89 protein-coding genes and 1 riboswitch (2 of these 90 only partly in view) are annotated in these 95,987 nt (G+C 59.3%); of the genes, 56 read left to right on the top strand and 33 right to left on the bottom strand.

Annotated features, from left to right (window positions below; all coding sequences use genetic code 11):
• From hrpB to CFBP4996_RS13240, 3 genes are all read left to right on the top strand, one after another.
• Window positions 1–1,232, top strand: partial view of an ATP-dependent helicase HrpB gene (hrpB, locus tag CFBP4996_RS13250; RefSeq protein ID WP_080852905.1) — the 3' end only. The gene continues 1,255 nt to the left of window position 1, outside the view; only the last 1,232 of its 2,487 coding nucleotides appear in the window; its start codon lies beyond the left edge, outside the window; its stop codon occupies window positions 1,230–1,232.
• Window positions 1,233–1,261: 29 nt separating this feature from the next.
• A complete protein-coding gene (actS, locus tag CFBP4996_RS13245) occupies window positions 1,262–2,569 on the top strand; it encodes a two-component system sensor histidine kinase ActS (protein WP_080853283.1) in 1,308 nt (435 codons plus the stop codon).
• A 73-nt stretch (window positions 2,570–2,642) separates the two neighbouring features.
• A complete protein-coding gene (locus CFBP4996_RS13240) occupies window positions 2,643–3,230 on the top strand; it encodes an ActR/PrrA/RegA family redox response regulator transcription factor (RefSeq protein WP_080815397.1) in 588 nt (195 codons plus the stop codon).
• A 6-nt stretch (window positions 3,231–3,236) separates the two neighbouring features.
• Here CFBP4996_RS13240 and CFBP4996_RS13235 read toward each other — a convergent pair whose 3' ends face one another.
• Entirely contained in the window at window positions 3,237–3,722 is a 486-nt protein-coding gene (locus tag CFBP4996_RS13235) for an MmcB family DNA repair protein (protein WP_004444350.1), read from the bottom strand.
• A 183-nt stretch (window positions 3,723–3,905) separates the two neighbouring features.
• On the opposite strand from CFBP4996_RS13235, the gene CFBP4996_RS13230 reads away from it, so the two are divergent.
• On the top strand, window positions 3,906–4,619 hold the full coding sequence (locus CFBP4996_RS13230; RefSeq protein WP_003521204.1) for a L,D-transpeptidase: 714 nt from the start codon (window positions 3,906–3,908) through the stop codon (window positions 4,617–4,619).
• Between the two features lie 77 nt (window positions 4,620–4,696).
• Here the strand turns inward: CFBP4996_RS13230 and CFBP4996_RS13225 are convergent, their stop codons facing one another.
• From CFBP4996_RS13225 to hslV, 4 genes are all read right to left on the bottom strand, one after another.
• Entirely contained in the window at window positions 4,697–6,865 is a 2,169-nt protein-coding gene (locus tag CFBP4996_RS13225) for a malate synthase G (RefSeq protein WP_080852906.1), read from the bottom strand.
• Between the two features lie 119 nt (window positions 6,866–6,984).
• Window positions 6,985–7,950 (bottom strand): DUF1402 family protein, encoded by a 966-nt coding sequence (locus CFBP4996_RS13220; protein WP_080852907.1) that lies wholly within the window; start codon window positions 7,948–7,950, stop codon window positions 6,985–6,987.
• A 199-nt stretch (window positions 7,951–8,149) separates the two neighbouring features.
• Window positions 8,150–9,457 (bottom strand): ATP-dependent protease ATPase subunit HslU, encoded by a 1,308-nt coding sequence (gene hslU / locus CFBP4996_RS13215; protein ID WP_003521199.1) that lies wholly within the window; start codon window positions 9,455–9,457, stop codon window positions 8,150–8,152.
• Between the two features lie 74 nt (window positions 9,458–9,531).
• The gene (hslV, locus tag CFBP4996_RS13210) at window positions 9,532–10,056 is read right to left on the bottom strand and encodes an ATP-dependent protease subunit HslV (protein WP_003521197.1); all 525 of its coding nucleotides are present in this window, start codon (window positions 10,054–10,056) and stop codon (window positions 9,532–9,534) included.
• 201 nt (window positions 10,057–10,257) lie between these two features.
• Between hslV and hisB the strand changes: the two genes are divergently transcribed.
• The 7 genes from hisB to coaA are packed head-to-tail and all read left to right on the top strand — an operon-like array spanning window position 10,258 to window position 14,878.
• Window positions 10,258–10,854 (top strand): imidazoleglycerol-phosphate dehydratase HisB, encoded by a 597-nt coding sequence (gene hisB, locus CFBP4996_RS13205; protein ID WP_065656798.1) that lies wholly within the window; start codon window positions 10,258–10,260, stop codon window positions 10,852–10,854.
• Window positions 10,855–10,876: 22 nt separating this feature from the next.
• Window positions 10,877–11,371: a DUF2628 domain-containing protein gene (locus tag CFBP4996_RS13200; protein WP_080852908.1), complete on the top strand. Its 495-nt coding sequence runs from the start codon at window positions 10,877–10,879 to the stop codon at window positions 11,369–11,371.
• 1 nt (window position 11,372) lies between these two features.
• Window positions 11,373–12,023: an imidazole glycerol phosphate synthase subunit HisH gene (gene hisH, locus CFBP4996_RS13195; RefSeq protein WP_080852909.1), complete on the top strand. Its 651-nt coding sequence runs from the start codon at window positions 11,373–11,375 to the stop codon at window positions 12,021–12,023.
• 1 nt (window position 12,024) lies between these two features.
• Window positions 12,025–12,768 (top strand): 1-(5-phosphoribosyl)-5-[(5-phosphoribosylamino)methylideneamino]imidazole-4-carboxamide isomerase, encoded by a 744-nt coding sequence (gene hisA, locus CFBP4996_RS13190; RefSeq protein ID WP_080852910.1) that lies wholly within the window; start codon window positions 12,025–12,027, stop codon window positions 12,766–12,768.
• Entirely contained in the window at window positions 12,765–13,541 is a 777-nt protein-coding gene (gene hisF, locus CFBP4996_RS13185) for an imidazole glycerol phosphate synthase subunit HisF (protein ID WP_052818623.1), read from the top strand. The genes hisA and hisF overlap by 4 nt, the downstream gene beginning before the upstream one ends.
• A 15-nt stretch (window positions 13,542–13,556) precedes the next feature.
• Window positions 13,557–13,880 carry a phosphoribosyl-ATP diphosphatase gene (locus tag CFBP4996_RS13180; protein WP_080852911.1) on the top strand — a complete coding sequence of 108 codons (324 nt, stop codon included), beginning with the start codon at window positions 13,557–13,559 and terminating at the stop codon, window positions 13,878–13,880.
• On the top strand, window positions 13,877–14,878 hold the full coding sequence (gene coaA, locus CFBP4996_RS13175; protein WP_020808714.1) for a type I pantothenate kinase: 1,002 nt from the start codon (window positions 13,877–13,879) through the stop codon (window positions 14,876–14,878). The genes CFBP4996_RS13180 and coaA overlap by 4 nt, the downstream gene beginning before the upstream one ends.
• Before the next feature lie 43 nt (window positions 14,879–14,921).
• Here coaA and lysM read toward each other — a convergent pair whose 3' ends face one another.
• From lysM to CFBP4996_RS13160, 3 genes are all read right to left on the bottom strand, one after another.
• Window positions 14,922–15,371, bottom strand: a complete 450-nt coding sequence (gene lysM / locus CFBP4996_RS13170) for a peptidoglycan-binding protein LysM (protein ID WP_080852912.1) — start codon at window positions 15,369–15,371, stop codon at window positions 14,922–14,924.
• A 75-nt stretch (window positions 15,372–15,446) separates the two neighbouring features.
• Window positions 15,447–15,881: an alternative ribosome rescue aminoacyl-tRNA hydrolase ArfB gene (arfB, locus tag CFBP4996_RS13165; protein ID WP_020808712.1), complete on the bottom strand. Its 435-nt coding sequence runs from the start codon at window positions 15,879–15,881 to the stop codon at window positions 15,447–15,449.
• Window positions 15,882–15,993: 112 nt separating this feature from the next.
• Window positions 15,994–17,604: a phosphoenolpyruvate carboxykinase gene (locus CFBP4996_RS13160; protein ID WP_035222020.1), complete on the bottom strand. Its 1,611-nt coding sequence runs from the start codon at window positions 17,602–17,604 to the stop codon at window positions 15,994–15,996.
• 339 nt (window positions 17,605–17,943) lie between these two features.
• Here CFBP4996_RS13160 and chvI point away from each other — a divergent pair, with 339 nt between their 5' ends.
• The 12 genes from chvI (at window position 17,944) to trxA (ending at window position 35,495) form a co-directional block, all read left to right on the top strand.
• Window positions 17,944–18,669, top strand: coding sequence for a two-component system response regulator ChvI (chvI, locus tag CFBP4996_RS13155; RefSeq protein ID WP_003505377.1), 726 nt, complete (start codon window positions 17,944–17,946; stop codon window positions 18,667–18,669).
• A 58-nt stretch (window positions 18,670–18,727) separates the two neighbouring features.
• Window positions 18,728–20,518, top strand: coding sequence for a two-component system sensor histidine kinase ChvG (gene chvG / locus CFBP4996_RS13150; protein WP_035264114.1), 1,791 nt, complete (start codon window positions 18,728–18,730; stop codon window positions 20,516–20,518).
• Window positions 20,508–20,972 (top strand): HPr kinase/phosphorylase, encoded by a 465-nt coding sequence (locus tag CFBP4996_RS13145; RefSeq protein ID WP_003521182.1) that lies wholly within the window; start codon window positions 20,508–20,510, stop codon window positions 20,970–20,972. Before chvG ends, CFBP4996_RS13145 begins: the two co-directional genes overlap by 11 nt.
• Window positions 20,973–21,097: 125 nt before the next feature.
• A complete protein-coding gene (locus CFBP4996_RS13140; RefSeq protein WP_003505374.1) occupies window positions 21,098–21,499 on the top strand; it encodes a PTS sugar transporter subunit IIA in 402 nt (133 codons plus the stop codon).
• Window positions 21,500–21,510: 11 nt separating this feature from the next.
• Complete coding sequence (locus CFBP4996_RS13135; RefSeq protein WP_003521181.1) at window positions 21,511–21,786, top strand: HPr family phosphocarrier protein; 276 nt, start codon at window positions 21,511–21,513, stop codon at window positions 21,784–21,786.
• A gap of 128 nt (window positions 21,787–21,914) precedes the next feature.
• Window positions 21,915–23,315 (top strand): adenosylhomocysteinase, encoded by a 1,401-nt coding sequence (ahcY, locus tag CFBP4996_RS13130; protein ID WP_080852913.1) that lies wholly within the window; start codon window positions 21,915–21,917, stop codon window positions 23,313–23,315.
• A gap of 208 nt (window positions 23,316–23,523) precedes the next feature.
• Window positions 23,524–26,106 (top strand): sensor histidine kinase, encoded by a 2,583-nt coding sequence (locus CFBP4996_RS13125; RefSeq protein ID WP_080852914.1) that lies wholly within the window; start codon window positions 23,524–23,526, stop codon window positions 26,104–26,106.
• Complete coding sequence (tsaE, locus tag CFBP4996_RS13120) at window positions 26,103–27,614, top strand: tRNA (adenosine(37)-N6)-threonylcarbamoyltransferase complex ATPase subunit type 1 TsaE (protein WP_080852915.1); 1,512 nt, start codon at window positions 26,103–26,105, stop codon at window positions 27,612–27,614. Before CFBP4996_RS13125 ends, tsaE begins: the two co-directional genes overlap by 4 nt.
• 16 nt (window positions 27,615–27,630) lie before the next feature.
• Window positions 27,631–28,368, top strand: coding sequence for a nucleotidyltransferase family protein (locus tag CFBP4996_RS13115; RefSeq protein WP_080853284.1), 738 nt, complete (start codon window positions 27,631–27,633; stop codon window positions 28,366–28,368).
• Complete coding sequence (addB, locus tag CFBP4996_RS13110; protein WP_080852916.1) at window positions 28,365–31,550, top strand: double-strand break repair protein AddB; 3,186 nt, start codon at window positions 28,365–28,367, stop codon at window positions 31,548–31,550. Before CFBP4996_RS13115 ends, addB begins: the two co-directional genes overlap by 4 nt.
• A complete protein-coding gene (gene addA / locus CFBP4996_RS13105; protein ID WP_080852917.1) occupies window positions 31,540–35,097 on the top strand; it encodes a double-strand break repair helicase AddA in 3,558 nt (1,185 codons plus the stop codon). The genes addB and addA overlap by 11 nt, the downstream gene beginning before the upstream one ends.
• A gap of 77 nt (window positions 35,098–35,174) precedes the next feature.
• Complete coding sequence (trxA, locus tag CFBP4996_RS13100) at window positions 35,175–35,495, top strand: thioredoxin (RefSeq protein WP_003505361.1); 321 nt, start codon at window positions 35,175–35,177, stop codon at window positions 35,493–35,495.
• A gap of 46 nt (window positions 35,496–35,541) precedes the next feature.
• On the opposite strand, the gene CFBP4996_RS13095 is transcribed toward trxA, so the two are convergent.
• The 8 genes from CFBP4996_RS13095 to CFBP4996_RS13060 form a co-directional block, all read right to left on the bottom strand.
• Window positions 35,542–36,921: a bifunctional folylpolyglutamate synthase/dihydrofolate synthase gene (locus CFBP4996_RS13095; RefSeq protein WP_170988554.1), complete on the bottom strand. Its 1,380-nt coding sequence runs from the start codon at window positions 36,919–36,921 to the stop codon at window positions 35,542–35,544.
• Between the two features lie 86 nt (window positions 36,922–37,007).
• Window positions 37,008–37,904: an acetyl-CoA carboxylase, carboxyltransferase subunit beta gene (gene accD, locus CFBP4996_RS13090; protein ID WP_080852919.1), complete on the bottom strand. Its 897-nt coding sequence runs from the start codon at window positions 37,902–37,904 to the stop codon at window positions 37,008–37,010.
• Between the two features lie 27 nt (window positions 37,905–37,931).
• Window positions 37,932–38,771, bottom strand: a complete 840-nt coding sequence (gene trpA / locus CFBP4996_RS13085) for a tryptophan synthase subunit alpha (protein ID WP_080853285.1) — start codon at window positions 38,769–38,771, stop codon at window positions 37,932–37,934.
• A 4-nt stretch (window positions 38,772–38,775) separates the two neighbouring features.
• Window positions 38,776–39,996: a tryptophan synthase subunit beta gene (trpB, locus tag CFBP4996_RS13080; protein WP_003521170.1), complete on the bottom strand. Its 1,221-nt coding sequence runs from the start codon at window positions 39,994–39,996 to the stop codon at window positions 38,776–38,778.
• A 1-nt stretch (window position 39,997) separates the two neighbouring features.
• On the bottom strand, window positions 39,998–40,660 hold the full coding sequence (locus CFBP4996_RS13075; protein WP_080852920.1) for a phosphoribosylanthranilate isomerase: 663 nt from the start codon (window positions 40,658–40,660) through the stop codon (window positions 39,998–40,000).
• 102 nt (window positions 40,661–40,762) lie between these two features.
• A complete protein-coding gene (locus CFBP4996_RS13070; RefSeq protein ID WP_080852921.1) occupies window positions 40,763–41,530 on the bottom strand; it encodes a M48 family metallopeptidase in 768 nt (255 codons plus the stop codon).
• A gap of 68 nt (window positions 41,531–41,598) precedes the next feature.
• Entirely contained in the window at window positions 41,599–42,831 is a 1,233-nt protein-coding gene (locus CFBP4996_RS13065; RefSeq protein ID WP_233283512.1) for a polyhydroxyalkanoate depolymerase, read from the bottom strand.
• Window positions 42,832–42,955: 124 nt separating this feature from the next.
• Window positions 42,956–43,798 (bottom strand): fumarylacetoacetate hydrolase family protein, encoded by an 843-nt coding sequence (locus tag CFBP4996_RS13060; protein WP_003521165.1) that lies wholly within the window; start codon window positions 43,796–43,798, stop codon window positions 42,956–42,958.
• 128 nt (window positions 43,799–43,926) lie between these two features.
• Between CFBP4996_RS13060 and CFBP4996_RS13055 the strand changes: the two genes are divergently transcribed.
• Window positions 43,927–44,529 (top strand): nitroreductase family protein, encoded by a 603-nt coding sequence (locus CFBP4996_RS13055; RefSeq protein WP_080852923.1) that lies wholly within the window; start codon window positions 43,927–43,929, stop codon window positions 44,527–44,529.
• Window positions 44,530–44,627: 98 nt separating this feature from the next.
• Here the strand turns inward: CFBP4996_RS13055 and gyrB are convergent, their stop codons facing one another.
• The 5 genes from gyrB to CFBP4996_RS13030 all read right to left on the bottom strand — a co-directional run bounded on the left by gyrB (window position 44,628) and on the right by CFBP4996_RS13030 (window position 49,956).
• Window positions 44,628–47,063 carry a DNA topoisomerase (ATP-hydrolyzing) subunit B gene (gene gyrB / locus CFBP4996_RS13050; protein WP_080815419.1) on the bottom strand — a complete coding sequence of 812 codons (2,436 nt, stop codon included), beginning with the start codon at window positions 47,061–47,063 and terminating at the stop codon, window positions 44,628–44,630.
• Between the two features lie 157 nt (window positions 47,064–47,220).
• On the bottom strand, window positions 47,221–47,586 hold the full coding sequence (locus CFBP4996_RS13045) for a helix-turn-helix domain-containing protein (RefSeq protein WP_080852924.1): 366 nt from the start codon (window positions 47,584–47,586) through the stop codon (window positions 47,221–47,223).
• On the bottom strand, window positions 47,583–48,152 hold the full coding sequence (locus CFBP4996_RS13040; protein ID WP_003521159.1) for a Smr/MutS family protein: 570 nt from the start codon (window positions 48,150–48,152) through the stop codon (window positions 47,583–47,585). Before CFBP4996_RS13040 ends, CFBP4996_RS13045 begins: the two co-directional genes overlap by 4 nt.
• Window positions 48,149–49,261: a murein transglycosylase A gene (gene mltA, locus CFBP4996_RS13035; protein WP_080852925.1), complete on the bottom strand. Its 1,113-nt coding sequence runs from the start codon at window positions 49,259–49,261 to the stop codon at window positions 48,149–48,151. The genes CFBP4996_RS13040 and mltA overlap by 4 nt, the downstream gene beginning before the upstream one ends.
• Window positions 49,258–49,956, bottom strand: coding sequence for a Tim44/TimA family putative adaptor protein (locus CFBP4996_RS13030; protein WP_003521156.1), 699 nt, complete (start codon window positions 49,954–49,956; stop codon window positions 49,258–49,260). The genes mltA and CFBP4996_RS13030 overlap by 4 nt, the downstream gene beginning before the upstream one ends.
• A gap of 140 nt (window positions 49,957–50,096) precedes the next feature.
• On the opposite strand from CFBP4996_RS13030, the gene CFBP4996_RS13025 reads away from it, so the two are divergent.
• Complete coding sequence (locus CFBP4996_RS13025; protein ID WP_003521155.1) at window positions 50,097–50,645, top strand: FxsA family protein; 549 nt, start codon at window positions 50,097–50,099, stop codon at window positions 50,643–50,645.
• Window positions 50,646–50,747: 102 nt separating this feature from the next.
• The gene (secB, locus tag CFBP4996_RS13020; RefSeq protein ID WP_003521154.1) at window positions 50,748–51,230 is read left to right on the top strand and encodes a protein-export chaperone SecB; all 483 of its coding nucleotides are present in this window, start codon (window positions 50,748–50,750) and stop codon (window positions 51,228–51,230) included.
• A gap of 102 nt (window positions 51,231–51,332) precedes the next feature.
• Here the strand turns inward: secB and dnaQ are convergent, their stop codons facing one another.
• From dnaQ to CFBP4996_RS12995, 5 genes are read right to left on the bottom strand one after another with little or no spacing between them, the layout of a single operon-like run.
• Entirely contained in the window at window positions 51,333–52,031 is a 699-nt protein-coding gene (gene dnaQ / locus CFBP4996_RS13015) for a DNA polymerase III subunit epsilon (RefSeq protein ID WP_080852926.1), read from the bottom strand.
• Complete coding sequence (coaE, locus tag CFBP4996_RS13010; RefSeq protein ID WP_080852927.1) at window positions 52,024–52,632, bottom strand: dephospho-CoA kinase; 609 nt, start codon at window positions 52,630–52,632, stop codon at window positions 52,024–52,026. Before coaE ends, dnaQ begins: the two co-directional genes overlap by 8 nt.
• Entirely contained in the window at window positions 52,632–53,492 is an 861-nt protein-coding gene (locus CFBP4996_RS13005) for a shikimate dehydrogenase (RefSeq protein WP_080852928.1), read from the bottom strand. Before CFBP4996_RS13005 ends, coaE begins: the two co-directional genes overlap by 1 nt.
• A complete protein-coding gene (locus CFBP4996_RS13000; RefSeq protein WP_080852929.1) occupies window positions 53,485–54,084 on the bottom strand; it encodes a Maf-like protein in 600 nt (199 codons plus the stop codon). The genes CFBP4996_RS13005 and CFBP4996_RS13000 overlap by 8 nt, the downstream gene beginning before the upstream one ends.
• A gap of 31 nt (window positions 54,085–54,115) precedes the next feature.
• Window positions 54,116–54,937: a pyruvate, water dikinase regulatory protein gene (locus tag CFBP4996_RS12995; protein WP_003521149.1), complete on the bottom strand. Its 822-nt coding sequence runs from the start codon at window positions 54,935–54,937 to the stop codon at window positions 54,116–54,118.
• Window positions 54,938–55,345: 408 nt separating this feature from the next.
• On the opposite strand from CFBP4996_RS12995, the gene hemE reads away from it, so the two are divergent.
• The 8 genes from hemE to CFBP4996_RS12955 all read left to right on the top strand — a co-directional run bounded on the left by hemE (window position 55,346) and on the right by CFBP4996_RS12955 (window position 64,094).
• A complete protein-coding gene (gene hemE / locus CFBP4996_RS12990; protein ID WP_080852930.1) occupies window positions 55,346–56,380 on the top strand; it encodes a uroporphyrinogen decarboxylase in 1,035 nt (344 codons plus the stop codon).
• On the top strand, window positions 56,377–56,922 hold the full coding sequence (gene hemJ / locus CFBP4996_RS12985) for a protoporphyrinogen oxidase HemJ (RefSeq protein ID WP_162935954.1): 546 nt from the start codon (window positions 56,377–56,379) through the stop codon (window positions 56,920–56,922). Before hemE ends, hemJ begins: the two co-directional genes overlap by 4 nt.
• A 186-nt stretch (window positions 56,923–57,108) precedes the next feature.
• Window positions 57,109–58,374 carry a transcription termination factor Rho gene (gene rho / locus CFBP4996_RS12980; protein WP_004444236.1) on the top strand — a complete coding sequence of 422 codons (1,266 nt, stop codon included), beginning with the start codon at window positions 57,109–57,111 and terminating at the stop codon, window positions 58,372–58,374.
• An 86-nt stretch (window positions 58,375–58,460) separates the two neighbouring features.
• Window positions 58,461–59,792 (top strand): tRNA uridine-5-carboxymethylaminomethyl(34) synthesis GTPase MnmE, encoded by a 1,332-nt coding sequence (gene mnmE / locus CFBP4996_RS12975; protein ID WP_162935955.1) that lies wholly within the window; start codon window positions 58,461–58,463, stop codon window positions 59,790–59,792.
• Window positions 59,793–59,855: 63 nt separating this feature from the next.
• Window positions 59,856–61,739, top strand: coding sequence for a tRNA uridine-5-carboxymethylaminomethyl(34) synthesis enzyme MnmG (mnmG, locus tag CFBP4996_RS12970; RefSeq protein WP_080852931.1), 1,884 nt, complete (start codon window positions 59,856–59,858; stop codon window positions 61,737–61,739).
• Window positions 61,740–61,750: 11 nt separating this feature from the next.
• Complete coding sequence (gene rsmG / locus CFBP4996_RS12965) at window positions 61,751–62,368, top strand: 16S rRNA (guanine(527)-N(7))-methyltransferase RsmG (protein WP_080852932.1); 618 nt, start codon at window positions 61,751–61,753, stop codon at window positions 62,366–62,368.
• Between the two features lie 19 nt (window positions 62,369–62,387).
• Complete coding sequence (locus CFBP4996_RS12960; RefSeq protein ID WP_003521142.1) at window positions 62,388–63,182, top strand: ParA family protein; 795 nt, start codon at window positions 62,388–62,390, stop codon at window positions 63,180–63,182.
• 30 nt (window positions 63,183–63,212) lie between these two features.
• The gene (locus CFBP4996_RS12955) at window positions 63,213–64,094 is read left to right on the top strand and encodes a ParB/RepB/Spo0J family partition protein (RefSeq protein WP_080852933.1); all 882 of its coding nucleotides are present in this window, start codon (window positions 63,213–63,215) and stop codon (window positions 64,092–64,094) included.
• Window positions 64,095–64,155: 61 nt separating this feature from the next.
• Here CFBP4996_RS12955 and CFBP4996_RS12950 read toward each other — a convergent pair whose 3' ends face one another.
• On the bottom strand, window positions 64,156–64,368 hold the full coding sequence (locus CFBP4996_RS12950) for a DUF1674 domain-containing protein (RefSeq protein WP_080852934.1): 213 nt from the start codon (window positions 64,366–64,368) through the stop codon (window positions 64,156–64,158).
• 116 nt (window positions 64,369–64,484) lie between these two features.
• Between CFBP4996_RS12950 and htpX the strand changes: the two genes are divergently transcribed.
• The 4 genes from htpX to purH all read left to right on the top strand — a co-directional run bounded on the left by htpX (window position 64,485) and on the right by purH (window position 70,394).
• A complete protein-coding gene (gene htpX, locus CFBP4996_RS12945; protein ID WP_003520211.1) occupies window positions 64,485–65,450 on the top strand; it encodes a zinc metalloprotease HtpX in 966 nt (321 codons plus the stop codon).
• The gene (locus tag CFBP4996_RS12940) at window positions 65,447–66,832 is read left to right on the top strand and encodes an RsmB/NOP family class I SAM-dependent RNA methyltransferase (RefSeq protein WP_080852935.1); all 1,386 of its coding nucleotides are present in this window, start codon (window positions 65,447–65,449) and stop codon (window positions 66,830–66,832) included. Before htpX ends, CFBP4996_RS12940 begins: the two co-directional genes overlap by 4 nt.
• Window positions 66,833–66,957: 125 nt before the next feature.
• Complete coding sequence (locus CFBP4996_RS12935; protein ID WP_162936002.1) at window positions 66,958–68,625, top strand: heparinase II/III family protein; 1,668 nt, start codon at window positions 66,958–66,960, stop codon at window positions 68,623–68,625.
• Window positions 68,626–68,777: 152 nt separating this feature from the next.
• The gene (purH, locus tag CFBP4996_RS12930; protein ID WP_059759717.1) at window positions 68,778–70,394 is read left to right on the top strand and encodes a bifunctional phosphoribosylaminoimidazolecarboxamide formyltransferase/IMP cyclohydrolase; all 1,617 of its coding nucleotides are present in this window, start codon (window positions 68,778–68,780) and stop codon (window positions 70,392–70,394) included.
• 85 nt (window positions 70,395–70,479) lie between these two features.
• On the opposite strand, the gene CFBP4996_RS12925 is transcribed toward purH, so the two are convergent.
• On the bottom strand, window positions 70,480–72,012 hold the full coding sequence (locus CFBP4996_RS12925; protein ID WP_065656835.1) for a UxaA family hydrolase: 1,533 nt from the start codon (window positions 72,010–72,012) through the stop codon (window positions 70,480–70,482).
• A 42-nt stretch (window positions 72,013–72,054) separates the two neighbouring features.
• On the bottom strand, window positions 72,055–72,747 hold the full coding sequence (locus tag CFBP4996_RS12920) for a FadR/GntR family transcriptional regulator (RefSeq protein WP_020809848.1): 693 nt from the start codon (window positions 72,745–72,747) through the stop codon (window positions 72,055–72,057).
• A 254-nt stretch (window positions 72,748–73,001) separates the two neighbouring features.
• On the opposite strand from CFBP4996_RS12920, the gene CFBP4996_RS12915 reads away from it, so the two are divergent.
• The 9 genes from CFBP4996_RS12915 (at window position 73,002) to CFBP4996_RS12875 (ending at window position 82,320) form a co-directional block, all read left to right on the top strand.
• A complete protein-coding gene (locus CFBP4996_RS12915) occupies window positions 73,002–74,567 on the top strand; it encodes a sugar ABC transporter ATP-binding protein (RefSeq protein ID WP_162935956.1) in 1,566 nt (521 codons plus the stop codon).
• An 8-nt stretch (window positions 74,568–74,575) separates the two neighbouring features.
• A complete protein-coding gene (locus CFBP4996_RS12910) occupies window positions 74,576–75,598 on the top strand; it encodes an ABC transporter permease (protein ID WP_080852936.1) in 1,023 nt (340 codons plus the stop codon).
• A gap of 76 nt (window positions 75,599–75,674) precedes the next feature.
• Window positions 75,675–76,616, top strand: coding sequence for an ABC transporter substrate-binding protein (locus tag CFBP4996_RS12905; RefSeq protein ID WP_003520222.1), 942 nt, complete (start codon window positions 75,675–75,677; stop codon window positions 76,614–76,616).
• A 65-nt stretch (window positions 76,617–76,681) separates the two neighbouring features.
• On the top strand, window positions 76,682–77,695 hold the full coding sequence (locus tag CFBP4996_RS12900; RefSeq protein ID WP_080852937.1) for an aldo/keto reductase: 1,014 nt from the start codon (window positions 76,682–76,684) through the stop codon (window positions 77,693–77,695).
• Window positions 77,696–77,699: 4 nt separating this feature from the next.
• Window positions 77,700–78,521 carry an amidohydrolase family protein gene (locus CFBP4996_RS12895; RefSeq protein ID WP_080852938.1) on the top strand — a complete coding sequence of 274 codons (822 nt, stop codon included), beginning with the start codon at window positions 77,700–77,702 and terminating at the stop codon, window positions 78,519–78,521.
• Between the two features lie 3 nt (window positions 78,522–78,524).
• Window positions 78,525–79,535, top strand: coding sequence for a zinc-binding alcohol dehydrogenase family protein (locus CFBP4996_RS12890; protein ID WP_080852939.1), 1,011 nt, complete (start codon window positions 78,525–78,527; stop codon window positions 79,533–79,535).
• Window positions 79,532–80,665, top strand: a complete 1,134-nt coding sequence (locus CFBP4996_RS12885) for a mannitol dehydrogenase family protein (protein ID WP_080852940.1) — start codon at window positions 79,532–79,534, stop codon at window positions 80,663–80,665. Before CFBP4996_RS12890 ends, CFBP4996_RS12885 begins: the two co-directional genes overlap by 4 nt.
• Before the next feature lie 11 nt (window positions 80,666–80,676).
• Window positions 80,677–81,006: an L-rhamnose mutarotase gene (locus tag CFBP4996_RS12880; RefSeq protein ID WP_080852941.1), complete on the top strand. Its 330-nt coding sequence runs from the start codon at window positions 80,677–80,679 to the stop codon at window positions 81,004–81,006.
• Between the two features lie 36 nt (window positions 81,007–81,042).
• Window positions 81,043–82,320 carry an L-fuconate dehydratase gene (locus CFBP4996_RS12875; RefSeq protein WP_080852942.1) on the top strand — a complete coding sequence of 426 codons (1,278 nt, stop codon included), beginning with the start codon at window positions 81,043–81,045 and terminating at the stop codon, window positions 82,318–82,320.
• Here the strand turns inward: CFBP4996_RS12875 and cobD are convergent.
• The gene (gene cobD / locus CFBP4996_RS12870) at window positions 82,302–83,348 is read right to left on the bottom strand and encodes a threonine-phosphate decarboxylase CobD (RefSeq protein WP_080852943.1); all 1,047 of its coding nucleotides are present in this window, start codon (window positions 83,346–83,348) and stop codon (window positions 82,302–82,304) included. The two genes, CFBP4996_RS12875 and cobD, sit on opposite strands and share 19 nt — an antisense overlap.
• Here cobD and cbiB point away from each other — a divergent pair.
• On the top strand, window positions 83,347–84,312 hold the full coding sequence (gene cbiB, locus CFBP4996_RS12865) for an adenosylcobinamide-phosphate synthase CbiB (RefSeq protein WP_080852944.1): 966 nt from the start codon (window positions 83,347–83,349) through the stop codon (window positions 84,310–84,312). The two genes, cobD and cbiB, sit on opposite strands and share 2 nt — an antisense overlap.
• Here the strand turns inward: cbiB and CFBP4996_RS12860 are convergent.
• Window positions 84,299–85,756, bottom strand: coding sequence for a cobyric acid synthase (locus tag CFBP4996_RS12860; RefSeq protein ID WP_080852945.1), 1,458 nt, complete (start codon window positions 85,754–85,756; stop codon window positions 84,299–84,301). The two genes, cbiB and CFBP4996_RS12860, sit on opposite strands and share 14 nt — an antisense overlap.
• A 1-nt stretch (window position 85,757) precedes the next feature.
• The gene (gene cobO, locus CFBP4996_RS12855) at window positions 85,758–86,375 is read right to left on the bottom strand and encodes a cob(I)yrinic acid a,c-diamide adenosyltransferase (protein ID WP_080852946.1); all 618 of its coding nucleotides are present in this window, start codon (window positions 86,373–86,375) and stop codon (window positions 85,758–85,760) included.
• A gap of 135 nt (window positions 86,376–86,510) precedes the next feature.
• Window positions 86,511–86,725, top strand: a riboswitch (cobalamin riboswitch).
• 121 nt (window positions 86,726–86,846) lie between these two features.
• Here cobO and CFBP4996_RS12850 point away from each other — a divergent pair.
• Genes CFBP4996_RS12850 through CFBP4996_RS12820 form a run of 7 tightly spaced genes read left to right on the top strand, consistent with a single transcriptional unit; the run spans window position 86,847 to window position 95,165 of the window.
• Window positions 86,847–87,272, top strand: coding sequence for a DUF1636 family protein (locus tag CFBP4996_RS12850; RefSeq protein ID WP_080852947.1), 426 nt, complete (start codon window positions 86,847–86,849; stop codon window positions 87,270–87,272).
• Window positions 87,269–88,306 carry a cobalamin biosynthesis protein CobW gene (cobW, locus tag CFBP4996_RS12845; protein WP_080852948.1) on the top strand — a complete coding sequence of 346 codons (1,038 nt, stop codon included), beginning with the start codon at window positions 87,269–87,271 and terminating at the stop codon, window positions 88,304–88,306. The genes CFBP4996_RS12850 and cobW overlap by 4 nt, the downstream gene beginning before the upstream one ends.
• Before the next feature lie 2 nt (window positions 88,307–88,308).
• Window positions 88,309–91,659 carry a cobaltochelatase subunit CobN gene (gene cobN / locus CFBP4996_RS12840; protein ID WP_080852949.1) on the top strand — a complete coding sequence of 1,117 codons (3,351 nt, stop codon included), beginning with the start codon at window positions 88,309–88,311 and terminating at the stop codon, window positions 91,657–91,659.
• Window positions 91,659–93,014: a precorrin-3B synthase gene (gene cobG, locus CFBP4996_RS12835; RefSeq protein WP_080852950.1), complete on the top strand. Its 1,356-nt coding sequence runs from the start codon at window positions 91,659–91,661 to the stop codon at window positions 93,012–93,014. The genes cobN and cobG overlap by 1 nt, the downstream gene beginning before the upstream one ends.
• Window positions 93,011–93,643 (top strand): precorrin-8X methylmutase, encoded by a 633-nt coding sequence (locus CFBP4996_RS12830; protein ID WP_080852951.1) that lies wholly within the window; start codon window positions 93,011–93,013, stop codon window positions 93,641–93,643. The genes cobG and CFBP4996_RS12830 overlap by 4 nt, the downstream gene beginning before the upstream one ends.
• The gene (locus CFBP4996_RS12825) at window positions 93,640–94,407 is read left to right on the top strand and encodes a precorrin-2 C(20)-methyltransferase (protein WP_080852952.1); all 768 of its coding nucleotides are present in this window, start codon (window positions 93,640–93,642) and stop codon (window positions 94,405–94,407) included. The genes CFBP4996_RS12830 and CFBP4996_RS12825 overlap by 4 nt, the downstream gene beginning before the upstream one ends.
• Window positions 94,404–95,165: a precorrin-3B C(17)-methyltransferase gene (locus CFBP4996_RS12820; protein ID WP_080852953.1), complete on the top strand. Its 762-nt coding sequence runs from the start codon at window positions 94,404–94,406 to the stop codon at window positions 95,163–95,165. The genes CFBP4996_RS12825 and CFBP4996_RS12820 overlap by 4 nt, the downstream gene beginning before the upstream one ends.
• Here CFBP4996_RS12820 and CFBP4996_RS12815 read toward each other — a convergent pair.
• Window positions 95,132–95,914, bottom strand: a complete 783-nt coding sequence (locus CFBP4996_RS12815) for a cobalt-precorrin-6A reductase (RefSeq protein WP_080852954.1) — start codon at window positions 95,912–95,914, stop codon at window positions 95,132–95,134. The two genes, CFBP4996_RS12820 and CFBP4996_RS12815, sit on opposite strands and share 34 nt — an antisense overlap.
• Here CFBP4996_RS12815 and cbiE point away from each other — a divergent pair.
• Window positions 95,913–95,987: the start of a precorrin-6y C5,15-methyltransferase (decarboxylating) subunit CbiE gene (gene cbiE / locus CFBP4996_RS12810; RefSeq protein ID WP_080852955.1), read on the top strand. The gene runs 1,185 nt beyond the window's last position; the window shows 75 of its 1,260 coding nt (coding positions 1–75); it begins with the start codon at window positions 95,913–95,915; the stop codon falls past the right edge of the window. The genes CFBP4996_RS12815 and cbiE overlap by 2 nt on opposite strands.

The following is a 95,987-nucleotide window of genomic DNA, read 5'->3' as shown; positions in this document are numbered from 1 at the left end:
AGCGCGGCCATCTGATGCGCGGCCTTTCATTGCCGCCACGGCTGGCGGCCATGGTGATTGCGGCGGCAAGCGAAGGCGCGGGGAAAAAGGCGGCGATGCTCGCCGTCATGCTGACGGAACAGGGGCTCGGCGGAAACGATATCGATCTCGATGAACGGCTGCGGCGCTTTCTTTCTGACAGAAGCGAAAGGGCGCACGCGGCGCGCAAGCTGGCATCGAGGCTGTTCGACGCGATCGGTGACAAAACGGCGGCAACCGAGTTGCCGAGTGAGGCGGGGCCGCTGCTGCTGCATGCCTATCCGGACAGGATCGCGCTTCAGCGCGGTGCGCGGGGACGTTATGTGATGGCCAACGGGCGTGGCGCGGAGCTTACCGAGACAGAACGGCTGGCGGCGAGCAAAATGCTGGTGGTTGCCGATATTACCGGGCGAGCGGCGCAGCCGCGCATCCTTGCGGCGGCAGGCATAGAGAGGACCGATATAGAAGAGCGGATGCCGCATCTCATCGTTCAGCAGGACCAGCTGCTTTTCGACAAGGCGAGCGGCCAGGCGCGCGCGCGAAAGGTGACGCGGCTTGGCGCCATCATACTCGATGAGACACCCCTGCCCCGTCCCGAGGGCGAACAGGCGGCACAGGCGCTCGCCAATGGCGTTCGGGAATTCGGCATCGGCATTCTTCCTTTTTCGAAAGAGACGCTGCAGTTGCGTGACAGGATCGGCTTTCTGAACGCCAGTATCGGGGAGCCCTGGCCGGATGTCAGCGACGAGGCATTGCTCTCCAAGCTGGACGAATGGTTCGTCCCTTTTCAGAACGGTGCGCGCAGCCTGCAGGACATCCGGCCCGGCAGCCTCTCCGAAGGGATCCTGTCTCTGGTGCCGCATGAGGTAGCGCGCGATCTCGCCAAGTTGGCGCCGACGCATTTCGAAGCACCGACAGGCCAGCGGCATCCCATTCGTTACGACGCCAGCGAACCGACGCTTTCCATTCGCGTGCAGGAACTTTTCGGGCTGAGAGCCCACCCGTCCATTGCACAGGGACGGTTGCCGCTGCTCCTGGAATTGACCTCCCCGGCGCACAGGCCGATACAGACGACACGCGATCTTCCCGGTTTCTGGTCGGGGTCCTGGAAGGATGTGCGGGCGGATATGCGCGGGCGTTATCCACGCCATCCATGGCCGGAAGACCCGGCATCGGCCCTGCCGACAAGCCGTGCAAAACCGCGCGGGACGTGACGATGATGAACAGGGCAAAGGAGATGACGGTGGCTGGCCATTCTATCGAAACCACGAGGCTCGGCCGCGCCAGCCGCAGGATAAGGCTGCAGACCATCGTCTGGCTGCGCTGGCTGGCGGTTGCGGGACAGACGGCAACGATACTGCTTGTCGCTTTCGGGCTCAATTTCCCCCTGCCGCTTCTGGCCTGCGGCCTTCTGATCGCGGCACTCGCTCTTGCAAATCTGTTTCTCACCGCCCGCTTTCCCTCCACCTATCGGCTGGAGCCCTGGGAAGCGACATTGCTGCTAGCCTTCGACCTGCTGCAATTGACGGCGCTCATTTACATCACCGGCGGACTTTCCAATCCCTTCGCGCCGCTGATCTGTGTGCAGGTCATCATCGCCTTTGCCTCCCAGCCGCTGCGGCATTCGCTCATTCTCCTCGGCTTTGCCGTCATCTGCTCGACCGCGATCGCCTTTTCGCCCTTTCCGGTTCCGTGGTATCCCGGCGAGGTTTTGCCGATCCAGCTTCTGCTGCATGTCGGCACCTGGGTCGCGATCATCGCCACAACCTCTTTTGCGGCCTTTTACGCCTATCGCGTTTCGCATGAGGCCAATCAGCTGGCGGATGCGCTGGCTGCAACCGAGCTCGTGCTTGAGCGGGAAAAACATCTCTCGCAGCTGGATGGGCTGGCGGCGGCAGCGGCGCATGAGCTTGGCACGCCGCTCGCGACCATCAGTGTCGTCGCGAAGGAGATGGAGCGGGAACTCGGAAACGACGAAAAATTTGGCGAAGATATAGCCTTGTTGCGCAGCCAGAGCGAAAGATGCCGTGACATTCTGCGCCGTCTCACTTCGCTTTCCGCCGACAATGAGGAGCACATGCGCCGCCTGCCGCTCTCCTCACTGATCGAGGAAGTGATGGCGCCGCACCGGGAATTCGGCATCCGCCTCGAACTCGTTGAAAAGAACAATCGCGCCGACGAGCCGGTCGGTATCCGCAATGCCGGCATCATCTACGGTCTTGGCAACCTCATTGAAAACGGCGTGGATTATGCGCGGGAAAAGGTGATCGTGACGGTGGATTACGACCAGCAGAACGTCGCCGTCATCATTGAAGACGATGGGCCGGGTTATGCCCATGACGTGCTTGCCCGTATCGGCGAGCCCTATGTGACCGAACGTCACAATGACACACGGGCGGGCGGGCTCGGGCTCGGGCTTTTCATCGCCAAGACCCTGCTGGAGCGCTCCGGCGCCACCGTCACCTTTGAAAATCGTGGCACGAGCGGAACCGGAGCGCGGGTCACAATCGTCTGGCCTCGGGCGCTTATGGACGATAAAAGAAGCCGTTGACTTTACCATCCACGTTGAAGCGGCGATAAGAAGAAGAAAACCAAGCCGACGAAGTTGCCGGAAGGCCGGAAACATGAAGACAGAAGACCAGAACAACTCCACCAGCGCGCCAACGGACGACATCGACCCGATCGGACCGGACAGATCGCTGCTGATCGTCGATGATGACGGCCCGTTTCTGCGCCGGCTTGCCCGGGCGATGGAAACACGCGGCTTTACCGTCGACACCGCCGAGACGGTCAGCGACGGCATTGCCCGCTCCAAAGCTGCACCGCCGAAATATGCGGTTGTCGATCTGAGGCTTGCGGATGGCAACGGTCTGGAAGTCATCGAGGCCATCAGGCAGAACCGGGACGATACGCAGATCGTCGTTCTGACCGGCTACGGCAATATCGCAACCGCCGTTACCGCCGTGAAACTTGGGGCGCTGGACTATCTGGCCAAGCCCGCCGATGCGGACGATGTGTTCAATGCGCTGACGCAGCGCAAGGGCGAAAAGACCGAAGTTCCTGAAAACCCGATGTCGGCAGACCGGGTTCGGTGGGAGCATATTCAGCGTGTCTATGAAATGTGCGAGCGCAACGTTTCGGAAACCGCCCGCCGGCTGAACATGCACCGGCGAACGCTGCAACGCATTCTCGCCAAACGCGCGCCCAAATAACGGAAGTCATTCTCCGAAGCTGCGCCCGGTCGTCCATTCCGCCAGCATCAGCCGGGTCGCAGCGGTTCGCGAGAAATCCAGCATTACCGACTTGCGGGTTGCCGGTGGCAATTTATGCTCCGGCGCATCGCGCAGCATATGGGCGCCATATCCATCCGACAGGATCAGCCCGCATTCCTCCGGGAATATGTCGGTCGGCACTTCAGGATGGGTGGCGAAGAACAGCCGGTCGCAATGCAGGCGGTATTCCGGCCATTTGCGATCGACACGGAAATCCTCGATGGAGGATTTGATCTCTATGATCCAGATTTCACCCTTGACCGACAGGCTGATGAGATCTGCCCGTCGCCCGCTTGCAAGCGGCAGTTCCGGCAGCACCGAATGGCGCATTTCGTGCAGAAGCACCTGAACGCCGCGGCGCACCAGCATCGCCTTGTCCGACTGGCGACCGTCTATTAACGGATTATTGTTGGTAACGGAAAGAATAGTCATGGATAAAGGCTGCTGAAGCGTTTGGCCTATTGTTGCAAAAAGGCAATCAACCGGCAATTTTAAATGCCCGACCGTTTCGCGGCGGCGCAACGGCTTGCCAAGAGCGGCTGAATGGAAAATAACCGATTTATCCAATTAAGCCTACTCTTTCGCACAATTTGGCGAATTTTCCGCGAGAACGACATGCGCATCCGCACCCCATTGACCGCACTCGGTCTGACGGCAGCACTGGCTCTGGCCGGCTGCGCCGAAACTACCTCCCAATCCTCCGCTCCGACCTCCGGCAAGATCGCAGCGTCAGTACCGGTTGCTGACCCCGTTCCGGCGAAGGTCGAAACGGTCCAGATCTTCAACGATGTCTACGGTCCCGTGACCGATGCGGGCTATGCGCTGCCGGCCATTCCGATCAACCGTGTGAATGAGAAGTACCGCCGTCAGATCGTCGAATTCCAGACATCCGAACGCGCCGGCACCATCATCGTCAATACGCGTGAGCGTTACCTCTATTACATCCTCTCCGGCAACCGCGCGGTTCGTTACGGCATCGGCGTCGGCAAGGCAGGTTTCGCCTGGGCCGGTGAGGCCTATGTCGCCTGGAAGCAGGAATGGCCGATGTGGCATCCGCCGAAAGAAATGGCGGACCGTAAGCCGGAAGTCGCCAAATATGTCGAGGCTGGCATGGGTCCGGGTCTGACCAACCCGCTCGGCGCGCGCGCCATGTATCTCTTCAATGAAAAGGGGCAGGACACGCTGTTCCGCATCCATGGTTCGCCCGAATGGGCCTCGATCGGCACCGCCGCCTCTTCCGGCTGCATTCGCATGATCAACCAGGACGTCATCGACCTTTACAGCCGCGTTCGTCCCGGCCGCAGCACCAAGGTCATCGTGATCCAGTAAAGATCACATACCAGACCAGAAAAAGCCGCCGTGGATTTCCCCGGCGGCTTTTTTGTTTCTCAGGACGGCTGACGGCTTCAGGCCGCCTGCTTGGCCTTCAGTTCCAGACGGCGGCGGTGCAGAACCGGCTCGGTGTAGCCGTTCGGTTGTTCACGGCCCTTCAGCACCAGTTCGACAGCCGCCTGAAATGCCACCGAGCCATCGAAATCGGGTGCCATCGGCAGATAGGCCGGATCGCCGGCATTCTGCGCATCGACCACGGCGGCCATGCGTTTCATGGTCTCGACGATCTGCTCCTGCGTCACGACGCCATGGCGCAGCCAGTTCGCCATGTGCTGCGCGGAGATGCGCAGCGTGGCGCGGTCCTCCATCAGCCCGATATTGTTGATATCCGGCACCTTCGAGCAACCAACGCCCTGATCGACCCAGCGCACGACGTATCCGAGAATGCCCTGCGCGTTGTTGTCGAGTTCGCGCTGGATTTCTTCCGGCGTCCAGTTGGGACGCGGCGCGACCGGCACCGACAGAATATCGGAAAGCTTCGCACGGCCGCGGCTTTTCAAACCTTCCTGAACGGCAGCGACATCGACCTTGTGATAATGCGTGGCATGCAGCGTTGCTGCCGTCGGCGACGGCACCCAGGCGGTGTTGGCGCCGGCCTTCGGATGCGCGATCTTCTGCTCCAGCATCGCCGCCATCAAATCCGGCATGGCCCACATGCCCTTGCCGATCTGCGCATGGCCGGAAAGGCCGCATTCGAGGCCGATATCGACGTTCCAGTTCTCGTAAGCCGCGATCCATGCCGCCTGCTTCATGTCGCCCTTGCGGATCATCGGACCCGCCTCCATCGAGGTGTGGATTTCGTCACCGGTACGGTCGAGGAAGCCCGTATTGATGAAGACGACGCGATCCTTCGCGGCGCGAATACTTTCCTTGAGGTTGACCGTGGTGCGGCGCTCCTCATCCATGATGCCCATTTTCATAGTGTTCGGCGCCATGCCGACAAGCTTTTCGACCCGGCTGAAGATTTCGTTGGCGAAGGCCACTTCCTCCGGCCCGTGCATCTTCGGCTTGACGACATACATGGAGCCGGCGCGGGAATTCTGACGTCGCCCTGATGGACCGACATCATAGAGGGCAATCAACGCCGTGACGACGGCATCCATGATACCTTCGGGAACCTCACGACCGTCCCTGTCGAGGATCGCCGGATTGGTCATCAGATGACCGACATTGCGCACCAGCATCAGGGAACGGCCGGGCAGTGTGAGCGCAGAACCGCTGGGAGCGGTATAATAGCGATCCGGGTTGAGGCTGCGGGTGAAGGTCTTGCCGCCCTTGGAGACTTCTTCGGTCAGGTCGCCGCGCATCAGGCCAAGCCAGTTGCCATAAACCAGCACCTTGTCTTCGGCATCGACGGCGGCAACCGAATCCTCGCAATCCATGATGGTCGTGAGCGCGGATTCGAGAATGACATCGGAGATTCCCGCCTTGTCGCCCTTGCCGATTTCGGTCGTGGGATCGATGACGATTTCAGTGTGCAAACCATTCTTGCCGAACAGGATCGTTGCAGGCTTTGCCGCTTCGCCGCTGAAACCCTTAAACTGGGCTGCATCCTTGAGGCCAGTCCTGGCGTCGCCGATGGCAAGCTGCAACAGGCCATCCTCGATCTTGAAACCGGTCACCGCGGACCAGCTTCCCGTCTCCAGCGGCGCGGATTCATCGAGGAAGTTTCGCGCCCAGGCAATGACCTTTTCACCGCGCTTCGGATTGTACCCCCTGCCCTTTTCCCCGCCGTCGGCGTCAGAAATAGCATCCGTGCCGTAAAGCGCATCGTAAAGCGAACCCCAGCGGGCATTGGCCGCATTCAGCGCATAACGCGCATTCATGACCGGAACGACGAGCTGCGGGCCGGCAACGGCGGCTATTTCAGGGTCGACATTGCTGGTTTCCACCTGGAAGCCGGGACCTTCCGGCAGAAGATAGCCGATTTCCTTCAGAAAGCCCTCATAGGCGTCAAAATCCGCCGGCGCGCCATTCTGCCGATACCAGCCATCCAGCTTTTCCTGCAGGGCGTCACGCTTTGCCAGCAATTCGCGGTTCTTCGGAGAAAGCTCGTGAACAATGGTCGAAAAACCTTCGAAGAACGCCTCGCTGTCCAGACCCGTGCCGGGCAGGACGTCGTCAGTCAAAAAGGCATAAAGCCTGTCATCGATGGAAAGACCGAATTTATTCGTGCGGCTCACATGCGCCTCCTCTATTCTGAAGGCACAGATTGGACGCGGAGACGGCCGCTCGTCAATTGCGGCGGACAGCCAAATATTATTTCCGTTTTGGAAACAATACGGGCAATAGTCGCCTTTTTCTACAAAAGCGCCTGCAGGTCCTTGATGCGGTCATTCACCAGCCAGCCGTAATAATTTTCCTCCGGCAATAAGGGCTGCTCCCCGCCTGAGGCGCGCTGGCGGTTCTTCTGGGCAAGCGCAGCGGCACGCTGCTGCGACCCGCCGACATTATAAAGCGTGGAGGTCACACCCGGATTTTTCGAAATATCCATGTCGGCAATAGATTTATAGTCGTCGATGGACTTGCGGATGGACGCCGCCATGAAAGCGAGCGACCGGTCAGGGTCCATGATGGCGGTGTAGACGGCGGTGGCGTCGTTCTCATCCAGCTTCTCATAGCCGGAAGTTCTGGACACCATATCGGACAACATCAGCGCGGTCAGCGGGTTGATCTGGCCGAGGCCGAAGGTCTGGCCGGCATAGAAGGGCTGGAAAAACACAGCACTGAAACGGTTGTTCGGATAGGCGACACCATCGACCGTCTTGCCGCGGAAACTGTCTTCCCAGACATCTTCCCGACAGTTCCAGACACTGTAGGAATCCCTCTTCGACTGGCATTTGGCGAATTGCGAATGGGTCAGAAACTGCGCGATGGTTTCGTCCTTGTAGCCAAAACGGAAGCTGTTGCCCGCATAAGAGGCCGCCTTGACGTAATAGGACTGCAGCCGGTCATAGGCGTCGACATTATAGGTATGTTCGCCGACGATCGCGCCGATCATATGGATCGGATCGATACCGTAGCGCCCGGCAGTCGACTTGATCTTGGCGATCAGCGCCTTGTCAGAGGACAAGAGATCGATGACCTTCTGGTACTTGCGCTCGAAAGAGGTGTTGGACGCCTTTGTTCTTTTTGCGGAAGCGCCGGGAACGCCGGGCTGTTCGGCATTGCGATTGCCTGGCGGAACGACCGTCGCGGCTTCGACGTAAGAAGACGCGGTGACGGTGAACGTCAAAGCAGCGGCAAATGCCAGAAGAGTTTTGCGCACGAGCGAATGCCTTTTCTCAAGCCTGCGGCTTCCGCCAGCGAAATACGCTGGGAAAACCGGATCATTCCACTAAAGCGGTTCCAACCGGAATGCAGCCCTTCCCATAAACAAAATGCGGGCTGAATGCGAGACAAGGCGGATAAAATAAAAGAGTGCGGCAAATATGGCCGCACTCCTCTTTCTCGTATCCCTGAAGTCTTCAGAGAATATAGCGGGACAAATCCGTATCGGCGGCGAGATCGCCGACATGTTTGCGGACATATTCCTGATCGATCTTGACGGCGGAACCGCCGCGATCCGGCGCATTGAAGGAAATCTCGTCCAGAACGCGCTCCATCACCGTCTGCAGACGGCGCGCACCGATATTCTCGACCGACGAATTGAGATGAACAGCCACATCGGCCAGGGCATCGATTGCATCGTCGGTGAAATCGAGGTCGAGTTCTTCCGTCGCCATCAGCGCCTTGTACTGGCGGATGAGGCTTGCTTCCGTCTCCGTCAGGATGCGGCGGAAATCTTCCTTTGTCAGCGGCTTCAGCTCGACGCGGATCGGCAGACGGCCCTGAAGTTCGGGCAGGAGGTCCGAAGGCTTCGCCACATGGAAGGCGCCCGATGCGATGAAGAGGACGTGGTCGGTTTTCACCGGCCCGTATTTCGTCGAAACCGTCGTGCCTTCGACAAGCGGAAGCAAATCGCGCTGCACGCCTTCGCGCGAGACGCCGGCACCCATGCCGCCGTCGCGGGCGGCGATCTTGTCGATTTCGTCGAGGAAGACGATGCCGTCATTTTCGACCGATTTCACCGCCTCGCGCTGGATCATTTCATTGTCGAGCAGCTTGTCGGATTCATCGCGGATCAGATCGGCATAGGATTTCGATACCGTGGTGCGCACTTTCTTGGTGCGTCCGCCCATGGCCTTGCCGAACATTTCCGACAGGTTGAGAACGCCGATATTGGCGCCCGGCATGCCGGGAATTTCGAAACCGGGCATGCCCGAGCCGCTATCCGCCACCTCGATGTCGATTTCCTTGTCGTCCAGTTCGCCATCGCGCAGCTTCTTGCGGAAGCTTTCACGCGTGCCGGGCGAGGCGGTTGCGCCAACGAGCGCATCGAGCACCCGTTCCTCAGCACTCTGATGCGCCTTGGCCTGTACTTCGGCGCGCTTCTTTTCGCGCACGAGGCCGATGCCGATCTCGACCAGATCGCGAATGATCTGCTCGACATCGCGGCCGACATAACCGACTTCGGTGAACTTGGTCGCCTCGACCTTGATAAAGGGCGCACCGGCCAGCTTCGCGAGGCGACGGGAAATCTCCGTCTTGCCGACACCGGTTGGCCCGATCATGAGAATGTTTTTCGGCATGACTTCATCGCGCAGGCTCTCATCGAGCTGCTGGCGGCGCCAGCGGTTACGCAGCGCAATCGCGACCGCGCGTTTGGCCTCATGCTGGCCGATGATGAAGCGGTCAAGTTCCGAGACGATTTCCCGGGGAGAAAAAGTGGTCATTCTATCCTCTCGGCTTTCCTGTTCCGGCCGGCCATTCCGGCCCGGCCCACAGGACCCTTGGGTGAGAAACTAGCTTATTCGGCGTCGAGGGTTTCGACGACGAGATTGTGATTGGTATAAACGCAGATATCGGCGGCGATATCGAGAGACTGGCGCGCCACCTCTTCAGCCGATTTGTCCGTATCCATCATGGCGCGGGCGGCAGCAAAGGCGTAGTTGCCGCCGGAACCGATGGCAATCGCGCCATGTTCCGGTTCCAGCACATCGCCATTGCCGGTAATGGCGAGCGTGGTGGATTTATCGGCCACCAGCATCATGGCTTCGAGATTGCGCAGATATTTATCCGTGCGCCAGTCCTTCGCAAGCTCTACTGCGGCGCGCATGAGCTGGCCCGGATATTGCTCGAGTTTCTTTTCAAGACGGTCAAGCAGCGTAAAAGCATCCGCCGTCGCACCGGCAAAACCGGCAATCACTTCGCCCTTGCCGATGCGGCGAACCTTGCGGGCATTGCCCTTCATGACGGTCTGGCCAAGGCTTACCTGACCATCGCCAGCCATGACGACCTTGCCGCCCTTCCTGACTGTAATAATTGTTGTCATCAAACACCTGTCTGCCCTGCCGGGCCTGCGGTTAATGGGCCGGGATGCGGCCCTTCTCGGGTTCTATGTAAGTTTGCTTTTCACGATTGCAATCTTCGAGACGACGCACCGTTTTCGTCATGTCAGGCAAGACGATGGAACAACTGGATATTTGTGTCCCGTGCTGATAAGGAACGGCGACATTTTCACGGAGCGGCCAAAATGGCAGAACGTAAAGGCGAGATTATCCGCAAGACCAACGAAACCTCGGTTTCGGTGCGCGTGGATATCGACGGCACCGGCAAATCGAAAATTTCCACCGGCGTGGGATTTTTCGACCATATGCTGGACCAGCTCAGCCGCCATTCGCTGATCGATATGGAGATCGAGGTAGAGGGCGACCTGCATATCGACGACCATCACACGGTGGAAGATACCGGCATTGCCATCGGCCAGGCGATTGCCAAGGCGCTGGGCGACCGGCGCGGCATTACCCGTTACGCCTCGCTCGATCTTGCCATGGACGAGACGATGACCAAGGCCGCCGTCGATATCTCCGGCCGGCCTTTCCTGGTCTGGAATGTCAATTTTTCCGCGCCGAAGATCGGCACCTTCGACACGGAGCTGGTGCGCGAGTTCTTCCAGGCGCTGGCGCAGAATGCCGGCATCACATTGCATATCCTGAACCATTACGGCGCGAACAACCATCATATCGCCGAAACATGCTTCAAGGCCGTTGCCCGCGTTCTTCGCACGGCAACCGAGATCGACCCCCGGCAGGCAGGCCGCGTTCCCTCCACGAAGGGCATGCTGGCCTGACGCCAAAGCTGTCAGGAAGCCCATGACAAGCTATCTCGTTCTGGAAGCCCCCAACGGGCCGGACAGGGACCACAAGACGACCCGCTTTGTTGCAGACCGTTTCGTCTGGCTGGCTCTCATTGCGCCCTGGCTATGGCTCGCCATCAACCGCCTGTGGCTGGCGACGGCGGTGGTTGTGATCGCACTCCTTCTGGCCGGTCAGATCTCGATATTAGCCGGATTCGAACCGGTTAGCATTCTCTGCGGTTTCGCCATCGGGCTCATCACGGCGCTGGAGGGGCGCGATTTTCTCGTCCGGCACCTGATCCGCAAAGGCTGGACGCTGACATCCGTCGTTTCCGCCCCTGATCTTTCGAGCGCCGAAGACATATATTTCTCCGGTCTCTCCGAAAACACCGAGAGGGCGGAACAGCTGTCCCAGCCGGTCTGGACCCCTTCGCCGCAAAAGAGCGGCGACAAAAACTTCGTCAACGATCCCGCCGGATCGTTTCTTTTCGACTTGAATGGAAGGCGCTGACATGCGTGTCGCGATCATCGACTACGGTTCGGGCAACCTGCGTTCGGCCACAAAAGCTTTCGAGCGTGCCGCCCGTGAAGCCGGCATCAATGCAACCATCGACCTGACCGACAAGCCGGATCATGTCGCCTCGGCGGATCGCATCGTTCTGCCGGGCGTCGGCGCCTATGCGGATTGCCGCGCCGGTCTCGACGCCGTTCCCGGCATGCATGACGCACTCGTCGAAGCCGTGGAGAAAAAGGCCCATCCGTTCCTTGGTATCTGCGTCGGCATGCAACTGATGTCCTCGCGCGGGCTGGAAAAAACTGTCAGCACCGGGCTCGGCTGGATCGAAGGCGATGTCGTGGAAATGACGCCATCCGATCCCAGCCTCAAAATTCCGCAGATCGGCTGGAACACGCTGGAAATTCGCCACGCCCACCCTCTTTTCGACGGCATCAAGACCGGCGCGGACGGGTTGCACGCCTATTTCGTGCATTCCTATCATCTGGCCGCCAAGCATTCGACCGATGTCATCGCCACCACCAATTACGGTGGCGCGATGACGGCTTTCGTCGGCCGCGACAATATGGCGGGTGCGCAATTCCACCCGGAAAAGAGCCAGACGCTCGGCCTTGCCCTGATTTCCAATTTCCTGCGCTGGAAGCCCTGACATGATTCTTTTTCCCGCAATCGACCTTAAAGACGGCCAGTGCGTTCGCCTGAAACTCGGCGATATGGACCAGGCCACCGTTTATAACGAAGACCCCGGCGCACAGGCCAAGGCCTTCGAGGATCAGGGCTTTGAATGGCTGCATGTCGTTGATCTCAACGGCGCCTTTGCCGGTGAGACCGTGAATGGCGAAGCTGTCGACGCCATTCTGAAAGCCACGAAAAACCCGGTGCAGCTTGGCGGCGGCATCCGTACGCTCGATCATATCGAAGCGTGGCTGAGCCGTGGGCTTGCCCGTGTCATTCTCGGCACCGTTGCGGTGCGCGATCCGGTTCTGGTTATCGAAGCCTGCAAGCGTTTTCCCGGTCAGGTCGCCGTCGGCATCGATGCCAAGGGCGGCAAGGTTGCTGTGGAAGGCTGGGCGGAAGCGTCCGAACTCGGCGTCATCGAACTGGCCAAGCGCTTCGAAGGTGCCGGCGTCGCGGCCATCATCTACACCGATATCGATCGCGACGGCATTCTGGCCGGCATCAACTGGGCCTCTACGCTGGAACTGGCGGATGCCGTTTCCATCCCGGTCATCGCCTCCGGCGGTCTCGCCTCCATCAACGACATCAAGCGCATGTTGCAGCCCGACGCCGCAAAGCTCGAGGGCGCGATTTCCGGCCGCGCGCTTTACGATGGCCGTATCGACCCTGCCGAGGCGCTTGCCCTCATCAAGGCTGCAAAGGAGGTACGCGTATGACCCTCAAAGCCCGCGTTATTCCCTGCCTCGATGTGAAAGATGGCCGTGTCGTCAAGGGCGTGAACTTCGTCGACCTGATCGACGCCGGCGATCCGGTCGAGGCGGCGAAAGCCTATGATGCGGCGGGAGCGGACGAACTCTGCTTTCTCGACATTACCGCCTCTTCGGATAATCGCGACACGATCTTCGATGTCGTCTCACGTACCGCCGATCATTGCTTCATGCCGCTCACCGTCGGTGGCGGGGTTCGCAGCGTCGCGGATATTCGCAAGCTGCTCCTTTGCGGTGCGGACAAGGTCTCGATCAACTCCGCAGCCGTCAAGGATCCGGATTTCGTGGCGCAGGCGGCCGACAAGTTCGGCAACCAATGCATCGTCGTTTCCATCGACGCCAAGCGGGTTTCGAAGGATGGAGAAGAAGGCCGCTGGGAAATCTTCACCCATGGCGGCCGCCAGCCGACCGGGATCGATGCCGTGGAATTCGCCATCAAGATGGTCGAACGCGGCGCCGGTGAATTGCTCGTCACCTCGATGGATCGCGATGGCACCAAGAGCGGATACGATATCGGCCTGACACGCAGCATTGCCGATCAGGTTCGCGTGCCCGTCATCGCCTCCGGCGGCGTCGGCACGCTGGACGATCTGGTGGCGGGCGTGCGCGATGGCCACGCAACTGCGGTGCTTGCCGCCTCCATCTTCCACTTCGGCACCTATTCGATCGGGCAAGCCAAGAACTACATGGCAGAGCACGGCATCGCCATGCGTCTCGACTGATTGCAGGAACTTCACATGAGCGCATTTTCCCTTTCCGATCTGGAACGCATCGTCGCGACACGCGCCGCTGCCTCTCCTGATGAATCCTGGACGGCCAAGCTGGTTGCTTCCGGCCAGGAGCGTGCGGCGAAAAAACTGGGTGAAGAGGCTGTCGAAGCCGTTATCGCCGCTATCGCGAAGGATCGCGACGGGCTGAAGAACGAGGCGGCCGATCTGCTTTACCATCTGCTGGTGGTGCTGAAGATCGCAGACATTCCGTTGGACGACGTTTTTGCCGAGCTGGAGCGCCGTACGGGGCAGACCGGCCTTGCGGAAAAGGCAGCGAGGCCGACATCATGAATGTCGAGGCAGGCAGCGGGGAGAGAGGCATGCCGAGCACACTCGATCATTTCCGACCAGATGAATATTCGCCCTACCACTTCTTCAGTTCGGAAGAATGGTCGAAGTTTCGTGCCGATACGCCACTGACGCTTTCCGCCGACGAGGTCAAACGTCTGCGCTCGCTGGACGACCCGATCGATCTGGACGAGGTGCGGCGCATTTACCTTTCATTGTCGCGCCTCCTGTCATCGCATGTGGAGGCGTCGCAGCTGCTGTTCGAACAGCGCAACCGCTTCCTCAACATGGCGGATGTCAACAAGACGCCTTTCGTTATCGGCATTGCCGGCTCCGTGGCGGTTGGAAAATCGACGACAGCACGTATCCTGAAGGAGCTTCTGGCCCGTTGGCCCTCCAGCCCCAAGGTCGATCTCATCACGACAGACGGATTTCTTTATCCGAATGAGGTTCTGCGGCGGGAAAACCTGATGGAGCGCAAGGGCTTTCCCGAAAGCTACGATATCGGCGCGCTCCTGCGTTTCCTGTCGGCGATCAAGGCGGGCCAGCCGAATGTGAAGGCACCGCGTTATTCGCACCTGACCTATGACGTGCTGCCGAACGAATTCACTGTCATCGACCAGCCGGATATTCTCATCTTCGAGGGCATTAACGTGCTGCAATCGCGAGACCTGCCGGCAGGCGGGCGGATCGTGCCGATCGTTTCCGACTTCTTCGATTTCTCGATCTACATCGACGCCGACGAGGGCCTCATTCACAACTGGTATGTGAACCGGTTCATGAATCTGAGAAAAACCGCCTTCCGCGATCCCAATTCGTTCTTCAACCGTTATGCCTCGATCAGCGAAGAGGCGGCGCTGAGCATTGCCGAAGGTCTCTGGCAAAACATCAACCTGAAGAACCTGCGGCAGAACATCGTGCCGACGCGCCCGCGTGCCGATCTTATCCTTCGCAAGGGCAAGAACCACCTGATCGACACGGTAGCGCTTCGCAAGCTGTGAAGATGCCGCGCGTGGCGGCACCTTCGGCAGTTAAAAACCGTTATTACGCAAGGTCAGGAATACGCAGAACCTGGCCGGGATAAATCTTGTCGGGATGCGTCAGCATCGGCTTGTTGGCTTCGAAGATGATGTTGTTCTTCGCGCCATTGGCCTTGCCGTACTGGGCTTCCGCAATCTTCCAGAGATTGTCGCCCTTCTTGACCGTGTAGAAGACGGGTTCTTTCGCCGGCGCCTCAGTCACTTTCAGCTCGCCGGCCTCGACCTTGGAAATGCCGAGCGTATTGCCGACCGCGATGACCGCCTTTTCAAAAACCGACTGATCGGCCACTTCGCCCTTCAGAACGACCTTGTCGTCCACCACCTCGACCTGAACCCTGTCCGTGCCGAGATCGTGGGAAGCGAGTTCCTTCTTGACCGCTTCGACATCCGGGGCATCATCGCCGCCGATACCGAGCCTCTTTCCCGCTTCCTTGATGAAATTGAACAGACCCATAGCACCCTCCTTGGTTGTAGGGAGGCTTACCAGACGATATTTGAAGCTCTATGACAAGGGCGAAACATTTTGCCCCTATTCACCCGAGGGTTTGCCGCGCATTTTCTTGATATCGGAGCGACCGGACTTCGCCTTGAGGCGGCGCTCGACGGAGCCCTTGGTTGGCTTGGTGGCCTTGCGCACCGGCGGCGGAGGGGCGGCAGCTTCGAGGATCAGTTCCTTCAGCCTCTCGCGCGCGTCTTCGCGATTGCGCTCCTGGCTGCGAAACCGGCTCGCCTCTATCATCAGCACGCCGTCTTTCGACACACGCCTGCCACCGAGGCGCAGTGCGTTGGTCTTTACCCGATCCGGAAGGGAGGGCGAATTGGCAATGTCGAAAAACAGCTGAACCGCCGTCGAGACTTTGTTGACGTTCTGGCCGCCCGGCCCTCCGGCCAGCACGAATTGCTCCGTCAGCTCCCAGCCGGCGATGGTGATACGGTTGCTGATGTAAAGCGGGTCGCTGGCCATGATCTTTCTCCGCGCCGGTGATGCCATAGATCGGCAGGAATGGAAACAGCAGGCCAAACGAAAGAACCCGGCACAAGGCCGGGTCCCCTCCTCCTCATAAATGAGGCTTCATTCATTCAGCCGCGAGCAAGAGGCCAGGTGCAGCGTCGCGAACCTTGCTGTCGACGTGGTCTTCGAACTTGGTGAAGTTCGTGACGAACATCGACACCAGCTTCTTTGCCTGCGCGTCATAGGCTGCGCCATCGGCCCAGGTCGAACGCGGATCGAGGATCGCGCTGTCGACGCCATCCAGCGACAGGGGCACGGCGAAACCGAAATTCGCGTCGGTGCGGAATTCCGCATTCTTCAGGTCGCCGGTCAGTGCTGCGGTCAAAAGCGCGCGGGTCGCCTTGATGGGCATGCGCTTGCCGATGCCGTAAGCGCCGCCGGTCCAGCCGGTATTGACCAGCCAGCAATCCACACCATGCTTACCGATCAGTTCGCGCAGCAGGTTGCCGTATTCCGCCGGGTGGCGCGGCATGAAGGGTGCGCCGAAGCAGGTGGAGAAGGTGGCTTCCGGCTCGGTCACGCCCTTTTCCGTGCCGGCAACCTTTGCGGTGTAACCGGAGAGGAAGTGGTACATGGCCTGCTCCGGCGTCAGACGCGCAATCGGCGGCAGCACGCCGAAGGCATCCGCCGTCAGCATGATGATCGTCTTCGGATGGCCGGCAATGCCCGTTTCCGATGCATTCGGAATGAAGTGCAGCGGATAGGCGCTGCGGGTGTTTTCCGTCAGCGAATTGTCGTTGAAATCAGGAACGCGGTTTTCGTCCAGCACGACGTTTTCGAGAACGGTGCCGAAACGGCGGGTCGCGGCGTAGATTTCCGGCTCGGCTTCGGCCGAAAGCTTGATCGCCTTGGCATAGCAGCCGCCTTCGAAATTGAAGATGCCGTGTTCGCCCCAGCCGTGCTCGTCATCGCCGATCAGCGTGCGCGAAGGATCGGCAGACAGCGTGGTCTTGCCGGTGCCGGAGAGGCCGAAGAACACGGCGGAGTCGCCCTGCGGACCGACATTGGCCGAGCAATGCATGGGCATGACGCCCTTGGCCGGCAGCAGGTAGTTCAGCACCGTGAAGACCGATTTCTTGTTTTCGCCGGCATAGGACGTGCCGCCGATGAGGACGAGGCCGTTGGTCAGATCGCAGGCGATGACGGTTTCCGAACGCACACCGTGACGGGCCGGATCGGCCTTGAAGCTCGGCAGGTTGATGATGGTCAGCTTCTGTTTGAAACCCGCCAGTTTTTCCCGCTTCGGACGGATCAGCAGATTGCGGATGAACAGCGAATGCCAGGCAAGTTCGGTGACAACGCGTGTCGGCAGCGCATTTTCCTCATCGGCACCGCCGATCAGGTCCTGCACGTAAAGCGTCTTGCCGGCGGCATGGGCCAGCATGTCCTTGCGCAGCAGCTCGAAATTTTCCGGCGAAAGCGGCTTGTTGTTGTCCCACCAGATGGTGTTCTCGGTGGACGCGTCGCGGACGACGAATTTGTCCTTCGGAGAACGGCCCGTGTGCTGGCCGGTGACCGCGCGCAGCGCGCCATCGATGGTCAGTTCGGCCTCGCCATTGCGGATCGCCTCTTCGTATAATTCGCTCTCGTTGAGGTTATAAAAGACGCGGGAGGCCTCGCCCAGTCCGAGTTCCGCAACTCCATTGGCAGGATTATGAACCCCAAGCTCGTTCATGACGCGTTCCTTGTTAATGACGATAAGGACGTTGAAATTTCCTCGGAAAATACGTGGCAGCTTTTAGAAACGCAAGAGCCGAACTTTAAAAAACTTAGCAATTTCAATATATTAATCGATTTAAAAGATTTTATTTCTTTTTAAATCGGTTGAAGGCGCATTAAAATCCAGCTGTGGCCTTTTCGCAAAATCCGCTCCCGCCTGACCGGCGATTTCGGAGCGAGTTTTCCTTTGCCACAATTTGTTCCACCTTTATACTCAAGAGAGTGGCTCGCGGCGCACAACCTTGGCTGGGTGAATGTCGGGAGTTACGAGAAAATGACGATGGAGACCAACTACATGCAGACGATCGCGCTTGTCGACGACGACCGGAATATTCTGACTTCGGTATCGATCGCGCTCGAAGCCGAAGGCTACCGGGTCGAAACGTATACCGACGGCGCTTCCGCGCTTGACGGGTTGATCGCCCGTCCGCCGCAGCTCGCCATTTTCGATATTAAGATGCCACGCATGGACGGCATGGAGCTTTTGCGGCGTCTTCGCCAGAAGTCGGATCTGCCGGTCATCTTCCTCACCTCCAAGGATGAAGAGATCGACGAATTGTTCGGCCTGAAGATGGGTGCGGACGACTTCATCACGAAACCCTTCTCGCAGCGCCTTCTGGTGGAACGCGTCAAGGCCATCCTGCGCCGCGCCAGCAGCCGTGAGGCGTCCGCCGCAACCGGCAGTGTGCTGAAGCCGACCGCCGATCAGCAGGCGCGCACGCTTGAACGCGGGCAGCTCGCCATGGACCAGGAACGCCACACCTGCACCTGGAAGGGTGAGCCGGTGACGCTGACGGTCACCGAATTCCTCATCCTGCATTCGCTGGCGCAGCGGCCGGGCGTGGTGAAAAGCCGCGACGCGCTGATGGATGCCGCCTATGACGAACAGGTCTATGTGGATGACCGCACCATCGACAGCCACATCAAGCGCCTTCGCAAGAAGTTCAAACTGGTCGATGGCGACTTCGATATGATTGAAACGCTTTATGGCGTAGGATATCGCTTCCGCGAAGCGGCTTGAACAAGCCGACTCGCGCAGAAGGGACCACCCGATATGGGGGTGGTGAGGACTTTAATACGTGTTGAAGAAAACGCCGGAAACCGTCTCGGACAGCGACGATGCCGAAGAACGCGGCAGCGAACGCCGCCATCGTATCCATCCGCTGACGATCATCCGGCGCATTTTCGGCAATGCGGTGTTTTCCAGCCTCACGCGCCGCATCCTCTTTTTCAACGTCGCGGCGACGGTGGTTCTGGTCGGCGGCATTCTCTATCTCAACCAGTTCCGCGAAGGGCTGATCGATGCGCGCGTGGAAAGCCTGCTGACGCAGGGCGAGATCATCGCTGGCGCTGTCTCCGCTTCCGCCTCGGTCGATACCAATTCGATCACCATCAATCCGGAAAAGCTGCTCGAATTGCAGGCGGGGCAGAGCATCACCCCTGCCCCCAATGACGAGGACTTGAGTTTCCCTATCAATCCGGAGCGGGTGGCGCCGGTGCTGCGGCGGCTGATTTCGCCGACGCGTACCCGCGCGCGGCTGTTCGATGCCGACGCCAATCTGCTGCTGGATTCCCGTCACCTTTATTCGCGCGGCCAGGTGCTGCGCTTCGATCTGCCGCCGGTGACGCCGGAAACCCAGACCTGGGGCGACTGGTTCACCAGCATGTTCAACCGCATGCTGCAGCCGAGCAGCCTGCCGCAATATAAGGAAGCGCCGGGCGGCGACGGTTCGATCTATCCGGAAGTGATGAATGCGTTGACCGGCGTGCGTGGCGCTGTGGTGCGCGTCACCGAAAAGGGTGAGCTGATCGTTTCGGTCGCCGTGCCGGTGCAGCGCTTCCGGGCCGTGCTCGGCGTTCTGCTGCTGTCCACGCAGGCGGGCGATATCGACAAGATCGTGCATGCGGAGCGCCTCGCCATCATGCGTGTCTTCGGCATCGCCACGCTGGTCAATATCGTGCTCTCGCTGCTCCTGTCCTCGACCATCGCCACGCCGCTGCGGCGGCTTTCGGCGGCCGCAATCCGCGTGCGCCGCGGGGCGAGAACCCGCGAGGAAATACCGGATTTCTCGGCGCGTCAGGATGAGATCGGCAATCTTTCGATTGCGCTGCGTGAAATGACGACGGCGCTTTACGACCGTATCGACGCCATCGAAAGCTTCGCCGCCGATGTCAGCCATGAACTCAAGAACCCGCTGACCTCGCTGCGCAGCGCCGTGGAAACCCTGCCGCGCGCCAAGACCGAAGAGTCGAAACAGCGCCTGACCGAAATCATCTTCCACGATGTGCGCCGTCTCGACCGCCTCATCAGCGACATTTCGGATGCCTCGCGGCTCGATGCCGAACTGGCGCGCGCCGACGCCTCGCCGCTCGATCTCGATGTGCTGATGAAGGGGCTCGTGGACATATCCCGCCAGATAAGCACCAAGAAGAAAAGCGTAACGATAGACTATGTCGTCGACCGGAAAGCGGGCGCGAAAACCTCCTTCGTGGTGAATGGCCACGACCTGCGTATCGGCCAGATCGTCACCAACCTCATCGAGAATGCGCGCTCCTTCGTTGCCGAGGAAAGCGGTCGCATCACCGTGCGCCTTTCCCGTCACAAGGATCGCTGCATCGTGCAGGTGGAGGACAACGGGCCCGGCATTCAGGCCGAAGACATCGACCGGATTTTCGAGCGCTTCTACACCGACCGGCCGGCGAGCGAAGGGTTCGGACAGAATTCCGGCCTTGGCCTTTCGATCAGCCGTCAGATCGCCGAAGCCCATGGCGGCAGTCTGCGGGCGGAAAACGTGGTCGACAAATATGGCGTGATTTCCGGCGCGCGCTTCACCCTGTCGCTGCCGGCGGCCGAAACCCATGAACGCTGAACGCTTCAACCTGCACGCCACCGCCATCACCGTTCAAGACACCGGCATCCTTTTCGTCGGACCGTCGGGTAGCGGCAAAAGCGAGCTTGCCTTCAGCTTCCTGACAGAGGCGGAACGCTGCGGATTGCCGGCGGCGCTGATCGCGGACGATCAGATTTTCGTGTATCGCGATGGCGACAACATCATTGCCGAGCGGCCGGACGCAATCGCCGGTCTGCTGGAATTGCGCGGCAGCGGCATTGTTTCCGTCAAAAGCGTTGCGCGCGCTCCACTACATTTTGCGGTCACGACAGTTCTTTCAGGGACAAATCCAAGACTTCCCGAAGATGACGAGGTGTTTTCCCTGCCCTGCGGCGGGCATATCAGGCTTCTGCGCATTCCGCTTTCCAGTCTTACGCCCTATGGAAAATTTGCTGCACTTGCTCAGAATCTTTTTGAAACGAATGTGAAGTGACGATGATTCGGGCGATTTTAGGCTTGCGATTCGCATTTTCCTCATCAAGATGAAATCCCACCGATGGACAGGATTGCCGCGTTGCGATAGTCGGCAATGAGAGTGCGTGTGCAAGGGAGCATTTCATGATCGGACTAGTGCTTGTCACCCATGGCAAGCTGGCTGAGGAGTTTCGCCATGCGTTGGAGCATGTCGTCGGTCCCCAGAAATTGATCGAGACGGTCTGTATCGGTCCCGAAGACGACATGGATCAGCGCCGGCAGGATATCATCGACGCCGTTGCACGCGCCAATGACGGCAATGGCGTGATCATCCTGACGGACATGTTCGGCGGCACGCCTTCCAATCTCGCGATTTCCGTCATGAATAACGGCAATGTCGAAGTCATCGCAGGGGTCAATCTTCCCATGCTGATCAAGCTTGCCGGTGTTCGCAGCGAAGATAATATGGACAAGGCCCTTCAGGACGCATCCGATGCCGGCCGCAAATATATCAACGTCGCCAGCCGCGTTTTGAGCGGCAAGTGAGAAGTCAGCCCATGTCGCCATTCTCCCGGGAACTACCGATCATCAATAAACGCGGTCTTCACGCCCGGGCTTCTGCTAAATTCGTGCAGATGGTCGAAGGTTTTGACGCGACGATCACGGTTTCCAAGGATGGCATGACCGTTGGCGGCACCTCCATCATGGGCCTGATGATGCTGGCGGCAAGCCCCGGCTGCAGCGTTTATGTCGAGGCAAGCGGCAATCAGGCGAAAGAAGCGCTGGAAGCGCTGGAGGCGCTGGTCGCCGACCGCTTCGGCGAAGAAGCCTGAGCCGGCACCATATAAAGACATAAAGACTTCTTTATATCATCATTGCCAGATCGTTCGTGGCCTGCTAAACCGCTGCTACGTTTAAGAGCCGGGCCGCAAGGCGCGGCGTTTCTGATCTGGAGAACTTCATGAGCCTTGAGAAGGACTACATCGTCGCCGATATCAACCTTGCCGCATTCGGCCGCAAGGAACTGGACATCGCCGAAACCGAAATGCCGGGCCTGATGTCCTGCCGCAAGGAATTCGGCGAAAGCAAGCCGCTGAAGGGCGCACGTATCACCGGTTCGCTTCACATGACGATCCAGACCGGCGTTCTGATCGAGACGCTGAAGGAACTCGGTGCAGACATCCGCTGGGCGTCCTGCAACATTTTCTCGACGCAGGATCATGCGGCGGCGGCCATTGCGGCAGCCGGCATTCCGGTATTCGCCGTCAAGGGTGAAACCCTGACGGAATATTGGGAATATACCGACAGGATCTTCCAGTGGGCCGATGGCGGTCTCTCCAACATGATCCTCGACGATGGCGGCGACGCCACCATGTACATCCTGCTCGGCGCACGCGCTGAAGCCGGTGAGGACGTTCTTTCCAACCCCGGTTCGGAAGAAGAGGAAATCCTCTTCGCGCAGATCAAAAAGCGCCTCAAGGCTTCGCCCGGCTGGTTCACCAAGCAGCGCGACGCACTGAAGGGCGTCACGGAAGAAACGACGACCGGCGTTCACCGTCTTTACGATCTCAGCAAGAAGGGCCTGCTGCCCTTCCCGGCGATCAACGTCAATGACAGCGTCACCAAGTCGAAGTTCGACAACAAATACGGCTGCAAGGAATCGCTGGTGGACGGCATTCGCCGCGCAACCGACGTGATGATGGCCGGCAAGGTTGCCGTGGTCTGCGGTTACGGCGATGTGGGCAAGGGTTCTGCCGCCTCGCTGCAGGGCGCCGGCGCCCGCGTGAAGGTCACCGAAATCGACCCGATCTGCGCGCTTCAGGCCGCCATGGATGGTTTCGAGGTCGTTCGTCTGGAGGACGTGGTTTCCTCCGCCGATATCTTCATCACCACCACCGGCAACAAGGACGTGATCCGCATCGAGCATATGCGCGAGATGAAGGACATGGCCATCGTCGGCAATATCGGCCATTTTGACAACGAGATTCAGGTCGCCTCGCTGCGTAACCTGAAATGGACGAACATCAAGCCGCAGGTCGACATGATCGAGTTCCCGAAGGGCAACCGCATCATTCTTCTGTCCGAAGGCCGCCTGCTGAACCTCGGCAACGCCACCGGTCACCCGTCCTTCGTCATGTCGGCATCCTTCACCAACCAAGTGCTGGGCCAGATCGAGCTCTTCACCAAGCAGGGCGAATACAAGAACGAAGTTTACGTGCTTCCCAAGCACCTCGACGAGAAGGTCGCGCGCCTTCATCTCGAGAAGCTCGGCGTGCGCCTGACCGAACTTTCCGACCTTCAGGCAGATTATATCGGCATCTCGAAGGAAGGTCCGTTCAAGGCCGAACACTACAGATATTAATCTCATAGTTAATATCCACTGAAATTACACAATATCTAGATGCCGTGCGCTTGACAAAGCGCGCGGCATCTTTTTTGCGCGCTCCCTTTTCGCAGATTTATGAAGGCGGTATTGTCATCAGACTTGATTCGGACACGCCAAAGGGCGGCGGGGACGAAATGGGATGTCTTGTCGAAGATGCGGCACATAGGACGGAGACAGACCGGGGATGTCGGTTCAAAATTCGGATCTGCGCAAGCAGACAGTTCAACGCGTTGAAAACACGCAAGCGGGCGTGGCATTGAGCGCGGCTCTTGCGCGTTGCCGGCAGGTCGTCAGTGCGGTTCAGACAGGCTTTGCGAGGCTTCCTGTCCTGATGTCGGGCACGGTTCTGGCCGGCTCCGCAAGCGTGGCGCTGGCGCAGGACGGCCTCGTGGCAAAGACCGGCGCGCGGTTGTTCTCATCCGGAGAAACCATCACCTATTCGCTTTTCGTCGGCATGCTTTCGGCAACGCTGTTTTCCGTCGTCTGGCTGGTGCGCCAGCGCGGTAATATCGAGGCGGAAAGCAGCGAATACCGACAGGCGCTTGCCCAGTCCCACCACAAGATCGCGAAATACGAAGCGTTGATTTCCGACAAAAGCCGCCGCATCGTCATCTGGGACGGCGCAGACAAACGGCCCGAATTTCTGGGACAGCTGCCGGCCGAGACGGGTGTGCCGCAGGCGGATCACGATTTTCTGGCCTTTGGCCGCTGGCTGAAACCGGCATCCGCAAGCCAGCTTGATAAATCCATCGAAAAACTCCGCAGCCATGCCCAGAGTTTCGACCTGACCATCGAGACGCAGCGCGGCGAAGTCATTGAAGTTCAGGGTCGGGTTTCCGGGGGCAATGCCTTTGCGCGTTTCATAGCCCTCAACAATCTGCGCGCCGAACTCGCTGAATTGCAGGTAGAGCGCGAGCGCCTGATCGCTTCCGTCTCGACCTTTCAGGAACTTCTCGATTCCATCGAGCAGCCCGTCTGGCGGCGCAATGGCGAAGGTGACCTCATCTGGGTCAACCACGCCTATGCGCAGGCGGTGGATGCCCGTGACACCGAACAGGCCGTTCATGAAAAACGCGAACTGCTGAACACGGTTACCCGGCAGAAGATACGCGCGGCCGCGACACCGGAATCGCCCTATCACGACCGTATTTCGACGGTGGTTTCCGGAAACCGCACCTTCTTTGACGTCGTCGACATCAAGACGGCGGGTGGGTCTGCCGGCATCGCCATCGATGCCACCGAGGCCGAGACCATCGGCGAGGAACTCAAGCGGGTTCTGAAGAGCCACGCCGAAACGCTCGATCATCTGGCAACGCCTGTCGCCATTTTCGACGGCCGGCAGCGGCTGCAATTCTATAATCAGGCTTTTGCGGCTCTCTGGGGTCTCGATCTCGTTTTCCTCGAATCCAGCCCTGACAATTCCGAACTTCTGGACAGGCTGCGCACCGCCGGCAAATTGCCGGAGCAGCTGAATTGGAAGAACTGGAAGGAGACGGCGCTCTCCGTCTACCGTTCGCTGGATACCAAGACCGATCTCTGGCACCTGCCGAACGGCCAGACGCTTCGGGTCATCGCGACTGCCCATCCGCAGGGCGGCGCAACCTGGGTTTTCGAGAACCTGACCGAGCAGGTCGATCTGCAGATGCGCTACAACACGCTGGTAAAGGTTCAGGGCGAAACCATCGACCATCTGGCCGAAGGTGTGGCCGTGTTCGGCGCGGACGGGCGCATTCGCCTCTCCAACCCGGCATTCCGGGCGCTCTGGGGCGTGACCGCGGAACAGGCCGAGACCGGCACCCATATCCGCGCCATCGAAACCGCCTGCACGCAATCCTATGACAGGCCGGACGGCTGGCGCGCCTTCAGCCAGTTCATCACCAGCTTCGACGATGAGCGGCCCTCGCGGCAGGGCACGCTGGAACTGCTTTCCGGTCTTGTGCTCGACTACGCCATCATTCCGCTGCCGGACGCGCAGACCATGCTGACCTTCGTCAACATGACCGACAGCGTGCGGGCCGAGAGGGCGCTGAAAGAAAAGAACGATGCGCTTCTGAAGGCCGACGAGCTTAAGAACGATTTCGTGCAGCATGTTTCCTACGAGCTGCGTTCGCCGCTGACGAATATCATCGGCTTCACCGATCTCCTCAAGACACCCGGCATCGGCCAATTGACGGAACGGCAGGCGGAATATCTCGACCATATTTCCACTTCGTCCTCGGTGCTCCTGACCATCGTCAACGATATTCTCGATCTCGCGACCGTCGATGCCGGCATCATGCAGCTCAATTATTCGGAAAACGATCTGAACGAATTGCTTGAAGACGTTTCGGTGCAGATCGCCGACCGGCTGCAGGAGAGCGGAATTTCGCTCGAGATCGTTGCGCCGGCCCATCTCGGCAGTCTGGTGGCCGATCACCAGCGGCTGAAGCAGATTCTCATCAAGCTCCTGACCAATGCGATCAATTTCGCACCCGAAGGTTCCTCCGTGCAGCTCTCCTGCCAGCGCAGCGAAGGCGACTTCGTGTTCTCGGTGGCGGATAAGGGTCCGGGCATTCCTGAGGACATGCTGAAGAGCGTGTTCGACCGCTTCGCGACGCGCGGCAATGGCGGGCGGCGAACCGGTGCGGGGCTTGGTCTTTCCATCGTCGAAAGCTTCGTCAGCCTACATCATGGCACGGTCAGCATCGACAGCCGGCCCGGCAACGGCACCATCGTCACCTGCCGTATTCCTTCCGGCACACGGCCGCATTCCATCGCCGCAGAATGAGCGAAGACATCTTGCCGATCACCATTCCCCTTGCGGGAGAAAAGGACACCATCAGGCTCGGTGAAGACCTTGCGCTGGCTTTGAAGCCCGGCGATTGTCTCGCACTCATCGGCGATCTTGGCGCCGGCAAATCGACGCTTGCCCGCGCCTTCATCCGGGCAATGGCGGACGAGCCGGATCTTGAAGTTCCAAGCCCTACCTTCACGATCGTCCAGACCTATGCCGCCCGTATTCCAGTCGCCCATCTCGATCTCTACCGGCTTTCGGATGTTTCGGAACTGGACGAACTCGGCATCGATGAGATGCTGGAGGATGGTATCTGCCTGATCGAATGGCCGGATATGGCCGCCGAGATTCTGCCGCCGGAGCAGACCGTCACGCTCCGGTTGACGCATTCCGGCGAAGGGCGGATCGCCTCCATCGAGGCTTCGGCAAAGCTGAAAGCACGGCTTGAACGGGTTTTCGCCATCCGCGCGTTTCTTGCGAAAAATGGTAAGGGCGACGCGGCCCGGCGTTTTCTGAGCGGCGACGCCTCAACACGCGCCTATGAGACCGTTTCCACTGACGGCCCGGACCTTATCCTTATGGATTGGCGACGTCCCCTGAAGGGTGCAATCATCGCGGATGGCAAGACCTACGCGGAAATCGCCCATCTTGCCCAGGACGCCCGCTCCTTCGTTGCGATCGGCAATTATCTTCGAAACAACGGCCTTTGCGCCCCCGAGATTATGGCGGCGGATATCGATCAGGGTATTCTGTTGCTGGAGGACCTCGGGCGGGATGGGGTACTTGCACCTGACGGAACGCCGATAGAGGACCGCTATCTGCAAAGCGTCGCCTGCCTTGCCGCACTCCATCAGGCCCCGCAACCTGGCCTGCTGCCGGTGGGTGACGGCAGCGCCTATGAGGTTCCCCCGTTCGACCGCCAGGCGATGAAGATCGAGGTTTCGCTGCTGGCGGAATGGTATCTGCCGCATAAACGCGGCAAGCCCCTCACCGATAGCGAAAAGAGCGACTATTACGCTCTATGGGACACGCTGATCGACCAGCTCGCCGACTGCGAAACCGGCCTTCTGCTGCGCGATTTCCATTCGCCGAATATTCTCTGGCAGGCGCAGAATAGCGGCGTCCGGCAGGTCGGCCTGATCGATTATCAGGATGCGATGATCGGTCCGAGCGCTTACGATCTTGCCTCCATCGTGCAGGACGCCCGTGTCACCATCTCACCCGAATTGCAGGCGCGCCTGCTTTCGCACTATCTCGACAACAGGAAAAGCGCGCCCTCTTTCTATGAGGCTGCTTTCCTCAAGGCTTTCGCCATCATGTCGGCGCAACGCAACTGCAAGCTCGCCGGTATCTGGGTGAGGCTGTTGGAACGGGACGGAAAACCCGGTTATATGAAACATATGCCGAGGACGTTCCGCTATCTCAGTGCAGCGCTTTTGCATCCGGAACTCGCACCGCTCAAAGACTGGTGCCTGCGCATGGGCATGGAATTCGACGACTGAAAGACGGTTGACCACGATGACGATTAAGAATGCGATGGTGCTGGCCGCCGGGCTTGGCACGCGGATGCGCCCGATCACGGATACGATCCCGAAGCCGCTCGTCCAGATCGCGGGCAAGCCGATGATCGACTATGCGCTCGACGCCCTTGTCGAAGCCGGTGCGGAAACCATTGTCGTCAATGTACACCACCACGCGGAACAGATGGTCGCCCATCTTGGGCAGCGCACCGACGCCGAAATCCTGATTTCCGACGAGCGGACGCAACTGATGAATTCCGGCGGCGGTCTCGCCAAGGGCCTGAAGCTTCTGGAACCCGGCCCGGTCTTCGTCATGAATGCCGATCTCTTCTGGATTGGCGAGCAGCTGAATGCGGTCAGCAACCTGCGCAAGCTTGCGCAATTCTTCGACCCGACCCGAATGGACATGGCGCTGCTCTGCGTCGACATGGACCGCACCACCGGGCACAATGGCAAGCGGGATTTCAACCTCTCCGCCGATGGGAAACTGACGCGGTATCGCGATGGCGATCCGAACCCCGTGGTTTATGCCGGAGCCATCGCCATGGATTCGCAGCTGCTGGACGATGCGCCGGCGGATGCCTTCAACCTCAATATCTATTTCGACCGCGCCATTGAAAGAGACCGGCTTTTCGGGCTTTCTCTGGATGGCCACTGGATCACCGTCGGCACGCCGGATGCGATAGAAGATGCTGAAAGCATCATCCGCCAATTCAGGGAAAAACGCTCTGCATGACGCTCACCCACCACGCAAAGCGCGTTCTGACGATCGCTGCAGGAACGCCGTTCCTCAAGACGCTCGCGGAAACGCTGTGTGACGGGACACTGACAGCCGGCTATAAATATGATCCGGCCGATCCGCTGTCGCTTGCCAAGGTGACGATCTATGTGCCGACGCGGCGCTCCGCCCGTGTGCTGCGCTCCGAATTCGTCGATCTTCTGGGCGGCCGGTCCGCCATTCTGCCGCTGATCCGGCCGCTGGGCGAAACGGACGACGACAGCGGCTTCTTCGAGATCGAAAATCCTGAAATCATGGATCTGGCGCCGCCGATTTCCGGCACCGGCCGGCTGATCGAACTGGCGCGTCTCATTCTCGCCTGGCGCAACAGCCTGCCGGACGCCATCCGGGCAATTCACTCGGATTCGCCGCTTGTCGCCCCCGCCAGCCCCGCAGACGCCATATGGCTGGCGCGTGCGCTTGGCGAGGTGATCGATGCGATGGATACGGAAGAAAAGGACTGGGAAGCGCTTCAGCGTCTCGATACTGGCGATCACGCCCAATGGTGGCAGCTGACGGCGGATTTCCTGCGGATAGCCAGCGTCTTCTGGCCGGCGCGGCTTGCCGAACTCAACCGTTCCTCGGCCGGTCGGCATCGCAACGCCATCCTGCGGGCGGAAGCGAACCGGCTTGCCAATTTGCCGGATACGGGACCGATCATCGTCGCCGGGTCGACGGGTTCCATTCCTGCCGCAGCCGATCTCATCGCCGCCGTTGCCGCCTTGCCCCAGGGCACCGTCGTGCTTCCGGGGCTAGACCTTGCCATGCCGGAGGAGCAATGGGAGGCAATCGCCGAGGACCCTACCGATCCTTCGAGCCGCACCCACTCGCAATATGGGCTTTATATGCTGCTGCAGAAGCTCGGCATCCTGCGCGACGATGTGGTTCAGATGGGCGCCATCGATAGCGATCTGGAAAAGCGCGCAGCCGTGTTTTCGGCCGCACTCGCGCCGGCCAAATCCACCAGCGACTGGAATCGCTGGCGCGAGGACAGGCAGCCCGGCTTTTTCGACGACGCCTTCGCGACGGCCACGCTGATGGAAGCCGCCAATGAGCGCGAGGAAGCGACGGCCATCGCGGTCGCTCTGCGGCTGGCGCTTGAAGCCCCAGGCGCTGGGCGTCCGTCGCAGGCGGCGCTGATAACCCCAGACCGCGGGCTGGCGCGGCGCGTGGCGACTGAGTTGCAGCGCTTCGGCATCGAAGCCGACGACTCGGCAGGTACGCCGCTCTCCGCCACCCCACAAGCGGGGCTGACGCAACTGGCGCTGGAAGCGATCCTGAGGCCCGGCGACCCGGTGCCTATTATCTCCCTTCTGAAACATCCGCTCAGCCGTTTCGGGCTTTCCGATGAAGCTTTCGCAAAAGCCTCCAAAGCGCTCGAGCTGATCGCGCTGCGTGGCGGCCGTGTCGAGACCGAAATCGGCAATCTGGAAGCGGTTCTGGAGGCGCAGCTTCTGGCGCAGCGCGATGACCGGCACCCACCTGCCTGGCGGTTGGCGCTGCCGGAGGCAAGCGCGGAGGCCGCGCGCGACCTGGCACGGCGGATTGCCATTGCGACCGAGCCGCTTGGCTCCGCCTTTATCCGCAAAGATCGATCCGGCCGCGCCTTCACCGATAAATTGCCGCTGTCTGTTTGGGCGGAGCGGACGGGCCGCGTGATCGAAGCCATCTGCGCGGATGAAAACAGCGATCTTGCCGCGCTCTGGTCCGGTGAAGCGGGAGACAAGCTTTCCGAGCTGTTCGGCGAGCTGATGGAAAGCGGCGAAATCCTCGATGCGGATGGACCGCAATGGATCGATATTTTTGCGGCACTGGTAGCCGGTGAATCGATCAAGCCAAGATCGATGCGTCATCCGCGCATTTTCATCTTCGGCGCGCTTGAGGCACGGCTGCAAAGCGTCGATACCGTCGTCATCGGCGGTCTCAATGAAGGACTCTGGCCGGGGCAGACGGCGAATAATCCATTCCTGTCCCGCACCATGAAGACCGCCATTGGCCTCGAACCGCCGGAACGACGCATCGGCCAGCTTGCGCATGATTTCGAGATGGCAAATGGCACCCGGCAGATTTTTTACACCCGCGCGCTGAGGCAGGGCTCAACGCCCGCTGTCGCCTCACGCTGGCTGCAGCGTCTTCTGGCGCTGGGCGGCGAGGATTTTGCCGATAAACTCAGGAAGCGCGGCGAGACCTATCGCCATTGGGCGGGATTGATGGATGAAAGCATCGATCAGGAAGCGGCAAAGCGCCCTGCCCCGAAACCGCCGGCCGAGTTGCAGCCGACGCGCTATTCCTTCAGCGAAGTGGGGCGGCTGCGTCGCGATCCCTATTCGATCTATGCGCGACGCATCCTGAAGCTGGACCCGCTCGATCCCTTCAATCGCGATCCGAACGCCGCCGACCGCGGCACGCTCTATCACGCGATTATCGAGCGCTATTCCCGTGAGGGACATATTCCCGGCACACCGGCCTCGCTCGCGGCCATGCAGCGCATTCTGGACGAATGTTTCGATGCGGAAAACCTGCCTCCCCATGTGGATGTCATCTGGCGACCGCGTTTTGCGGCGGTAGCGCGCGCCTTTATCGACTGGGAAAAAGAACGTCATCCATCCATTCGCCACAGCTTCTACGAGGCGCGCGCCGGGCAGGAAATCGTCGAGGCGGGTATAAGGCTGACGGGGATCGCCGACCGCATCGACATCAAGACAAACGGTCAGGCGGATATTATCGACTACAAGACGGGGCTTGCGCCTTCCGTCAATCAGGCGCGCGCGCTGCTCGATCCGCAGCTTGCGCTGGAGGCGGCCGCACTGATGCGCGGCGCCTTCCGCGAAGCCGGTTCGCCTACACCGGAAAACCTCATCTATGTTCGCCTGCGGCCGGGCGAGCGTTTTTTTGCCGATCAGGTCAATAACGAACATTCCAGCCGAAGCGGCAAAAGACCGCCGAAATCGGCGATTGAGCTCGCGACGGAATCGATCGAACAGCTCGCCAAATTCGTTCATTCCCTGCGTGACGGCGAAAACGGCTTCGCCTCGCGGCTCGTGCCGGAAGAGCAACAATCCTATGGCGGGGAATATGACCACCTCGCCCGCGTTTCGGAATGGTCGACGGCAGAACCGGGAGACGGCGATGACGATTGATCCCTTCGATGCCGGCCCCGCCGCCGACACGCCTGAAAGCTGGATCGACTGGACCAGCGCCCGGCAGCGGCTTGCCTCCGATCCTGCAAGCTCTGCCTGGGTGTCGGCTAATGCCGGCTCTGGCAAGACCCATGTTCTGACCCAGCGCGTCATCCGCCTGCTTCTGGCCGGATGTCGACCCTCGGCGATTTTGTGCCTTACCTATACCAAGGCCGCGGCGTCGGAAATGTCCAGCCGTGTCTTCGACCGTCTGGCGGAATGGGCTACTTTGCCGGATTCCGATCTCAAGGACCGCATCGCCGCCATCGAGGGCAAGGCGCCGGATCGCATCAAGCTTGCCGAAGCCCGCAGGCTGTTTGCCAAGGCGCTGGAAACGCCGGGCGGGTTGAAAATCCAGACGATCCACGCCTTCTGCGAGGCGCTGCTGCATCAGTTTCCGCTGGAGGCCAATGTCGCCGGCCATTTCTCCGTTCTTGACGACCGCGCCGCTACTACCCTACTCGCCGAAGCACGCCGTTCGCTTCTGACGGCGGTTTCAACGGAGCGGGACGCGGAGCTCGCACAATCGCTCGCTTATGTGCTTGATCTCGCCGACGAAAGCGGACTGGAATCGCTGCTCTCCGCCATCATCGCCAATCGCAGCGCCCTTCGCGCCTTTCTTCTGGACGCCAAACAGTCGGGCGGCATCGATGCGCGGCTGCGGCAAGCGATGCAGATCGCAGATGGGGAAACCGAAGAAACCGCGGCGGCGGCCTTCTGGCCTCTGCCTGGCCTCTCAGGCCTTGCGCTCGATACGTATCTCACCCTTGCCGACGAGGTGGGTGGATCACGCGTCATCGATGTTGCTTATGCGCTCAGGGAGGCAAAACGGCAGTCGGACCCCGTGCGGCGGATGGAGTTCATCGAAGCGGCGCTGCTGACAGCCAAGGGCGAAAAGAAATCGGATGCCTATGTCATCAACAAGGGCATGCAGAAATCCGCCCCCGAACTTCTCGATGCGCTGACACTGGCGCGGGACCATGTCGTTTCCTGCCGCAACCGTTATCGTCTGGTGCGGATGCTGGCGGCGACAAAATGTGCCCTTGTGCTGGCCGAAAGGCTGATCGGCGATTTCGAAGACCTGAAGAAGCAGCGAAGCCAGCTCGATTTCGAAGACCTGATCGAGCGCGCGGCTAACCTCCTCAACCGCGATACGGCGGGCGCCTGGGTGCACTACAAGCTGGATCAGGGGATCGACCATATTCTCGTTGACGAGGCGCAGGATACCAGCCCGGTGCAATGGTCGATCATCCAGTCGCTGGCAGCGGATTTCTTCACCGGCGAGAGCGCCCGCTTGGGACGGCGCACGCTTTTTGCCGTGGGCGATGAAAAACAGTCGATCTATTCATTCCAGGGCGCCCGGCCGGAACGGTTTTCGCAGGAGCGCGAAGAGACCAAAAAGCGCGTCGATTCCGTCGAGCAGGCCTTTCACCGCATCCGCCTGCCGCTTTCTTTCCGGTCCACCGAGGATGTTCTGGCCGCCGTCGATCAGGTGTTTTCAGACCCGAATAACGCCAGCGGTCTTAGCGCCGATAACGAGCCGGTGGAACACCGATCCAACCGCGCCGGCCATCCCGGCACCGTGGAGGTGTGGGACATGGTGGCGCCGGAAACCGCCGAAGACGAAGAGGATTGGACAGCGCCCTTCGATGCGCTGCGGGAAAGCGCGCCAGCCACCATCGTCGCCCGCCGGATCGCCGCGCGCATCGCCGATATGATCGGCAGCGAGACCATCATCGAAAAGGGCGTCGAGCGTGCCGTGGAGCCCGGCGATATTCTGGTTCTCGTCAGAAAACGCCATGCCTTTGTCAATGCGCTGACGCGCGAGCTGAAACGACGCAAGAACATCCCCGTTGCCGGCGCCGACCGCCTTCGCCTGACCGACCACATTGCCGTGCAGGACCTTCTGGCGCTCGGCCATTTCGTGGTCCTGCCCGAAGACGATCTTTCGCTCGCCGCACTGTTGAAGAGCCCGCTCTTCAACCTGACCGAAGATGACGTTTTCAACATCGCTGCCATGCGATCGGAAACGGAAAGCGTCTGGAAACGGCTGCAAATCCTTTCGCAGGAAGAGAATAGCCACCTTTCCACCGTTACCGCCAAGCTGGAAGGTTTCATCGCGCTTTCCAAAACGGCCACCGTGCATGATTTCTTTGCAGCGGTCCTGACCCTGCATGACGGGCGCAAAAAATTCCTCGGCCGGCTTGGCAATGAGGCGAGCGACGTTCTGGATGAGTTCCTGTCCTTTGCGCTGGACCACGAAAGAACCGGTCTGCCCGGCCTTCAGGCCTTTCTCTCCGTTCTGGAAACCGATTCACCGGAAGTGAAACGCGAGCAGGACAAGGATCGTGGCGAAGTACGTATCATGACCGTGCACGCCTCCAAGGGCCTGGAAGCGCCGGTGGTTTTTGTCGTCGATGGCGGTTCGAAGGCCTTCAATCACAGCCATGTGCCGAAACTGCGCTTTGTCGAAGCGGGCGAGGACGCCTTCCCGGTCTGGCTGCCCGGCAGCGGCTTTTCCAACCATCTCATTCGCTCGGACGAGGAACGGCTGAAGACGGCAGCCGAAGACGAATATCGGCGGCTGCTTTATGTGGCAATGACACGCGCCGCCGATCACCTGGTCGTCTGCGGTTATCGCGGCCAGAAGGAAAATCCCGAATGCTGGCATGCCATCGTCAGGGCGGCGCTTGCCAACAATGAAGACCATTGCAAGCCGCAGCTTTTCACGGCCGATGGCGAGGAATGGCAGGGGCTTGTCTGGCGTAAATCCGAGGCTCGCGCGACATCTCTTCCGCAAAGGCTGCCGGAAAAGCAGCAGGACGAAGAATATGCTCTTCCGCCCGGGCTGCTTGCTCCCCTGCCTGCCCTGCCCTCCTTGCCAAGGCCACTCAGCCCTTCCGGTGCAGGCACCATCATCGACGACGGTGCGGATGATCTTGCCGTGCGTTCACCGCTTTTCGGCGAGAAAGCCGATGTCTCTTCGCTGGCGCTACAGCGCGGCCGGCTGGTGCATCGCATGCTGCAGGCCCTGCCGGGTTTTGCCGAGACGGAGCGGGAAGAGGCTGCCCGCCGCTATGCGGAGCGAGCGGCCCGTTTCTGGCCCGCGGCCGAACGTGAGCATTTGATCCGGGCGGTTCTGCGGGTCATCTCCGAACCGGCGGTGCAACCGGCCTTTTCCGCCAATAGCCGCGCGGAAATCTCCATCATGGGTACGATGACCATCGGCCGGCAGCACTATGCCGTGTCCGGCCGTGTCGACCGGCTGGCGGTGGATGGTGATCGCGTTATTCTGGTCGACTACAAGACGAACCGGGTTCCGCCGCGCACGGCACGCGAGATACCTTTCTCCCACACCGCGCAGCTTGCCATTTATCGCGAAATTCTTGCACCGCTCTATCCCGGCAAGGAATTCGTCTGCGCGCTGATCTATACGGAAAATGCCGCTTTTGTGCGGGTTGACGATGATGCAATGACGCAGGCTCTTGCCGCAATAAAGACAAAGTGAGATACCGGGGCATTGAAATTCCGACGCGCCCGCATCACATCGATAGCGGAAAAGTTTAGCTGAAAGGAGAGCCAGATATGGCTACCGTAAAAGTCGATGCCGCCAACTTCCAGTCCGAAGTCCTCGAATCCGCCGAACCCGTCGTGGTGGATTTCTGGGCCGAATGGTGCGGCCCGTGCAAGATGATCGCGCCGAGCCTCGAAGAAATTTCGTCCGAGCTTGCCGGCAAGGTCAAGGTCGCGAAGCTCAACATCGACGAAAACCCGGAACTGGCTGCCCAGTTCGGCGTGCGCTCCATCCCGACGCTCGCCATGTTCAAGGGCGGCGAAGTGGCCGACATCAAGGTTGGCGCTGCTCCCAAGACAGCGCTGTCCGCCTGGATTTCGGGCGCCGCATAAACAATATCAGTGGAATGAAAAAGCCCGGCAGCGATGCCGGGCTTTTTTATTGGGGAACCGTGCCGTTCAGGGCAAGCGCGTTGCCGGCAAGATAAAGCGAGCCGCCGATCAGGATGCGCGGCGCCGGTCCTTCGGGGTCGAAGCGGCGCGATAGCTCTTCCAGAGCATGCGTGAGAGACGAGGTGGGTGCCGCCACGAGGCCGGCATCGAAGGCCGCATGAGCAAGTACCACGGGATCGATCGCCGCATCGGTGCCGCCAATCGGCACGGTGAAGACATATTCGGCAATATCGGCGAAGGCCTTGAAATAGCCCACCGGATCCTTGGTATTGATCATGCCTGCAATGATGAACAGTGGGCGTGGCGTCTTTTCCTCAAAGCCGGCCATCGCTTCGGCAATGACTTCGCCCGCGCCGGGGTTATGACCGCCATCAATCCAGATTTCCGAATCCTTCGGGGCCATTTCAGCGATTTTGCCAGTCAGGATGCGCTGCAGACGGCCGGGCCACTCCACGGAGGTCATGGCTTTTTCGATCATCCGTTCCGTCACCTCGAAACCGGCGGCCTTGACGGCACGGATCGCGGCGGCAGCATTGGCAAGCTGATGGCGGCCGGGAAGCCGCGGCAGCGGCGCATCGGCTAGGCCGAACTCATCCTGATAGACCATGCGGCCGAATTCTTCATGGGCGGAAAAATCCTGCCCATAGACCGATACCGGGCAACCGAGCCGCTCCGCCGTGGCGACGAGCGTTTCTAGTGCCGCATCATATTCCTGATGGCCTATGACGACGGGGGAACCGGACTTCATGATGCCGGCCTTTTCCGCCGCGATCAGCTCCACCCGGTCGCCGAGATAGGCCTGATGATCCAACGAAATCGGCATAATGACGGAGACGGCCGGATTTTTGATCACATTGGTTGCATCGAAACGCCCACCCAGACCAACCTCCACGACGGCGGCATCGGCGGGCTGTTCCGCAAAAAGCACGAACATCGCGGCAGTCAGGATTTCGAAAACCGTAATCGTCTGGCCTGCATTGGCAGCCTCAATACGGCGCAACGCATCCGCAAAGACAGCATCCTCGACATAACGGCCCTTTTCCCCGTAAGCGCCGATACGATAACGTTCGTGCCAGTTCACCAGATGCGGAGAGGTATGGACGTGAACGGAAAGGCCCGCCGCCTCCAGAAGCGCTCGGCAAAAGGCCGTGACGGAACCCTTACCGTTGGTGCCCGCAACATGGATAACAGGTGGCATCCTGTTCTGGGGATTGCCGAGTTTTTCAAGAAGACGGGAAATTCTGTCGAGCGAAAGATCGAACCCCTTCGGGTGGAGCTGCATCAGCTCTTCGATGATCTTCTCGGCCTCACCGATCGCGGGCTTCGTCATGTCTTCCGTTCGCCTTTCAGGCGTTTTGCTTGCCATTTGTCCGCCGCATCAAAGATGAAATCATGCAACGTATAGCATCATCCCGAAGGCAGTTTATGCCTCCGGGCGACATATTTTTTTCCTCAGGCCGAAGCGGCCAACGGGACGACCGCATTTGCATTCCCAGCAGGCGCTTTGGTCATGATCTTGAGCAGATTTGCCAGCGTGTCGGGAATTTCGCGACGGTCGATCACCATGTCCACCATGCCGTGTTCCAGCAGATATTCCGAGGTCTGGAAGCCTTCGGGAAGCTTTTCGCGAATGGTCTGCTCGATCACGCGCTTGCCTGCGAAGCAAATCTCGGCGCCCGGCTCGGCGATATGCACATCGCCCAGCATGGCGTAAGAGGCCGTGACGCCGCCGGTCGTCGGGTTCGTCAGAACCACGATATATGGCATTCCCGCTTCTTTCAGCATGTTCACCGCAACCGTGGTACGTGGCAGCTGCATCAGCGAAAGAATGCCTTCCTGCATACGTGCGCCACCCGAGGCCGGGAACATCACGAGCGGGCAACGCTCGGAAATGGCGCGCTCGAAGGCCTTGACGATGGCCTCGCCAGCGGCAATGCCGAGCGAACCGCCCATGAACTGGAATTCATGCACGACGGCGACGATCTTCAGGCCTTTCAGGAGGCCAACGCCGGCAAGGATTGTGTCTTCCTGCTCGGTCTTCGTGCGGCTGTCGCGCAGGCGGTCGGTGTATTTTTTGGAATCGCGGAACTTCAAGGGGTCCTGCGCTACCTTCGGCTGCGGTAGTGCCTCATAGACACCGCCATCGAAAAGATCGGCAAGACGTGCCTTGGCCGGCATCTTCATATGGTAGCCGGAAGCCGGGATGACCCACTTGTTGTCTTCCAGGTCCTTGTGGAAGACCATCTCGCCCGTTTCCGGGCACTTGATCCACAGGTTCTCCGGAACCTCCGGGCGGCGGCCAAGCATGGAATTGATCCGGGGCCGTACGTAATTGGTGATCCAGTTCAACTGTCTACTCCTGACTGGGCCGCGCGCTTATTCCGCAGCGGCAAGGCGCGATGCACGCACGCCCGTTGAAAGTCCTTTTACCAGCGTCGTAACGGCCGGTACGGTATCGGCGGTCGCCTGCCCGTCCTTGGTCAGGCTACCCGCAATCTGGTTGACGATGGCCGAACCGACCACAACGCCATCCGCAACGGCACCGATCGCTTTTGCATGATCGGCCGTTTTGACACCGAAACCGACACAGACCGGCAGCTCCGTATGCGCCTTGATACGACCGACAGCGCCCGAGATCAACGACGGATCGGGAAGTGCTGAACCGGTGATACCGTTCATCGAGACGTAATAGACGAAACCTGAGGTATTTTTAAGGACGGCAGGCAGGCGCTTGCCATCCGTCGTCGGCGTGGCGAGACGGATGAAGTTGATGCCACGCGCGAGTGCCGGGATGCAGAGTTCATCGTCCATTTCCGGCGGCAGATCGACAACGATCAGGCCATCGATGCCGGCCGCGATTGCGTCGTCCAGAAATTTTTCGACGCCGTAGATATAGATAGGATTGTAATAACCCATCATCACGATCGGCGTCGCGTCATCTCCCTTGCGGAACTCGCGAGCAAGATCGAGCGTGGTTTTCAGCGTCTGGCCACCTTTCAGCGCGCGCTGGCCGGCCAGCTGAATGGCCGGGCCATCCGCCATCGGGTCGGAAAAGGGCATGCCGAGTTCGATGACATCGGCGCCGGCTTCCGGCAGGGCCTTCATGATACCGAGTGAGGTTTCGAAATCCGGGTCGCCGCCCATGAAATAGGTAATCAGGGCCGGGCGATTTTCAGCGCGCAGATCGGCGAAGCGCTTGTCCATACGTGCAGTCATGATCTTATACATCCATTCCAAGGAACTTGCTGACGGTGTGGACATCCTTGTCGCCACGGCCGGAGAGGTTCATCAGGATGATTTCATCCTTGCCCATCTTCGGTGCGCGCTTGATGACTTCCGCCAGGGCGTGGCTCGGCTCAAGAGCCGGAATGATGCCTTCGAGGCGGGTCAGCATCTGGAAGGCGTCCAGCGCCTCATGGTCCATGATCGGCACATATTCCACGCGGCCGATATCGTTCAGCCAGGAATGTTCAGGGCCGATGCCGGGATAATCGAGGCCGGCGGAAATGGAGTGGCCTTCCTTGATCTGGCCATCCTCATCCTGCAGCAGATAGGTGCGGTTGCCATGCAGCACGCCCGGCGAACCGGCGGTGATGGAAGCGCAATGCTCATCACCCGAAAGACCCTTACCGCCGGCTTCGACGCCAACGATGCGGACATTCTTGTCATCGAGGAAAGGATGGAAGATGCCGATGGCATTCGAACCACCGCCGACAGCCGCGACGACCAGATCCGGCAGGCGGCCTTCCGCCTCCAGCATCTGCGCCTTGGCTTCCTCGCCGATAACGGCCTGGAAATCGCGAACCATTTCCGGATAGGGATGCGGGCCGGCCGCGGTGCCGATCAGATAATAGGTATCCTCGACATTGGTGACCCAGTCGCGCAGGGCCTCGTTCATAGCGTCCTTCAGGGTGCCGTGGCCGGCCGTCACCGGCTTCACTTCAGCGCCAAGGAGCTTCATGCGGAACACATTCGGGGCCTGACGGGCAACATCCGTCGCGCCCATATAGACGACGCAAGGCAGGCCGAAGCGTGCAGCGACGGTAGCGGAGGCAACGCCGTGCTGGCCGGCACCGGTTTCGGCAATGATACGGGTCTTACCCATGCGCTTGGCAAGCAGGATCTGGCCGAGACAATTGTTGATCTTGTGCGAGCCAGTGTGGTTCAGCTCTTCGCGCTTGAAATAGATCTTCGCGCCGCCAAGTTCCGCCGTGAGGCGTTCCGCAAAATAAAGCGGGCTCGGACGACCCGTATAGTGCGCGCCGAGATGCTTGAGTTCCGCCTGAAACGCGGGATCGGTCTTGGCCTTGTCCCATTCCGCCTGCAAATCCAGAATGAGCGGCATCAGCGTTTCGGCAACGAAGCGACCTCCGTAAATGCCGAAACGGCCGTCCTCATCGGGACCAGCGCGAAAAGAATTGGGTGTTGGCGCGTCGTTCACTTCAAGCTCCCTTTGGGCCTTTCGACCAATCATTCACCACATCGAAAAATGCGTCGATCATGGACAGATCCTTGACGCCCGGCGCGCTTTCCACACCGGACGATAAATCTAGTCCGCTTGCCCTGGTCTCCGCCAGCGCCTCGACGACATTGTCCTTGTTCAATCCCCCGGAAAGCATGTAATCCACACTTCCGTCAAGTGATCGCAGGATGGTCCAGTCGAAGGAGACGCCGTTGCCACCCGGCAGCTCGGAACCGGCGGGCGCCTTGGCGTCCAGCAGAAAACGGTCGGCTATTCCAATATAAGGGTCGATTTTGGCAAGATCAGCGGCATCGCGAATGGAAATCGCCTTCATGATAGGCAGGCCATATAGCGCCTTGATGTTCAGCAGCCGTTCCGGGCTTTCATTGCCATGCAGCTGGAGGATGTCCGGTTTGACGAGATCGACGATTTCATCGAGATAATCATTGTCGGCATTGACGGTGACGGCAACCACCTTGGCGGCGCCACGGGCACCTTCCGCCAGCCTGCCGGCAATATCGGGCTCGATGTTGCGCGGGCTCTTTTCAAAGAAAATAAAACCGACATGGGACGCACCACGCCTGACGGCGCGCTCCAGCGCTTCCGGTGTCTTCAATCCGCAAATCTTGATATCCGGTTTCATACCCGCGACCTGACATGAAATGCGACAAGAGTCGAGCCAAATCGCATCCATTCCCGATGGAATGTTTCACGTGAATCCAGATGGCGATCCGCGCCACAGGTTTCAATCGAAATCGATAGCGTGAAGTTTGGAACCGTGGCGTTTCAGCCAGTCCTTGGCCTCATTGGTATGCGGGCACAGTTTTTCGCACAAAGCCCAGAATTTCGGTCCGTGGTTCATTTCCTTGAGATGCGCAACCTCGTGGGCGGCGAGATAATCGATGACCTTTTCCGGAGCCATGACGATGCGCCAGGAAAAGCTCAGATTGCCATCATGGGAACAGGAGCCCCAGCGGCTGCGCGTATCCTTCATGCTGATGGAGCGCACCGGCCGGCCAGCGGTGCGTGCATGAACAGCCACAAGCCGTTCCAGATCCGCCTTCGCTTCCTTTTTCAGGAATGTCGCTATCCGTCGTCTCAAATGTTCCGGCGCGCCGCTGACCTTCAGAACGGCCACCCCATCGGCGTCTTTCGCGACATGTGTCAGCCCTCGCAGGCTGCCACTATGGTCAATGCGGTGGGCTATGCCGCGAATATCGATGGTCGCACCCGGACGCAAACCGTCGTCGGGGCTGAATTTCACAAGCTTGCCTTCCAGCCAGCCCTGATGCCTCTCGAGAAAATCATCCACCTGGCGGTGATGCAGGCCCATCGGGATCGTCAGCTTCAGCGCCCTGCCGCCCGGTTCGATGCGCAGCGTAATGCGCGTGGCGCGCGGATTTTCCCTGACCGTAATCGGCACCTGCCTGCCCGCCACCGCAACGGTGCGCTGGCTGGGCAGCGCCTTCTTTGGGGCCGGTGATTTCAGGGATTTTCTGAGGAGCGAAAACATGAACTCTTCATAACCGATTCGACCGTCGGTTGGCCATGCAAATGCGCGGCATGGCCCGCCGTCTGCCCTTAAGCTGTCTGGTGTTTACGGATGAAGTCCAGCATGCGCGGCACGATTTCCTTGCGGAAGCGCGAACCGTTGAAGACGCCGTAGTGCCCGACATCCGGCTGCATGTAATGGGCGCGTTTGTCTTCAGGGATGTTCCGGCAGAGATCATGGGCCGCCTTTGTCTGGCCAACGCCGGAAATATCGTCGTTCTCACCTTCCACCGTAAACAATGCGACTTTGCGAATGGCGGCGGGATCAACCGCCCTGCCCCGGTGCAGCATGTTCCCCTTCGGAAGCGCATGGTCAATAAAGACCGTTTCCACCGTCTGCAGATAGAACTCCGCCGTCAGATCCATGACGGCCAGATATTCATCGTAAAATTCACGGTGCTTTTCAGCGGAATCGCCATCATTCTTGACGAGGTTGAGGTAAAAATCCTTATGCGCTGTCATGTGCTTGTCGAGGTTCATGGACATGAAGCCGGACAGCTGCAGGAAGCCGGGATAGACATTGCGGCCAAAAGCGGGCTGCGGCCATGGCACCTGCATGACGACATTGTCGCGGAACCATTCAATGGGTTTCGCCTTGGCAAGACCGTTGACAGCCGTTGGATTGATGCGCGTGTCGATCGGACCACCCATCAGCGTCATAGACGCTGGTGCGAATTTATCCCCATCCGCCTCCATTAACGAGACGGCGGCCAACACAGGCACGGATGGCTGACAGACGGCGACCACATGCGCCCCTGGTCCGATCGCGCGCAGCATCTCGATGACATAGCTGATGTAATCGTCGAGATCGAAGGTGCCCTCACTCACCGGCACGGTGCGGGCGTCGGCCCAATCGGTGATGTAGATATCCGCCGAAGGCAGCAGGGCCTCCACCGTCCCCCGCAACAAAGTGGCGTAGTGGCCGGACATCGGCGCTACCAGCAGCACCTTCGGATCGGACTGGCGGGCTGGATCGAGTTCTTTCTTGAAATGAACGAGATTGCAGAACGGACGCGACCAGACGGTCTCTTCGACAGCATTGACGGTCTGGCCATCGACAATCGTATTGCCGAGAGCGAATTCCGGTTTTGCGTAACGGCGCGTCATGCGCTCAAAGACCTCAAAACCGGCATCGAGGCTTCTTCCGAAAGCCGTGCTGGAAAGCGGGTTGAGCGGATTGTTGCAGGCCTGGCGCATCATGTCGGCGCCGGCACGCAGCGGCGCCATGGCCGCATGGTTCATTTCATAGAGGTGGTAGAACACTGATGACGCCTCCCTCGCGATCACGCTCTTTTTTTCAACCATAGCAGCTTTTCGCAGGTGCACAAAATCGAAGGCGCTGGCGGTTTCCCGCCAGCGCCTCACTTTCCGTTGAACGCCGTGGCGATCAGATATCTGCGACGAAAGTCTGCTTCTGGGAACCGAGGCCTTCGATACCGAGTTCCACGACATCGCCAGCCTTCAGGTAACGCGGTGGCTTCAGGCCCATGCCGACACCGGGCGGAGTGCCGGTGGAAATGACATCGCCGGGATGCAGCGACATGAACTGGCTGAGATAGGAGACAACGTGGGCGACGCCGTACACCATGGTCTTGCTGGAACCATCCTGCATGGTCTGGCCGTTGACCTTCAACCACATGCCGAGATTCTGCGGATCGGCGATTTCATCCTTCGTCACCAGCCAGGGGCCGATGGGACCGAAGGTGTCGCAGGACTTGCCCTTGGTCCACTGCCCGGCACGCTCCGTCTGGAAGGCGCGTTCGGACACATCGTGCGAAACGCAATAACCGGCAACGTAGTCGAGAGCATCGGCTTCCGAGACATATTTGGCGGTCTTGCCGATGACGACGCCGAGCTCGACTTCCCAGTCGGTCTTTTCAGAACCGCGCGGAATGGTGACGTTGTCATTCGGACCGACGATGGCCGAGGTCGCCTTCATGAAAATGACCGGTTCCGGCGGTACGGTGGCACCCGTTTCGGCGGCGTGGTCGGAGAAGTTGAGGCCGATGCAGATGAATTTTCCCGTTCCGGCAACGCAGGCGCCGATGCGCTCTTCGTTCAGCACCGGAAGTGTGCCGAGATCGATCGCGGCGATCTTCTTGAGGCCCTCGGGAGAAATGGCTTCGCCGCCAATGTCTTTGACATGGGCGGACAGATCGCGGACTTTTCCTTCCGCATCGAGGATTGCAGGTTTTTCCTGGCCGGGCTGGCCGACACGCATCAATTTCATGGAACTCTCTCCCGGTTGTCAGACAAGGTGATGCATATATGAACGATGCATTCATACTTGTCACCCCTTGACTGCGCCAAGTTTCGAAAAATACCTTTTCCTTCCCGTCAATCAAAAGGACATGGCCCGTGACGAACAGCAATTCCCGGCAATCCGAATATCCCGTCGATCCCCTCTTCCTCGATCGCTGGTCTCCGCGCGCCTTCGATGGCCACGCCATGCCGCAAGAGCATCTGATGACAATTCTGGATGCCGCGCATTGGGCGCCGTCTGCCTCCAACTATCAGCCATGGCGGTTTGTCTATGCGCACAAGGATAGTAAGGACTGGCCGCTCTTCGTGGAACTGCTGATGGAGGGAAACCAGCGCTGGGCAAAAAACGCCTCCGTGCTGCTGTTTGTCATTTCCCGCGACTATAACATCTCCCGCGACGGTGAGAAAAAACCATCAGCGACCCATTCCTTCGATGCCGGCGCTGCCTGGTTTTCGCTTGCCATGCAGGCTCACCTGCTCGGTTACCACGCCCATGGCATGGCTGGCATATTGAAGGACAAGATCGTTGAAAAACTGAACATCCCGGAAGGCTACAAGGTGGAGGCCGGGGTCGCCATCGGCACGCTGACCGACAAGTCCGTTCTCCCTGATGATCTGGCGGAACGGGAAGTGCCGAGCAAGCGTCTGCCCCTTTCGGATGTGGCCTTCGAAGGGCGCTTCACCGGCAAGGTTGATTGATGTTCTCTGAATAACAAAAGGCCCGGCGGAAATTGACCGCCGGGCCTTTTGTTAAATTTTCGTTTCACGTGAATCGTTACGCGAAACACCCCACAGGATTAAATGTCGAGGTTGGCGACGCTCAGCGCATTTTCCTGAATGAAGTCGCGGCGCGGTTCCACCTCGTCGCCCATCAGACGGGCGAACAGGCCGTCGGCATCCGTCGCGTCGCTCACCCTTACCTGCAGCAGGGAGCGAACATTGGCGTCGAGCGTGGTTTCCCACAGCTGCTCGGCATTCATTTCGCCGAGGCCCTTATAGCGCTGCATGGAAAGACCCTTGCGGCCGGCGGCGAAAATCGCATCCAGAAGCGCGCGTGGACCGGCCAGTTCCATGGTGCCATCCTTGCGTTGCAGGACCGGCGGCGTGGCGTAGATATCGCGCGTGCGGGCTGCGAGCTGATCGATATGGCGGGCATCGGCCGAACCGAGCAGGCCCATATCCAGCGTCGAGACTTCCTTGACGCCGCGCACCATGCGCTCGAAGCGCAAGCCGCCATCCTGCAGCACCGTGCCTGACCAGCCACGTTCGGTTTCTTCCGCGATCATGTCGAGACGCCGCGCCACTTCGGCAACGGTTTCCTCGGCGCGGGCAGCATCGGCAGAAAGCTCGGGGTTCAGCGCGCCGGCAATGGCGGCCTGTTCCACGATCGAGCGGCTGTAACGCGAATGCAGCCCATCGATCAGCGAGCGCATGCGCACCGCATCCAGAATGACTTCGCGAAGATCGGCCCCGATACGCACTTCGCCAGAACCGAGCGTCAGCGACGCTTCCTCGATACCCATGGAGATCAGGTACTCTTCCAGCGCCTTTTCATCCTTGAGGTACTGCACGGATTTGCCACGCGTGACCTTATAAAGCGGCGGCTGAGCGATATAGAGATGGCCGCGCTCGATCAGCTCCGGCATCTGGCGGAAGAAGAAGGTCAGGAGCAGGGTACGGATATGGGCGCCGTCGACGTCAGCATCCGTCATGATGATAATCTTGTGGTAACGCAGCTTGTCGGCGTTGAACTCGTCCTTGCCGATGGAGGTGCCGAGCGCGGTGATCAGCGTGCCGATTTCCTGGCTGGACAACATCTTGTCGAAACGGGCACGTTCGACGTTCAGAATCTTGCCGCGCAGCGGCAAGATTGCCTGCGTCTCGCGCGAGCGGCCCTGCTTGGCCGAACCGCCAGCGGAGTCACCCTCGACGAGGAAGAGTTCGGATTTTGCCGGATCGCGCTCGGAGCAGTCGGCAAGCTTGCCGGGCAGAGAGGCGATATCGAGCGCACCTTTACGGCGTGTCAGTTCGCGCGCCTTGCGGGCGGCTTCGCGGGCGACCGCCGCTTCCACCACCTTGCCCACGAGGATTCTTGCGTCGGAAGGATGTTCCTCCAGCCAGGTGGAGAGCGCCTCGTTGACAAGGCTTTCCACGACCGGACGCACTTCGGACGAAACGAGCTTGTCTTTCGTCTGCGAGGAAAACTTGGGGTCGGGAACCTTGACGGAGAGAATGGCCGTCAGACCTTCACGGCAGTCCTCACCCTGCAGGCTCACCTTTTCCTTTTTCAGGATGCCCGACGTTTCGGCATAGGAGGTCACCTGACGGGTCAGCGCCGCGCGGAAACCGGCCATATGGGTGCCACCGTCGCGCTGGGGAATGTTGTTGGTAAAGCAAAGCACGTTCTCATGGTAGCTATCGTTCCACCAGAGCGCGACCTCAACCGTAATGCCGTCCTTTTCGCCCTTGATGGCGACCGGCTTGTCCACCAGCGGCTTCTTGGCACGGTCGAGATAACGAACGAAGGCTTCGAGACCGCCATCATACAGCAGCTCTTCCTGCTTGATGTCCGAATGGCGCTTGTCGGTGAGCAGGATGCGCACGCCGGAATTCAGGAATGCGAGTTCGCGCAGGCGATGCTCCAGCGTTCCATAATCATAGTCCGTCATGGTGAAGGTCTGCGGACTCGCGAGGAAGGTCACTTCCGTGCCAGAGCGGCCTTCATATTCGCCAATGACGGAAAGCGGCGCATCGGCGACACCATGGGTGAAGCCGATTTCGTGCAGCTTGCCGTTACGGCGGATTCTGAGCTTCAGCCAGACGGAAAGCGCATTGACCACGGAGACGCCGACGCCATGCAGGCCGCCCGAGACCTTATAGGAGTTCTGGTCGAATTTGCCGCCCGCATGCAGCTGGGTCATGATGACTTCGGCGGCGGAAACGCCTTCGGAGGAGTGGATGTCGGTCGGAATGCCGCGTCCGTTGTCCGTTACCGTCACCGAGCCGTCGGCATTCAGGGTCACCGTCACCAGATCGGCATGACCGGCAAGCGCCTCGTCGATAGCGTTGTCGACGACCTCATAGACCATGTGGTGCAGGCCGGAACCGTCATCGGTATCGCCGATATACATGCCGGGCCGTTTGCGCACGGCATCAAGGCCCTTGAGGACCTTGATCGAATCGGCTCCATATTCCGCGTTCGCGCCGACTTCGCTTGACGATGTTTCGGTCATAAATACTCTTTCCAAAGTTTTCTCGGGCCAGGTTTCCAGTGAGAGGGCCTGAAGCCAGCGAATCACTCAAATCCGACATGCGACTATAGAAATTCTACACCCAATCCCAAAGGCCGCATGCTTCAGGATGCTGCATAAAGCAGGGGATAGAGGGGTTTCAATCGCAAGAACGGCTTTTTTGCAGCACGGCTGACAGTTCCTCTACCACACTCGGCGGCAGCTTGCGAATATCCCGTGCCAGCCGGTTGGCGAAAGCCGTATATTGCGGCGGCAGGCCGATGGTGTCGATCACCACTTTCGGGTCGGACGAGCCGGCCAGAAAGAACAATTCTTCCGCCTCATCCCAGATGATGTTGAAATATCCGGCGATGCGCTGGAGGAGATCGAAGCTCGGTTTGCCGCGCTTGCCATGCTCCAGCGCTGAAAGATAGGCCGGCGACACGCCGATGGCGGCAGCCATTTCCTTCTGCGTCACGCCCTTGCGCCCGCGAAGCTGCCGCACGGCCTCCGCAAAGGGCGTCATGATTTTTCACCCCGCCGACGCGCCAGCCGCACATAAAGCGCACCGTCGCCGCCATGATTGGCGGATGCATCCTCATAGGATGAAATCAGGTGGCGATACTCCGGCTTGGAAAACCACATGGGCACCGCCCTTTTCAACGCGCCGTCGCTGCCGATGGAACGGCCCTTGCCCGTTATGACGAGCACATGCCTCAGACCGCGTTCATGCGCGCGCAACAGAAAATCAAGCAGCACCGCATGGGCTTCGCTCTGGAACATGCCGTGCAGATCGATCCGCCCTTCCAGCGGCAGCCGGCCACGGGTGAGCTTGCGTTTGACCGGTTTTTCCATCGGCTGATGAATCTTCGGCTTCTTGTCCGGAGCGGGTGGCGACGGCTCGGCCGGCTCCGCAAGCATGCGCGGAAAAGCGCCTTTGCCGGTCTGCGGAACATCGGGTTCCACCGGAGGTTCCTCTATGTCGTCGAAGGCCAGCAGGTCTTCCAGCCTGCCGGAGATCGGCCGCGTGGTTTTTGCGACCTTTCCCCACAGGATGCGCTCTTCCTTGCCGAGCTTGCGACTGCTCTTCATCGCCGATACCTCTGCGCAGCCACCTGCGGTATCAGTATATAAAAATCGGCCTCATTACGCACCGTACCGGCCAGCTCTCCCGCTTCGAAACCGGAGCCGGTGAAAATATCGCCACGCGCCGGGCCAACGATGGCCGAGCCGGTATCGAGCGCCAGCATCAGCCGCGCAAAAGGTTTTCCGTCATCGAGATGGGTAAGCGACGGCGCATGGATGAAGAAAGGAAGCCCGAAAGTGTGGATGAGCCTGTCCACCGCAAGCGCTCGCCCCGCGACCAACGGCACTTTCGCAGCCGCAATCGGACCCATATCTTGATCGGCGACATCCGCCTCCCGGAAAAAAATATAGGAGCGGTTATGCCATAACACCCCATCCACCTCATCCGGATGGTCAGCGAGCCATTTGCGGATCGTCTGCATCGACACGGTTTTCGGATCGAGTTCCCCGCGATCAAGAAGCAGACGGCCAATCGGCGAAAAAGTATGCCCGGCCTTGGCCGCATAGGTGATGCGCTTTACCGCGCCATCGGGAAACACCAGACGCGCCGCACCCTGCACATGAACGAAAAACAGGTCGACCTTCGATCTTGCCCAGGCAAGCTCAAGGCCCCTGCCCTCCAGATACCCTTCATCGATCTCCCGGCGGTCGGGAAAATAGGAAATACCGTTTTCATCCTCCCTGCCGAAAGCATAGGACGTATCGAAGCCGGCAGGCCGATTGGCGTCGTCGATATCCACCAACTCCGGCGGCCGGCGGTAAATCGGATAACGCCAAATGTCGTCGGGCTCGGACGACACTTCCAGTTCAGGTTCGTAAAAGGCGGTCACGAAACCGCTTTTTCCCTGAGCCGGAGAAATCCTGAAAGGCACGCAATGGGTTTCAAAAAACCGGCGCGCCTGTTCCGGGCTGCTTATTTGGTTTTTCTCTGCGCTTTCCAGAAGCGAGACCAGTTCCGCCGCCGTGACCCCGAGCGCGCCGGTCCTGTAGGGTTTTGCATTCCGAAGATGCGACAGGATGGTCGCCATCGCAGGAAAAAGCTTGCCCGGATCGTCTTGCCGCCATCCGGGCAGGTCGCTGAAAGAAACTTCTTCGATCGAAAAGGGCGCGGTCATTGCTCGGATTCGGTAGCAATCAGCTTCCAGTTCGGATCGCGCGAGCGGATATCGCGCGAGAAGGTCCAGATGTCGTCCACCTCCGCAACCGCATCCGGATCGCCATCCACCAGCTTGCCATCCTTGTCATAGGTCGCCGAAATCAACTGGCTGACGATCCTCAGCGTGATCTGCACTTCGGAATCGCGCACACTGGCCTGGGTGATATCTGCTTTCTCGATACCCACGAAGGTGGACTTCACCACCTCGCCACGACCTTCCCTCTCGGAAATGGCCGCCTCGAAACCATCGAAAACCTCCTTCGACAGAAGGTTCTTGAGCGTCTTGCGGTCGCCATCTGCAAAGCCCATGACAATCATTTCATAGGCCATACGGGCGCCGTTCAGGAATTCCTTCGGTCCGAAGGATGGGTCCCTGGTCATCACCTCACGCAGCGACGCATTGAGCGGCGTATCGACGGGCGCAAGCGCATCCGCCTCGGCAAAACGGTTTTCGTCGTCACCCTCGCTGCGCCTCGGCAGGGTCACGACCTTGTTATCGTCTGCAACGGGACCCTTCGCCACATCTCGCGGGCTATAGGGGTCGAATGGCGGCTTCTCATTGCCCGTGCGGCGACCGAGGACACTGCGCAGCTGAAAGAAGATCAGCACCGCTGCAACGAGAAAAAACAATGTGATAAAGTCGCTGAAGCCCATCTTTTACCAAAACCGCCATTTAAATTCGAAAACCACACCATCATATAGTCTGCATCTTATCATCATTCAAATGTGCAGATTCAATCATCGGTGTCCCGGGAACCGGCAATCTGCCAGAGATGCACACGCAAGGCTAGAAGATGCGTTTTTCCTTTCTCCCCATCGTCATCCTGATGATGCCCATCCTCGAAATTGCCGGTTTCATCATTGTCGGCAAGGCAATCGGTTTGTGGCTGACATTGGCGCTTGTCCTGTTCACCTCGTTTCTGGGGTTGCTCATCCTGCGGCTGGGCGGCATCGGCATGGTGAGAAACCTTCAGGATGCGGGCCGCACCGGTGCGCAGCCGGCGGATGAGTTGGTGAATGGCGCCATGCGCGTCGTTGCCGGGATCCTGCTCTTCATTCCCGGTTTCATTACCGACATTCTCGGCCTTCTGCTTCTGTCGCCCACCGTGCGGCGCTTTTTCTGGAAAGCCTTCGGGCCGCGCGTCGTCGTTGCGGGTTCCTTTCGGCAATCCGGCCAGCAATCCGGTCCTCAGCCCGGTGATTTTTCCGGCTTTCGGAATGATCCGGGACATGCGGGTAATTCGAAGGTAGTGGATCTCGACGAGGAGGAGTTTCATCGCGAAGAGCCAAAGGGTTCCCCATGGTCGCGCAAACCGGACGATCGCGATCTGCCCAAACCCTGATCCCTAGCGGAATGGATCGCTATGACCCGATCACGAAGGGTTGTAAGCCCCCGGTCGAAATGATAGACCGCCTTCCACGAATTCACGCCGTGAGGAAATGTAATGACCGCTGAAAATGGTGCACAGGGCGCAGTAAGTCCTTCCCTCAACATTCTTGCCCAGTACATCAAGGATCTTTCCTTCGAAAATCCGGGTGCTCCTCGCTCGCTTCAGGCCCGTGACAATGCGCCGTCGATCAACATCAATGTCAACGTCAATGCAAACCCGATCTCGGGTTCGGATTTCGATGTTGTCCTGACGCTGAACGCGGAAGCAAAGGATGGCGACAAGGTGCTGTTCGCGGCTGAGCTGGTTTATGGCGGCGTGTTCCGCATCGCCGGCTTCCCGCAAGAACATATGCTGCCGGTGCTCTTCATCGAATGCCCGCGCCTGCTGTTCCCCTTTGCGCGCCAGATCATTGCAGACGTTACCCGCAATGGTGGTTTCCCGCCGCTGATGATCGATCCGATCGATTTCGCGCAGATGTTCGCCCAGCGTGTTGCCGAAGAACAGGCAAAGGCCAAGGTTCAGGCCGTACCGAACTAAGTGACGCGGCTCTGCGCTGCAGAATTCAGACAAAACAAAACCCGGGTTCATGCCCGGGTTTTTCTTTGACGGCATTCATCGTTTCCGGTGCCTGGACAGGCATCAATTCTGGTAACGGTTCCAGATCGCCTTGTCGCCCATGCCGAGAACGAGTTTGCCATGGGCCGCGACCGTTTCCGCATCCAGCCTCGAGGGCAAAGCCCGCGGCCTTTGCAGCGGCTCAAGCGGAACGTCTTCCTCGACGATGATGGTTTCCTGCTTGGCGGCGGAACCGAAACCGAGCGCCGTCTGGCGCCCGCCGATCATTTCAATATAAACTTCCGCGAGCAATTCGGAGTCGAGAAGAGCGCCGTGCTTGGTACGGTGGGAATTGTCGATGCCGTAACGCCGGCAAAGTGCGTCCAGCGAGTTCGGTCCCATGGGGTGCTTGCGACGGGCGAGCGAAAGCGTATCCGTCACCAGATCGGCGGCGACCGGTTCAATACCGAGACGGGCGAATTCCGCGTTGATGAAGCCCATATCGAATGTGGCGTTATGCGCCACCCAGCGCGCGCCCTCGAAGAAGTCGCGAATCTGGTCGACGACCTCGGCGAATTTGGGTTTATCCTTCAGAAACTCGTCGGTAATCCCGTGAACGGCAAGTGCGTCGGGGTGAACCTTACGATCTTCCGGGCTGATGTAGAGATGCAGCGTGCGGCCGGTGGGAAAGTGGTTGACCAGCTCGATGCCGCCGATTTCAATCACGCGGTCCAGCTTCGATTCAAGGCCCGTGGTTTCCGTATCGAAAATGATCTCACGCATTCATCTCTCCGCGGCGCGACTCAGCGGCCAGTTTCTGCAGAATCTCTCTTACCTGATCCCGTGCCGCTTCGACACCATTTCCGGAATCGACGATAAAATCGGCACGCCGGCGCTTTTCCGCATCGGGCATCTGCCGGGCGAGGATCATTTCGAATTTCTCTTCCGTCATTCCCGGTCGGGATAAAACCCGCTCGCGCTGAATCTCCGGCGCGCAGCTGACGACAACGACTTTATCGACGCGGCTTTCCGCCCCGGTTTCGAACAGCAGCGGAATATCGAGGAGGGCGAATTGCCGATCCTCTTTCCTCGTCTGCGCCAGAAACGCCTCCTGCCTTCCGCGCACCAGCGGATGCACGATCTCTTCCAGTCTGCTGAAATTAGCCGGATTCTGCCGCAAGACCTCACCGAGTTTCTGCCTGTCCACCGCACCGGAAACGGTAGTGCCAGGAAAGGCCGCTTCAATCAGCGGGACGGCTTCCGCCCGGTAAAGCCCGTGCACGATCTCATCCGAATCGAGAACCGGAACCCCCTCCCCGGCAAACAACTTCGCCGTCGTCGTTTTTCCCATTCCAATCGAGCCGGTGAGACCGATGACGATCATCAATGTTTCTCCATATCCTCGATAATGAGAGAACGCAGGGCCTCATCGACCTCCGGTGTTTTGCCGAACCATCGCTTGAAACCGGGTTTTGCCTGATGAAGCAGCATGCCGAGTCCGTCGACGGTTGCGATGCCTTGCTCTTCAGCCATTTTCAGGATCGGGGTTTTCAACGGCACATAGACGATATCGGTTACGACGGCCTGATCTGCCAGCGGCGAAAAATCAAGATGCGGCGCTTCCGTTCCATCCATGCCGAGCGACGTCGTATTCACGAAAAGCCCGGCACCCTGCATGACCTCATGAAGCGCTGCCTGGGGATGGGCAAAAACCCGTGGCCCAAAACGGTCGGCCAGTTCGCGCGCCCGTTCGACGGTACGGTTGAGGACGTGGATTTCGGCAATGCCGCGATCACGCAGCGATTGAATCACCGCCCGACTTGCGCCGCCGGCACCCAGAACCACTGCCCGCTCTGTCCTGTCCCAGCCCGGATGCCGCTCATCGAGATTGGAGACGAAACCATAACCGTCCGTATTGGTGGCGTGAAGCTCGTCCTCCTCCATCCAGACAGTGTTGGCGGCGCCGAGTTCTTCCGCCAGAGCATCTGGTCTGTCTGCCAGCCGATAAGCCGCTTCCTTATGGGGAATGGTGACATTGCCGCCGACGGCAGTGCCTGGCTTGCCCTGCTTCAGCGTTGCAATGAAATTCGCGAAATCGTCCGGAGAGATTTCCACCGCCTTATAGGAACCGGCAATGCCGAATTTCCTCAGCCAGTAGGAATGGATAATAGGCGATCGCGAATGCTTGATCGGATAGCCGACAACGAAGGCGTTTATGGTTAATGTTTCACGTGAATCAGCCATCGATGACATCCATGTCGCGTAGTTTCGATAAAAGCGGCAGAAGCGGCAGACCCAGAATCGTGAAATAATCGCCTTCGATTGAGGTGAATAGCTGGATTCCCTCTCCTTCGAGCTGATACGCGCCGACGCTGCTCAAGGCCTTTTCTCCCACCCGTTGCAGGTGGCGGGAGACAAATTCGGCGCTCAAAGTCCGAACGGTCAGCTCGGCCCTGGAAACGATCTGCCACACCACCTCGCCATGTCGGACGAGAACGGCAGCGCTGTTCAGGCGGTGGACCTTACCGGACAATGACAGCAGATGCCCTTCGGCCTCCGCCATGGTTTTCGGCTTGTGATAAACACGGGCGCCGAGCGCCATGGTCTGGTCGCAGCCGAGAACCAGTGCTTCCGGATAAAGCGCGCCAACCGCAAGAGCCTTGGCCTTAGCGAGTTCCAGCGCAACCTCTTCCGGACTGGCGCCGTCTCGTTCCAGCTGTTCATCGAGCGCACGCTCGTCAATATCCGCCGGGATGGCCGAAAATGTCAGCCCCGCATTGCGCATCAGCATCTGGCGGGATGCGCTGGACGAGGCGAGGATCAATTCTTGTTGCATCGACTGTCTGCTCCGAATGGTGCGATTCGGATTATCGTGTCCTCGAACGAAGGGCAAGGATGGCCGCCGCCGTTTCCTCGATGGAGCGGCGCGTGACATCGATCAGCGGCCAATTGTTGCGGGCGCAGAGCGCTCGTGCATATTTCAGCTCTTCCATGATGGTGGCGCGGTCCGTGTAGCGGCCACTATCAAATCCGCCCGTCGCGCCGAGTTCTCTGTTTTCACGCACCTGCGATATCCGGTCCGATGTCGCGACCAGCCCGACGATCAGCGGCCGCGTGGCCGCATAGAGGCTGTCGGGTAAAGGCACATTGGGAACGACCGGTATATTGGCGGTCTTTATCCCCCTGTTGGCGAGATAGATGCTGGTCGGTGTTTTTGAGGTGCGACTGATGCCGATGATGACGATATCAGCCTCATCATAGGTTTCGGGCATTTGCCCGTCATCATGATCCATGGCGAAATTGAGCGCCTCGATCCTGGCGAAATAATCCGCATTCAAGGCGTGTTGCGCACCCACCCGCCGTCTGGACGGCGCACCTAAATAGGTCTGGAAGATGCCGATGATGGGTTCAAGGACATTTACGCAGGGCACCCCGATCGCATGGCACCGCAGATCCAGAAACTCGGCCAGCTGCTGGTCGACGATCGTATAGAGAACAATGCCCGGTTCCTTGTCGATGAGATCGACGACCTGCGCGAGCTGCTTCTGGTTTCGAATCATCGGATAGACATGTTCCACCGGCATGGAGGCGTGGAACTGGGCCGAAACGGCCCGACCGGCCGACATCAGAGTCTCTCCCGTTGAGTCCGAAATCAGGTGCAGATGGAAGAAGCTTTTTTTGTTCTCCACGCTGTTTTTCTCCCGCTGTTGATAAACCGGGACAAATCTCCGAATTGTCCTGCGGGTCGAACCGCGACGTGAATAAGGTGGTGTTTTTCCACAATCCGCAAGTAGCTTCAATCGTCTCCGACGTGCTTGTGAATTGTTGGAAGAATGCGGAACCATTCAAAATTTTCCCCAGATTATCCACAGTCGACCTGTTTTTCCGGGCCGCCATAAATAACTGAAATTATTTATAAAATTTCTATTTTCCGGATTGTTCCAAAACAATTGGGCCGATAACATCCGCAGGCGCGCTTGGAATTTTACGGCTGCGGCATTTCGACTGGAATGATTTTAATCCTTGCTACCCACAGACTCTAAGAAATAGAAAATCTTTTAAATCTCTTTGATTTTATTTTTTAGAAGCTGGGTGCCATGAGCGAACGCAAGGTTATGACGGTGTTGAACGGGCAGACGGTCACACCGCCGCCCATATGGCTGATGCGACAGGCTGGGCGTTATCTTCCCGAGTATAGGGAAACGCGAAAGAGCGCCGGCAGTTTCCTCGATCTCTGTTATAATCCCGAACTGGCGACGGAGGTTACTCTCCAACCCATTCGCCGGTTCGGGCTCGATGCCGCCATTCTCTTTTCCGATATTCTGGTGATACCGGATGCGCTTCACCGCAACGTGTCTTTCAGCGAAGGAAAAGGTCCGGCCATGGACCCGATCGATGTCAGCGGTATCGAGAAGCTGGATGCCGCAAATGTCATGGCGCATCTTTCTCCCGTTTTCGAAACCGTTTCCCGTCTGCGCACCTCTTTGCCCCATGAAACGACGCTTCTCGGTTTTTGCGGCGCGCCGTGGACGGTTGCGACTTATATGATCGCGGGACACGGAACGCCGGATCAGGCCCCGGCGCGGCTGTTCGGTTATCAGGAGCCGGCTGCCATGGAAAAGCTGCTGGCTTTCCTCGCCGACGTTTCCGCCGATTATCTGGTCGCGCAGATCGATGCAGGTGCGGATGCGGTTCAAATCTTCGATTCCTGGGCCGGCGTGCTCGGTGAGAAGGAATTTGAGGATTATGCGATAAAACCCGTTGCCCGCATTATCGCATCGGTGCGTACCCGTCGGCCTTCGGCAAAAATCATCGCCTTCGCCAAGGGGGCTGGTTATCTTCTCAAGGATTATCGTCGCAAGACGGGCGCCGACGCCATTGGGCTCGACTGGTCGGTGCCGCTGAGCTTTGCCAGGGATTTGCAGAAGGAAGGGCCCGTGCAGGGCAATCTCGACCCCATGCTGATGGTGGCGGGCGGCAGGGCTCTGCAGGATGGTATAGATGCCGTGCTGCAGGCTCTTGCACAGGGTCCGCTGATCTTCAATCTCGGCCATGGCATCACCCCGCAGGCTGACCCGGAAAACGTCACCCGGCTGGTGCAGCGGGTGCGTTCCGGCGGAGCCGGGGCATGAGCGGCGAAAAACAGACATCCACCCGTTCCGGAAACCGGGCGGCATTGCGCGCCGGCATTGCGCTGGGTGTCTTTGCTGCTTTCGTTGCCCTGTTATTTTATGCCGATCCGGCCGATCTCTATCTCTGGATCAAGGCGCTGCATATCATCGCCGTCATTTCCTGGATGGCGGCGATTTTTTACCTGCCGCGGCTCTTCATCTACCACACCGACGCACCCGCCGGTTCGCAGCAGTCTGAAACCTTCAAGGTGATGGAACAGCGGCTGATCAAGGTGATCATGAACCCGGCGATGATGATATCCTGGATATTGGGACTTTATCTTGCCTGGTCGGTTTATGGTTTTTCCGGCGGCTGGCTGCATGCCAAGATCGCGCTCGTGGTGCTTCTGACTGCGGCCCATGTTTATTTCACGCGCAGTGCAAAACGTTTCGCGCGGGATGAAAATACGCGGCCTGCCCGTCACTGGCGGTTGATGAACGAGGTTCCGACGGTGCTGATGATCCTCATCGTCATACTTGTGGTTGTGAAACCCTTCGGTTAAGACGGTGCGACGATAAATTTCGCGGAATTCGTGCTTTCCTCTTGCAGCGGCCGTGTTCAATCGCTATTTTCGGGCCACTCATCTTCGTGGCATGTGAATTATTCAGTCATCTGCGGTATCTCCCACAGCATCTGATTCGCGAACACGCCCTCCCCCGACATTACATTATCAAACGGTCTTCTCTTCATGGCTGAAATGAAGCTTCAGGAACTTAAGAGCAAATCGCCTACCGACTTGCTGACTTTTGCCGAATCCCTGGAAGTTGAAAATGCGAGCACCATGCGCAAGCAGGAGCTCATGTTCGCAATCCTCAAGGTTCTCGCGAGCCAGGACATCGAAATCATCGGCGAGGGCGTCGTTGAAGTCCTGCAGGACGGTTTCGGGTTCCTGCGATCCGCAAATGCAAACTATCTGCCCGGTCCGGACGATATCTATATCTCGCCGTCGCAGATCCGCCGCTTCTCGCTGAAGACCGGCGATACAGTCGAAGGCCCGATCCGCGGCCCCAAGGAAGGCGAACGTTATTTCGCGCTTCTCAAGGTCAATACGATCAATTTCGACGATCCGGAAAAGATCCGCCACAAGGTTCACTTCGACAATCTGACGCCGCTTTATCCGAATGAGCGCTTCAAGATGGAACTGGATGTTCCGACCTCGAAGGATTTGTCGTCGCGTGTGATCGATCTCGTCGCGCCGCTCGGCAAGGGTCAGCGCGGATTGATCGTGGCGCCGCCGCGCACCGGTAAAACCGTTCTGTTGCAGAACATCGCCCATTCCATCACGGCAAACCATCCGGAATGTTACCTGATCGTTCTCCTGATCGATGAGCGTCCGGAAGAAGTGACCGACATGCAGCGTTCCGTGAAGGGCGAGGTTGTGTCCTCCACGTTCGACGAACCGGCCGTTCGTCACGTGCAGGTCGCCGAGATGGTCATCGAAAAGGCGAAGCGCCTGGTCGAACATGGTCGTGACGTCGTCATTCTGCTCGATTCCATCACGCGCCTCGGCCGTGCCTACAACACGGTTGTTCCCTCCTCCGGCAAGGTTCTGACGGGTGGTGTGGATGCCAACGCGCTGCAGCGCCCGAAGCGTTTCTTCGGCGCCGCTCGCAACATCGAAGAAGGCGGTTCGCTGACCATTATCGCGACCGCGCTGATCGATACCGGCAGCCGTATGGATGAAGTCATCTTCGAAGAATTCAAGGGTACCGGTAACTCGGAAATTGTGCTCGACCGCAAGGTTGCCGACAAGCGCATCTTCCCGGCACTGGATATTCTGAAATCCGGTACGCGTAAGGAAGACCTGCTGGTGCCGCGTCAGGATCTGCAGAAGATCTTCGTTCTTCGCCGTATTCTTGCGCCGATGGGTACGATGGATGCCATCGAGTTCCTGATCGACAAGCTGAAGCAGACCAAGAACAATTCGGATTTCTTCGAATCGATGAATACCTGATCCGAACTTTAGCCGGATTCATCATAAGAGCTTTAAAGCCGTATCCGTTTATTCGGATGCGGCTTGACTGTTTTAGACCGAGGTGAATGATGCCAGCTTCCGCCGATACGATCTATGCGCTTTCCAGCGGTGCCCTGCCGGCGGGCGTGGCTGTTCTCAGGATCAGCGGCTCGAGGGCCTTCGATGCCTTGGAGATGTTGACGGATCGGGAACTTCCTTCACCACGAAAGGCTACGCTCTGCTCGATTCGGAATCGAAACGATGAGATCATCGACCAGGTGCTGGTAATTGCCTTTCCAGCTCCAAATTCTTTCACGGGCGAGCATTGTGTTGAAATTCATAGCCATGGCAGTCGTGCGGTCATGGCTTCGATTTTCGCAGAGCTTGAAAATCTTGAGGGACTTCGGCCTGCCGATGCCGGTGAATTCTCTCGTAGAGCTTTCGAGAATGGGAGGATGGATCTCCTTGAGGTTGAAGGCCTCGCCGATCTGTTGCAGGCTGAAACGGAAATGCAGCGGCGGTTGGCAGTGGAACAGAGTACCGGCAAATTGTCGGCACTCTATGACGGTTGGGCCAGTCGCCTGACGCGCGCTCGCGCTCTCATCGAAGCGGAACTGGATTTTGCCGACGAGGAGGATGTTCCGGATTCGGTGGCGGCTCAGGTTTGGGAAGCCATGGCGCTTCTCAAAAAGGAAATCGGCGATCATCTCCAGGGTGGCGAAAGCGGAGAAATCATTCGCGACGGGTTCAAGGTCGCGCTCGTGGGTGAACCGAATGCGGGCAAATCCACGCTTTTGAACGCCCTTAGCGGCCGCGATGTTGCTATCGTTACCGATATTGCCGGCACGACGAGAGATGTCTTGAGCGTCGATATCAATCTGGAAGGATATCTCGTCCGGGTATTCGATACGGCAGGAATACGAGAAACACAGGATGTTGTGGAGCTTGAAGGTGTAAGGCGCGCGGTTCTGACAGCGGAAACAGCAGATCTCATTCTGCTGCTGCAGGATAAGGATTCGTTACCGAAACAATCTCTCGAATCGTTCAAGAACCAGAGCTATTTACGGGTTAGAACGAAAACAGCGCTTCATTCCCCTATCTTGGATGATGGATTTGATTTGTCTATCTCAGCCAAGGAAGGAATAGGCTTGAACGAACTGCGTTCGATGCTGAAGCAGGAGATAGAAAAACGCGTCGGCGCCGGCCAGACTTTGGTTCCCGCGCGCGCCAGGCATAAAAAACGACTTGAAGAGACGCTGAACTATGTTAGTGATGCGCTCGATTCCGAGACCCTGGACCTTGCGATAAGGTCGGAATATTTAAGACTCGCGGCGACATCGCTCGGACGGATCACCGGCCGCGTTGATGTGGAAGATTTGCTAGGCGTGATCTTCTCGGAATTCTGCATAGGAAAATGATTCACGTGAAACATCGACGGCCGAGGCGGCGATGTCGATGCTTATAGAACAGGGCGCAGGGACATGCACCAGTCATTCGATGTCATTGTTATTGGTGGTGGCCACGCGGGCAGCGAAGCCGCGGCTGCCGCTGCAAGGCATGGTGCAAAAACCGCCCTTGTTACCCATAAGCGAGAGACGATTGGCGTCATGTCCTGCAACCCCGCCATCGGCGGTCTGGGCAAGGGACACCTCGTTCGTGAGATCGATGCGCTGGATGGCTTGATGGGTCGGGTTGCCGATGCAGCGGGCATCCAATTCCGCATGCTCAACCGTAAAAAGGGGCCGGCCGTGCGTGGTCCGCGCACACAGGCCGACCGGCGGCTTTATCGCGAAGCCATGCAGCGTGAGATCGATGCGATTGAAAACCTGACCATCATTGAAGGCGATGCTTTCGATATTGAGATGGCCGATGATCGCGTCGCAGCCGTTATCATGAAGAACGGTAGCCGGATTCCCTGCGGTGCGGTCGTGTTGACGAGTGGCACCTTCCTGCGCGGTCTCATTCATATCGGTTCCGAAAAGATTCCGGCGGGACGCGTGGGAGAAATGCCGTCTGTTGGCCTCTCGGACACGCTCTCGCGACTGGGCCTCGTTATGGGTCGCCTGAAAACCGGCACCCCTGCTCGACTGGACGGACGCACGATTGACTGGAATGCGGTGGATCGACAGGCTGCCGATGAGGATCCCGTCCCCTTTTCCTTCATGACGGATCGTATTCTCAATCCGCAAATAGAATGTGGTGTAACTCGCACCACTCCGGCTGGGCATAAGATTATTCAGGAGAATATTCATCTGTCGGCGATGTATTCAGGACAGATCGAAGGGGTCGGTCCGCGTTATTGCCCGTCAATTGAGGATAAAATCACCCGTTTCGGTGAACGGGACGGTCATCAGATATTCCTCGAGCCGGAAGGTCTCGACGATCACACTATTTATCCAAACGGCATATCGACGTCCCTTCCCGCTTCCGTTCAGGAGCAATTTATCCGAACGATACCAGGCCTTGAACAGGTGACGATCCTGCAGCCGGGTTACGCGATCGAATATGACTATGTCGATCCACGCGAGCTGAAGCCGTCGCTGGAATGCCGCAAGATTCCCGGATTGTTTCTGGCCGGCCAGATTAATGGTACGACGGGTTATGAAGAAGCGGGTGCTCAGGGTCTCGTTGCAGGTTTGAATGCCTCCCTTTATGCAGGCAAGGCCGATCCGGTCTATTTTAGCCGAACCGAGTCTTATATCGGCGTCATGATTGATGACCTGACGTCGAAAGGTGTCAGCGAACCCTACCGCATGTTTACGTCCAGAGCGGAGTATCGTCTTTCGCTGCGCGTGGACAATGCGGATTTGCGGCTTACACCAGTCGCTCAGATGGCTGGCATTGTCGGCCGCGCGCGGCAGGAACGCTTCGTAAATTTCATCTCCGATCTGGATCGCGGTCGAGAGCTGATGAAGGCGATTTCCATCAGCCCGTCCCAGGCGGCGAAGCAAGGGTTGAAACTTAATCAGGACGGTCAACGCCGATCCGTTTATGAATTGCTGGCCTATCCGGATATGACTCTCGGAGTCCTTACCGAACATTGGCCGGAATTGGGCGCCCTTGACGGAAAAGTTGCCGAGGTCTTGCAGATCGAGGCGAGTTATGCGGTCTATATGCAGAGGCAAAGCGCTGATATCGTCGATATCAAGCGGGACGAAGACAGAAAAATTCCTGATGACTTTGATTTTAAGAGTCTGTCCGGCCTTTCCAACGAGCTTAAACAAAAGCTGGAAAAAGCCCGTCCTGAGAATATTGCCCAGGCTGCTCGTGTTGACGGCATGACGCCGGCTGCGATATCGCTGCTGCTCGCACTTCTGCGGAAGGATTCCGCAACGCGAAGTGAAAAATTACGCATGCACCAATAGCGAGTCGGATTATGAAGATAAACGGCCAGAGTGTTTCACGTGAAACACAGGAAAGGCTCGAACATTTTGTCGAGCTTTTTAAGAAGTGGAACAGAACCACAAATCTGGTAGCGCCTTCCACTTTGGCCGAGCTTTGGAACCGGCATGTGGCCGACAGTGCGCAAATATTCCAACTGTCTCCGCAGCCAAAAAAGTGGATTGATCTTGGAAGCGGTGGCGGATTCCCCGGTGTCGTCACGGCGATTTTTCTGGCGGAGCTTGGCGACGGTTGGGTTGATCTGGTCGAAAGCAATAATAAAAAGGCGGCATTCTTGCGAATTGCACTGAAGGAAACCGGTGCAAGAGGTGCAGTCCACCCTGTCAGGATCGAGACAGCACCGGAAATCATTAAAAATTGCGACGCTATTTCAGCGCGCGCACTCGCCGAACTGGATCTGCTTTTCGATTATATCCATCCTTGGGCGCAGAATAACCCGAATCTCAAGGCCTATTTTAATAAAGGCCGGGATTATGATTCTGAAGTGCAGAAAGCACATGGTCGCTGGGAGTTTGATCTGGTAAAACATCAGAGTGCCATTGAGGCAGATTCTGTTGTTCTTGAAATTAGCAACCTCGCTTTGAGGCGCTGATGAGCTGGCCAGGTGCGGCATGACTTTGGAAAAAAACCGGATTATCGCAGTTGCAAACCAGAAAGGCGGCGTTGGTAAAACAACAACCGCCATCAATCTGGCTACCGCGCTGGCGGCTATTGGTGAGCGCGTACTGATCGTGGATCTGGACCCGCAGGGTAATGCGAGTACCGGACTTGGAATCGACCGCAAGGAGCGCAAGCTTTCGTCCTATGATCTTCTGGTGGGAGATCATGGGGTAGCGGAAGTTGCTGTTCCCACCGCCGTTCCCAATCTCGACATCGTCCCCTCCACGATGGATTTGCTCGGTTTCGAAATGCAGGTCGCGAATGTTTCCAATCGCGTTTTCCTCCTGCGTGCGGCCATGGAGACGCAGGAAGCCAGAGGCTATTCCTATATTCTCGTAGACTGCCCCCCCTCTTTCAATCTTCTGACGATGAATGCCATGACGGCCGCACATTCCGTGCTCGTGCCGCTGCAATGCGAGTTCTTTGCGCTGGAGGGCCTTAGCCAGTTGCTGGATACGGTCAGTCAGATTCGTGGATCGGTGAACCCGCAACTCGACATACAGGGCATTGTTCTTACGATGTTCGATGCGCGAAATAATCTTGCACAGCAGGTTGTTTCGGATGTGCGCACGCATCTGGGCGAAAAGGTTTATCACACGCTTATTCCACGCAACGTGCGTGTTTCCGAAGCGCCGTCCTATGGTAAACCGGCAATTCTCTATGATCTGAAATGTGCCGGTAGCCAGGCCTATCTGCAACTGGCGTCCGAAGTGATTCAGAGAGAGCGTCTGCGTAAAGCCGCCTGACGTTTGCCGGAATGTATGGAGTAATATCTTATGAGTGATGATCTTTCCAAGCGTCGGCTGGGGCGCGGTCTTGCCGCATTGATCGGAGAAATGGACCAGCCTGTGCCGGTGGGTGAGCCGCAGCGTGCTGTTAACGCCGATCGTACCATTCCCATCGAATTCATCGCTCGCAGCCAGAGGAATCCGCGGCGTCATTTCGATGAGAATGAGCTGCAGGATCTTGCCGCCTCCATTCGTCAGCATGGAATTGTTCAGCCTGTGGTCGTAAGAACGGTTGGAGTCAACCGATACGAGATTATTGCGGGCGAGAGGCGCTGGCGTGCCGCGCAGCTGGCGGGTTTTACCGATGTTCCCGTCATCGTTCGCGATGTGGATGACCGCACGGCGCTGGAACTGGCGATTGTCGAAAACGTACAGCGTTCCGACCTCAATCCGCTCGAAGAAGCGATGGGGTATGAGCAGCTGATCGCCGAACACGGCTATACGCAGAATGATCTCGGCGAAATCATCGGCAAGAGCCGAAGCCACGTTGCCAACAGCCTGCGGCTTTTGAAGCTTCCCGATCCGGTACGGGATATGCTGGCGGATGGTTCGCTCTCCGCGGGTCATGCCCGCGCACTTGTTTCCACTTCCGATCCGGCGACGCTCGCGAAAACAATCGTATCCAAGGGACTTTCGGTCCGTGATGCCGAGCGCCTGGCGCAGAATGATATCAAATCGCAGGGCGATGTTGCGGAGAAGCGACCTGCGGCGGAAAAGGATTCCGATACGATCGCGCTCGAACGCAGCCTGTCCGATGCTCTCGGGCTGGATGTGAAGATCAACCACAAGGGCGGATCGGGGCAAATCCGTATTGGTTATCGGACACTGGAACAGCTTGAAGCGGTATGCCGGCTTCTGGAGCAGAAGTAAGTAACTATTTGTTTTAAAATATAAAATACCCGCCTTTGGCGGGTATTTTTATTTGTGGCGCTCAAAAATCGATGGCCCGGCCTTTTATTTCGTAATCGCCGAAACGCACGGGTTCTGCGCCGCCGCGGCCGCCGGTTTCTGGCGGTAACTGGAGATCGGCCTGTTGCCTGCGCCGTTCTTCCGCTTCTTTCAACGCTCGCTGCGCCGCCGGCGAAAGTCGCTTTACACTTTCCGCGCCACTGTCTGTGGCGTTGTCATTATCCGCATTCTGCATGAAATCCTCCCTATGACGGGATATTGAAATACGTTTGCCGCTTACCAGATTATATAATCCGAGGGGCTTTATAAACCCCGGAATATTCCCGGTGAGTGACAAGGAGAGTTTAACGGATGAACATGATGCGCACGGCAATGCTTCTGGCCTTCATGACCGCATTGTTCATGGGTGTCGGTTTTCTGATCGGCGGCAAGGGCGGTATGATGATCGCCCTGGTCATCGCGGCTGGTATGAATATTTTTTCCTACTGGAACTCTGACAAGATGGTTCTCTCCGCCTATCATGCGCGGGAGATCGACGAGGCGAATGCGCCCGAGTTTTTTCACATGATCCGCGATCTGTCGCAGAATGCCGGTCTGCCGATGCCGAAGGTCTATATTTACGATAGCCCGCAACCCAATGCCTTCGCGACCGGGCGGAATCCTCAGAACGCCGCTGTTGCCGCTTCGACAGGACTGCTGGAGCGTCTGACACCCGAGGAAGTGGCCGGTGTCATGGCGCATGAACTTGCGCATGTGCAGAACCGGGATACGCTGACTATGACGATCACCGCCACGCTGGCGGGCGCCATCTCCATGCTCGGCAATTTTGCCTTCTTCTTCGGCGGTAACCGGGAGAACAACAATAACCCGCTCGGCTTTATCGGCGTGCTGGTCGCGATGATCGTGGCGCCACTGGCAGCGATGCTGGTGCAGATGGCGATCAGCCGTACGCGGGAATATTCTGCCGACCGGCGCGGCGCGGAAATCTGCGGCAATCCGCTCTGGCTTGCTTCCGCCTTGCAGAAGATTTCGGGCATGGCGCAACGCATTCACAATGACGATGCCGAGCGTAACCCGGCAACGGCGCATATGTTCATCATCAATCCGCTTTCCGGCGAGCGCATGGACAATCTCTTCTCCACGCATCCGAATACGGAAAACCGCGTGGCCGCGCTGCATGCGATGGCACAGGAGTTTTCCCCGCGAGGATCGACGCCGCCGCCATCGGGTGATAGACCTCTGCGCAAATCAGGCTCCGTTCCCAAAACAGGCTGGGGACGAGGCAATGAAAACGAGCGCAAGGGGCCGTGGTCTTGACATCCGATATTCAGAATAAGCCGGCGCGGTCCAGAAAACCGAGACCGGCAAATGGGAGGGGCCGTGAAGACGGCCCTTCGTCTTTCCAGGACAAGCCGGGTCTCGCCGCGCGCATTGCCGCCACCCGCATTCTGGCCGCCGTTCTGGAAAAGAAGACCTCGCTGGATGGGATGCTCGATAGCGAAAACGGCAATCCCGTCTATCGAGCCCTGTCGCTTGCCGACCGGGCGCTGGTGAGGGCTATCGTCAACAGCGCGCTTCGCCACCTCCCCCGGATTGAAACGGCATTGTCGATGCTGCTTGATGGACCGCTGCCACAGGGCGCGCGATCGCTGCATCACGTTCTTGTCGTCGGTGCGGCGCAGATGCTTTACCTTGATGTGCCGGATCATTCCGCTGTCGATCTCGCGGTGGAACAAGCTCACCGCGATCCGCGCAACCGGCGTTTCGTCAAGCTGGTGAACGCCGTTCTCCGACGGCTCGGTCGTGAAAAAGCGGATATCGAGAAGGCCGTCGCCGGCGTTCCGGTATTGCCGGACTGGTTCCATGCGCGGCTTGTTTCCGCTTACGGCAATGAGGTTGCGCAAAGGATTTCGGAGGCGCAGCTGACACCTTCCTCAATTGATCTGACGATCAAGGCTGATCCCGCTCTCTGGGCGGAAAAACTGGGCGGTACGCTCATGCCGAATGGCAGTGTGCGTCTGGGTGAATTCGAGGGGCAGATCCCATCGCTCGAAGGCTTCGCTGAGGGTGCATGGTGGGTGCAGGATCTCGCCGCCAGCATGCCGGTTCGGCTTATGGGTAACATCGCGGGCAAACGTGTCGCAGATCTCTGTGCTGCTCCTGGCGGTAAGACCGCACAACTTGCGCTGGCGGGCGCCAAGGTGACGGCGCTGGATCAGTCCGGTAACCGTCTTCGTCGCCTCAGGGAAAATCTCGACCGGCTTGGACTCCGCGCAGAAACGGTGGAGGCCAATATGCTGAAGTACCAGCCGGAACAGCTTTTTGACGCGGTCCTCCTCGATGCGCCCTGTTCTTCCACCGGGACACTTCGCAAACATCCCGATGTCTGCTGGACCAAGGATGAGAACGACATTGCCAAACTCGCTGCCCTTCAGGGCCAGATGCTGCGGCATGCGCTGACCCTTGTTGGCCCGGGCGGTCTCGTGGTCTTCTCCAATTGCTCGCTCGATCCTTCCGAAGGAGAAGCGATGATTGCCGAGGTTCTGGCGGAAAATCCCGACGTGGAGCGTGTTGCCGTCCGCCGCGAGGATTGGCCCGGAATGGAAGCGGCTATCAGCCCCAATGGCGATCTTCGCACGACACCGGACATGTTCGGCGGTGTCGATGGGTTTTTTAGCAGTGTCTTGCGTAAGAAGTAGAAAAAAGCCAAGCTTTCGCGAATCATTAGATATTTATCGAAAACGTTCCGGTCGTCGCGGTTCACTGATAAAAACAAAACATGTGAAACGGGAAACACAGCTTGTTAGGGTCCTTTGCAGGCAGCATGAATGCCGCCGGTCTTCTGTCGCGGATGGCGTATCGTCATCTGTGTGTCGGCCTCACCCCTTTGCGCCTGCATATGTCGCGATTTGCCACTCGTGCGCCAGACGGTCTGGTGGCGGCGCCGACCGATCTCAGAGCCATCGATCCCTATTTCGCCGAGGAACTGTTGCGGGGCCGCATCGCGCTGGCCGGGCGTGTCGTCGAAACCGGCGGAGCTTCGCCATTTCAGGTGGAATATCCCTCGGCGGTCTTTGAAGAACGACTGCATGCGTTCAGTTGGCTACGGCATATTCGCTCCGATAAATCGAGCGAGGCCTGCAAACGGGCGCGCCGTATCGTTGCGGAATGGATGGTGCTTCATGGCAAACGGCTTGCAGGCACTGCCTGGTCGCCGGAAATCGCCGCACAAAGGCTGATTGCCTGGCTTTCGCACTCTCCCGTGGTTTTATACGAGGCTGATGCCGGTTTTTATCGCCGCTTCCTGAAAAGCCTCGCCTTTCATGTGCGTTATCTCGAAAGAATCGTCAGACACGCGCCGGATGGCGAAGCGCGGCTGAGGATCAGGATTGCCTTGGCCATGGCTTCCATCGCCATGCCAACGCGCCTTTCGCGGATCACGCGGAATGGAATGAAGCTGGCTCAGGAAATGGAACGCCAGATTCTGCCCGATGGCGGACATGTTTCCCGTAATCCACGCGTCATGCTGGACCTGCTGCTCGATCTACTGCCGCTTCGGCAAAGTTATATCAATCTCGGCCATGATCTGCCGTCGGGTCTGGTGCCGGCCATAGACCGCATGTTCCCGGCGATCCGGTTCTTCCGGCATCAGGGTGGCGATCTCGCGCTGTTCAACGGCGCCACGGCGACGCTCGCCAATGAGCTTGTTTCCGTGCTGCGTTATGACGAAACGGCCGGCCGGCCCTCCAAGGTCTTGCCGGACGTGAACTACCATCGGCTTGCGACGGACGATACGGTCATCATCGTCGATACAGGGTATCCCGGCTCGGCGGAGCTTTCACGCAATGCCCATTCGGGTTGCCTGTCTTTCGAAATGTCCTGCGGCAAGAACCGCTTCATCGTCAATTCCGGCTTTCCACGCAACGCCGCGCCGGAGTATCAGCGGGCCAGCCGTTCCACGGCGGCGCATTCCACCGTCACGCTTGCGGATACATCATCCTGTAGACTGTCGCGCTCGCGGCTGCTTGGTCCGATCATGGTATCAGGCGTCAGCCACGTCGACAGCCGGCGTGGAACGGATGCAAACGGCAATGACGTTCTCTGGGCGTCTCATGACGGTTATTTGCAGAATTTCGGCTGCTACCATGAGCGGGAAATAGAATTGAATGCGGCCGGTACCAAGATAAAGGGTCGGGATCTGCTTCGGGCCGATGCGAGTGCGGCGAAAACGCAATTGCAGTCGGTCACGGCGGTTTCACGTTTCCATATTCATCCCCACATTCAGATACACCAGCGGGATGAGGAGTCTGCCTATCTGGAGGCAGCGGATGGAACCGTCTGGCTGTTTTCCGCACCCGGGCTCGAGCTTTTCGTCACCGAGGATGTCTTCATGGCCGATGCATCCGGTATGCGCCCGTCACAGCAGATCGAGCTCCCCTTCAATCTCGCAAATACGCGGGAAATCCGCTGGCTCATCGAACGCCAGGCCTAGGCAATTTCCGGCGGTGCCGGTCAAAAACCACCATAGTTTTCACCGTTCGGCATCCCCGCTGTTTATTAATCCGGTAAGCTGTGTTAACGCGGCGGCAATTGCTGGATCAATCCCATTCCAGCCTGTCCTCCCCGTTAAACGGAGTATGCCTGATGGCCGTCGTGTCCAAGAAAATCCCCGCCCCCGATAAGGTCAAAATCCGCACGGCGCTTCTTTCCGTGTCCGACAAGACTGACATTATCGAGCTGGCGACGGTTCTGTCGAAGCTTGGCGTCAAGCTCCTGTCGACCGGTGGAACGGCGAAAGCCATTGCCGAAGCAGGCCTGCCTGTGACGGATGTCTCCGACGTAACGAATTTTCCCGAGATCATGGATGGCCGCGTCAAGACGCTGCATCCCAATGTCCATGGCGGGCTTCTGGCCATCCGGGACGATGCGGAGCATGTCGAGGCAATGAAGGCGCACGGCATCGAGGCGATCGATCTCTCGGTCATCAACCTCTATCCTTTCGAAGAAGTTCGCGCCAAGGGCGGCGATTATCCGACGACGGTGGAAAACATCGATATTGGCGGCCCGGCGATGATCCGCGCTTCCGCCAAGAACCATGCGTATGTCACTGTTGTTACCGATCCGTCTGACTATCCCGATCTGGTTGAGGCCCTGCAGGCCGATGACGGCCAGACATCCTATGCGCTGCGCCAGCGTTTTGCCGCCAAGGCCTATGCCCGCACCGCCGCCTATGATGCGGTGATTTCCAACTGGTTTGCCGAGGCGCTTGCGATCGAAACGCCGGATTACCGCGCCATCGGCGGCGCGCTGAAAGAAAAGATGCGGTATGGCGAAAATCCGCACCAGAGCGCTGGTTTTTACCTCACCGGCGAAAAGCGTCCTGGCGTCGCAACCGCGACGCTGCTTCAGGGCAAGCAGCTTTCCTATAACAACATCAATGACACCGATGCAGCTTACGAGCTCGTGGCGGAATTCCTGCCGGAAAATGCGCCGGCAGTCGCTATCATCAAGCATGCCAATCCCTGCGGCGTGGCGACGGGTCCGACACTTGCCGAAGCTTACCGGCGGGCGCTGGCATGCGATTCCGTTTCCGCTTTTGGCGGCGTGATTGCCCTGAACCGCACGCTCGATGCGGAAACGGCAGAAGAGATCGTCAAGCTCTTCACTGAAGTCATCATCGCGCCTGATGTCACCGAAGAAGCCAAGTCCATCATCGCTCGCAAGCCGAACCTGCGCCTTCTGGCCGCTGGCGGCCTGCCTGATCCGCGCGCGGCCGGTATTACCGCGAAGACCGTCTCGGGCGGCCTGCTGGTGCAGAGCCGCGACAACGGCATGGTCGAGGATCTGGACCTCAAGGTCGTCACCAAGCGTGCGCCGACGTCGCAGGAACTTGAAGACATGAAGTTTGCCTTCAAGATCGCCAAGCATGTGAAGTCCAATGCTGTCATTTACGCCAAGGACGGGCAGACGGCTGGCATCGGTGCCGGCCAGATGAGCCGTGTGGATTCGGCCCGTATCGCTGCCCAGAAGGCGGAAGATGCCGCCAAGGCTCTTGGCCTTGCCGAACCGTTGACGCGCGGCTCCGCTGTCGCTTCGGAAGCATTTTATCCCTTTGCCGACGGCTTGCTCGCCGCGATTGCCGCAGGCGCCACCGCTGTCATCCAGCCGGGCGGCTCGATGCGCGATCAGGAAGTGATCGACGCCGCGAACGAGCATAATGTGGCAATGGTCTTTACCGGCATGCGCCACTTCCGCCACTAAGCGCGGAACAACCAGGAATAACGAAGGCCCGGAAATCACTTTCCGGGCCTTTTGTTTCACGTGGGACAGTCTTGGTGCCGCAGGTTCAGGTCACGGCCCCAACCTGCCACGGTACAAATTCATTGTCGCCGTAGTCGTAGATTTCGCTGACGGTCTTTTCGCCGGAGGCTACCGCCAGAATATGCTCGAAAATTCGTTTGCCGGATTCTTCGATAGTTTCAGCGCCGGTGACGATCTCGCCGCAATTGATATCCATGTCTTCCTTCATGTGTTCATACATTTCGGAATTGGTGGCGATCTTGATGCAGGGTGACGGCTTAAAGCCCGAAACCGAGCCGCGGCCGGTGGTGAAACAGATGACGTTGCAGCCGCCGGCGACCTGTCCGGTGACGGCAACGGGGTCATAGCCGGGCGTATCCATGAAGACGAAACCCTGTTCCGTCACGGTTTCGGCGAACTCATAAACCGCCTTCAGCGGCATGGAGCCGCCCTTGGCGACCGCGCCCAGCGATTTTTCCAGAATGGTGGTCAGGCCGCCAAGCTTGTTGCCGTGGGAGGGGTTGTTATTGAGTTCGTCGCCATTACGGGCGGTATAATCACGCCACCAGTCGATACGCTGTAGCAGCTTTTCGGCGACGGCAGGGGTGACGGCGCGCTTCGTCAGGAGGTGTTCAGCGCCGTAAATCTCCGGCGTCTCCGAGAGGACCGTGGTTCCACCGTTGCGGACGATGAGGTCGGAGGCATAACCCAGAGCCGGGTTGGCGGATATGCCGGAATAGCCGTCCGAACCGCCGCATTCCAGCGCCACCTTCAGCTTGGAAAGCGGTTGCTCCGTGCGGCGGGCGGCATTGACCATCGGCAGCATGGCCTTGATCTCGGCAATCGCCGCATCGATCGTCTTGCGGGTGCCGCCGTGCTGCTGGATCGTCATGGTGCGCAGCCGCTCACCCTCTTCCATCTTGTAATGTTCGAGAATGGGCGCGATCTGGTTGGTTTCACAACCGAGGCCGATCAGCAGAATGCCGCCGAAATTCGGATGGCGGGCATAGCCCTGAATTGTGCGGATCAGCAGGCGGTAACCTTCCGATTTCGTATTCAGCGCACAGCCGCCGCCATGGGTCAGCGCCACGACGCCATCGACATTGTCGAAACCATCAAGGCCACCCTGCTTGTTGAAATAATCCGCGATGTAACGCGACACCGTGGCGGAACAGTTCACCGAAGCGATGACGCCGATATAGTTTCGTGTTCCGACGCCACCGAGGCCGCGGTCATAACCCTTGAACGTCCGGCGTTCAGCTTCCGGCACCATGCCCTTCTCTTCGATATCGACGCTGAACTGATGCGCGTGTTCGGAAGGCACCATGGCGAGATTATGCAGGTGCACGTGCCGGCCGGGCTCGATATCCTGGGTGGCGATACCGATGACCTGTCCGTATTTCAGCACCTCGTCGCCCGATTTGATGAATTTGAGGGCCACCTTATGCCCGCGCCCGATCAGCTCGAGCGCCGCCAGATCGCCCCTGCCCGTCGCGCCGCCGGCCGGAATGGACCGACGCGCCACCGCGACATTGTCGTTGGCGTTCAGCAAAATGGTTGCCTCGGAATTCTCACTCACGGATTTTCCTCCTCCCGGTATATTGCCTGCTATGTTTCTAGATCAGTTTTCGACCCAGCGTCTCTTCGAACCTTCCAGATGGGTATGCATGGCGGCCTGCGCCAGCAGCGGGTCTTTCAGTTCAAGCGCCGCCAGAATGGCCTCGTGTTCCTGAAGCGCGTGGGTCCAGGTATCGCGGTCTTCGAATTTCACGCGAAGCTGGGCCGAAATGGGGCTGTGGCGCTCATCGAAGAGGTTCGCCACCATTCGCGCCAAAACGCTGTTACCGGATTGCTCGGCTATGGTGACGTGAAACAGCCGATCCTGATCCAGAGGCTTGCGGCCGGCCTCTATTTCCCGCTGCATGGTATTGAGTATCTGGCGGAGGGTCGCGATTGTCTCATCGGTCATCCGGCTTGCCGCCAGCACGATGGTGGCACCCTCCAGCGCGGCGCGCGCCTGCATCAGTTCGGAGGGGCTATCACCCAGCGATTTGGTATGGTGGGTCGTCTGCAACGCTTCCGCCGACACATAAACCCCGGAACCCATGCGAATTTCGACGGTGTTGTCGATTTCAAGCGCAATCAGCGCCTCGCGCAAGGAAGGCCTCGATACACCGAGCTTCTGTGCCAGTTCGCGTTCGGCGGGAAGCCGCGTGCCGGGCAGGAATTCACCCATATCGATGAGTTCGCGTATCTGGTCCGCAATCTGCTGATAAAGCCTGCGCGGTTCCGCTATTTTGGCCTGACCACTCATGTGTTTTTTGACGAGTCCTGTCTGCTATCCATATTTGGCCTTACCGTAACGCCAAGTGTTTCAATACGCAAGGAATTACTTAAATATATGAAATTACGTATTTATTATCAGTTATCGTTTCATGTATTGCTTCTGTTTTGGATATGGCTTCGCAAATTTTGGCCTAATTGGCTTGACCATTCTGAAAAACCGGCCTAACCATTTGGCCTGTTCATGACCCCGGTGGAGCGGGGATACGGGTGGGAGGTTTCCAGATGTCGCAGGGCGCATCGACAATTCGGGGCGATTTTTCGCCTGAACAGATGGCGCACGGACAGCGTGCGGTGCTCCTGCGCCTCGATAACATCAGCAAGGAATTTCCCGGCGTAAAAGCACTGTCGAACGTGCATTTCGATCTGCGCGCCGGCGAGGTACATGCCGTCTGCGGCGAAAATGGTGCGGGAAAATCGACGCTGATGAAGATCGTCAGCGGCGTCTATCAGCCGAGCGACGGCACCATCCTTCATAAAGGTGTGAAGGTGCAATATGCATCGCCGCTGGAATCCGAAGCCGCCGGCATCGCCATCATCCATCAGGAACTGAACCTCGTTCCGCATCTTTCCGTTGCCGAAAACATCTATCTTGCGCGCGAACCGCGGCGCGGTTTCCTCGTTGACCGTAAGAAGCTGCGCCTCGATGCCAAGCGCTGTCTCGACCGGCTGGGTGTCGATATCGACCCCGACCAGATCGTCCGCGGCCTTTCGGTCGCCCAATGTCAGATGGTCGAAATCGCCAAGGCGCTTTCTCTTGACGCTGAAGTGCTCATCATGGATGAGCCGACCTCTTCGCTGACCGAGCAGGAGACCCGGCTCCTGTTCAAGGTCATCCGCGATCTCAAGGCATCCGGTGTCGGGATCGTTTATATTTCCCACCGTCTCGATGAAATGGCCGAAATCGTCGACCGTGTGACGGTTCTGCGCGATGGACGTTATATTTCGACCGACGATTTCACTTCGATCACCGTTGACGACATCGTCACGCGCATGGTCGGGCGTTCGCTGGAAGACAAATTCCCCGAGCGTACATCGCGCCCCACGGAAGATGTTATTTTTTCCGTCGAGGGCCTGACGCGCAGCGGCGTGTTCCACGACGTCGGTTTTTCGCTGCGGCGTGGCGAAATCCTCGGTTTTGCCGGGCTGATGGGTGCCGGCCGCACCGAAGTCGCCCGGGCGATATTCGGCGCCGATCCGCTCGATGCGGGCAGGATCGTTTTCAACGGGCGGGAGCTTTCGATCAGTTCGCCGCAGGACGCCATCGAGGAGGGCATCGCCTATCTCTCGGAAGACCGTAAAAGCGATGGTCTCGCCATCAAGATGTCGGTGGCGGCCAATACGACGCTTGCCAATCTCGGCGAGGTTTCCAACCGTTTCGGCCTGATCGATTTCAAGAAACATGACGATGTGGCAAAGCGCTACGTCGATCTCCTGAATATCCGTACCCCTTCCATCGGGCAGACGGTGCGGCTGCTTTCAGGCGGCAATCAGCAGAAAATCATCATCGGCAAATGGCTGTTCCGGCAATCTCGCGTGCTGTTCTTCGATGAGCCGACACGCGGCATCGATGTCGGCGCGAAATTCGCGATCTACAAGATCATGGACGAGCTCGCCGCGCAGGGTATCGGCGTCATTCTCATCAGTTCGGAACTGCCGGAAATTCTGGGGCTGACGGATCGTATCGCCGTTTTCCACCAGGGCCGGATTACGGGTGTGCTCGAAACCGCCAAGACCAATCAGGAAGAAATCATGCGGTATGCGTCCGGTTACGGCCGGACCGCGCAGTGAGGAACGACATGGCCAATATTGCAGAAACCAAGAAGAGCTTCGCAGTCAGCGACCGCCAGAAGGACATTATCCAGAAGTTTGCCGCACTTGGCAGCCTGTTCGCTCTCGTCGCGGTCTTTTCCGCCACCAGCAGCGCCTTCTTCACCGTCAATAACGGTATGACGATTGCGTTGCAGGTCACGTCCATCGCGCTGCTCGGCATCGGGGCTACCTGTGTCATCATCACCGGCGGCATCGATCTTTCCGTCGGTTCGGTGCTTGCGCTTGCCGGCGTCGTCGCCGCCCTTGCGGTGAAGGAACTCGGCATGCCGGTGCCGATCGGTATGTTGCTTGGCATTCTCACCGGGTCGCTCTGCGGTCTCATCAACGGTCTTCTGGTGACCCGTTTCAAGCTGCCGCCCTTCATCGCCACCCTCGGCATGATGTTGATCGCCCGCGGCGTGGCGCTGCAGATCACCGGTGCGCGCGCCGTCTCCGGCCTTGGCGAATCTTTCGGCGAACTCGGCAATGGCGCCCTCTTCCGCATCGTCACCATCGGTGACGACGGCTTTCCGAATGTGGTGTTTCCCGGCATCCCCTACCCCGTCATCCTGATGGTGGTGATTGCGCTTGCGGTTTCCTTCATGCTCAACCGCTCGATCCTCGGCCGTCACATTTACGCTGTCGGTTCCAACGCCGAAGCCGCGCGCCTTTCCGGCGTCAATGTCGCCCGCGTCACAAATTTCACCTACATCCTGTCCGGCACGCTCGCCGGGCTGACGGGCTGCGTGCTGATGTCTCGCCTCGTCACCGCCCAGCCGAACGAGGGTGTGATGTATGAGCTGGACGCCATTGCCAGCGCCGTTATCGGCGGCACATCGCTGATCGGCGGCGTGGGAACGATTTCCGGCACGGCCATCGGCGCTTTCGTCATCGGCATCCTGCGCAACGGTCTCAACATGAATGGCGTCTCCGCCTTCACACAACAGATCATCATCGGCCTCGTCATTCTGGTCACCGTCTGGATCGACCAGTTGCGCAACCGCCGCTGATCAAGGGCCTGCGGACCCTTTCCGCAAAAAAGATCGGCAAGGGGAGGCCCGGTATGCCGACATCACGGAGGAAGAAATGAAGAAAATTGCGACTGCCCTTCTGACATCCGCAATTGCGCTGTGGAGCGTTTCCACCGTGCAGGCCGGTGAAATCGCCGTCATCGTCAAGACCGTCAACTCCACCTTCTGGCAGAACGTCCAGAAGGGTGCTGATGCGGCGATGAAGAACTCTTCCGGCAATACCATGACCTTCCAGGGTCCGGCTGCCGAGTCCGCCATTGCCGACCAGGTCAACATGGTCGAAAACGCCATCAACCGTAAGGTCGCGGGCATTGTTCTGGCACCTTCCGATCCGGACGCGCTGGTGCCTGCCGTCAAGAAGGCCTGGGAAGCCCGTATTCCGGTCGTTCTGATCGACTCGCAGCTCGCAAAGGGTTCGGAGCAATATTACCAGTCGTTCCTCGCGACCGATAACAAGAAAGCCGGCGAACTGGCAGCCCAGGCGCTGATCGACAAGGTGGGCAAGGAAGGCAAGATCGCCGTCATGTCCTATGTCGCCGGTGCAGGTTCGGAAATCGGCCGTGTCGGCGGTTTTACCGACTACATCCAGATGAACTCTAACCTGAAGATCGTCGGCCCGTTCTATTCGCAGTCGCAGATGGCGACCGCGCTGAACCAGACGACCGACGTTCTGGCCGCCAATTCCGACCTCAAGGGCATTTTCGGCGCCAATGAGCCGACGGCAATCGGCGTGGGTCGCGCGCTCGCACAAAGCGGTAAGGCCGGCAAGGTCGTCGCCATCGGCTTCGACGGCAACCAGGACCTTCAGGGCTTCGTCAAGGATGGCACGCTGGCCGGTATCGTGGTTCAGGGTTCCTACCAGATGGGTGAAAAGGGCGTAGAGACCATTTCCAAGCTCATCGGCAAGGAAAAGGTCGAGAAGTTCGTCGACACCGGCGTCGTTGTTGTCACCAAGGACAATATCGAAAAGCCGGAAGCCAAGAACGTTCTTTATTGATTGCGTGATGACGCGCCGCTTTGCGGCGGCGCGTCTTTCCAAAGACAAGCTGGAAAGTCCCTGCGATGAAAGTCTCCGATACACGTAAATTGCCGCGCCGCGCCGTCGACGTCACCGTCATGGGCCTCGGTTGCGCCCAGATGGGCAATCTCTACCGCGTCACGCCCTATGAAGAGTCCAAGGGTGCGTTCGACAAGGCATGGGAAAGCGGCATGCGTTATTTCGATACCGCGCCGTTTTATGGCTATACGCGGTCGGAGCGTCGCCTCGGCACCATGGTGACGGAGCATGACCGGAACGAATACACGCTGAGCACCAAGGTCGGCCGCGTGATGGTTCCTGATGAGACTGTCGGTCCGGAGGAGGATGCCTATATAGCGCCGCTGCCGTTCCGCCCGGTCTATGATTATTCCTATGACGGTATCCTGCGCTCCTTCGAGGCAAGCCAGCAACGGCTCGGTGTTTTGAAGCCGGATATTCTTTATGCGCATGATATCGGCTCCTTCACCCATGGCGAAAAGCACCAGCATTACTGGGAGCAGCTGACCGCGGGCGGTGGGTTCCGGGCGCTTGGCAAGCTGCGCGAGGAAGGATCGACGGGGGCCGTCGGTCTCGGCGTCAATGAGTGGGAAATCGTCAGCGACGCCATGGATGTCTTCGATATCGACGTCGCCATGCTTGCCGGTCGTTATACGCTGCTGGAGCAGCAGAGCCTTGCTTTCATGAACCGTTGCGCTGAAAGCGGTGTCGCCATCGTTGTCGCCGGTGCATTCAATTCCGGCATTCTGGCCGGCAACCGCAAATTCAATTATGCCGACGCGCCTGCCGATATTCTCACGCGTGTCGATGCGCTGCAGGGTGTTTGCGGGGAACTCGGCGTATCGCTGCAGGCGGCCGCGCTGCAGTTTCCACTCGCCCATCCGGCGTCGGTCACGGTCGTCTCAGGTGCGCGCAATGCGCAGCAGCTCGCCTCCAATATCGAATGGTTCGAACAGTCGATCCCGGATGAATTCTGGTCCGAACTGCACAGGCGCGGCCTGATTGCCGAAGGTGCGCCGGTGCCCGGCAGGAAGGCCTGAGGCGATGCTCATCGACGCCCACCAGCATTTCTGGCTGATGAAGGATCGCGCCGGGCAGTGGCCGCCGCCATCGCTTGCCGCCATCTACCGGGATTTTCTCCCCGCTGATCTGTCGCCTTTGCTGGCCGCTGCCGGCGTTTCCGGCACCGTGCTGGTGCAGACGATGGAGACGGCGGCCGACACGGATTTCATGCTGGCGCTTGCGGAAAAGGCCGGTTTCATCAAGGGTGTGGTCGGCTGGGTGGACATGAAATCCGCCGATGCAGCGAGTGAAATCGCCCGTCGGGCAAAACATCCGGCGTTCAAGGGTGTCCGTCCGATGTTACAGGGCATGGAGGATGTCGCCTGGATCGATGATCCGGCACTTGATCCCGCCGTGGCGGCGCTGTTAAAACATGGTCTGGTGTTCGATGCGCTGGTCCTGCCGCCCAATCTGCCGCATCTCTTCGCCTTTGCCCGCCGCCATCCGCAATTGCCGATCGTCATCGACCATGGCGCGAAGCCGCTGATTGCTACCGGTCACTACAGCGACTGGCGCAAGGATATGGCCGTTCTGGCGGCTCTCCCGAATGTCCATTGCAAACTCTCCGGTCTGCTGACCGAGCGCGGTGAGCAGCGGCCGGAAGCGGTACGGCCTTATGCCGAGACCATTCTGGAACTCTTTGGCGGCAACCGCGTGATTTTTGGCAGTGACTGGCCGGTGTTGCGGCTGGCGGGCGATTATCAGGCATGGCTGGATTTCTGCCGCGATATCGTGCCGGCAGAGGACCATGCGGCAGTTTTCGGCGGTAACGCCGTTCGTTTTTATTCCCTTTCCCACAGGTGATGCATGCTGGCGATTTTCTGCGAAACCCCAGGTCAACTCGTCTCCAAGGAACTGCCGAAACCAGCGCGTGGCGAAGGTGAAGTACTGGTGCGTATTCGCCGCATCGGGGTTTGCGGCACGGACCTGCACATCTTCACCGGCAACCAGCCTTATCTTTCTTATCCGCGCATCATGGGCCATGAGCTTTCCGGCACGGTGGAAGAAGCGCCGCAAGGCAGCCATCTGTCCGCAGGCGATGTGGTCACCGTCATTCCCTATATCTCGTGCGGCAAATGTAGTGCCTGCCTGAAGGGCAAGAGCAATTGCTGCCGCAATATCGGTGTGCTGGGCGTTCATCGCGATGGTGGCATGGTCGAATATCTGAATGTGCCGCAACAATTCGTGCTGAAGGCGGAGGGGTTGAGCCTCGATCAGGCGGCGATGACCGAATTTCTGGCTATCGGTGCGCATGCGGTGCGCCGTGGCGCAGTCGAGAAGGGGCAGAAGGTTCTGATCGTCGGCGCCGGCCCGATTGGCATGGCTGTTGCGGTTTTCGTGGTTCTCGATGGCGGCGAAGTGACCATGATTGACGGGCGCACCGACCGGCTGGATTTCTGCAAGGAGCATCTCGGCGTTGCGCATACGGTGACACTCGGCGAGGGCGACAGGGATCGCCTCTCCGACATAACCGGCGGCGATTTCTTCGATGCGGTCTTCGATGCGACCGGCAATCCGAAAGCCATGGAGCGCGGCTTTTCCTTTGTCGGCCATGGCGGTTCCTATGTGCTTGTCTCCATCGTCGCCAGCGATATCAGCTTCAACGATCCGGAGTTCCACAAACGGGAGACGACGCTGCTCGGCAGTCGCAATGCCACGCCCCAGGATTTCGAGCGCGTCCTGCAGGCGCTGCGGGAAGGCAAGGTACCGGAAGCACTGATCACCCATCGCATGACGCTTGCCGATGTGCCCTCCAGATTCGCCGGCCTGACCGATCCGAAGGCCGGAGTGATCAAGGGCATGGTGGAGGTCGCATGACGCCCGATACGCCCATCCTGCAATTCGGCACCAGCCGCTTTCTTCTGGCGCATGCGGATCTCTTTGTTTCGCAGGCGTTGGACAAGGGCGAGGCTCTCGGGCGTATCGCGATTGTCCAGACGACCGGCAATGCGGAGAGCCTGAAGCGTGTTGCGGCGCTGAACAGCGGGGTGCCCTACCCCGTGCGTATTCGCGGCATCCGCGATGGTCAGGAAGTGGACGAGGAAATTCAGGGCGGGGCTGTCGCGCGGGCGCTGACGGCTGCGACCGACTGGGCCGAAGTGCGCCGCCTTGCCTGCGAGGCCGAGGTTATTCTGTCCAATACGGGCGATCGCGGTTATGAGCTGGATTCGGCGGATAATGCCGGGCTTGCTGACGATTTCACGATCGTACCGAAAAGCTTTCCGGCAAAACTCTGCATGCTGCTGCTAGAGCGTTTTCAGCGCAATCCGGAAGCACCTGTCTCCATCTTCCCCTGCGAACTCGTGCCGCGCAATGGCGAAAAGCTGAAACAGGTCATTCGCCGGCTTGCCGATGAATGGCAATTGCCGGCTGGTTTTGCCTTTTATCTGAATGAGAAGTGCCGTTTTGCCAATAGTCTGGTGGATCGCATCGTCTCCGAGCCTATCGACCCGGTGGGTGCGGTGGCGGAACCCTATGCGCTATGGGCTATAGAGAAGCAGGACGGGCTTGTCCTTCCCTGCACGCACCCTGCCGTGGTGCTGACGGACGATCTCGATCACTATGAAAAGCGGAAGCTTTTCCTGCTCAATCTCGGCCATTCCTATCTGGCGGAACGCTGGTTGCAGGATGCGCGTGCGAAGGACGAGACGGTGCGTCAGGCAATGGCCGACGATGCTCTCGTTACGGATCTTGAGACGCTTTGGCGGGACGAGGTTCTGCCGGTCTTTGCCGCCGAAGGTATGGGGGATGATGCGCAGGCCTATATTGGCGTGCTGCGGGAGCGTTTGCGCAATCCCTTTCTCGCGCATCGGCTCTCCGATATCGCCGGCAACCACGATGAAAAGAAGCGCCGCCGCTTTGTCCCGGTCATTGCTGCGGCAGAACGGCTGGGTTTGGACCTGCCGCAGACAAAGCTGCGCGCTGCGCTCGCCACCATAAAGCAATAACGGAGTTTTTCATGCAGCGCATGGGCATGGTCATAGGCGTCAAACCGGAAATGATCGGGGAGTATAAAAGGCTGCATGCGACTGTGTGGCCTGAAATTCTGGCGCTTATCAGCGACTGCAATATCCGCAACTACACGATCTTCCTGCGCGAGCCGGAAAATCTGCTCTTCGGCTACTGGGAATATCACGGCAGCGATATCAGCGCCGACATGGCGAAGATGGCCGCAAGCTCCAAGAACCGGGAATGGTGGTCCTTCACCATTCCCTGCCAGCAACCGCTCGAAAGCCGGAAGGAAGGCGAGTGGTGGGCAATGATGGAAGAAACCTTCCACCACGATTGAATGATTTCCTTTGACACTGACCGCGAGTGAACGGCCATGACCAAAATTACTGATCTGCGTGTTTTCGACCTGCGTTTTCCGACCTCCCAGAGCCTCGACGGTTCGGATGCGATGAACCCCGACCCGGATTATTCGGCGGCTTATGTCATTCTCGATACCGATGAGGCGGGTCTCAAGGGCCACGGGCTGACCTTCACCATCGGCCGCGGTAACGATATCTGCTGCATGGCCATCGAAGCGATGCGTCATCTGGTCGTCGGCACCGATCTTGCCACCGTCACCGAGAACCCCGGCAAATATTGGCGGCATCTGACCAGCGACAGCCAGCTGCGCTGGATCGGACCGGACAAGGGCGCGATGCATCTCGCCACCGGCGCCGTCGTCAATGCCGTATGGGACTTGCTGGCCAAGAAGGCGGGCAAGCCGGTCTGGCAGCTCGTTGCCGATATGAGCCCGGAAGAAATCGCCGATATCGTCGACTATCGTTATTTGACCGACGTGCTGACCCGTGACGAGGCGCTTGCGATCCTCAAAAAAGCCGAAAGCGGCAAGAAGGAACGTATCGAGACGCTGAAGAGCGAAGGTTATGCCTGCTATACCACGTCGGCCGGCTGGCTCGGTTATGACGACGCCAAGCTGCGTCGCCTTTGCCAGGAAGCCATCGATGCCGGATTCAACCATGTGAAGATGAAGGTCGGCCGCGATCTGGAAGACGACATTCGTCGTCTCACCATTGCCCGCGAGGTGATCGGTCCCGACCGTTACCTGATGATCGACGCCAACCAGGTATGGGAAGTGGATCAGGCAATCGACTGGGTGAAGAAGCTCGCCTTCGCCAAGCCATTCTTCATCGAGGAGCCGACCAGCCCGGACGATATTGCCGGTCATCGCAAGATCCGTGCGGCCATCGGGTCCGTTAAGGTGGCGACCGGTGAAATGTGCCAGAACCGTATCATGTTCAAGCAGTTCATCGCCGAAGGCGCCATCGATGTGGTGCAGATCGACAGCTGCCGTATGGGTGGGCTGAACGAGGTGTTGGCGGTGCTGCTGATCGCCGCCAAATACAATCTGCCGGTCTGGCCGCATGCCGGCGGCGTCGGCCTTTGCGAATATGTGCAGCATCTGTCGATGATCGACTATCTGGTGGTGTCAGGCACGAAGGAAGGCCGCGTGATCGAATATGTCGACCACCTGCATGAGCACTTCATCGAGCCCTGCGATATCAGAAATGCCGCTTACATGCCGCCGAAACTGCCGGGCTTCTCCATCGAAATGAAGCCGGAGTCGATCGAGACCTACACCTTCGAGGAATAGTCAAAGGATGACAGCGCCTCCTTGAGCCGCTGCCACTCCGTTTCGCTACCGGGAAGGCCGAAACGCATGTCGTTCGGCCTTTCATCAAAAATGCGGACCAGAATGCCGTGTCGGCCAAGATGGCTGAACAGGTCTGCGGTGCGGAGATCCCGCACCAGAGTAAACAGCGATGTGCCGCCGGCAATTGCCAGTCCCGCTTTTTCCAGCATGGCATTCATGCGCCGGGCATCTTCGGCAAGGTGCAGACGCATGGATGATTGCCATTCCCCGTCCGCCAGAGCCTGCATCGCGATATGCAGCGCCGGGCCGGAAACCGCCCAGGGGCCGAGCCTTGCCTCCAGTTCAGCAGCGATATCGGGCTGCGCAATCGCGAAACCCAGCCGAACGCCCGCCATGCCGTAAAACTTGCCGAAGGAGCGCAGGACCACCAGCGCATCCTGACCGGCGGCATCTGCGAGGCTTTCGGCAAGTCCCGTTTCGATGAAGGCTTCGTCCACGACGAGCAGCCCCCCCTTGCGGCGCATGGCGTCGGCCAGCGACAACAATGCGGCGCGATCCGTGATGCGGCCATCGGGATTATTGGGATTGACCACCACGGCATAGTCGTGAGCCGACATCGCATCGATGTTTTCCACCTCGGTCACAGCCAGTCCGGCCATGCGCGCGGTTCGGGCATGTTCCGCATAGGCGGGTGAAAGTACGGCGCCGCTCTTGGCCCCGCGGGCGATAGCGATCTGCGCCAGCAATGGCATCAGCATCTGGGTGCCGGGGGAAAGCGCCACATGCCGGGCGGAAGGCGAATCGAAATGCGCTGCGGCCAGATGTTTCAATTCTTCGGCGGCGTCCGGTTCCGGCAGGCGGGCGAATGCGCTGGCGGGGATCGGCGAATGCGGGTAGGAGTGCGGATTGATCCCGGTCGAAAGGTCGATCCACGGTTCCGGCGCTTCAGGAAACAGCAGACGCGCCCTGCCGAGATTGCCGCCGTGACGGATCGCAGCTTTTGCCTTTTCTGGTACTGTCTCGCCCATGTTTTTTGCTCTCGCTTTCCTGTCGCTCGTGATCGAACGCCTGACCGGCTATCCGGACTGGCTGTTCAAACGCATCGGCCATCCCGTCACCTGGATCGGTTCGCTTATCGCGCTGCTGGACAAAAAATGGAACCGGGAGAGCGCGTCATTTTCACAACGCAAGGGGGCCGGTGTGGCGGCTCTCGTCGTTTTCGTCGGGCTGACGCTGTTTGTCGCATGGTTTGCGCAATCCGTTCTGTTCTTCCTGCCCTTCGGCCTTTTGCTGGTTGCCGTGCTTGGCGCTTCGCTGCCGGCGCAGAAAAGTCTCGAGCAGCATGTGGAGGCTGTCGCCACTGCGCTGGAGCGCGAGGGTGTGGAAGGCGGCCGCAAGGCGGTATCGATGATCGTCGGGCGCGATCCGCAAAAGCTGGACGAGGCGGCGATCTGCCGGGCGGCGATCGAAAGTCTGGCCGAGAATTTTTCCGACGGCATCGTCGCGCCCGCCTTCTGGCTCGGTCTCCTGGGCCTGCCGGGCGGCGCGACTTACAAGGCGATCAATACGGCAGACAGCATGATCGGCCATCGCTCACCCCGCCATGAGGCCTTCGGCTGGGCCTCCGCCCGGCTGGACGATCTGGTCAATCTGCCGGCCTCACGGCTGAGCGGCGGTCTTTTCGTGGTTGCTGCGTTTTTTGTTAAGGGCGCATCACCCGGCGGGGCCATGGCCGCGATACGTCGCGATGCCCATCATCACCGTTCCCCCAATGCCGGCTGGCCGGAGGCGGCGCTGGCCGGCGCTCTCGGCTTTGCGCTCGCAGGGCCGCGCTCCTATGGCGGGCAGATGATCGAGGCGCGTTTCATGGGCGAAGGCGGCAGGGCGGCGCTGGTCGCCGGCGATATTCGCAGGGCGCTGCGGCTTGCGCGGGTTGCCGACCTGTTGTTGATCGGCCTGCTGGGACTTCTGGCGATCCTTATCGCGCTATAGCAAGCAGACGGTCGAGATCGAGGTGCTGTTCCATATGCGCCGCGAGGCGATCAAGAACAGCATCCACCTGCGCATCGTAGTTCAGTTCCGTGTTCTGCCCGCCAAGCCGCTCAAGCCACGCGCCGCGTTGGCGGTCGTCCGAAAACAGGCCGTGAATATAAGTGCCGAAGATGCGGCCGTCAGGCGACACGGCGCCGTCTTCATGCCCATCAATTTTCGAAAAAGGCAGGCTGTCGGTTCCGCTCGTGGTTTCACCGACATGCATTTCATAGCCGGATAAATCAATCCCGTCGAAACTTTTCCCTGTAACGGAAACCAGCCTTTTGTCGCCCGTCAGAACAGTGTCGACATTCAGCAGGCCGAGCCCGTCGACTGTTGCCGGCGGTCCTTCGATGCCTTCGGGATCGGCAACTGTTTTTCCAAGCATCTGGTAGCCGCCGCAGAGGCCCAGAACATGGCCGCCGCGTCTCACATGCGCCGTGATATCGATGTCGAGTCCCGTATTCTTCAGCACGGCAAGATCGGCGATGGTGGCTTTCGAGCCGCAAAGCAGTACCAGCCGGCAATCGGCGGGAATGGTTTCGCCCGGCCGCACGCGGATCAGTTCGACATCCGGTTCCATATCCAGCGGATCGAGATCATCGAAATTGGAAATATGCGGCAGGATCGGTACGGCAATGCGGATATTCGCGCCAGGTTTCCGCTCAGCCGCGCCCGAAAGCCCGAGAGCATCTTCAGCCGGCAGCTTCGCGGCGTCGGCAAAATGCGGCAAGAGCCCGATGGAGGCCCAGCCGGTCTTTTCCGCAATTATCCGCATGCCGTCTGAAAACAGGGTCGGATCACCGCGAAACCGATTGACGATGAAACCTTCGATCATCGCCGCGTCTTCAGCTTCGAGTACGGCTTTGGTGCCGACGAGGCTGGCGATGACGCCGCCCCGGTCGATATCGCCGATCAGGATCACAGGCGCGTCCGCAGCTCTGGCAAAACCCATATTGGCGATGTCATTGGCACGCAGGTTGATTTCGGAGGCGCTGCCCGCGCCTTCCACCAGCACCAGATCTGCCTGTTGTTTCAGGCGGTCGAAGCTTTCGAGCACGTGCGGCATCAGCCCGGCCTTCATGTGCTGATAATCGGCCGCTTTTGCATTGCCGGCGATCTTGCCCTGCACCACCACCTGTGCGCCGGTCTCGCTCTGCGGCTTCAGGAGCACCGGGTTCATGTGCACGGAAAGCGGCACGCCCGCCGCCCGTGCCTGCAGCGCCTGCGCGCGGCCGATCTCGCCGCCATCGGCGGTGACCGCCGCATTGTTCGACATGTTCTGCGGTTTGAACGGCATGACGGACAGGCCGCGCCTGACGAAGGCACGGGCAAGGCCGGCCACCATCAGCGATTTGCCGACATCCGAGCCGGTTCCCTGAAACATCAGCACGCGTGCAGCCATATCAGAATTCTATCCCCGCCTGCGCCTTCACGCCCTCCTTGAAGTGATGTTTCACGAGGGTCATTTCCGTCACCATATCGGCCGCGTCGATGAGGGGTTGCTTGGCGTTGCGGCCGGTAACGATAACATGCAGATCGGGCCTGCGGCTGGAAAGCGTTTCGACCACCTCCTCCAGCGGCAGGTAATCGTAACGGAGCGCGATGTTCAGCTCATCGAGGATCAGCAGGCCGATGGTCTCGTCGGCCATCAGGACCTTGGCTTCTTCCCAGGCCTTTGCCGCCGCTGCGACGTCGCGTTTCAAATCCTGTGTGTCCCAGGTGAACCCTTCGCCCATGGTGCGCCACACGACCCTGTTGCCGAACAAAGTCAGCGCCTGCTGTTCTCCCGTCGACCATGCGCCCTTGATGAATTGAACGACGCCGACCCGCCGCCCGGTGCCGAGCATGCGCAGGGCAAGGCCGAAAGCGGCCGTGGATTTGCCCTTGCCGGGACCAGTATTGATCATCAGCAGACCTTTTTCGATGGTCTTTTCCGCAACCTCGGCGTCCTGCACCGTCTTGCGGTTGACCATTTTCTGCCGGTGACGTTCGGCTTCGCTGTCGCTGATGTCGCGTGTCATCGCGTTTTCCTTTTCATCCAGCGGCGCGGGACCCGGTGCCCCCCGCCATTCGGAGCGGCGACTATACCCAATTTGCCGCACCCGGCAATGTGCTGGCCACAGGGCCGCGGCATTGACCCTCACGCCCGTTCAGCCTAAGGGTAACGGACTGACGGTCTTTTCCCGGCAACGGGAAAAGCTAAGAGGGAACACGGTTCCAGCCCGACCACCGGGTCATTCCGTGGCTGCCCCCGCAACTGTAAGCGGTAAGCCCGCACCGTAAAGCCACTGGACACCTCAACGGGTTCGGGAAGGCGGTGTCAGGGTGTAAAGCCGCGAGCCAGGAGACCTGCCGTTTCAGGAGAAACGTCTGCCGGGCGGGGTGCTCCGGTCAGTCGGTTAGATCGAACATCCGGTTTGCGCCTGCCCGCATGCCGTATTCGACATCCGCACCCCCGAGATTTTTTTGCAAGGCGCGGGAAACGATACGGTTTGGATATTTCAGCGACATCTTCATGTGCAGGCGGAAACACGCAGGACGAAACGGCGTCCGGCGTGACCGTCTTCGTTTGCAGAAGCTGTCGCGATGAAGCCGACCCCAATGCCGAACCGCGCCCCGGTTCGCGTCTCGCCGATGCCGTCATCGCAAAGGCGGAGGAAACGGGTGTCACCGTTCGTTCCGTCAACTGCCTCGCCAATTGCAAGCGCGGGCTTAGCGCTGTGCTGCGCAGCGCCAATGGCTGGTCCTATGTCTTCGGCGGGCTGACGACCGGTGATGTGGAAGATTTGCTGACCGGTGCGCGGCTGCTGGCTGCCGCCCCCGACGGCCTGATGCCCTGGCGCGGCCGCCCCGAACCCTTAAAGCGCGGCATGGTGGCGCGCATTCCCCCATTCGATTTTACCGAGGAGAGATCATGAGCACCCTTCTGGACCGCGTTCCCTGCACCATCGTCACCGGCTTTCTGGGGGCTGGCAAAACCACGCTGCTGCGCGGCCTCCTCGAAAAGCTGGAGGGCAAGCGGCTGGCCATCATCGTCAATGAATTCGGCGATATCGGCATCGATGGCGAGATTCTCAAAGGTTGCGGTATTGAAAGCTGCCCGGAAGAAAACATCGTCGAACTGGCCAATGGCTGCATCTGCTGCACGGTGGCGGATGATTTCCAGCCCGCCATCGAACAGATTCTGAGCCGCCAGCCGAAGGTGGAGCATATCCTCATCGAAACCTCCGGCCTTGCCCTGCCGAAGCCGCTGGTGCAGGCCTTCCAGTGGCCGGCGATCAAGAGCCGGGTGACGGTGGATGCCGTCGTGGCCGTGGTGGATGGCGCCGCCCTTGCCGAAGGGCAGGTGGCGCACGACATGGAAGCTCTTGCCGCCCAGCGGGCCAATGACGAGGCGCTCGATCACGATGACCCGGTCGAAGAGGTTTTCGAAGATCAGGTTGCCTGCGCCGATCTTATCGTGCTGACAAAGGCCGATCTTCTTGACGATGCCGGCCTCAACAAGGCCAAGGCGCATGTTCTCGAACATCTGCCGAAGGCGGCAAAGATCGTCGTGGCCTCCAACGGCGCCATCGACCCCGCCGTGCTGATCGGTCTTGGCCTTGCGGTGGAAGAGGATATCGAAAACCGCCGTACCCATCATGATGGCGAACTCGACCACGAGCATGACGATTTCGACAGCTTCGTCATCGATCTGCCGGCCGTGACCGACCCGGAAGCGCTGGCAGCCCGTATCGCCGAGACGGCAGCTGCGGAAAATGTCCTGCGTATCAAGGGCTTCATCGAGGTTTCCGCAAAGCCTATGCGGCTGCAGGTGCAGGCTGTCGGCAGCCGCGTCAACCACTATTACGACCGGCCCTGGGCCGCGGGTGAGGAACGCCGCAGCCGCCTCGTCGTCATCGGCGAAAAGGGCATCAACCGCGAAAAGATCGAACAGATGCTGGCCGCCTGACGATGCACATCCTCGCTACCACATCCTCGTCTCTGGACGACCTGATCGAGCCGGTTGATCTCAACCAGCCCTGGTCGGATGTGGTGATGCTGTCTTTTTCGGCAAGCGATCTGGCCGGTTTGGAACAGGCCTGGCGGCGAACAGCGGGTGTGCTCCCCTCCCTGTCAGCCGCCAACCTCTCCGAGCTTCGACATCCCATGTCGGTCGATCTCTGGATCGAAAAGACGGCGGAACATGCCAGGGTTATTCTTATCCGGATTCTCGGCGGTGCGGAACGCTGGCGTTACGGTGTCGATCAGCTTTCCATTCTTGCACGCAGGCGCGGCATCAAGCTTCTGCTTTTGCCGGGTGAGTGCAGCGAAAGGGACGAGAAACTCGAAGCGGCCTCGACCGTCGATCGGCGGATTTTGGCCTCGGTCCTCTCCTTCTTCCGTGAGGGCGGGCAGGAGAATATGGACCGGCTTGCCTTTGGTTTCGCCGCTCTTGCAAGGGGCGAGGCTTGGCCGGATATTGAAGCCGAGCCGCTGCCGAAAGCCGGTTTTTACCGGCCCGGCAGGGGCGTTGTGGATAGGGCGCAAGCCTGCGCTGGTTTTCCTGACGGTGCGCCCGTTCTGCCCATTCTGTTTTATCGTTCCATGCTTCTGGCGGCAGATGCAGCACCGGTGGGTGCGCTTTTCGAGGCGCTCTCGCAGCGCGGTTTTGCACCCTTGCCGATTTTTGTCAGCGGTCTGAAGGATGGCGAGGCGATCTGTTTCCTCGAAACGGTGCTGCCCGATCTGAAGCCTGCCGCCATCATTGCCGCCACCGCCTTCGCCAGCCAGACGGATGACGACGGTGCAACGTTGTTCGACCGTCTCGGCGTGCCGGTGTTTCAGGTGGTGATGGCGACGACGCGGCGGGACGGATGGGCGGAAAATGCGCGCGGTCTCAATCCCTCCGATCTCGCCATGCATGTCGTCCTGCCGGAACTGGATGGCCGGATTCTCGCCGGTGCAATCTCGTTCAAACAGGCGCGCGTGGATGGCAGCGCGAGTTTGCTCAATGTACCCGAGGCTGATCGGGTCGAGCAGGTGGCAAATCGCATTGCCTCTTTCCTGCGGCTGAGGAATGCCCTTCCACGGGATCGCCGCATCGTCATTCTGATGCCGGATTATCCCGGTGCGGCGCCCGGACGAACCGGTTATGCCGTCGGTCTCGATGTGCCGCAAAGCGTTCTCGAAATGATGCAGGATCTCGCCGGGGCCGGTTATACGGTCAAGGATATTCCTGAGACCGCGCGGGCGCTGCTCGACTGCATTGAGCAACAGGAAGCGGCAATTGATCTTTCCACCTACGAGGCTTTTTTCTCCGCCTTGCCGCCGGCATCTGCCGGGTCCGTAAACGCGACATGGGGTGTGGCAACCGATGACGATGCACTCGTCGATGGTGCATTCCGGTTCCGCGCCGCCCGTTTCGGTGAAGTATTCGTGGCGCTTGCGCCGGACAGGGGCCGCAATGAAGATCGTCGGGTGGACTACCACGACCCTGCCCTGCCGCCGCGCCACGCGCTTGTTGCCTTCGGTGCATGGATGCAGCGGATTGCGGGTGCGCATGCCATCGTGCATGTTGGCGCGCACGGCACGCTGGAATGGCTGCCCGGCAAAACGGTGGCGCTTTCCCGCAATTGTTTTCCCGAAATCGTCACCGGCTCGCTGCCGGTGGTCTACCCTTTCATCGTTTCCAATCCGGGCGAGGCGGCGGTCGCCAAGCGACGGATCGCGGCCTTGACCATCGGCCATGTCCCGCCCGTGCTGGTCAATGCCGGGCTTTCGCCGGAACAGTCGGCGCTGGAGCAGCTGGTCGATGAATATGCGCAGGCGGATGGGCTGGATCGCCGCCGGCGTGACCGGCTGGCGAAACTGATCGTCGAAAAGGCGTTGGAGACCGGGCTTGCGGCGGAAGCGGGCGTGGCTGCGAAGGATGATGCCGATGCGGCCCTCTCACGCATCGACGCTTTTCTCTGCGACCTCAAGGATTTCGCCATCAAGGATGGCCAGCATGTTTTTGGCCGCAGTGCCGAGGGTGAGACCGACCTTCTGAGGCGTGAAAGCGCCAAATCGGAAAAAGCTGCCCTGCTTGCCGCGCTCGATGGCCGGCATATCGTCCCCGGCCCCTCCGGCGCACCTGCGCGCGGGCGGCTCGATGTGCTGCCCACGGGCCGCAATCTCTATGCCGCCGATCCGCGCACCATGCCGACGCCGACGGCGTTCGAGCTGGGCCGCATGGCGGGCGAAGAAGTGCTGCGCCATCATCTGCAGTCCCATGGCGACTGGCCGAAACATCTCGTTTTCGATCTCTGGGGCAGCGCCAGCCTGCGCAATGGCGGTGAGGATGTGGCGCAAGCGCTGCATCTGATGGGGGCGAGACCGATCCACGACCCCGCCACCGGCCGGGTCACCGGTATCGAGGTGCTGCCGCCGGCGAGCCTGGGGCGGCCGCGTGTCGACGTCACCTTTCGCATTTCCGGTCTGTTCCGCGACATGTTCCCGGCACTGATCGCGCTTCTCGACGCCGCCGCCAAGGCCGTCGCGCGGCGGGAGGAGGCGCCGGGCGACAATCCGCTTGCGGAAGAGGCCGCCACGCTCGGGCATATTCCGGCGCGTATTTTCGGCTCGGCGCCCGGCACCTATGGTGCCGGCATCGAAGAAAAGCTTGCCAGCGGGAAATGGGACGAACGCGAAGAGCTGGGGCAGGCCTATCTCGATGCGGCAAGCCACGCTTTCGGCGGTGCGGACGGGCTGGAGATTTTCGAAGATACCGGTTTTGTGGAGTTGGTCAGGCGCGCCGATCTTCTGGTTCACACCGGGGACGATCCGGGCCGCGACCTTCTGGACGGTTCTTCGGATGTCGCCTTCATCGGCGGTTTTTCCGCCGCGAAGGCTGTGCTTGGCGACGTTGCCGATATTGTTGCGCTGGATACGACAGATCCGGCGCGCCCGCGTGCAAGGTCGATGGCGCAGGCGTTGACGCGGGTGGTGCGCGCGCGCGCCGTCAATCCCCGCTTCATTGCCGGCCAGATGCGGCACGGTCCGCGCGGGGCGGCGGAATTCCTCGAGACGGTGGATCGGTTGATCGGCTTTGCCGAAACCACCCATGCGGTGTCCTCCTCGTTGATCGAGGCGCTTTACGATGCCTATTTCGGCAATGAGGATGTGCGCGATTTCATCCTGCGGGAAAATCCGAAAGCGGCGCAGGTGATGGCCGAACGCTTTTTATCAGCCCGCCGTCGCGGGCTGTGGCACAGCCGCCGCAACGCGGTGGATGCGGAACTTGAAATGCTGGTCCTTCCACGCCCCCAAAGGGTGGAGGCGTGATGATGGCCGTTGCCGATCCCGTTCAGCCATTCGGCCGCCGTGGCCTCTGCCCGGCCCTGTCCGCCCCCATGCGCACCGGCGACGGTTTTTTGTCGCGGATCGCTTTCGAGGCGGATATCGACCCGCGCGACATGGTGGTGCTTTGCCATCTTGCCGGGCGGCATGGCAACGGATTGATCGACATTACCGCCCGCGGCAGCCTGCAATTTCGCGGCCTGACACCGGAAAGCGCCTGTGCTCTGGAAAAAAATGTGCTGGCGCTGGATTTGCCGTTGCGTGCGGGGCTCGCGGTCGAGACATCGCCTCTGGCCGGTCGGGATGACGCGGAGATTGCCGATGATGGCCCTCTCGCCGAGGAGATTCGAAAAGAGGCCGATAGGCTTGTTCTCCATGAAAAGCTTGCCGCTAAAATGTCTGTCGTCATCGATGGCGGTGGGCGCCTCTCCATGGGAGATTTGCTGGCCGATATTCGCCTGAAAGCTGTGTCGCTTGATGGGCGGACCGTCTGGCGATTGCTCGTGGGTGGACCGGAAAGCAGGGCTCTGAATGCCGGATTGGTCGAGACGGACATAGCGGCGGGTGTCGTCCTGTCGCTGCTCGCCTATCTGGCCGGTGAAGGGCCGCTTGCCCGTGGCCGCGATCTGGACCATTCGACGATAAAAGAAATCTGCGGTGATCGCCTGCTGGATCGGGTGATTGTTGATGACGCCAGGGCGGCTTCTGCGCCTCTCGGGCTGATGACGACGGGAAAGGATCGCTTCGCAATTGCCGTCGCGCCTGCTTTCGGGCAAATCCAGGCCTGCGATTTGTCGCATCTCTGCGAACGGGCCGGTATGCTCGGCATCACGGCCCTGCGGCCAGCACCAAACCATAGCCTGCTATTCTTTGGATCGTCATCTGCCTGCGGCGCATTGCTTGAGATTGCAAGGGCGGCCGGTTTCATCACGACGGCAGGTGATGCGCGCTCTTCCATTGCCGCCTGTCCCGGCGCGCCGGGCTGTGCTTCGGCTTTTCTTCCTACCCATGAATTGGCTGCCTTTGCGTCTGAGGAATGCGCCTCGTTGCTGGATGGCTCCTTCACGCTGCATATTTCCGGCTGCGGCAAAGGTTGCGCGCACCCCGCGCCGTCGCTTCTCACTTTTTCCGGCGCCGCCAATGGTCTGGCCTTTTCGATTTCGGGACGCGCCGGTGACGTGCCGGATGGCATTTTACCTTTCCAGCATCAGAGGACGGCGCTTTCGCGGCTTGCCCGTCTTTACGAAAAAGAACATAAGCCCGGGGAAAACGCCGCCACCCTGTTTGCCCGGCTGGGCAAACAGGCGATCGGTGCGGCGCTTCGACAGGATGACCGATGACCGACTATGACTATATTCGCGACGGCAATGCGATCTATGAGCGCTCCTTCGCCATCATTCGTGAGGAAGCGGATTTGTCCGCCTTTACCGAAGAGCAGGCGGATATCGCCATTCGCATGATCCATGCCTGCGGGCAGGTGGAGGCAGTCAGCCATTTCCGCTTTTCGCCGGATTTTGTTGCCGCGGCACGTGGTGCTCTACGAGCCGGCAAGCCTGTTCTCTGCGATGCGGAAATGGTTGCTCATGGCGTGACGCGCGCGCGCCTTCCGGCTGATAATGATGTGGTCTGCACCCTTCGCGATCCCCGCACGCCGGAGCTGGCGAAAAAGATTGGCAACACCCGCTCCGCCGCCGCACTCGATCTGTGGGCAGAGAAGCTGGATGGCGCTCTGGTTGCCATTGGCAATGCGCCGACTGCACTGTTCTATTTGCTTGAGATGCTGGAAAAAGGTGCCGCGCGCCCGGCCGCCATCATCGGCATGCCGGTTGGCTTTGTCGGTGCGGCGGAATCGAAAGACGCGCTGGAGGCAAGTTCGCTTGGCATTCCCTATGCCATCGTCAAGGGACGCATGGGTGGTTCGGCCATGACGGCTGCCGCCATCAACGCCGTTGCGAGGGCTGGCCTGTGAGCGCGGCTCTTTTCGAACATCCGAAGGGTAAACTCGTGGGCGTCGGCACCGGCCCCGGCGATCCCGAGCTTCTGACGCTGAAGGCTGTCCGCGCCATTGAAAATGCCGATGTGCTTGCCTTCTTCTGCAAGAAAGGCGGCAGCGGCAATGGTCGCGGTATTGTCGAAGCCTTCATTCGCCCCGGTACGCTGGAAATGCCGTTGGTCTACCCGGTGACAGTCGAGAGCGACAAAAACGGCAACGATTACCGTGATGCCATTGCCGCCTTTTTCGATCAATCGGCGAAGGACATCGCTGTGCATCTCGAAGCCGGGCGCAATGTCGCCGTGCTGTCGGAAGGCGATCCGCTGTTTTACGGTTCTTATATGCACCTTCATCTGCGGCTTGCGCCATCTTACCAGGCGGAGGTCGTTGCTGGCATCACGGCCATGTCCGGTTGCTGGTCCATGGCCGGTCTGCCGCTGGTGCAGGGCGACGATATTTTGAGCGTGCTTCCCGGCACGCTCGGCGAAGATGTTCTGACGGAACGTCTGTCCGGCACGGATGGCGCGGTGATCATGAAGGTGGGGCGCAACCTGCCGAAGATTCGCCGGGCGCTGGAAAAGGCCGGTAAACTTGAAGACGCGCTTTATGTCGAGCGCGGCACCATGGCCAACAGCCATGCGGTGCGGCTCATCGAACGCGATGCATCGCCTGCCCCCTATTTTTCGCTGGTTCTGGTGCCGGGCTGGAAAACCAGACCCTCTGTAGGTGAAAAGCCATGACCGGCACGCTCGTCGTCGTCGGCCTCGGCCCTGGCAGCGCGGCGCAGGTGACGCCGGAGGCGCTTGCCGCCGTCGAGGCTTCGGAGGATTTCTTCGGCTATATTCCTTATCTCGACCGTCTATCGCTGAGACCCGATCAACGCCGCCATGCTTCGGACAATCGTGAGGAAATCTCCCGCGCCGAACAGGCTCTGCGGCTTGCGGCTTCCGGCGGCAAGGTCTGTGTGGTTTCTGGCGGCGATCCCGGCGTTTTCGCCATGGCGGCGGCGGTTTGCGAGGCGGTCGAAAGCGGCCCCGCCGAATGGCGCGATATCGATTTCTCCGTCGTGCCGGGTGTGACTGCCATGCTGGCGGTCGCTGCGAGAGCCGGCGCGCCGCTTGGCCATGATTTCTGCGCCATTTCGCTGTCGGATAATCTGAAACCCTGGGGCATTATTGAAAAACGGCTGATCGCGGCGGCGGAAGCAGGCTTTGTGATGGCGTTCTACAATCCCGTCAGCAAGTCGCGGCCGCACCAGCTAGGTACCGCTTTTGATCTATTGCGGGCGCATTTGCCCGGTTCGGTGCCGGTGATTTTCGGTCGTGCGGCAGGCCGGGCGGATGAGCGTATCCGGGTCGTGCCTCTTTCAGAAGCCTCGAGCGATATGGCGGATATGGCCACCTGCATCATCGTCGGTTCGGTTGAAACCCGTCTGATCGAGCGTTCCGGCAAAGAATCGCTGGTTTATTCGCCACGTTTTTCGAGAAGAGAAAGCTGATGGTGGATGGCGGTGAGCGCAGCTGCAATATCCATCACGGTCGCGCCATCCAGGGACGCGTCGTTCCGCAGTTGCGGCCGGTCGATCATGATGACCGGCAGGCCGAGTCGTCTTGCGGCTTCGATCTTGCCATAGCTCGCGCTGCCACCGGAGTTTTTCGAGATCACCGTCTCGATGCGGTTTTCTTCCAGCATGCGGATTTCGTCGTCCAGCGCAAAGGGGCCGCGCGCGGTAATATAGCGCGCATGCGGCAGTTTCAGCGGCGGCTCCACCGGGTCGACGCTGCGGATGAGATAGTTGTGCTGGGGCGCGGTTTCGAAAGGAAGAAGCTCCTGTCGGCCGAGCGCCAGAAATACATGTTTGCTTTCGTCGCCGAGCGCGGTGACAGCCTGTTCGACGCTATCGACATCATGCCACCTGTCACCCGGCTGACGCTTCCAGGCAGGACGCGAAAGGACGATCAGCGGAACTTTGGCAAGCCCTGCGGCCCCAACGGCATTGGCGGAAATCTTTGCCGCATAGGGATGGGTGGCGTCCACAAGAATATCGAAATTCTCTGCGCGAATGAAATCCGCGAGACCGACAGCGCCGCCAAAACCGCCGCTGCGCATCGGCACCGGCTGTTCGACCGGCGAGAGCGTGCGGCCGGCCATGGAGAGCAGAATTCGATAGCCGGGTTCTTCGGCCAGCCTGCCGGCCAGAATGCGGGCATCCGCCGTGCCGCCAAGGATGAGTATGGAGCGTGTCATGACGTCTGAATATTCCGGAACGGGCGATGCTTCTACAGAAAAGAAAGAAAAGCCCTGGCTTTCCATCGTCGGT

This window comes from Agrobacterium leguminum (assembly GCF_005144435.2).
GTDB classification, from domain to species: domain Bacteria; phylum Pseudomonadota; class Alphaproteobacteria; order Rhizobiales; family Rhizobiaceae; genus Agrobacterium; species Agrobacterium leguminum.
Note: the sequence above shows the minus strand (reverse complement) of the source record. Positions and strands in the feature narration are given on the sequence as shown.

Bases quoted from the DNA above. Each gene is read 5' to 3' on its own strand.
- hslU (WP_003521199.1), bottom strand. From the start codon at position 9,457: ATGACCACTTTTTCTCCCCGGGAAATCGTCTCGGAACTTGACCGCTTC.
- CFBP4996_RS12860 (WP_080852945.1), bottom strand. From the start codon at position 85,756: ATGGCTGCACGCGTGCTGATGTTTCAGGGAACCGGCTCGGATGTCGGC.
- CFBP4996_RS13140 (WP_003505374.1), top strand. From the start codon at position 21,098: ATGATCGGACTAGTGCTTGTCACCCATGGCAAGCTGGCTGAGGAGTTT.
- CFBP4996_RS13075 (WP_080852920.1), bottom strand. From the start codon at position 40,660: ATGAAACCGGATATCAAGATTTGCGGATTGAAGACACCGGAAGCGCTG.
- trpA (WP_080853285.1), bottom strand. From the start codon at position 38,771: ATGACTGCACGTATGGACAAGCGCTTCGCCGATCTGCGCGCTGAAAAT.
- CFBP4996_RS13030 (WP_003521156.1), bottom strand. From the start codon at position 49,956: ATGGGCTTCAGCGACTTTATCACATTGTTTTTTCTCGTTGCAGCGGTG.
- dnaQ (WP_080852926.1), bottom strand. From the start codon at position 52,031: ATGCGTGAGATCATTTTCGATACGGAAACCACGGGCCTTGAATCGAAG.
- CFBP4996_RS13230 (WP_003521204.1), top strand. From the start codon at position 3,906: ATGCGCATCCGCACCCCATTGACCGCACTCGGTCTGACGGCAGCACTG.
- CFBP4996_RS13125 (WP_080852914.1), top strand. From the start codon at position 23,524: ATGTCGGTTCAAAATTCGGATCTGCGCAAGCAGACAGTTCAACGCGTT.
- secB (WP_003521154.1), top strand. From the start codon at position 50,748: ATGACCGCTGAAAATGGTGCACAGGGCGCAGTAAGTCCTTCCCTCAAC.
- mnmE (WP_162935955.1), top strand. From the start codon at position 58,461: ATGATGCCAGCTTCCGCCGATACGATCTATGCGCTTTCCAGCGGTGCC.
- CFBP4996_RS13005 (WP_080852928.1), bottom strand. From the start codon at position 53,492: ATGGCTGATTCACGTGAAACATTAACCATAAACGCCTTCGTTGTCGGC.
- addB (WP_080852916.1), top strand. From the start codon at position 28,365: ATGACGCTCACCCACCACGCAAAGCGCGTTCTGACGATCGCTGCAGGA.
- CFBP4996_RS13180 (WP_080852911.1), top strand. From the start codon at position 13,557: ATGAGCGCATTTTCCCTTTCCGATCTGGAACGCATCGTCGCGACACGC.
- mltA (WP_080852925.1), bottom strand. From the start codon at position 49,261: ATGACCGCGCCCTTTTCGATCGAAGAAGTTTCTTTCAGCGACCTGCCC.
- CFBP4996_RS13040 (WP_003521159.1), bottom strand. From the start codon at position 48,152: ATGAAGAGCAGTCGCAAGCTCGGCAAGGAAGAGCGCATCCTGTGGGGA.
- cbiB (WP_080852944.1), top strand. From the start codon at position 83,347: ATGTTTTTTGCTCTCGCTTTCCTGTCGCTCGTGATCGAACGCCTGACC.
- CFBP4996_RS13115 (WP_080853284.1), top strand. From the start codon at position 27,631: ATGACGATTAAGAATGCGATGGTGCTGGCCGCCGGGCTTGGCACGCGG.
- rho (WP_004444236.1), top strand. From the start codon at position 57,109: ATGGCTGAAATGAAGCTTCAGGAACTTAAGAGCAAATCGCCTACCGAC.
- CFBP4996_RS12935 (WP_162936002.1), top strand. From the start codon at position 66,958: ATGAATGCCGCCGGTCTTCTGTCGCGGATGGCGTATCGTCATCTGTGT.
- CFBP4996_RS13045 (WP_080852924.1), bottom strand. From the start codon at position 47,586: ATGACGCCCTTTGCGGAGGCCGTGCGGCAGCTTCGCGGGCGCAAGGGC.
- CFBP4996_RS12890 (WP_080852939.1), top strand. From the start codon at position 78,525: ATGCTGGCGATTTTCTGCGAAACCCCAGGTCAACTCGTCTCCAAGGAA.
- ahcY (WP_080852913.1), top strand. From the start codon at position 21,915: ATGAGCCTTGAGAAGGACTACATCGTCGCCGATATCAACCTTGCCGCA.
- CFBP4996_RS12915 (WP_162935956.1), top strand. From the start codon at position 73,002: ATGTCGCAGGGCGCATCGACAATTCGGGGCGATTTTTCGCCTGAACAG.
- hisA (WP_080852910.1), top strand. From the start codon at position 12,025: ATGATTCTTTTTCCCGCAATCGACCTTAAAGACGGCCAGTGCGTTCGC.
- hisH (WP_080852909.1), top strand. From the start codon at position 11,373: ATGCGTGTCGCGATCATCGACTACGGTTCGGGCAACCTGCGTTCGGCC.
- htpX (WP_003520211.1), top strand. From the start codon at position 64,485: ATGAACATGATGCGCACGGCAATGCTTCTGGCCTTCATGACCGCATTG.
- cobO (WP_080852946.1), bottom strand. From the start codon at position 86,375: ATGACACGCGACATCAGCGACAGCGAAGCCGAACGTCACCGGCAGAAA.
- cobW (WP_080852948.1), top strand. From the start codon at position 87,269: ATGAGCACCCTTCTGGACCGCGTTCCCTGCACCATCGTCACCGGCTTT.
- CFBP4996_RS12820 (WP_080852953.1), top strand. From the start codon at position 94,404: ATGACCGGCACGCTCGTCGTCGTCGGCCTCGGCCCTGGCAGCGCGGCG.
- lysM (WP_080852912.1), bottom strand. From the start codon at position 15,371: ATGGGTCTGTTCAATTTCATCAAGGAAGCGGGAAAGAGGCTCGGTATC.
- cobN (WP_080852949.1), top strand. From the start codon at position 88,309: ATGCACATCCTCGCTACCACATCCTCGTCTCTGGACGACCTGATCGAG.
- gyrB (WP_080815419.1), bottom strand. From the start codon at position 47,063: ATGACCGAAACATCGTCAAGCGAAGTCGGCGCGAACGCGGAATATGGA.
- CFBP4996_RS13200 (WP_080852908.1), top strand. From the start codon at position 10,877: ATGACAAGCTATCTCGTTCTGGAAGCCCCCAACGGGCCGGACAGGGAC.
- cobG (WP_080852950.1), top strand. From the start codon at position 91,659: ATGATGGCCGTTGCCGATCCCGTTCAGCCATTCGGCCGCCGTGGCCTC.
- hisB (WP_065656798.1), top strand. From the start codon at position 10,258: ATGGCAGAACGTAAAGGCGAGATTATCCGCAAGACCAACGAAACCTCG.
- CFBP4996_RS12910 (WP_080852936.1), top strand. From the start codon at position 74,576: ATGGCCAATATTGCAGAAACCAAGAAGAGCTTCGCAGTCAGCGACCGC.
- CFBP4996_RS13240 (WP_080815397.1), top strand. From the start codon at position 2,643: ATGAAGACAGAAGACCAGAACAACTCCACCAGCGCGCCAACGGACGAC.
- CFBP4996_RS13025 (WP_003521155.1), top strand. From the start codon at position 50,097: ATGCGTTTTTCCTTTCTCCCCATCGTCATCCTGATGATGCCCATCCTC.
- CFBP4996_RS12900 (WP_080852937.1), top strand. From the start codon at position 76,682: ATGAAAGTCTCCGATACACGTAAATTGCCGCGCCGCGCCGTCGACGTC.
- CFBP4996_RS12960 (WP_003521142.1), top strand. From the start codon at position 62,388: ATGACTTTGGAAAAAAACCGGATTATCGCAGTTGCAAACCAGAAAGGC.
- chvI (WP_003505377.1), top strand. From the start codon at position 17,944: ATGCAGACGATCGCGCTTGTCGACGACGACCGGAATATTCTGACTTCG.
- cobD (WP_080852943.1), bottom strand. From the start codon at position 83,348: ATGGGCGAGACAGTACCAGAAAAGGCAAAAGCTGCGATCCGTCACGGC.
- CFBP4996_RS13135 (WP_003521181.1), top strand. From the start codon at position 21,511: ATGTCGCCATTCTCCCGGGAACTACCGATCATCAATAAACGCGGTCTT.
- trxA (WP_003505361.1), top strand. From the start codon at position 35,175: ATGGCTACCGTAAAAGTCGATGCCGCCAACTTCCAGTCCGAAGTCCTC.
- CFBP4996_RS12905 (WP_003520222.1), top strand. From the start codon at position 75,675: ATGAAGAAAATTGCGACTGCCCTTCTGACATCCGCAATTGCGCTGTGG.
- CFBP4996_RS13095 (WP_170988554.1), bottom strand. From the start codon at position 36,921: ATGGCAAGCAAAACGCCTGAAAGGCGAACGGAAGACATGACGAAGCCC.
- CFBP4996_RS13145 (WP_003521182.1), top strand. From the start codon at position 20,508: ATGAACGCTGAACGCTTCAACCTGCACGCCACCGCCATCACCGTTCAA.
- coaE (WP_080852927.1), bottom strand. From the start codon at position 52,632: ATGATCGTCATCGGTCTCACCGGCTCGATTGGAATGGGAAAAACGACG.
- addA (WP_080852917.1), top strand. From the start codon at position 31,540: ATGACGATTGATCCCTTCGATGCCGGCCCCGCCGCCGACACGCCTGAA.
- hisF (WP_052818623.1), top strand. From the start codon at position 12,765: ATGACCCTCAAAGCCCGCGTTATTCCCTGCCTCGATGTGAAAGATGGC.
- CFBP4996_RS13000 (WP_080852929.1), bottom strand. From the start codon at position 54,084: ATGCAACAAGAATTGATCCTCGCCTCGTCCAGCGCATCCCGCCAGATG.
- CFBP4996_RS12950 (WP_080852934.1), bottom strand. From the start codon at position 64,368: ATGCAGAATGCGGATAATGACAACGCCACAGACAGTGGCGCGGAAAGT.
- hemJ (WP_162935954.1), top strand. From the start codon at position 56,377: ATGAGCGGCGAAAAACAGACATCCACCCGTTCCGGAAACCGGGCGGCA.
- rsmG (WP_080852932.1), top strand. From the start codon at position 61,751: ATGAAGATAAACGGCCAGAGTGTTTCACGTGAAACACAGGAAAGGCTC.
- CFBP4996_RS12875 (WP_080852942.1), top strand. From the start codon at position 81,043: ATGACCAAAATTACTGATCTGCGTGTTTTCGACCTGCGTTTTCCGACC.
- CFBP4996_RS12955 (WP_080852933.1), top strand. From the start codon at position 63,213: ATGAGTGATGATCTTTCCAAGCGTCGGCTGGGGCGCGGTCTTGCCGCA.
- CFBP4996_RS12880 (WP_080852941.1), top strand. From the start codon at position 80,677: ATGCAGCGCATGGGCATGGTCATAGGCGTCAAACCGGAAATGATCGGG.
- CFBP4996_RS12815 (WP_080852954.1), bottom strand. From the start codon at position 95,914: ATGACACGCTCCATACTCATCCTTGGCGGCACGGCGGATGCCCGCATT.
- CFBP4996_RS13060 (WP_003521165.1), bottom strand. From the start codon at position 43,798: ATGAAATTGATGCGTGTCGGCCAGCCCGGCCAGGAAAAACCTGCAATC.
- coaA (WP_020808714.1), top strand. From the start codon at position 13,877: ATGAATGTCGAGGCAGGCAGCGGGGAGAGAGGCATGCCGAGCACACTC.
- CFBP4996_RS13235 (WP_004444350.1), bottom strand. From the start codon at position 3,722: ATGACTATTCTTTCCGTTACCAACAATAATCCGTTAATAGACGGTCGC.
- mnmG (WP_080852931.1), top strand. From the start codon at position 59,856: ATGCACCAGTCATTCGATGTCATTGTTATTGGTGGTGGCCACGCGGGC.
- CFBP4996_RS13070 (WP_080852921.1), bottom strand. From the start codon at position 41,530: ATGTTTTCGCTCCTCAGAAAATCCCTGAAATCACCGGCCCCAAAGAAG.
- hslV (WP_003521197.1), bottom strand. From the start codon at position 10,056: ATGACAACAATTATTACAGTCAGGAAGGGCGGCAAGGTCGTCATGGCT.
- CFBP4996_RS12920 (WP_020809848.1), bottom strand. From the start codon at position 72,747: ATGAGTGGTCAGGCCAAAATAGCGGAACCGCGCAGGCTTTATCAGCAG.
- CFBP4996_RS12885 (WP_080852940.1), top strand. From the start codon at position 79,532: ATGACGCCCGATACGCCCATCCTGCAATTCGGCACCAGCCGCTTTCTT.
- tsaE (WP_080852915.1), top strand. From the start codon at position 26,103: ATGAGCGAAGACATCTTGCCGATCACCATTCCCCTTGCGGGAGAAAAG.
- CFBP4996_RS12830 (WP_080852951.1), top strand. From the start codon at position 93,011: ATGACCGACTATGACTATATTCGCGACGGCAATGCGATCTATGAGCGC.
- hemE (WP_080852930.1), top strand. From the start codon at position 55,346: ATGAGCGAACGCAAGGTTATGACGGTGTTGAACGGGCAGACGGTCACA.
- arfB (WP_020808712.1), bottom strand. From the start codon at position 15,881: ATGGCCAGCGACCCGCTTTACATCAGCAACCGTATCACCATCGCCGGC.
- CFBP4996_RS13160 (WP_035222020.1), bottom strand. From the start codon at position 17,604: ATGAACGAGCTTGGGGTTCATAATCCTGCCAATGGAGTTGCGGAACTC.
- purH (WP_059759717.1), top strand. From the start codon at position 68,778: ATGGCCGTCGTGTCCAAGAAAATCCCCGCCCCCGATAAGGTCAAAATC.
- CFBP4996_RS12895 (WP_080852938.1), top strand. From the start codon at position 77,700: ATGCTCATCGACGCCCACCAGCATTTCTGGCTGATGAAGGATCGCGCC.